90 protein-coding genes and 1 pseudogene are annotated in these 96,988 nt (G+C 43.6%); 36 read left to right on the top strand and 55 right to left on the bottom strand.

The genetic code is table 11. The annotated features are described in order from the left end of the window. Window positions 1-554: 554 nt before the first annotated feature. Both AB6E51_RS15355 and AB6E51_RS15350 read right to left on the bottom strand, forming a co-directional pair. Window positions 555-875 (bottom strand): hypothetical protein, encoded by a 321-nt coding sequence (locus AB6E51_RS15355; RefSeq protein WP_102398552.1) that lies wholly within the window; start codon window positions 873-875, stop codon window positions 555-557. Window positions 876-1,041: 166 nt separating this feature from the next. Continuing rightward, window positions 1,042-2,124, bottom strand: a complete 1,083-nt coding sequence (locus AB6E51_RS15350; protein ID WP_372058110.1) for a helix-turn-helix domain-containing protein — start codon at window positions 2,122-2,124, stop codon at window positions 1,042-1,044. A gap of 286 nt (window positions 2,125-2,410) precedes the next feature. Here AB6E51_RS15350 and AB6E51_RS15345 point away from each other — a divergent pair, with 286 nt between their 5' ends. The 3 genes from AB6E51_RS15345 to AB6E51_RS15335 all read left to right on the top strand — a co-directional run bounded on the left by AB6E51_RS15345 (window position 2,411) and on the right by AB6E51_RS15335 (window position 4,219). After that, window positions 2,411-2,884 (top strand): hypothetical protein, encoded by a 474-nt coding sequence (locus AB6E51_RS15345; RefSeq protein WP_372058109.1) that lies wholly within the window; start codon window positions 2,411-2,413, stop codon window positions 2,882-2,884. Between the two features lie 11 nt (window positions 2,885-2,895). Then, on the top strand, window positions 2,896-3,441 hold the full coding sequence (locus AB6E51_RS15340; protein ID WP_372058112.1) for an N-acetylmuramoyl-L-alanine amidase: 546 nt from the start codon (window positions 2,896-2,898) through the stop codon (window positions 3,439-3,441). A gap of 442 nt (window positions 3,442-3,883) precedes the next feature. Continuing rightward, window positions 3,884-4,219 (top strand): hypothetical protein, encoded by a 336-nt coding sequence (locus tag AB6E51_RS15335; RefSeq protein WP_004733275.1) that lies wholly within the window; start codon window positions 3,884-3,886, stop codon window positions 4,217-4,219. A gap of 467 nt (window positions 4,220-4,686) precedes the next feature. On the opposite strand, the gene AB6E51_RS15330 is transcribed toward AB6E51_RS15335, so the two are convergent. The 8 genes from AB6E51_RS15330 to AB6E51_RS15295 form a co-directional block, all read right to left on the bottom strand. After that, complete coding sequence (locus AB6E51_RS15330; RefSeq protein ID WP_372058108.1) at window positions 4,687-6,858, bottom strand: polysaccharide biosynthesis tyrosine autokinase; 2,172 nt, start codon at window positions 6,856-6,858, stop codon at window positions 4,687-4,689. Window positions 6,859-7,028: 170 nt separating this feature from the next. After that, window positions 7,029-7,469 carry a low molecular weight protein-tyrosine-phosphatase gene (locus AB6E51_RS15325; RefSeq protein ID WP_017069276.1) on the bottom strand — a complete coding sequence of 147 codons (441 nt, stop codon included), beginning with the start codon at window positions 7,467-7,469 and terminating at the stop codon, window positions 7,029-7,031. A 116-nt stretch (window positions 7,470-7,585) separates the two neighbouring features. Next, window positions 7,586-8,719: a polysaccharide export protein gene (locus tag AB6E51_RS15320; protein WP_017063131.1), complete on the bottom strand. Its 1,134-nt coding sequence runs from the start codon at window positions 8,717-8,719 to the stop codon at window positions 7,586-7,588. 717 nt (window positions 8,720-9,436) lie between these two features. Next, window positions 9,437-11,704: a YjbH domain-containing protein gene (locus AB6E51_RS15315; protein WP_372058107.1), complete on the bottom strand. Its 2,268-nt coding sequence runs from the start codon at window positions 11,702-11,704 to the stop codon at window positions 9,437-9,439. Next, entirely contained in the window at window positions 11,704-12,630 is a 927-nt protein-coding gene (locus tag AB6E51_RS15310; RefSeq protein WP_372058106.1) for a capsule biosynthesis GfcC family protein, read from the bottom strand. The genes AB6E51_RS15315 and AB6E51_RS15310 overlap by 1 nt, the downstream gene beginning before the upstream one ends. A gap of 21 nt (window positions 12,631-12,651) precedes the next feature. Beyond that, complete coding sequence (locus AB6E51_RS15305) at window positions 12,652-13,356, bottom strand: YjbF family lipoprotein (protein WP_372058105.1); 705 nt, start codon at window positions 13,354-13,356, stop codon at window positions 12,652-12,654. Window positions 13,357-13,476: 120 nt separating this feature from the next. Further along, a complete protein-coding gene (locus tag AB6E51_RS15300; RefSeq protein ID WP_017060480.1) occupies window positions 13,477-13,722 on the bottom strand; it encodes a hypothetical protein in 246 nt (81 codons plus the stop codon). Between the two features lie 394 nt (window positions 13,723-14,116). Further along, the gene (locus tag AB6E51_RS15295; RefSeq protein WP_029235106.1) at window positions 14,117-15,241 is read right to left on the bottom strand and encodes an LPS O-antigen chain length determinant protein WzzB; all 1,125 of its coding nucleotides are present in this window, start codon (window positions 15,239-15,241) and stop codon (window positions 14,117-14,119) included. A 163-nt stretch (window positions 15,242-15,404) separates the two neighbouring features. Between AB6E51_RS15295 and AB6E51_RS15290 the strand changes: the two are divergent. Further along, window positions 15,405-15,593: pseudogene (locus AB6E51_RS15290) on the top strand (MATE family efflux transporter); the annotation flags it as partial. Between the two features lie 369 nt (window positions 15,594-15,962). Further along, window positions 15,963-17,024, top strand: coding sequence for a UDP-N-acetylglucosamine--undecaprenyl-phosphate N-acetylglucosaminephosphotransferase (gene wecA, locus AB6E51_RS15285; RefSeq protein WP_239847987.1), 1,062 nt, complete (start codon window positions 15,963-15,965; stop codon window positions 17,022-17,024). Window positions 17,025-17,425: 401 nt separating this feature from the next. On the opposite strand, the gene AB6E51_RS15280 is transcribed toward wecA, so the two are convergent. The 12 genes from AB6E51_RS15280 to tviB form a co-directional block, all read right to left on the bottom strand. Continuing rightward, window positions 17,426-18,589, bottom strand: a complete 1,164-nt coding sequence (locus AB6E51_RS15280; protein WP_102320651.1) for an O-antigen ligase — start codon at window positions 18,587-18,589, stop codon at window positions 17,426-17,428. Window positions 18,590-18,978: 389 nt separating this feature from the next. Continuing rightward, window positions 18,979-20,040 carry a DUF1972 domain-containing protein gene (locus tag AB6E51_RS15275; RefSeq protein WP_017063119.1) on the bottom strand — a complete coding sequence of 354 codons (1,062 nt, stop codon included), beginning with the start codon at window positions 20,038-20,040 and terminating at the stop codon, window positions 18,979-18,981. Then, the gene (rfbC, locus tag AB6E51_RS15270) at window positions 20,037-20,594 is read right to left on the bottom strand and encodes a dTDP-4-dehydrorhamnose 3,5-epimerase (RefSeq protein WP_017063118.1); all 558 of its coding nucleotides are present in this window, start codon (window positions 20,592-20,594) and stop codon (window positions 20,037-20,039) included. The genes AB6E51_RS15275 and rfbC overlap by 4 nt, the downstream gene beginning before the upstream one ends. Window positions 20,595-20,598: 4 nt before the next feature. Further along, window positions 20,599-21,480: a dTDP-4-dehydrorhamnose reductase gene (rfbD, locus tag AB6E51_RS15265; RefSeq protein ID WP_017063117.1), complete on the bottom strand. Its 882-nt coding sequence runs from the start codon at window positions 21,478-21,480 to the stop codon at window positions 20,599-20,601. After that, window positions 21,480-22,367 carry a glucose-1-phosphate thymidylyltransferase RfbA gene (gene rfbA / locus AB6E51_RS15260; RefSeq protein ID WP_017063116.1) on the bottom strand — a complete coding sequence of 296 codons (888 nt, stop codon included), beginning with the start codon at window positions 22,365-22,367 and terminating at the stop codon, window positions 21,480-21,482. The genes rfbD and rfbA overlap by 1 nt, the downstream gene beginning before the upstream one ends. Then, window positions 22,367-23,464: a dTDP-glucose 4,6-dehydratase gene (gene rfbB, locus AB6E51_RS15255; RefSeq protein WP_017063115.1), complete on the bottom strand. Its 1,098-nt coding sequence runs from the start codon at window positions 23,462-23,464 to the stop codon at window positions 22,367-22,369. Before rfbB ends, rfbA begins: the two co-directional genes overlap by 1 nt. Window positions 23,465-23,471: 7 nt before the next feature. Then, complete coding sequence (locus AB6E51_RS15250; RefSeq protein WP_017063114.1) at window positions 23,472-24,635, bottom strand: glycosyltransferase family 4 protein; 1,164 nt, start codon at window positions 24,633-24,635, stop codon at window positions 23,472-23,474. Further along, window positions 24,628-25,716 (bottom strand): glycosyltransferase family 4 protein, encoded by a 1,089-nt coding sequence (locus AB6E51_RS15245; RefSeq protein WP_017063113.1) that lies wholly within the window; start codon window positions 25,714-25,716, stop codon window positions 24,628-24,630. Before AB6E51_RS15245 ends, AB6E51_RS15250 begins: the two co-directional genes overlap by 8 nt. Beyond that, window positions 25,691-26,896, bottom strand: a complete 1,206-nt coding sequence (locus tag AB6E51_RS15240) for a hypothetical protein (RefSeq protein ID WP_017063112.1) — start codon at window positions 26,894-26,896, stop codon at window positions 25,691-25,693. Before AB6E51_RS15240 ends, AB6E51_RS15245 begins: the two co-directional genes overlap by 26 nt. Beyond that, a complete protein-coding gene (locus AB6E51_RS15235) occupies window positions 26,871-28,154 on the bottom strand; it encodes an O-antigen polymerase (protein ID WP_017063111.1) in 1,284 nt (427 codons plus the stop codon). Before AB6E51_RS15235 ends, AB6E51_RS15240 begins: the two co-directional genes overlap by 26 nt. Before the next feature lie 419 nt (window positions 28,155-28,573). Beyond that, window positions 28,574-29,614: an NAD-dependent epimerase/dehydratase family protein gene (locus AB6E51_RS15230; protein WP_017063110.1), complete on the bottom strand. Its 1,041-nt coding sequence runs from the start codon at window positions 29,612-29,614 to the stop codon at window positions 28,574-28,576. Between the two features lie 106 nt (window positions 29,615-29,720). Further along, window positions 29,721-31,001: a Vi polysaccharide biosynthesis UDP-N-acetylglucosamine C-6 dehydrogenase TviB gene (gene tviB, locus AB6E51_RS15225; RefSeq protein ID WP_017063109.1), complete on the bottom strand. Its 1,281-nt coding sequence runs from the start codon at window positions 30,999-31,001 to the stop codon at window positions 29,721-29,723. Between the two features lie 503 nt (window positions 31,002-31,504). On the opposite strand from tviB, the gene AB6E51_RS15220 reads away from it, so the two are divergent. The 5 genes from AB6E51_RS15220 (at window position 31,505) to AB6E51_RS15200 (ending at window position 35,870) form a co-directional block, all read left to right on the top strand. After that, window positions 31,505-31,939 (top strand): rhodanese-like domain-containing protein, encoded by a 435-nt coding sequence (locus AB6E51_RS15220; protein ID WP_017063108.1) that lies wholly within the window; start codon window positions 31,505-31,507, stop codon window positions 31,937-31,939. Window positions 31,940-32,061: 122 nt separating this feature from the next. Continuing rightward, on the top strand, window positions 32,062-32,529 hold the full coding sequence (gene secB / locus AB6E51_RS15215; RefSeq protein WP_009847959.1) for a protein-export chaperone SecB: 468 nt from the start codon (window positions 32,062-32,064) through the stop codon (window positions 32,527-32,529). 175 nt (window positions 32,530-32,704) lie between these two features. Next, on the top strand, window positions 32,705-33,787 hold the full coding sequence (gene gpsA, locus AB6E51_RS15210) for an NAD(P)H-dependent glycerol-3-phosphate dehydrogenase (protein WP_372058104.1): 1,083 nt from the start codon (window positions 32,705-32,707) through the stop codon (window positions 33,785-33,787). 47 nt (window positions 33,788-33,834) lie between these two features. Further along, a complete protein-coding gene (gene cysE / locus AB6E51_RS15205; protein WP_009847961.1) occupies window positions 33,835-34,656 on the top strand; it encodes a serine O-acetyltransferase in 822 nt (273 codons plus the stop codon). A 62-nt stretch (window positions 34,657-34,718) separates the two neighbouring features. Then, window positions 34,719-35,870 (top strand): murein hydrolase activator EnvC, encoded by a 1,152-nt coding sequence (locus AB6E51_RS15200; RefSeq protein WP_371713993.1) that lies wholly within the window; start codon window positions 34,719-34,721, stop codon window positions 35,868-35,870. A gap of 307 nt (window positions 35,871-36,177) precedes the next feature. On the opposite strand, the gene AB6E51_RS15195 is transcribed toward AB6E51_RS15200, so the two are convergent. Both AB6E51_RS15195 and AB6E51_RS15190 read right to left on the bottom strand, forming a co-directional pair. Next, window positions 36,178-36,816 carry a TetR/AcrR family transcriptional regulator gene (locus tag AB6E51_RS15195; protein WP_372058103.1) on the bottom strand — a complete coding sequence of 213 codons (639 nt, stop codon included), beginning with the start codon at window positions 36,814-36,816 and terminating at the stop codon, window positions 36,178-36,180. Window positions 36,817-36,924: 108 nt separating this feature from the next. Next, on the bottom strand, window positions 36,925-38,088 hold the full coding sequence (locus AB6E51_RS15190; RefSeq protein WP_372058102.1) for a nucleotide sugar dehydrogenase: 1,164 nt from the start codon (window positions 38,086-38,088) through the stop codon (window positions 36,925-36,927). A gap of 151 nt (window positions 38,089-38,239) precedes the next feature. Between AB6E51_RS15190 and rfaD the strand changes: the two genes are divergently transcribed. The 4 genes from rfaD (at window position 38,240) to AB6E51_RS15170 (ending at window position 42,216) form a co-directional block, all read left to right on the top strand. Further along, window positions 38,240-39,181 (top strand): ADP-glyceromanno-heptose 6-epimerase, encoded by a 942-nt coding sequence (gene rfaD, locus AB6E51_RS15185; RefSeq protein ID WP_372058101.1) that lies wholly within the window; start codon window positions 38,240-38,242, stop codon window positions 39,179-39,181. A 134-nt stretch (window positions 39,182-39,315) separates the two neighbouring features. Beyond that, window positions 39,316-40,272, top strand: coding sequence for a lauroyl-Kdo(2)-lipid IV(A) myristoyltransferase (gene lpxM, locus AB6E51_RS15180; RefSeq protein ID WP_372058100.1), 957 nt, complete (start codon window positions 39,316-39,318; stop codon window positions 40,270-40,272). A gap of 113 nt (window positions 40,273-40,385) precedes the next feature. Further along, window positions 40,386-41,132: a glycosyltransferase family 25 protein gene (locus AB6E51_RS15175; protein ID WP_017063100.1), complete on the top strand. Its 747-nt coding sequence runs from the start codon at window positions 40,386-40,388 to the stop codon at window positions 41,130-41,132. 4 nt (window positions 41,133-41,136) lie between these two features. Further along, window positions 41,137-42,216, top strand: a complete 1,080-nt coding sequence (locus tag AB6E51_RS15170; protein ID WP_017063099.1) for a glycosyltransferase family 4 protein — start codon at window positions 41,137-41,139, stop codon at window positions 42,214-42,216. A gap of 241 nt (window positions 42,217-42,457) precedes the next feature. Here the strand turns inward: AB6E51_RS15170 and AB6E51_RS15165 are convergent, their stop codons facing one another. From AB6E51_RS15165 to AB6E51_RS15155, 3 genes are read right to left on the bottom strand one after another with little or no spacing between them, the layout of a single operon-like run. Beyond that, entirely contained in the window at window positions 42,458-42,667 is a 210-nt protein-coding gene (locus tag AB6E51_RS15165) for a hypothetical protein (RefSeq protein WP_017063098.1), read from the bottom strand. A gap of 3 nt (window positions 42,668-42,670) precedes the next feature. Further along, complete coding sequence (locus AB6E51_RS15160; RefSeq protein ID WP_017063097.1) at window positions 42,671-43,438, bottom strand: glycosyltransferase family 2 protein; 768 nt, start codon at window positions 43,436-43,438, stop codon at window positions 42,671-42,673. A gap of 9 nt (window positions 43,439-43,447) precedes the next feature. After that, complete coding sequence (locus AB6E51_RS15155; RefSeq protein WP_372058111.1) at window positions 43,448-44,479, bottom strand: UDP-N-acetylglucosamine 2-epimerase; 1,032 nt, start codon at window positions 44,477-44,479, stop codon at window positions 43,448-43,450. A 132-nt stretch (window positions 44,480-44,611) separates the two neighbouring features. Here AB6E51_RS15155 and waaA point away from each other — a divergent pair, with 132 nt between their 5' ends. Next, a complete protein-coding gene (gene waaA / locus AB6E51_RS15150) occupies window positions 44,612-45,874 on the top strand; it encodes a lipid IV(A) 3-deoxy-D-manno-octulosonic acid transferase (RefSeq protein ID WP_372058099.1) in 1,263 nt (420 codons plus the stop codon). A 56-nt stretch (window positions 45,875-45,930) separates the two neighbouring features. On the opposite strand, the gene AB6E51_RS15145 is transcribed toward waaA, so the two are convergent. Beyond that, window positions 45,931-46,644: a 3-deoxy-D-manno-octulosonic acid kinase gene (locus AB6E51_RS15145; protein WP_372058098.1), complete on the bottom strand. Its 714-nt coding sequence runs from the start codon at window positions 46,642-46,644 to the stop codon at window positions 45,931-45,933. 96 nt (window positions 46,645-46,740) lie between these two features. Between AB6E51_RS15145 and AB6E51_RS15140 the strand changes: the two genes are divergently transcribed. The 3 genes from AB6E51_RS15140 to AB6E51_RS15130 all read left to right on the top strand — a co-directional run bounded on the left by AB6E51_RS15140 (window position 46,741) and on the right by AB6E51_RS15130 (window position 49,310). Then, window positions 46,741-47,823, top strand: coding sequence for a glycosyltransferase family 9 protein (locus AB6E51_RS15140; RefSeq protein ID WP_010433790.1), 1,083 nt, complete (start codon window positions 46,741-46,743; stop codon window positions 47,821-47,823). Between the two features lies 1 nt (window position 47,824). Then, window positions 47,825-48,307 (top strand): pantetheine-phosphate adenylyltransferase, encoded by a 483-nt coding sequence (coaD, locus tag AB6E51_RS15135; RefSeq protein WP_017063092.1) that lies wholly within the window; start codon window positions 47,825-47,827, stop codon window positions 48,305-48,307. Between the two features lie 250 nt (window positions 48,308-48,557). Next, a complete protein-coding gene (locus AB6E51_RS15130) occupies window positions 48,558-49,310 on the top strand; it encodes a glycosyltransferase family 25 protein (RefSeq protein ID WP_016792613.1) in 753 nt (250 codons plus the stop codon). A gap of 131 nt (window positions 49,311-49,441) precedes the next feature. Here AB6E51_RS15130 and AB6E51_RS15125 read toward each other — a convergent pair whose 3' ends face one another. The 6 genes from AB6E51_RS15125 to radC all read right to left on the bottom strand — a co-directional run bounded on the left by AB6E51_RS15125 (window position 49,442) and on the right by radC (window position 53,463). Then, entirely contained in the window at window positions 49,442-50,446 is a 1,005-nt protein-coding gene (locus tag AB6E51_RS15125) for an NAD-dependent epimerase (protein WP_010433784.1), read from the bottom strand. A 91-nt stretch (window positions 50,447-50,537) separates the two neighbouring features. Beyond that, entirely contained in the window at window positions 50,538-51,347 is an 810-nt protein-coding gene (mutM, locus tag AB6E51_RS15120) for a bifunctional DNA-formamidopyrimidine glycosylase/DNA-(apurinic or apyrimidinic site) lyase (protein ID WP_372058097.1), read from the bottom strand. Window positions 51,348-51,350: 3 nt separating this feature from the next. Further along, a complete protein-coding gene (locus AB6E51_RS15115) occupies window positions 51,351-51,875 on the bottom strand; it encodes a hypothetical protein (protein WP_032546317.1) in 525 nt (174 codons plus the stop codon). A 204-nt stretch (window positions 51,876-52,079) separates the two neighbouring features. Continuing rightward, window positions 52,080-52,247 (bottom strand): 50S ribosomal protein L33, encoded by a 168-nt coding sequence (rpmG, locus tag AB6E51_RS15110; RefSeq protein WP_002535344.1) that lies wholly within the window; start codon window positions 52,245-52,247, stop codon window positions 52,080-52,082. A gap of 13 nt (window positions 52,248-52,260) precedes the next feature. Next, window positions 52,261-52,497, bottom strand: a complete 237-nt coding sequence (rpmB, locus tag AB6E51_RS15105) for a 50S ribosomal protein L28 (RefSeq protein ID WP_004728407.1) — start codon at window positions 52,495-52,497, stop codon at window positions 52,261-52,263. A 291-nt stretch (window positions 52,498-52,788) separates the two neighbouring features. Beyond that, window positions 52,789-53,463, bottom strand: coding sequence for a DNA repair protein RadC (gene radC, locus AB6E51_RS15100; RefSeq protein WP_017071069.1), 675 nt, complete (start codon window positions 53,461-53,463; stop codon window positions 52,789-52,791). Window positions 53,464-53,686: 223 nt separating this feature from the next. Here radC and coaBC point away from each other — a divergent pair, with 223 nt between their 5' ends. From coaBC to lpxL, 3 genes are all read left to right on the top strand, one after another. Further along, a complete protein-coding gene (gene coaBC / locus AB6E51_RS15095) occupies window positions 53,687-54,928 on the top strand; it encodes a bifunctional phosphopantothenoylcysteine decarboxylase/phosphopantothenate--cysteine ligase CoaBC (RefSeq protein ID WP_065584549.1) in 1,242 nt (413 codons plus the stop codon). 139 nt (window positions 54,929-55,067) lie between these two features. After that, a complete protein-coding gene (gene slmA / locus AB6E51_RS15090) occupies window positions 55,068-55,658 on the top strand; it encodes a nucleoid occlusion factor SlmA (RefSeq protein WP_004741428.1) in 591 nt (196 codons plus the stop codon). Between the two features lie 39 nt (window positions 55,659-55,697). Then, complete coding sequence (gene lpxL, locus AB6E51_RS15085) at window positions 55,698-56,678, top strand: LpxL/LpxP family Kdo(2)-lipid IV(A) lauroyl/palmitoleoyl acyltransferase (RefSeq protein ID WP_372058096.1); 981 nt, start codon at window positions 55,698-55,700, stop codon at window positions 56,676-56,678. 77 nt (window positions 56,679-56,755) lie between these two features. Here lpxL and pyrE read toward each other — a convergent pair whose 3' ends face one another. Continuing rightward, complete coding sequence (gene pyrE, locus AB6E51_RS15080) at window positions 56,756-57,397, bottom strand: orotate phosphoribosyltransferase (RefSeq protein ID WP_017059267.1); 642 nt, start codon at window positions 57,395-57,397, stop codon at window positions 56,756-56,758. Window positions 57,398-57,631: 234 nt separating this feature from the next. Beyond that, window positions 57,632-58,348, bottom strand: a complete 717-nt coding sequence (rph, locus tag AB6E51_RS15075; RefSeq protein ID WP_048663081.1) for a ribonuclease PH — start codon at window positions 58,346-58,348, stop codon at window positions 57,632-57,634. 248 nt (window positions 58,349-58,596) lie between these two features. Here rph and AB6E51_RS15070 point away from each other — a divergent pair, with 248 nt between their 5' ends. Continuing rightward, window positions 58,597-59,463 carry a YicC/YloC family endoribonuclease gene (locus AB6E51_RS15070; RefSeq protein WP_017059268.1) on the top strand — a complete coding sequence of 289 codons (867 nt, stop codon included), beginning with the start codon at window positions 58,597-58,599 and terminating at the stop codon, window positions 59,461-59,463. A 404-nt stretch (window positions 59,464-59,867) separates the two neighbouring features. Here AB6E51_RS15070 and AB6E51_RS15065 read toward each other — a convergent pair whose 3' ends face one another. The 3 genes from AB6E51_RS15065 to AB6E51_RS15055 all read right to left on the bottom strand — a co-directional run bounded on the left by AB6E51_RS15065 (window position 59,868) and on the right by AB6E51_RS15055 (window position 62,346). Then, window positions 59,868-60,080 carry a cold-shock protein gene (locus AB6E51_RS15065; RefSeq protein WP_004735656.1) on the bottom strand — a complete coding sequence of 71 codons (213 nt, stop codon included), beginning with the start codon at window positions 60,078-60,080 and terminating at the stop codon, window positions 59,868-59,870. A gap of 310 nt (window positions 60,081-60,390) precedes the next feature. After that, window positions 60,391-60,816, bottom strand: a complete 426-nt coding sequence (locus AB6E51_RS15060) for a phosphate-starvation-inducible protein PsiE (RefSeq protein WP_050652097.1) — start codon at window positions 60,814-60,816, stop codon at window positions 60,391-60,393. Between the two features lie 159 nt (window positions 60,817-60,975). Further along, the gene (locus AB6E51_RS15055) at window positions 60,976-62,346 is read right to left on the bottom strand and encodes an NCS2 family permease (RefSeq protein WP_372058095.1); all 1,371 of its coding nucleotides are present in this window, start codon (window positions 62,344-62,346) and stop codon (window positions 60,976-60,978) included. 766 nt (window positions 62,347-63,112) lie between these two features. Here AB6E51_RS15055 and gmk point away from each other — a divergent pair. The 4 genes from gmk to recG all read left to right on the top strand — a co-directional run bounded on the left by gmk (window position 63,113) and on the right by recG (window position 68,550). Then, window positions 63,113-63,736, top strand: a complete 624-nt coding sequence (gmk, locus tag AB6E51_RS15050) for a guanylate kinase (RefSeq protein WP_017062466.1) — start codon at window positions 63,113-63,115, stop codon at window positions 63,734-63,736. 119 nt (window positions 63,737-63,855) lie between these two features. Next, entirely contained in the window at window positions 63,856-64,128 is a 273-nt protein-coding gene (gene rpoZ / locus AB6E51_RS15045; protein WP_009848003.1) for a DNA-directed RNA polymerase subunit omega, read from the top strand. A 39-nt stretch (window positions 64,129-64,167) separates the two neighbouring features. Next, entirely contained in the window at window positions 64,168-66,294 is a 2,127-nt protein-coding gene (gene spoT, locus AB6E51_RS15040) for a bifunctional GTP diphosphokinase/guanosine-3',5'-bis pyrophosphate 3'-pyrophosphohydrolase (RefSeq protein WP_019826453.1), read from the top strand. A gap of 177 nt (window positions 66,295-66,471) precedes the next feature. Further along, window positions 66,472-68,550: an ATP-dependent DNA helicase RecG gene (gene recG, locus AB6E51_RS15035; protein ID WP_017066313.1), complete on the top strand. Its 2,079-nt coding sequence runs from the start codon at window positions 66,472-66,474 to the stop codon at window positions 68,548-68,550. A gap of 276 nt (window positions 68,551-68,826) precedes the next feature. Here recG and envZ read toward each other — a convergent pair whose 3' ends face one another. Further along, complete coding sequence (envZ, locus tag AB6E51_RS15030; RefSeq protein ID WP_102332605.1) at window positions 68,827-70,122, bottom strand: two-component system sensor histidine kinase EnvZ; 1,296 nt, start codon at window positions 70,120-70,122, stop codon at window positions 68,827-68,829. A 153-nt stretch (window positions 70,123-70,275) separates the two neighbouring features. After that, window positions 70,276-70,995 (bottom strand): two-component system response regulator OmpR, encoded by a 720-nt coding sequence (gene ompR / locus AB6E51_RS15025; RefSeq protein ID WP_008218409.1) that lies wholly within the window; start codon window positions 70,993-70,995, stop codon window positions 70,276-70,278. Between the two features lie 178 nt (window positions 70,996-71,173). Between ompR and greB the strand changes: the two genes are divergently transcribed. Both greB and AB6E51_RS15015 read left to right on the top strand, forming a co-directional pair. After that, complete coding sequence (gene greB, locus AB6E51_RS15020) at window positions 71,174-71,656, top strand: transcription elongation factor GreB (protein WP_017062470.1); 483 nt, start codon at window positions 71,174-71,176, stop codon at window positions 71,654-71,656. A gap of 663 nt (window positions 71,657-72,319) precedes the next feature. Continuing rightward, on the top strand, window positions 72,320-74,650 hold the full coding sequence (locus AB6E51_RS15015) for a Tex family protein (protein ID WP_372058094.1): 2,331 nt from the start codon (window positions 72,320-72,322) through the stop codon (window positions 74,648-74,650). A 126-nt stretch (window positions 74,651-74,776) separates the two neighbouring features. On the opposite strand, the gene AB6E51_RS15010 is transcribed toward AB6E51_RS15015, so the two are convergent. Continuing rightward, window positions 74,777-75,250: a hypothetical protein gene (locus AB6E51_RS15010; protein ID WP_017066129.1), complete on the bottom strand. Its 474-nt coding sequence runs from the start codon at window positions 75,248-75,250 to the stop codon at window positions 74,777-74,779. Between the two features lie 353 nt (window positions 75,251-75,603). Next, on the bottom strand, window positions 75,604-76,380 hold the full coding sequence (gene bioH / locus AB6E51_RS15005) for a pimeloyl-ACP methyl ester esterase BioH (RefSeq protein WP_017063077.1): 777 nt from the start codon (window positions 76,378-76,380) through the stop codon (window positions 75,604-75,606). A gap of 93 nt (window positions 76,381-76,473) precedes the next feature. Here bioH and AB6E51_RS15000 point away from each other — a divergent pair, with 93 nt between their 5' ends. The 4 genes from AB6E51_RS15000 to cysQ all read left to right on the top strand — a co-directional run bounded on the left by AB6E51_RS15000 (window position 76,474) and on the right by cysQ (window position 79,586). Beyond that, window positions 76,474-77,187, top strand: a complete 714-nt coding sequence (locus AB6E51_RS15000; protein ID WP_170962812.1) for a ComF family protein — start codon at window positions 76,474-76,476, stop codon at window positions 77,185-77,187. Window positions 77,188-77,296: 109 nt separating this feature from the next. Then, window positions 77,297-77,881: a Fe-S biogenesis protein NfuA gene (gene nfuA, locus AB6E51_RS14995; RefSeq protein WP_004741449.1), complete on the top strand. Its 585-nt coding sequence runs from the start codon at window positions 77,297-77,299 to the stop codon at window positions 77,879-77,881. Between the two features lie 289 nt (window positions 77,882-78,170). After that, window positions 78,171-78,722, top strand: coding sequence for an ADP compounds hydrolase NudE (gene nudE / locus AB6E51_RS14990; RefSeq protein ID WP_017062476.1), 552 nt, complete (start codon window positions 78,171-78,173; stop codon window positions 78,720-78,722). Between the two features lie 36 nt (window positions 78,723-78,758). Further along, on the top strand, window positions 78,759-79,586 hold the full coding sequence (cysQ, locus tag AB6E51_RS14985; RefSeq protein WP_017062477.1) for a 3'(2'),5'-bisphosphate nucleotidase CysQ: 828 nt from the start codon (window positions 78,759-78,761) through the stop codon (window positions 79,584-79,586). 119 nt (window positions 79,587-79,705) lie between these two features. Here cysQ and AB6E51_RS14980 read toward each other — a convergent pair whose 3' ends face one another. From AB6E51_RS14980 to gspC, 12 genes are all read right to left on the bottom strand, one after another. Continuing rightward, complete coding sequence (locus AB6E51_RS14980) at window positions 79,706-80,485, bottom strand: type II secretion system protein N (RefSeq protein WP_372058093.1); 780 nt, start codon at window positions 80,483-80,485, stop codon at window positions 79,706-79,708. A 1-nt stretch (window position 80,486) separates the two neighbouring features. Next, window positions 80,487-80,975, bottom strand: coding sequence for a type II secretion system protein M (locus AB6E51_RS14975; protein ID WP_102332602.1), 489 nt, complete (start codon window positions 80,973-80,975; stop codon window positions 80,487-80,489). A gap of 20 nt (window positions 80,976-80,995) precedes the next feature. After that, entirely contained in the window at window positions 80,996-82,225 is a 1,230-nt protein-coding gene (gspL, locus tag AB6E51_RS14970; RefSeq protein WP_102332601.1) for a type II secretion system protein GspL, read from the bottom strand. Further along, window positions 82,194-83,243 carry a type II secretion system minor pseudopilin GspK gene (gene gspK, locus AB6E51_RS14965; RefSeq protein WP_017062481.1) on the bottom strand — a complete coding sequence of 350 codons (1,050 nt, stop codon included), beginning with the start codon at window positions 83,241-83,243 and terminating at the stop codon, window positions 82,194-82,196. The genes gspL and gspK overlap by 32 nt, the downstream gene beginning before the upstream one ends. Next, window positions 83,227-83,994 carry a type II secretion system minor pseudopilin GspJ gene (gene gspJ, locus AB6E51_RS14960; RefSeq protein ID WP_017063073.1) on the bottom strand — a complete coding sequence of 256 codons (768 nt, stop codon included), beginning with the start codon at window positions 83,992-83,994 and terminating at the stop codon, window positions 83,227-83,229. Before gspJ ends, gspK begins: the two co-directional genes overlap by 17 nt. Then, complete coding sequence (gspI, locus tag AB6E51_RS14955; protein ID WP_048612449.1) at window positions 83,981-84,376, bottom strand: type II secretion system minor pseudopilin GspI; 396 nt, start codon at window positions 84,374-84,376, stop codon at window positions 83,981-83,983. Before gspI ends, gspJ begins: the two co-directional genes overlap by 14 nt. After that, window positions 84,363-84,956, bottom strand: coding sequence for a type II secretion system minor pseudopilin GspH (gspH, locus tag AB6E51_RS14950; protein WP_017062484.1), 594 nt, complete (start codon window positions 84,954-84,956; stop codon window positions 84,363-84,365). The genes gspI and gspH overlap by 14 nt, the downstream gene beginning before the upstream one ends. Window positions 84,957-85,034: 78 nt before the next feature. Beyond that, the gene (gene gspG / locus AB6E51_RS14945; RefSeq protein ID WP_004741459.1) at window positions 85,035-85,478 is read right to left on the bottom strand and encodes a type II secretion system major pseudopilin GspG; all 444 of its coding nucleotides are present in this window, start codon (window positions 85,476-85,478) and stop codon (window positions 85,035-85,037) included. 88 nt (window positions 85,479-85,566) lie between these two features. Beyond that, window positions 85,567-86,787 (bottom strand): type II secretion system inner membrane protein GspF, encoded by a 1,221-nt coding sequence (gene gspF, locus AB6E51_RS14940; protein WP_102320993.1) that lies wholly within the window; start codon window positions 86,785-86,787, stop codon window positions 85,567-85,569. A 1-nt stretch (window position 86,788) separates the two neighbouring features. Then, entirely contained in the window at window positions 86,789-88,291 is a 1,503-nt protein-coding gene (gspE, locus tag AB6E51_RS14935) for a type II secretion system ATPase GspE (protein ID WP_065585034.1), read from the bottom strand. Beyond that, a complete protein-coding gene (gspD, locus tag AB6E51_RS14930) occupies window positions 88,291-90,315 on the bottom strand; it encodes a type II secretion system secretin GspD (RefSeq protein WP_017063069.1) in 2,025 nt (674 codons plus the stop codon). Before gspD ends, gspE begins: the two co-directional genes overlap by 1 nt. A gap of 41 nt (window positions 90,316-90,356) precedes the next feature. Next, window positions 90,357-91,238, bottom strand: a complete 882-nt coding sequence (gene gspC / locus AB6E51_RS14925) for a type II secretion system protein GspC (RefSeq protein ID WP_136979216.1) — start codon at window positions 91,236-91,238, stop codon at window positions 90,357-90,359. 330 nt (window positions 91,239-91,568) lie between these two features. Here gspC and hslR point away from each other — a divergent pair, with 330 nt between their 5' ends. From hslR to AB6E51_RS14905, 4 genes are all read left to right on the top strand, one after another. Further along, window positions 91,569-91,955, top strand: coding sequence for a ribosome-associated heat shock protein Hsp15 (hslR, locus tag AB6E51_RS14920; RefSeq protein WP_017067336.1), 387 nt, complete (start codon window positions 91,569-91,571; stop codon window positions 91,953-91,955). Window positions 91,956-91,973: 18 nt separating this feature from the next. Beyond that, window positions 91,974-92,867, top strand: coding sequence for an Hsp33 family molecular chaperone HslO (hslO, locus tag AB6E51_RS14915; RefSeq protein ID WP_017063067.1), 894 nt, complete (start codon window positions 91,974-91,976; stop codon window positions 92,865-92,867). 337 nt (window positions 92,868-93,204) lie between these two features. After that, on the top strand, window positions 93,205-94,830 hold the full coding sequence (gene pckA, locus AB6E51_RS14910; RefSeq protein ID WP_017062492.1) for a phosphoenolpyruvate carboxykinase (ATP): 1,626 nt from the start codon (window positions 93,205-93,207) through the stop codon (window positions 94,828-94,830). 154 nt (window positions 94,831-94,984) lie between these two features. Then, the gene (locus AB6E51_RS14905; protein ID WP_372139985.1) at window positions 94,985-96,952 is read left to right on the top strand and encodes an AsmA family protein; all 1,968 of its coding nucleotides are present in this window, start codon (window positions 94,985-94,987) and stop codon (window positions 96,950-96,952) included. The last annotated feature ends 36 nt before the right edge of the window (window positions 96,953-96,988 follow it).

The raw sequence follows: 96,988 nt of genomic DNA, 5'->3' as shown, positions 1-96,988 counted from the left end.
TTAAAAAACAGTATATGATCACACCTAAATCTGATCATCAAATCGATCTTGAATGTATTGAATTTGTTGTGACTTCAGTGTACAAATTAGTGGAAACATCACTTCACGCTACCCCTTATTCCATATGGGTTTTTCATGATCTTGCCCTGTGTAGTATATTTTTAGAACAACTCACGAACGTGAAGATGTGTTGAATTTTATAGCTCTAATCTCATAAAAATGCCTCAGTCAATCTAAAGCCCTGAGACGCTTCTTATTCATTTTGAGACAGTCGATTTACGCCCATCCCTTATAGAACCTAGACTTTGCTTACTTTTAAAAAGCCGCCCCAATAGGCCGCCAAAGCAGCTTTCAACCTTTCGGCTTACCGCACTTTTAAACTTGCTAGCCAGTCGCATTTGGGTACGCTACCGCCCTTAGGTTTGGCTCCTAAAGGCAATAGTGACAATTTGTTCGCTTTATGCGTTTTTCATACGGTTTTAAATATGCGGAGCATTCTAGCAAAGTAAGTGCATATTGACTAGTTTGGAATTTACCCTATTTGGACAAGCCTCTCACCACGCATTCAACCAGCGAGAGCATTGTACGTCTTGCAGGTACTGAGTGCCTATGTGGTAGCGGTTTTCTTGTGCTGCGTCGCAGTAGCGCTTTTCTATATCAATGAAAATATTGCCGTTGCGGTATAGCGAAACGAAGCTTGGGTTGTTGTTTACCGCCAATAACGCTTTAATCTCAGTACGTGTTAGCCCTTGTGGGTAATGGGTAACAAGCAGTTTCAAGAACTCGCCAATACGCCCTTCCACTCGCGCTATCTCTTTTTCTAAAATGGTGACTTTTTCTTCCGTTGTCAGTTTTTTTAGGCTGATATCGTCCATTTGCCCTCTCCCTAATTCTACTTTTGTATCTTGACGTTTTTTGTCTGTATTCGCGCTTGGTCTGCCCTAGCCTTTGGTCCCCCTAAGCTCTTATCTTTATAAGCTATTATTTTTCAATAACTTAGACCTGTGTGAACAAGCGCTTCGTCTGTGAATAATCGAATGGTCACTTTTTAGAATCCGTGCAGGGCGACTTGGATTGAACTAGGGCCTTGATACGTGCTTCGAACGGATTGGTGGTGCTTTTGGCTTGGTAGTCCGCTAGGGCCTGAGAGACGGGCGTGGGTTGTTTGTGAACCATGGGCTTGGCTGCCGGTTGGGTTTTAGCTTCCTTGGTCGATGTAGAAGCAGAAGCCCTTGCTGGTTTAGCCGCTTTTGTTTGCTTAGCCGCTCTAGCCTGCTTAAAGACTGGCGATGAGTCTCGCTTCGCTTTGGCTTGGGCGCTTCTTCTTAGCCAGCCATTCACAAAGTGACCAATGTGCTCAAAGGGTTTGCGCTTATCGGGGTTGATGTACAGCCAGGCTTGCATGGCATGCAGTTCTTGCAGCACATCTAACTTTGGGTAGGTTCGCTCTAAGATTTTGTAGAACTCATGATAAATCGGCGCGCTGCCCTCTTTGGTGAGCAGGTGAATCACGGCTTCATTCTGTTGGCTTATGGGGTTTGTGACGTTGGTTTTAGGTGTCGAGATCTCATGTTGTTCAGAACCGCTTGGGGGATCAAGTACATCGGTGTCATCCAAGCTGCCGTTTTTCAAGCTCAACTCTGTTTTATGTTCTTTATGAAAGATTATGTGTGCCAGGTGATCACTCTCCGTGGTGGATCTTGAGTCACCCAGGGGAGTGTCTGAATGGTCGGTTTTCTGCGCATGTTCTGTCTTCTGGGGGTATTCCGACGAAGCTGACGGTAAACCTGTTTGTTCTACATTGGCGTTCTCTTGATTCGCTTGGACTAGATCGGTCTGCTGAATGTGGCTGTCGCTGGGAAGGCGCAGCTGATAGATGTTGCTGCGCTGGCGTCCTGAATCATCAAACCGCTTTATTCGCTTCACAAAGCCTTGCTTTTCGAGCTCGTTAACATGTCGTTTAACGGTTCTTACCGACACTTCGCAATATTGCGCCAAGTAATTTAGGGAAGGAAAACACACGCCGCGCGCGTCGGCGTTATCGGCCAATTTTAATAACACCAACTTGCTTATTGGAGAGCCAGTTTTTAATGGGATGAAAGAAAGAATTAGAGAAACACACATGGTTAACGCTCCTTGTTAATTAGTCATTCGTATAGAAATCCATTGATATACAGAGCATTAACAACACTTTTTGGCGCTTTAGGGGCGAAAGGCCCATGAGATAAGTTGTAAGAAAAGATGTTTGGTTAATCGCCTCGGATAGATATGCAACATCAACCTTATTAAGCAATGGCTTTTCGAAGCACCTCTCATTTTTTTGTATTCCTCTGTTTTCGTGTTATTCCCGCCAACCCCAATCAAGAATGTTGAAGTACATTGCCCTCCCCATGCAGCAATAAGGTGCTTAATGAAGGCGATAGTTTCTCTTTTTATTTCAGCGTATCAACCCGGTATGGCGAGCATCGAGTGCCGTGCTAACTCCCTCACTCAATCACGTCAGCCGTTATTTTTTAGTGATAGTGATGGGTTTGGCCAAGTACTGAGCTATGAAGTTAACGGTTATAAAGAAAGCCATTTGGAAGGTTGTTATTTTAATGAGGATGAATGCGGTGACACCCCCAGCTATGACGATATTTGTTGGATGATCAGCCGATCGCGGCGTAAGCAGCCTCTGGGTTATTACGTGATGTATTTACGTTATGTCAGCCACCACCCCGGCCATGAAAAAACCGTAGCCACCAGTCTGCGACAACACATCGCATTGCACCCTGATTTAAATGAATCGCTATCAACGTCTTTAATCGCCTATTTACAACAACACGAGGATTTATTTTGTCAAACACTCCACCAGCAACTGATCGAGTTCCAAATCAGCCGTTAGAAGCGTCTGTTTTGCCAGAGCGGGCTGACACCAAAGAACGAATTGATTCGGAAGAGCAGGCTAGCAAGATGGAGCTTATCCCTTCGTTAGATCCTTGTTTACCTTCAGCATCCTATTCATTCAGCCTGGTTTCGGTTTTACTCCGCTTACCTCATTGCCCGCCATATTCCTTTATTACTGTGCATTGCAGCGCCACGCCGCCACAGCAAGATGTAGGCGTAGCCGAGATTCGTCGATGGCATAAAAAGAAAGGCTGGCGCAATGTGGGGTATCACTTTGTTATTCGTCGCAATGGGGATGTCCAATTGGGCAGGCCGCTGTCGCAAACTGGCGCGCATGTGAAAGGACACAACAAGGGCAATATTGGGGTTTGTTTGGTTGGCGGTTGTAATGCCGAGCTGCAACCAGAAGATAACTTCACACTTGCGCAGCGCAAGGCACTGTTTGGTTTGATGGCTGCACTGCAAGAGCAGTTCTTGATTTCAGATGAGAATGTTAAGGGGCATAAAGATTGGGGCGTGAATAAGGCGTGTCCTGTTTTGAAGATAAAAGCTTAAGAGCAGATGCGGGATTCGAAAGGGGAGGCTGGGAGGGGTTGGTTAGGCATTAGCTAGCAACCCCCTCTAACTCCCCCTTTTATTAACATCACCACTCACAATAGTCCGGTGTTCAAGGGGGAGGAGCAAAAGCTAAGTCTTCGAATAATTTGAAGAGCAGTTGCGGGATTCGAGTAAGCGAGATGCGAAGAGACTAAAAGCGGATTCCAGATACTTCGTTCCTCGCCTCTAAAGCAACAGAATGGCGGAATGACGGAGTCGTGAGATTATTCACTTAATAAAAGTAGTCGTCATTCCCTACAGTGAGGGACGAACGTGATAGGGAATCTAATTCAACGGATAAATGGCGGAGCAGAGGGCTCGCTAAGGTTGTCGAACCATAAGGTTATACAGTCAAAGGTTATACATGCGGTCAAAGCCAATCAATAAACCAAGGAGCAGTATGACATTGTTCGGAAGAATATTCGGGAGCCAGTCTTCGATTAGCAAGGGGTTAGATGCACTCACCAACACAGGAGATGCGATGTTTTTTACTGATGAAGAAAAAGCGAAGCACAAGCTGGCACTGCTTAAAGCGTATGAACCTTTTAAATTGGTACAGCGCTACATTGTGTTGTTGTTCACCATTCCTTATGTGGCACTGCATGTGATGGTGATTTTGGGCTGCATGCACGGCTACGATTGGAAACCATTAGGGGAAATGACCAATGAAGCGTTTGGCTATCCTGTGCTAGCGGCGATTGGATTGTATTTAACGGGTGGCGTGGTGAAGAAGTAGAAGAGTAGATTCGAGTGACGGGTAAACGGGATGCGAAGAGATTAAGAGCGAGGAGAAGAAGATGGTTGTTGTGCTTTTAGCTCCTCCCCTTTATCACGACTGTTACTTGGCAGAAAATATCAATATAAGGGGAGGCTGGGAGGGGTTGATTAGGCATCGCTAGCAACCCCCTCTAACTCCCCCTTCTATTAACACCATCACTCACAATAGTCCGGTGTTCAAGGGGGAGAACCAAAAGCTAAGTCTTCGAATAATTTGAAGATTGGATAAAGAATAGATACGGGTGGCGGGTAGACGGGATTCGAAGAGCTAAAAGAGCAGATTCGAGCAGCGGAGCGGGTAAACGAGTAACAAGAGATGAAGAACGGATTCGAGTGGCGCTTTTCGTATCTCGCCACTCGCATCCCGTTACTGTCTTTAGCTCTTCGTTTACCCGGTTACTCGCATCTCGTTACTGCTCTTTAACTTTATTTCTTGTCGCTCGAATACGCGTAGTTGTAATAACCGTAGCCGTATGAGCTTGATGCTTTCTTCTCGATGGCGTTGAAGATAACGCCTTTCACTTCGATACCTGATTGTTCGAAACGGTTACGAGCCACTTCTATCTCTTTAATGGTGTTTTGACCGTAACGCGCCACCATTAATGTGGTGCCAGCGAAGGCGCCGACAATGCTTGGGTCGGTTACCGCAAGTACGGGCGGGGTATCAACAATCACCAAATCATACTCTTTCGATGCCCATTCCATTAGTTCTGCAAAGCGTGGGTGCATCAGCAGCTCTGATGGGTTCGGTGGCACTTGGCCACGAGTAATAATATCTAGGTTCTCTACCGGTGTGGTTTTCACTGATTGAGCGAACTCTTGCTTGCCGCTCAGCACATCAGAAAGACCATTGTCCCAGTTCACACCAAAGCTTTGTTGTAGGTAACCTTTACGCATATCGGCATCAATCAACAATACCTTTTGGCCTGTTTTTGCGGCTACTGCGGCAAAGTTAGTCGAGATGAATGATTTACCAATGCCCGGCGCAGGGCCAGAAATCATCAAGATGTTGTTTTTCGCTTCGAGCATTGCAAAGTGTAAGCTGGTACGAAGGCCACGCAGTGCTTCAACCGAAAGATCGGCAGGGTTCGATTCAGCAAGCAGTGCTTGAGTGCCCTTGGTTTGCTGTTTCTTCGATTTAAATCGGTTGGTTAGCTCAATCTGTAAATCTGATTTTGGTACCGCTGCGTAAACCGGAAGGCCGATTTGTTCAATTTGGTCTGGGCTTTCAACACCACGGTGGAACGCCGCTTTCACTAATACAAATGCGACACTTAACATGCCACCCAGTAGCGTCGCTAATACAACAATCAATGGCTTCTTCGGTTTAACGGCGCGAGCGTAAGCTTGCGCGTCATCTAAGATACGAACGTTACCGACCGTACCGGCTTTAATAATGCTCAGTTCTTGAACCTTGTTTAAAAGCTGGATGTAGATCTGTTGGTTTACTTCAACATCACGTGTCATACGTAGTACTTCACGTTGTGTTTTCGGCAGCTTTTGCACTTGCTTGTTCAGGCGCTCTCGCTCGCCCAACAACGTTTTACGCTTATCAATCAGTGACTTATACGCCGGGTGATCTTTAGTAAAACGCTGACTGATATCACTCTCTTTAAACGTCAGTTCATTCAATTGCGCTTCAAGCTCTACCATTACCTTCAGGGTTGATTGTGCTTCTAAACCCAAATCGATCGATTCGTTCTTTTGACGATAGTTGTTTAGCGTGTCTTCATAGCCCGTTAGCTCAGATTTAATACCAGGAAGGTGGCTCTCTAAGAACTGTAAGCTCTTCTCTGCTTCCGCAGAATTACGTTTCACGTTTTGTAAGAAGTAAGTCTGACTAATATGATTAAGAATTTCAGAAATCTGCTGCTTGTTTTCCCCTTCGAAACTTAGCTTCAAAATACCGGTTTGCTTTCCTTGCTCAGAAAGAGACAAAGAAGCTTTCAGCCATTCGATCGCTTGCAATCGGCTACGTTGGCCAATCGAGAATTCAAAACCGTTATGAGATTCGAAACCTGCCACAAACAAGCTGTAGTCGTCGGCTGTGGCTAGCTCACCCACCTTGCCTTGCAAGATAACGCGCCCATCGTCACGAACCAGTTGGTAAGTGCCCTGCTCGACATCGAGAATTTGAATGGTGTGTGCGTAACCGCTCGCATAGCTTGGCATGTTGAAACGGCTAACCGCAATGTGGTTGATGTCGCCAGTTAAGCGTGCAAAGCCTTTGCCGACGATTGGCGCATAGTTAGGAGATGTCACCGTCGTGAGGTTAAACTTATCCACCGTTTCACCCAAAATCATACGAGATTTGATGATCTCGACTTCGGTTGTAGCTGAAGATTCTTGAGAGAACAATTCACCCATATCACCAACCATAGAAGAGATGCCACCAGAGCTTTTCTCTTCAATTTGGATCAGGGCATCCGCTTTGTATATCGGCGTCGAAAGCAAAGCAAACGCAATACCAAACACAGCAAAAACGAATGTGGTGAGCATGATTAGCCATTTAGCATCTAATAAGATGCCAAGCAGTTTTCCTAAATCTATCTCATCAGAGTTATCTGTATGCGATTGCTGAGAGGGTTGTGTTGTCATTTGTTTGCTACTTCCTAAAGTATTGCTATTTAAGAGACGATATATACGCTCCGCGTACTTCTCTTTTATATTATTCCGTTGGTGGCTTTGCCATGCCTACATTTAGAGCATGACATTTAAAAAGCTGTCTATTTAAAACCTACTGCATCTAAAATCTATTGCATTTAAACCTACAGTTTTTTTGCCCAAGCTTGCGCCGCTTCGTCAATCAGCTTATAAGCGTGTTCAAACGCCTCACGACTTTGACGATAAGGGTCAGGAATGTCTTTCTGGCCAATCCACTGACCAAACAGCATCGTTTTTCCGCGAGCCTCCGGCGATATTTGAGTAAGCGCTTCTAAATGGCCCTTCTCCATCACCAAGATCAAGTCATACTGAGCACAAAGCTGTGGCGTAACTTGCTGAGACTGATGGTTTTCAACATCAACCCCATTTTCAGCGGCGATTAAAATGGCAGTGTCGTCTGCAGGCTTACCAATTAAACGGCTTTTCTCAGCAGCGATACCGGCAGAGGCCACTTCTTTGTTGGGCAGCAAGTTTTGTAAAACTCGCTCTCCAGTCGGGGAACGACAAATGTTGCCCACGCATACGACTAAAATTTTATTAAACATAATGGTCTCTAATTGTATTGGGCTTATAAGCTGGGTTTACTTTTAGATGTAAAAATCAGGTTACACGTACAATGCAACCTGATGATTAATTAGGGTTTATTACAAACCAGGGCTTATTACCAATTACGAACGCGCAACATACCTTCGGTTAGGTCGTTGAAGCCTGAAATGGTTGGTACAAGCTGACCGATTACACGGTTCCAGCGGCTGATTGGCGCTGCCGTTACGTAAACAATATCATAAGGCTTTAAATCAAACTCGGTGCCAATCACTAAAGCTGATGCATCTTCCATATTCAGTTGGTAGATGTCTGCCATGCGTTCTGATTTATCATCAGAAGTTCGGATCACAAACACACCCGTTGCATCTGCCGTCAGCTGGTTAATACCACCTACGTTGCTGAGTGCTTCGGTTAGGCTCATCCCAACGCGATCAATCTTAAGTAGTTGAGGATCGTTCACTTCACCCATCACGAACACTTTCTGGTTGTCATTACGCGGTACGTGAACAATATCACCGGCTTGCAGTAAGCGGTTTTGGGTTAGGTCACCACGTTGCATTAAACCGTAAAGTGAAAGGTTCTCTTCCACGCCATTGCGGGTTAATGAAACATTACGCCAATCAGCATCTTCAGACAAACCGCCAGAACGGTTCACGGCATCCAGTAACGTTAAAGGGATATTAGTGATTGGCTGCTGGCCAGGTTTAGATACTTCACCGGTAATGTAGGTTTTCTTAGATCGGAAAGCCGCTACGTTTACATCAACTTGAGGGCTTTCGATGTATTTCGCCAAACGTTCCGCTATATCAGAACGAATTTCACGAACCGTTTTTCCTGCAACTTCTACTGTACCAATGTATGGGTAGAAGATGGTGCCGTCTGCATGAACCCAGTTACCCGCTTCTGTGCTGCTACGGTAAGAGCCCGCAGGAATGGTCAGTTCAGGGTGATCCCAGATCGTAATATTTAAGATATCGCCCACACCGACTTTGTATTCATACTTTGCGATGTCTACGTCGAGTTCAGGGTTGGCTTGTGACACCGACAATGTACCCGTTTGGTAAGTCGATACTGATTGAGCTGTCAGTGGGTAAAGGTTAACCACATCAGAGATATCAGATTCTTGCTGTTCCTCTGAAGGCTGAATCACATTCTTGTTGCCAGTAGAAAGGTGAGTTCCTGGAGTAGTACACCCTGCAAGCAATACAGGAAGGAGCGCTAAAAGGAGACGATTTTTATTAATCTTCATGTTAACCAAGTCATAGAAACGGAATGTGTCGTGATATCCCAAAGGACACCCAAAGAAGTTAGAACAAACAATTTTATCAGCTACGCAGTATTTAATAGAGTTAAGGAGGGCTATTACTGTGATATCGCTCCCACTTAATATCAAAGATAGGAACGCTACCGCCCTTTGATATTCCGCGACATCACACTGCGTAGTTAATCTGCCTCTATCTATCTGGAATTGAGATAGAGGTTTTTTGTCATAAACCGAGCCAAAGATCGGACTTTCACACGGTTATTTTATTGCGTATGCATTATCCACAATTTGTGTTTATTATCAACCTAGTTGAATGGTTAAAGAGCAGATACGGGATTCGAGTGAACGAGTGGCGAAGAGCTAAAGAGCAGATGAGAGTAGCGAGATACGAGTAAACGAAGAGCCTAAAGCCGTGTCGGGATGCTTTTAGCTCCTCCCCTTTATCACAACTGTTGCTTGGCAGAAAATACCAACATAAGGGGAGGCTGGGAGGGGTTGGTAACACATAGATTAATATCCCCCTCTAACTCCCCCTTTGATGAACATCACCGTTCAAAAACGAACGGCGTTCAAGGGGGAGAACCAAAAGCTAGACCCAATGAATATCACGATATCTTAAGCTATTCGTTATTCGATTATTCGAGACTGCTCTTTCCCCGCTCTTCGCATCCCGCTTACTCGTCACCCGTATCTGCTTTCGATCTACTTAACGCTACTCGGCCTTTGGAACCAAGGTGAGCGCGCATCGGTTTGATCGAACAAGTTGTACTGCTTGTTCAGCACTTGGCCGCCGTCACGCGTGATCGGTAACCAGGTAAAACCAGCGCGGCTTGAGCTTGGTTTCACGGTGACTAAATCAAATGGAATCGATACGTAGAAGCCTTTGGTATAGCTGCCTTCACCGTATTCTTCGGTTGTCATGTCGGTTAAGCTAACAAACGCACCAGCAATCACGCCGCTCTTGAACTGCTTAGAGAAGTCGACACGAGTCCCGACATCACCCGCAAGAAATTTACCCACACCCACTTTAAGCAAGGTATCGCTCAAGAAATCCCATTGTGGGGTGTAATAACCAGTGATAAAGCCAGTAGTGCCTTTATCGATCACTTTGTACGTTCGGTTGCTGTTATCAGGATTGACTTGGATCTCTTCATCAAACGTGCCAAACCAGCTTTCTGGATCGCGCTGGCTTATTGCAGTCATGTCTGCACCAATGGCCCAGTTTTGGTTGAATGGTCGATACAGGATTTCGCCACCCACACCCGCAAACATGCTTTCAAGGTACCCCCCGTAAGCTTGGGTGTAGACACCGCTGCCGTAGTCTTCAAACCACGTCAGTTGTAAGCGATCTAAGCGAACCGGATCGTCAACGTAAGAGCGGAATAAGGTTCTTACTCTTGGCGTTTGGTCAGTGCCGTCTGATGGGACGGTATAGTTAAACTTGTCGTAGTTATCGACTAAGTTAACGTACAAAGAGCCCGACAGTTCAACATTGTTTAACGCCCAGAACGAAGCGTTGGTGTATAAACCCAAACTGTATAAATAGAAGTTTTCAGCCGAACCGAACGATTGAGCTAGGTTTGGTGAAATCGACACATCGAATCGCTCACGCCCATCATGATAAATAACGGATTTCTTGCGCTCTAACTCGTGAGTATCGGTTGCATCACTGGTTTGAGCATTGAGATAACTGTTATTAGCCGCCGCTTTGAACGCTTGTGCATCTACCGTTGTCTCCGTGAGTTCCATCGATTTATCATTTTCGATGATTTTATAAGTATCGATGTAACTCGGCACCGCGTTGGCAATCACGGTCGCACCACGCTCAAGGGCGATATCTCTGTCTCGGTATTTAACCTGAGTACCCTTTACCACAATGCTGTTATCGTCGACCAAGATTTGCGCTTGTTCATAGCCCGCGACCGTTTCAAGTTCTTCTGCAAGGGCCGCCATATCAATATCGTCAACCGTATCTACACCACTTGGGCGCAATTCTGCTGTTTCGGTATCTCGCCACACGGAATACATTTCATTGAAATTGGTAGATAGGTCGAAACCAAGGGTTAAAGTATCGCCTCGCTCATAGCTCACTTTCGCTGAGCCCCAATCCGTAAAACGGTAGACCGCGCCCACGTTCCATGGCGTGTGTTGTGTCATGTCGACACCACCACGTACTACAGGGAAGTCTTGAGAGTAATCGTTGCCATCGTATTCAAGCTTTAAGGTTAACGGCTTATAAGGGGTTTGGTATTCAAAGCCGCCATAAATTGCCGCATCGCCTTTAAACCAACGCTCAAAATCGACACTGCCGCCATTACCTTTATAGTCAGACGGGCGTTCACAATACTTGTCACTGGCTTTGCACAGTGGGTTAGTGAAATTGCCACTGGTGCCCATGTATCCCCAAGCCATGCCCAAAGTGAAATCAACGGGCCCAAAACGCTTGGTTGCCGCGACAAATTCGCCATCGAACAAGCCAGTACCACCGAAGTCACGCACGCCTACTGACACTTCTGGTAAGTAGTACCCTTCTTCGATTAAACGCAGTTTAAAGTCGATGCCTTTATCGGTGTGCTTGGTACAGCCACTGAATGAATTCTGAGAACAGTCTTGATTGCCACTACCGCTATAATACAGGTCTTGCGTTTGTGTGTAACGAATGGTGGTTTCAAGCCAAGGCATCACCTGCAGGCTGACGTTATAAAAGTAGTATTCGTTATTAAACGAAGCACTAAAGTTGAACTCACCTTCTGGGGCCATTCGGCCTGTTGGCATTTGCATCAAGCCAACACCACCAAAGTTCATTTGCGATGTTCTGTATTCAGTATCATCGAATGGGGATTTTTCTGCTCGAATTGAAGAGGAATCAATGATTGTTTCTGCTCTAGTCGACATGCTATTGGTCATTAATAAAGCACAGGTAACCGATGCACACACTGCCGATAGAGGGAATGATTTCTGTTTCAGCATTACAGGCCAACCTTATGACGTAGCAAATCGACAATATCTTGGTTCAACGTTGAGTATTCCGATGGCAAAGAGTAGAACGCCATAAATACGATGGCACCTGGTGCTAAGTAAACCGGCTGTTCGTTCCAGTATGCGTATTGAATGGTTTGCACCACGCCATCTGGCTGAACAACATACGCCACACTTTTATCTGCAGATTCACCAATAAAGCCATTCGGTAATGCATCGAGGTAATCATTCAACGTACCATGCTCAATCAGATTCATTGTTACCGACTCTTTCATTGCACCCATCAACTGAATGGACGTTGGTCGTTGTGGTAAGTACAGAGAAAAGGCTTGAGTTTGACTGTCTGACGGCTTGTTAGTATGAGAACTTGAAACAAGCAGTGGGTTCTTATCTGATTGAGAGATAACGGCATTACGGTCTAGCTCAATAAAAACTCGATTGAGATATTGGAAAGAGGCTAACTGTTGGCGCACTAAGTTTGCTTCTGGCTCTTCTACTGCGAAAGCTTCAAGCTGGTTCAGTACATTGCGCTTTTTGGCTTCGATAGCTTGGTTAGCTTCTTTAAATCCAGTAACTGCAGTCGCTTCAGTATTGGTTATATCAAACAGTTGAGCCGAAAGGGGGAAGTAACCAATAGTACCGTTAGCGTTAGAGCTCGCATTCGCGTTTGCGTCGTCTAATACACGAAGCAGTCGAACGTTAGTTTGATACTCAAGCGTCACACCTTGAAGAGGAAGCTCGATTGTTGTTTTTACTAAAGAAGAGCCATCAGGTGTAACAAAATTAGAAGCCGCAGAAGCAGAGCTCAAAGCAAACAAAGCGCTCATCATTAACAGAGCTCTCATCGTTAATAAAGTTCTCACCAATGGCAACCGACGTCCCATCATTTTTGATGTATGACTCATATAATTCATCATTTTAGTTCATTACCCTGTTCGTTAATTGCTTTGATAATGCTTAAGGACGGTTAACTCAAGCCTTGTCATATCAGGGCCTAAATACTGTATGGTTTTTACCACTTTGCCTTCGCTGTCGACCCAATATTCGTTGGTGATGTCTTGTTCTAACATTGGGAAGTTGATTTTTTCTTGGAACTTCTTAGTGTCAATAGACGCTAACGGTGTTTCGACCGTTTCATTTCCCGCATACGTTCGGGTGATGTTCGCTTTATAGCCGAATCGATAGTTGGGCTGCCAGTCGTAAACCGCTTGCCATTTTTGGGCACCGGGGTTGTCAGACACATCAAACGCATAAGCAGAGTCTGGCGACGAGCTGTTTGCAGAAGAGAATGCATTCAACGGTTGGAATGCCAAACCAGATAGGTTTTCGTAAGGAAGCAATAGCGTTTGTACAATACGTCCATTTTCAGTGACGATCATCGCTTTGTCAGAAGACATCCACTTTAACTGCTCTGCGCCCGTTTGCGGGTTTTCACCGACGTACGCTAAGACCATGAAGATCTTACCTTGGTCATTCACTTCGGCATAAATGCTGGAATAAGGTAACGTTTGAATGTATTCCTTGGATAGCTCAACATCGGAGCTTCCAAAAAAGGCTTCATCAAAAGTAGAGTTAACGTCTTGAAACTGCTGAGAACAACCAGCAAGAAAAAGACCAAGAGATATGATTAGAGGTTTAAGCATGACGAGTTCTGCTTCCTAGCAATCTGGTTGCTGATGTCCAATATGGAAAATTAATCAATTAGATATAAAAAAACCACTTTATGCTTTCACATAAAATGGTTTTAAACGCCTACTCAAAAATTATCGAGTAGTTGTTGTCGTTGTTGCACCGCTTTCGTTAGAAGCAACCGCTACTGCTGCTGCTGCCGCTACTGCTGCTGTCGCTACTGCTACTGTTGTAGCCGTACCAGTTGCAGCTGCAGATGCACCAGCGCCTGCTGCTGTACCAGTACCTGAACCAGTACCCGCCGCTGCTGTTTCTTCAGCTGCAAATGCAGCACCTGAGAAGCTAACTGCTAATGCAGCTGCTAGAGCCATCTTTTTCATAATGATTTCCATTAATATAAACGTTTATATGTAGAAGATGATTTTCACACCCTCAAACAGTTGCTCAGCTTAAACAACTGATTGATCATCATAGATAATAACCACAATCAAGTAAATGGATAAATCATAAGCAATACCTTATAAAGCAATATTTAGGAAATAGCGTCACATAAAAATGGCCTTAGAGACTGTGGAGGTCAACAAAGCTATGTTTGTATAACGCAGAAGCCAGTACCAATGATCATAAGAGAGCGTAAACCATATCTAACTAAACCCTGTCGCCCGAGCCTTTACCTAGTACGGTTTGAGTAATGTTTGGAGGTCAGTCTGGCATTCTATGTGTAAAGGGTAGAAAAGATGGCTAGTGTATATAGACACCAGCCATTAAAGCTAATTAATCTTCTTTTCTAAATAAAAACCGAATTAAAACTACCGAAAAGCCCAACATACCACCGAATAATGTACCAAGAACAATAATCAAAGCACGCTTAGGTTTATCTCGAGTTATCGGCTGCTCAACATTTTCTAGGTAACGGAACGTTTGAAAATCAACAGAACGGTCAATTTCAAGGTTATTAAGCATATCCAACTTTGCGTCAATCTGCTGAAGACGAGGTTCAATGACACTCAGATTTTTAACAGATTCTAAAGCCTTGATTTTTGCATCTAAACCCTTAGCACCTAAATCAATACTAAACAGCTCCTTTTCATTACCGGTTTGGATTGGTCTATCGACGCCTGCAGACTTAGCAATTTGGGAAGCGTATTTTGCTCGCTCAGTTTCGACCAATAATTGATTGCTTGCCTGACTTTCTAAGATTCTTTTCTGTTGAATCAACTCATTTTTTTTGCCACTAACTACGGCATATAAATTATTGAACGCATCTTGATGCACTTTTGATTCTGTAGCCAAAACGTAATCTGTTAATAGATTGAAACTACTCTCTTTGGTTGTTGTTTGAAAAGTAATGATATACGGTGACCTAGGGTCATTCCTATCAACTTTAGAGGCGGAGACTCTATCGAACCATTTATTATATAACACTCTAGTTTCATCGGTACTACTCTCAGAGCTACTGCTAAATACAGAATCTTTAAACTCTTGGAATTCGGTACTTTCATCTAAGAAAGCTTTCTTATTGTTAGTTGAGTTAAATGCATTTACAAAGCGTTGGAATAACACCTCTGAACTCACTAAACGATTAAGTTCGTTGCTAACAAGGACCGTGCCATCTTCTTGATAGAGATCAAAAACAGGTTGAAACTGCTTCACTTGGCGTTGATACGCAGCCAAATTTTGAGGTTGAGGCTCTGTGATCTTTGCATTAGAAGACCACCATTCTTGAGACAGAAAAGCCAAACCAATACTACTAACAAAAAATAAAGCAGTAACCAATATCACAATTAATTTTCCGTCCCACAGGGCTCCAAACAGCTCCCTCATATTAACGTCATCATTCGTTGCGTACATTGGTGAATTTTGCGGGGAGTACGATTGTGGTTGCGTCTGCTGCTTCACTGTAAGTCTCTCAAAACATCTGAATTTAATAACGGCAGGATGCTATCACACCGTATGCTTTTAATCTTGTGTGGTTTGTAAACGTTATGAAAACGGTTTTCAGACTACTCACAATTGACTGTATTCTAATTCAATCGGCACTTTGCATGCAAGATAGCCACAGGCTGTTAACTTAACTTTCCCAGTAACCTTCGCCATCAACTGTATCTGTATGGGCATCAGTTTAGGGTTTTCTACGTATATTAGGCGGTTGCTCGCCTAGGGTAGTGGACAAGATGCCGATCGTTTTACTCTCCATGGATTACTGCTTGCGGTGATGCTTGTTGGTTTTGCATCAACACTCGGGCTGATTTTTAGCAATACCGCGGCTTGTTATACCAATGGTAAGTAGCAGTGCCATTCGAAGGATTGTTGAACGACTTCCTAGCTAGCATAATACTGAACTCGTTCAATTCAAAAAAACGGTGTTAAAAAATTCGCGCAATATTTGCTCCAGTTTACAGTCAAAACTGGAATTCAAGATCAAGAAACGTCCTAGATGAAAGGAGCGAGTATGAAAAATACGGTTTACATTCACCTCATAAAAAGGCTTACCAGTTATGGGGGGATTTCCAATTAGAGCTTAACTGCGATAGAGAAAGATCACGTAGATCATTCCCCCTTCTTTTATCTAGCAGCCAAATACACTAAAATAGTTCCAAATACATTATTAGGCTGAATCGTGCTCATTTCATTTATTGACCTCTCTTTCCTGTTTTTCTTTTCCCTTGCAACAACTTTTACAATGCGTAAATTTGCAAAAAAAATAGGGTTAGTCGACAAGCCAAATGCTCGTAAGTTGCACAATGGTGCTATTCCCTTAGTTGGTGGGCTATCCATTTGTATCTCTATACTTTATTTCTTATTCAATAACCCAACCATTCTACCGTATACCGAGCTATACGCCGCGTGTATCTTCATACTTGTTAGCGTTGGAGTTTTGGATGATAAATACGACATCAGCTTTAAATTAAGGTTTGCAGTGCAAGCAGGTCTTTCTATCGTTATGATGATTGTTGGCGGTATTGAACTTAGTACTATAGGAGATGTATTTGGTAGCGGTGATGTCATTACACTAGGTTGGTTTGGTTACTTTGTAACCATGATTGCGGTCGTGGGAGCGATCAATGCATTCAATATGGTCGACGGAATTGATGGCCTGCTGGGCGGGTTATCTATCGTAACCTTTGGTGGGTTAGGAATAATGCTTAACCATGATGGTCAATCGAGTTTAGCCTACATTTGTTTAGTATTGGTCGTTGTGATTATTCCGTATATCCTGTTAAACCTTGGTGCCTTTGGCCGAAAAAGAAAGGTGTTTATGGGGGACGCTGGGAGTATGTTGATTGGTTTTACTGTTATCTGGCTATTGCTGCTATCTAGTCAAAATGGAAGCACTCCACCACTGCGTCCAGTTACCGCGTTATGGCTAATTGCAGTGCCGTTGATGGACATGGCTGCTATTATGATTCGTAGAATAAGAAGAGGAGACTCTCCTTTTAAGCCTGATCGTGAACATTTACATCACATTTTCCAACGTCTAGGTTTAAGCTCAACACAAACACTTATCGTTATTTGTAGTATTGCAACTCTCTACGCGGCAGTCGGAATTTCTGGTGAAATACTAAACATCCCAGAATATGTCATGTTCTACGCTTTTGTAATTTGCTTTACAATCTATCTTGCGCTTCTAAGTAATGTCTGGAAGATTCTATCCTATCTTAGAACGAAATGTGCCAAATGACAATTGCTCCTAATTCAAGTTACTGCTGTTTAGTATTTATCTAAAATAATATCGAAATGCATATTATTGCCCAAGGGTTAATATGCATATAGTTACCTCTTGGACAATGATATATTCTAAAAAACTCATTTTAATCGAGTTAATTCATGCCTAGGCATGCAGCTAGGTTCCCTCCTGGTTTTTATCGTACATCACCCCTTATAAACCAAAGTGATTAGCACTTAAACAAACCAAAGAACTGAAATTTTGAAACTAATAAGTCTCAATCCACATCCTCCCAAGAAAAGCAGATAGATGACAAGCGTGTTTTAGCTGGTTTTACTTTCGGAAAATAATATAAAAAACCGTTAATTGGCTTCATTTTCAGCCTAGAATAAATTTTTCAGAATAGGTAACTCGAACTATTTGAAACATCTACATCGGTAAAGCAAACCAATTACAACCAAATATACAATAAGCGTTTGACCATGATACATAGGAATATCTGTTAATCCTGATACAATATATATAATCGGTATACTAATGAGTAAGTCCTTTCCTAATAAAGATAAATCTTTGAAAAAAAACACTGGGAACAACATGAAGCTCAGATATATCAAAACTCCTCCCCCTCCTTGTTGAACAAGTTTGTTTAATATTTCATTGTGTGGATGAGGAGCCGTAATTACATTTTTTGTCAACTCACCTTTATCGTATAACTTTTTCAATTCAGACTTATAGTCTTTAACCCCCAAGATAGGGCTACCATCAGCTATAGTTATAGCGGTGTTCCATAATTGTAGTCGAACACCAATAGAGGTACTTAGGTTACCTTGTTCGATTGCAGAGAATTCAGACATGGTTCTTTGATATCGTTCATATACAAAACCCTTACTAAACAATGCAATAACAGAAACAACAATAACCATTAATACAATATTTTTACTGAACTTTATTCTCTTTATATTCCTTATAGAGACTACCATTACAGCAAAAGCCAGAGCAAGCCACACACCACGACTCTCACTCAACAAAACACTTGAAGTTGCAAAAGCAAATCCACTAAAAAGGAGTAGTGCTTTATTTTTACTCTGCTCATATATAGCTAATATAAAAGCTGTTATAGCAAATGAGGCTCCGAGTGTTGCATAAGGTATAGGGTTAACTGGCAGTGACATTCGAGATTTACCCAAGTAAACTTGATAGTAAACTGAAACACCCAGTATACAAACAGAACCTAAAATCACTAAAGCCTGTAAGTGTAGAGTCTTTAACTTATCATAAGGCAAAAAAAGTATGATAAAAAATGCTCCAATCGCAGCGCGAGACTCTCGCCCACTAAAGTCCCCCTTATATATATAACTTACACCAATAAAAAACAAATATAGTACAATTAAATATAACCACCAATTATTACTAAAGTTAGATCGAATTATAGTAGCACGATAAACAAAAAAAGAAGCAACTGTAGCGACAAGTATAATTACTGAAAGAACTTTATCACCATTCTCAAAGATAAATAACCCACTAAAAACCCAAATAAATGGTAGATAAATAAATATATTTAAAGCCTGTTTCTTAATCATAACTAAACCTTGAAAGAAAAACCTAGGACTGTACCAATTTGATATTCGATACCAACTACCTTTTGTAGTTAAGGATAATATCGTTAATAAAACCACTCGGGCTACAATGTCTTTATCTCAGGAATATATTTGAGATTTTCTAACCAATCGTTACTGCTAACTAAAAAAAATACAGGGTGCGGATAATTTAATTTCACTTCCTACTCACTCCTAAAAATTGCTTTAATCATTATTTCCATCTTAAAATGGCTAGTGTGGATGATGTATCGAAGAGAAAACAGGCAACTCATCTTACTATTTAATACAAACCTCTCATCAAACTTATCGTAAGCGATACATAAGACGAAAGGCTTTATTTAGCTATATATTACTTCCAAGTAGTCGGTCGACTAAATGTAGGTACTTTCATATTGCTGTGAGACTTTATCCCAAGTATAACGCTTAAGCGCTATCGCCTTCATTGCTTCACCATTCCCCTCTAATCCACCCAACCCGTTAGTGTTCAAAATAAGGTTAAGTAGACTATCACTATTACTGAAATACAATGCACTATCTTCAGTGCTGTAACGATTAAAGCTACAGTCGAATGCGAAAACAGGCACACCAAAATGCATCATCTCAACTAACGAGGGGTTAGTGCCACCTGCCGAATGACCATGAAGATACAAAGAACAACCTTGACGAAGCTTATATAGTTCATCAATATCATAAATAGGATCCAGTAGTTCAACATTAGTAAATTTGGCGTACTCAAGTCTAATTTTACGTCCGTATTCGCTTGCATCCCAATTGCCAACAAATTTTATTGGTAATGAAGTTCTTGAATAGGCCTCAAGAATCATCTCAACGTTATTTTCTGGTTCTATACGACACAACCCTAAAGCATAACTTTGAGAGTTAATAGATTGAGTTGGGGTTTCTGGTTTTGCGTGATCACCACCGTAAGCTATTGTTTCCGAATTTAACCCATATTCTTTATAGACGTAATCCGTAATAGCCTGGTTATCAGTAACAACAACATCAGAATACCTGACAGCCATTGATTCAGAGAACTTTAAGAAACGTTTCACGAGCCCTCCCCACTTCTCCCGCTTCCACTCTAAACCATCAATATTTGTCACTATTTTCGCTTTGGAGAATAGCTTAAAAATAGGAAGGAAAATACAACCAGAAACGCCCAAAATAAGAACCACATCAGGTTTTATTTTCCAAGATTTGATCAGCGATAGTATATCATAGAAGATGCTTTGAGCGCCGTTAGCCCTTAGTGGTAAATAATGCAACTGGGCTTGGTTATACTCTTGCATATGTGTCTGATAGCTTTTTGACGAACAAAAAACAATGTACTGAGTTCCACTGTCTTTATTTAAAGTCAAGTTCTCAACAAGCGACTCAAAGCCACCATAACACGCTGGGATTCCAACAGTGCCAACAACTATTACTCGCTTCATTTTAGTTTAGTAACCTCACTCAATAAGAGTCCATTCATATCCTTATTAGAAAGTAATGGTGTGCTATTAGACGGTATTAAAGGCCACGATATATTAACTAGCTGATCGTCCCATGCTAATGATTGCTCAGCGCTAGGGTTATAATAGTCCGTACATTTATAAACAAACTCCGCCTCATCACTCGTCACATAGAACCCATGAGCAAACCCTTCTGGCACCCACAATTGACGTTTGTTTTCAGCTGATAAATATTCACCGACCCATTGACCAAACGTTGGTGAGTCTTTGCGAATATCAACTGCAACATCAAACACTTCACCTGAAACAACGCGTACTAACTTCCCTTGAGTATTCTCTGTTTGGTAATGCAGGCCTCGTAAGATACCTTTCTTCGATTTAGAGTGATTATCTTGTACAAATTGAGTCGGCTTTCCCGTTACTAGTTTTTCAAATTTCTTTTGATTCCAGGTTTCCATAAAGAAACCACGCTCATCACCAAACACACTTGGTTCTATGATTTTCACATCAGGAATACGAGTATCGATTACTTTCATTTTGTTATTCCGTATACGCTTGAATATTGTTTAACGCAGCCTTCCAGTCACTCGCTTTAACCGAGAAACCTAGCGTTATTTTTTCGGTACCTAATCGAGAATTGCTTGGGCGCTTAGCTGGTGTTGGGTATTGGTCAGTGGTAATACTCGTTAAACTTGGTTTATTTGCAAGAACTCCTTGCCCAACGGCAATACCAAAAATGGCATCAGCAAAGTCAAACCAACTCACATGAGGCAAACCCGAGTAATGGTAAACACCGTAATCCACTGCGTCCCCCTGAGTAATGTACTTCGCGATTTGAATCAATGTACCCGCTATATCGCCCGCATATGTCGGTCCGCCAAACTGATCACCCACAATACTTAATGCGTCTCTATTTTCTCCTAAACGCAGCATTGTTTTCACGAAATTATTGCCGTTCTCACCAAATACCCATGCAGTACGAAGGATAATATGTTTATCACACGCCTCGGCAACGGCGATTTCACCGGCGAGCTTACTTTTACCGTAAACCCCTTGCGGGTTTGTAGCATCCGTTTCCACATACTCGCCAACTTTATCGCCTTCAAAGACATAATCGGTCGAGATATGCAGCATTGCAGCACCAACACTCTGAGCGGCTTGCGCTAAGTATTTAGGACCATCACGGTTTATTGCATAAGAAAGGTCGACTTCCTCTTCAGCCTTGTCAACAGCAGTATGAGCTGCGGCATTGATAATGATGGTTGGTTGAAATTCGGTAACAGCAGAATAGACTGCCTCTTGATTAGTAATATCAAGATGCTCTCTATCGAGCGCTAACACTTCAGCATTCTCATGGTTCGCTAACTGCTCAGTTAGACTCGAACCAACTTGGCCATGGCAACCTGTAATTAAAATACGCATTAGCTGACGGTCCTTTTTTGAGCTTCATTCACTAAACGGGTCAGGTACTGCCCATATTCGTTTTTCATCATCGGTTTCGCTAAAGTCAGAACTTGCTCATCACTCAGCCAACCATTGCGCCACGCAATTTCTTCTAAACAAGCCACTTTCAAACCTTGAACATTTTCAATCGTTTGAACGAAAGAAGACGCTTCGTGCAAGCTCTCATGCGTACCAGTATCTAACCACGCAAAGCCACGACCAAGTAGTTCTACGTTTAATGATCCGTCATTTAAATACATTTCATTGAGTGTCGTAATTTCTAACTCGCCACGGTGTGATGGCTTAACCTGCTTGGCCATTTCCACCACACGATTATCGTAGAAATACAAACCTGTTACGGCATAGTTGGACTTTGGTGTTTCCGGCTTTTCTTCAATTGAAACAGCCTTCATCTCTTCATCAAATTCGACCACACCGAAACGCTCAGGATCTTTCACTTGGTAACCAAACACGGTTGCACCCGATTCTCTTGAAGCGGCACTTTGTAGCATTTTAGAAAAAGATTGACCATAGAAGATGTTATCGCCAAGTACTAAACAAACGCTGTCATCACCAATGAACTCTTCACCAATAATAAACGCTTGTGCTAAGCCATCTGGGCTTGGTTGAATAGCGTACTCAAGGTTGATACCAAAATCAGAGCCATCACCCAACAGGCGCTTAAAACCGGCATTATCTTCTGGTGTCGTGATTATTAAAATATCTTTAATACCAGCGAGCATTAAAGTCGAAACTGGGTAAAATACCATCGGCTTATCGTAGATAGGCAATAGCTGCTTTGATACGCCGCGAGTCAATGGGTATAAACGTGTGCCGGAACCACCCGCTAATACAATACCTTTCATTAGTTACCTTCCTTTGATTCAACGGTTTCTACACCCAAACGCTCACGTTGGTAGCTACCATCTTGCACGTTTTGACACCATGTTGAGTTGTCTAGGTACCATTGCACTGTTTTACGAAGACCTGTTTCAAACGTCTCTTCTGGCATCCAATCTAGTTCACGTTGCATTTTAGATGAGTCAATGGCGTAACGGCGGTCATGACCAGGACGATCTTGAACGTACGTGATCTGCTCTGCATACGCTGACTCTTTCGGTACTAGCGTATCTAGGATGTTGCAAATCGTATTCACGACCTCAAGGTTTTTCTTCTCGTTGTGACCACCGATGTTGTAAGTCTCGCCTACTTTACCTTCAGTCACTACTTTGTATAGTGCACGAGCATGGTCTTCCACAAACAGCCAATCACGAATTTGATCGCCTTTTCCGTAGATAGGAAGATCTTTTCCTTCCAGAGCATTTAAAATGACAAGTGGGATCAGTTTTTCAGGAAAGTGATATGGGCCGTAGTTATTTGAGCAGTTAGTAACGATAGTTGGCAGGCCGTAAGTACGTAACCATGCACGAACTAAATGATCACTTGATGCTTTTGAAGCAGAGTAGGGGCTAGATGGTTCATAAGGTGTCGTCTCTAAGAACATCGGCAGGTCTGTACCTTCTGGAACATCATCAGGATGTGGAAGGTCACCATACACTTCATCCGTCGAGATATGATGAAAACGGAACTCTGTTTTTGCTTTGTCTGACAGCGTATTCCAGTACTCTCGAGTAGCTTCCAGTAAGGTGTATGTGCCAACGACATTCGTTTCAATAAACGCAGCAGGGCCAGTGATAGAGCGATCAACATGCGATTCAGCTGCAAGGTGCATTACCGCATCAGGTTTATATTGCTCAAAAACACGGGCAAGCTCTGAACGATTACAGATGTCCACTTTCTCGAATCCATAACGTTCGTTCGAATCGACTTCAACAAGAGACTCTAAGTTACCAGCGTAGGTTAGGCAATCAACATTAACAACTTCATCATGAGTGTTCTCTATTATATGTCTAATAACAGCACTTCCTATAAATCCAGCACCGCCTGTTACTAATATTTTCATTAATCAATTACTCACAGTCAAAATAGCAACCCAATGTTTGCTTTACAATATGTTTAGAATGATACTTTCTATCAAAAATAAGCTTCGAACGCCCTTTATTTCTATCAATCAAAGCGCTGTCTATATTAATAATAGCTGAGGCTAATGAAATAGACGATTTAGGCTTAATAAGATCGCCATTCCAACGGTCAACAACAGTTTCATTACAACCAGGAGCATCTGTAGTCACGATATATTTGTCGTAATATAGAGCCTCGATTATCGCGCGGGGAGTCCCTTCTCTATAAGAAGGGAGTACCACTACATCACTCAATTGGATATATTGAAAGATATTAGGTTTGTGTTCAAAAAAAATCGCATTTCTTAATTTCGTGTTGGAAATTTTTGTTTTTGTCATACCTGATGCTTCATCTAATGATGGAGAACCTATATGTAGAAAAACGAAATCATCTCTTACCAGATTGATGCGCTCAATGGCCTCTATATACTCGTTGATACCTTTTTCAAACAATGCTCTGCTAGGATATAAAACGAGTAACTCATGTCCCAAAAATCCATGCTGCTTTAAAAATTCCACCTTATTTATAGGTTTAACCTTATTGCTTGGAATCATGCTTGGATCAAATCCTGAACCATTAGTTACTAAAACCTTATCTGACTTCAGTAGTCCCTTAGATAGAAAGTAGTTTGCATCATCATGGTTCTGAAAGAATATATTATTAGATCTCCTACCCAAAATACGATAAATCCAATTAACTAATAATCGGCCAAACCAATAGCTAACTTTATCATAGGAATAGAGGAGTCCCATCCCCGTTACTGATAGGTATAATCTATTTTTATTATTAGAGAGTATACTAGCAAGCCCACCAACAACATTAGCTTTATGTGTAAAACAATGAATAATATCTGGTTTAACTTCTAATATTTTATTTAATATAAAAACAAACAATTTTATAATTGATACTAACCCAATAGACCTTCCAGAAAAGTCTGCAGTATGCGTTACAACACCCATACGTTTCAAGTCACCAATAAAGCTTCCTTCCGGACTAGATGCAGTAGAAATACTATGCACTTCATGTCCTTGCTCAATTAAGGCCTTGATAATTGGATAACGAAATTTGTATAAAGCGCCATCAGAGTTGCAGATTAATAGACATTTAGCCATTAAAATCACCTTCAATAAAATCTAAGTATTTATCGCATTGTGACTCAAGGGTATACCCTTCCCTTACCACACGATTACCTTCAAGTCCTATTTTCAATCTGAGTTTTTCATCATTGATAAGTTTAAAAAGCATTTCATACCATTCATCATCATCGTGAGCGTATAACCCCGACTCACCATTCTTAACTAAAACACTATTCTCGCCCACAGGACTGCAAACCACGGGTTTAGACATTGCCATATATTGAATCAATTTAAAAGCACACTTGCCTTTTTCAAATCGAGAATCATTCAAAGGCATAATACCTATATCAATATAACTTAGTTCCAATATTTCATGCTCTTCCGACCATTGAATTACTTTATTTCTAAAACGCAAATTTTCACAAAACTCTTTATCTGCACCAATCAAGTGAACTTCGACGTCTAAATTCTCCTGCAAGCGACTAATCGCGCTCTCCACACTTAGCAGATATTGGGATGAAGTTGGGGAACCAATCCAACCAATAACAATTTTATTGTCACTTCTGGAGCGTTTACATTTTTCCTTATTATACCTTTGGTAGTCAATCACAGTTGGTATTTTTACCACTCTTCGAGCTCCCACTGACTTAGCAAATCTTAGTATATATTCACTTCCAGCATTAACTCCGCTTGCCCATTGGATAATTCGACGATGCTTGTTATACAGAAAAGAAAAGAAGTAACTCTCTTTAAACTTATCATAATTATGCCAAACAGCATCGTCATAATCTAAAATATAATTACGCCCAGTCACTTTGAACATCCATTCAAAGATCGGAGGAAAGTACGGAACCACCTCCTTTTCAATTATTAAAATAGATTTATTGTCCAATAACAAATATAAAGAAACCGCCAGTCTTTTTAATATTGCCCATATTGCGAGAAAGTAATACAGCTTATTACCTGAATATTTAAGAATCAAATAATCATCACAAAAAAGGGGGGCGTGAACAACCTTATATCCTTTCCCAATAAGAAAAGGAAAATATTGTAGACTGCGATATCTACTGCTAGCACCTAAACTTTGATGCTTAGTTAGATAAAATATCTTTTTCATTGTTAATTTTCTCTCGAATATGATAGAAACAATACATGATAGAAACAAGTTCCATAATAACACTTGCAATTAAGATCGAGTATTCATTAAAAATCCCGGCCAATGTTATTATTAAAATGAAATTAACACATAATGATATAATGCTAATTTTAAAAACATGGGAAACAAGGTTAAACTTAAATAGCAAGAAAGACTGAATTGAAGTGAACATTGAAAGTGTAGCTGATATAAAAAAGAACATAAAGAATATTGGCTTCATATCATACAAATAATAAGCAAGCATGCAAACAAATACAACAGATAAATAAACAAATCGAGAACTATAAAACAAATATTCTTTCATCACACGAAAGAATGATACAGCATTATTGATTGATGATTTAGCTATCTTATCAACATAGTAACTGCTTGAAATATACGTTGTGACAAAAATAAAAATAGAAACCATCAACATATAGTTACCTATTATCACTATATCTTTCTCTAAGAGTAGTATTGGCATCAATAGTGCGTAAACTCTTCCTCCCAATATTGATAGACAATTTTGCATGTAGAAATATTTACCGTCGAGTATATTTAGATCACACGAAAAACCATGTGAAGCATTGTCTTTACGGGAGACATTAACTCGCCAACTTGAATAATAAACAACGCATTCAATAAGCCTATATGCAAGAACTAAATATAGAACCCAACTATAATAAGGAAAAAATATTAGTATAGGAAAAATAGAAAACAAAAAAACAGGGAAAGAAAGTATATAACTATACTCTTTATTAACAAAGTAAAATGAACTATATGAAACATTAATCGAAGAAAGCAAACAAATAAATTGCATCGATAATATTATATTTACTTCCATATCAAAGAAAAAATATAATATAGCTGAAATGAGCGTAGAAAAAGGAATGGCCACCAAAATTTTATAGTATAAAATTTTGGTTACCCCCCCAGTAAAGCTATCACTTTTAGAAGATAGCTTCGATAACATGTACTTTAGTGGGAATATATCGACTAGAGTCAAAAATATTACACAAATAGGAATTAAAATAACAACCTTTGAGTAATTATATTCATCCATCACAATACTAGAGATAAACATCAAGCCTATGTATAGGCCTGAGTTAGCAGCTCGAAAAGAGAATCTTCCTACGCTATTCCATATTGATTTGTTTAACATAGAGCAAAGCAACCCTCTTAAATAATGCGCATACTAACAGCAAAAAAGATAAGTAAAGGATAGTGTCATTAAACTTATAAGCAACTAATGACAAAACACAAACAGGTAAAAATGATGCATACAAAAAGGTTATTGTGAAGTTTCTCTTTATTTTAGAAAAATAGTCTACAGCTGACAATACAAAACCTAAAACAATAGATGATAGAAAAGCACCCCATAGAGATAACTCATTTATAATAGCAAGATGCATAGTATAGACATTTGTAACAACCCCTCCTACCTCGATAAAATCTAGCACAGAGGAATTAACTGAAATATATTCAAAGCCTAAGACCTTATTAACAATTAAATAAAACTTATTCAGTATTGTAGGTAGATAAGGTTCAAATATTACATTGTTGTATGTAAATAATTTTCCGTCTAAAGCATAAAGTGCGCCTATTGCATAGTCGTAGGGATAAAGAAGAACATTTGTAGTCAAACTAGATAGATCATTCAGACTATTCAAACTTCCCACATCATTGTCTATAGCTTTCCCGGTAAAAACAGAAAATAAGATAATGAACAAGTAAAATAATACAACTGCGATAATACTAAAATAAATCAATCTTATATCATTAGTGTTTGTCCGTCGATACTTCACACCGAACATCATTATTATACATGTGATGAAGTTAATTTTAGCCCCAGTAAAAAGCAGGCTAAGCAATACCAAAGCAATTCCAATGTATTCGACCTTATACAATTTGGTAAAACACGACTTATAGACAGCAAGGCAACAACTTAAAGAACCAAATATATAATAATAAATCAGAACTCCCGTATCGTTATTAATTTTATTAATATTTGATCTTGCTTGACCACTAAACAGAAAGTTTAAAAGACCAATTTCTTTTTCAATAGTTACTATAAAAACTAAAAAAAGAGAAAACCATATTAGCCAGGATAACTTTGTTAGTGATGCTATATTTTTTAAATTTTCAAAATCATTGTTCTCATGATAATCTAGACTAGAGTCACCTTCAAAAGATAAGTAAGAAATAACATACGATAAATTAAAAGCTAACAAATAACATAGCAAATATAGCCGAATCTCAACACTAAGCTCTCCAAAGGAAGATAGATCGAGTTGAGCTAGAAAAATTGCAAACAGCCAAGTCATATTGAAAACAAGATAAAGACTAAGCCCCCCATTATCTAACCTAGCTTTTAAAGCAATGACCGTAAAAATCATTAAGAACAAAAATATTATAAACATAAAATAATCAGAGTAACATCATTAAAAACTATATGGTCGCTAAGCTTTTATAATATTTAATTTCAATATAGAAATGAACATATCTCTATCAAAGATCACATAAACCACTTAATCAGAATTCCGACAAGCTATCTTAAACTAATATAAATTATAGAGGTTCATAACTCTGATTGACTCCAATATCAAACTACTCCAGCTAAAAAACTCTATTCGAGAAAGTGAAGAGTTACACAGAGTCTTGCTAGCAAGATAATATCCATTAATAAATAACCTAACCTTATTATGGGTTAAAATATCACCTGCTACTCTAGAAAATATCGACAACTCTTCAAGTGAAAATTTCAATTAGCTTTTCTATGAAAAATATTCACTTATTCTTTATACTGGTAGCTTATACTTCAAAGAAAATATCCATCGCACTATTTAGAATCATATTTCTTCACATACCAGGATACGGCATGCTTAATGGCTTTGTCTATTCTATGGGTTGGCTCATAACCTAATTTCAATTTAGCTTTTTGTATACTAGCTTGGGAGTGTCTAACATCACCCACACGGAAGTCTCTATAGGATGGTAATGTAGACAAATTGAAGTTCAATTCATTTAGTGAATTCTGTATCGAGCTATAAAGCTCATTTAAACTAGTCCTATCGCCAAGAGCAACATTGTATACTTCATCTTTAGCTTCATCAGGAGCTAAAGCAGCTAGAATGTTCATCTGTATTGTATTATCAATAAAGCAAAAATCTCTACTCGTTTCACCATCACCATTAATAAACACTTCTTCTTTCTTAATCATTGATGCTGTCCACTTTGGTATAACAGCCGCATAAGCACCATTGGGATCCTGTCTAGGCCCAAACACATTGAAATAACGTAGGCCAATAGTTTTAAAGCCGTAAGTACGTGCATAGACTCCAGCATAAAGCTCATTTACATATTTAGTAACAGCGTAAGGCGATAGTGGACTGCCAATATTTTCTTCTACTTTTGGTAACGCTGGATGGTCACCATAGGTTGAGCTGCTCGCAGCGTAGGTAAAACTACTCACTTGAGCTTCTTTTGCTGCCGTCAACATATTTACGAAACCAGTAATGTTTGCAGCATTGGTTGTGACAGGATCTGCAATTGACCTTGGCACACTGCCCAGAGCTGCTTGATGGAGCACATAGTCGACCGCAACTTCACCTAGACCAATAGCTTTCTCACAATCGGCGTAATTTCGAATATCACCTTCAATAAAAGAAAAACGCTTCCATTGCTCCTCAGTTACAAGCGAACGCACTTCATCCAAATTGTGCTGATGCCCTGTAGCAAAGTTATCTAGTCCAACCACTTTTTGATTTAATTTCAAGAGCGTCTCGAGTAGGTTGGAACCGATAAAACCTGCTACTCCTGTAATTAACCACTTTTGGGGAGATTCCGTTAATTGCTTTTTTATTTGATCATATTGAGTCATATCGGCCACTTGTTTAAGCTTAATGATTAAGGGGAAATAAAAGTACTATTTTGAGATAACGTGCTAATTTTCGCAGCACGTTATTTTAGGTTTGAGAGCATTAGCATTAGAGACGCATGTCTACATCGCTTTTTTCTAAGACATATTTTAAGTCATACAAGACATGTGTTTCTTTACCGAACTCTCTAATTTTTTCTGCACCTAACTGCTTGAATTCATCATGTGATACCGCTAAAACAATACCATCATAATGATTCAACTGTGCTTCTTTGATGACCGATAAACCATACTCGTGCTGTGCTTCCTCGTTTGAACACCAAGGGTCAAGAACATCAACGTTAATGTTGTATTCTTTAAGTTCAGAAACAATATCGATCACTTTAGTATTCCTAAGATCTGGGCAGTTTTCTTTAAACGTTAAGCCCATAACAAGTACATTAGCGCCTTCAACATGAATACGCTTTTTAAGCATACTTTTAACCAACGTAGAAACTACATACCCCCCCATACCATCATTCAAACGACGACCGGCTAGAATCATCTCCGGGTGATACCCTACTGTTTGAGCTTTATGTGTTAAGTAGTATGGGTCCACACCAATACAGTGACCGCCAACAAGACCAGGACGAAATGGCAAGAAGTTCCATTTAGTACCTGCCGCTTCTAATACTTCAAGAGTATCAATATTCAACTTATTAAATATAATTGAAAGCTCATTGATTAATGCAATATTCACATCTCGCTGAGTATTTTCAATGACTTTTGCCGCTTCTGCTACCTTAATGCTTGATGCTTTGTGTGTACCTGCGGTTATTATCGTTTTATACAATTGGTCTACAAATTCAGCCACTTCATCAGTAGAACCACTAGTCACTTTCAAAATATTAGTTACACGGTGCTCTTTATCGCCAGGGTTTATACGCTCAGGTGAGTATCCAGCAAAAAAATCTTTATTAAATGTTAAACTCGCTACATTCTCAACAACAGGAATACATACCTCTTCAGTCGCGCCAGGGTAAACTGTTGACTCATAGATGATAACATCACCTTTAGAAATAACAGAACCTAGTGCTTCCGACGCTTTAATCAACGGTGTCAAGTCCGGTTGTTTATACTCATCAATAGGGGTAGGAACGGTAACAATATAAACGTTACACTCTTTTAGCTCTTCAAGCGAAGCTGTATAAGTAAGATGAATAGCTTCTGCTAACTCATCACTCCCACATTCTAAGGTACTATCAATACCTTTAGCTAATTCATCAATACGACTTTGGTTAATATCAAAACCGATGGTTGCTTGCTTTTTACCGAATTCAACGGCTAGAGGTAGCCCAACATAACCTAATCCAATAATACCAATGTTCGCTTTCTCTAACGAAAAGTTCATATAATTTCACCTGATAGATATAAAAAATTTATCCACCTCAGTCATTCCTTCCCTACTAACTCTGCGAACTCACTTGTTAACACCTTGTTGCATAGACTTACATTTGGGAACGCTACCGCCCTTAGGTTTAGCTCCCAAAGGCGGTCAGTAGATAAAGGCTTACCGAGGTAAGCACAGTCATTTTAAATAGGCAGGATTGTAGCAAATAGCATGTGCATACTCTACGTTTATATTGATATCCCTTACTAAACGTCGCCATTGCAGATGACCTAAAAGAACATTTTATATACCGCAAAATTTTGTATCTTAAAAAATACGAGATTCGAAACAAAAAAACAGCATAACGAGACACAAGCAGACACCCAGAATATCAACGACTAACATTAGCAGGTTCACCTCAATAGTATTTGCCCAACAACATGCTCCCTCTGTATTCTCCCATCCTTTATCGCTATACTCCTGATCTATAGTTTTTCGCCCAATAACGAATAAGAGTTCAAGATATGCAAGAGTTAGTTCCATTTGTTCAAGAGAATATGATTTTAGCCATCGTATGGATCGGCTTGGTTGTTGCCATCATTGCGAACGTTATCAAAACATCAAACGCAGCCTACAAAGAGATCACGGCAGCGCAAACTACACAACTGATCAACCGTGAAAACGGCGTTGTGGTTGATATTCGTACTAAAGATGAGTTCAAAAAGGGCCATATTACGGACGCAGTTCACATTTTGCCGTCAGACATCAAAGCAAATAGCTTTGGTAGCCTTGAAAGCCACAAAGCAGACCCAATCATCGTAGTATGCAAGACAGGTCAAACCGCTCAAGAAAGCGCGAACTTGCTGGTTAAAGCAGGTTTCGAAAACGTAAGCGTACTGAAAAGCGGCTTAGTGGCTTGGAGCGAAGCTAACTTACCTTTGGTTAAAGGTAAGAAGTAGTTAAAGGTGAAAAACTTTTAAAGACAAGCAGTAAGCTGACCCGATTACACGAATATAACTTTAAGGTTTTGTTCGGCAGATATAACGAACAAAACCTAATTTAAATTTTTAAGGACAAGAAAATGGCTGAAGCAGCACAACAAGACGCACAACAAAACTTCGCAATCCAACGCATCTTCCTAAAAGATGTATCTTTCGAAGCGCCAAACTCTCCAGACATGTTTCAAAAAGAGTGGAACCCAGATGTAAAACTGGACCTAGACACTCAAAGCCGTGAACTTGGCGAAGGCGTTTACGAAGTTATCCTACGTCTAACTGTTACTGTTAAGAATGCAGAAGACACAGCATTCCTTTGTGAAGTTCAACAAGGCGGTATTTTCTCTGCAAGCGAAATGGAAGCTGGTCAACTGGCACATTGCCTAGGTGCATTCTGCCCGAACATCCTATTCCCATACGCTCGTGAAACGATTTCTAGCCTAGTGGTTAAAGGTACGTTCCCACAACTGAACCTAGCTCCAGTAAACTTTGATGCTTTGTTCATGAACTACCTACAAAACCAAGCTCAACAAGCTGAAGGCGAACAGGCTTAAGTCTCAAAGTAGAACTTAATCCTAACGTTTCAAACGCTAGTTAACTCTTAAATGCACATCGTAACTTCTGCGATGTGCATTTTTTCTTTACACTGTACTAAGATAGAAAGCCTTCTGATTATTAGGAAGCTTTTCCAGAATTCTTCGATTTCCCTCATTATTTTTAGGTGGAAGCATGACAGAAAAAACTCGCCCGACGAACACGACAGACGCTTACGGTAAAGACAGCGCTTACGGTAAAGACAGCGCTTACGGCAAAGAGATAGCCATGACAGTGATAGGCGCAGGTTCTTATGGGACCTCTTTAGCGATATCTCTAGCGCGTAACGGTGCCAATGTTGTTCTTTGGGGACATGATCCTGTTCATATGAATCGCCTTGAATCAGAGCGTGCGAACAATGAGTTTCTACCAAATATAGAATTCCCAGAAAGTCTGATCATTGAATCTGACTTAGAAAAAGCAGTGACTTCAAGCCGCGATCTTTTGCTTGTCGTCCCGAGCCACGTATTTGGCGTTGTGCTTAACAGCGTTAAACCTTACTTAGCCTCAGACTCTCGCATCTGTTGGGCGACCAAAGGCTTAGAGCCAGAAACCGGTCGTTTACTTAAAGATGTCGCACACGATGTGCTTGGTGATGGATACTCGTTAGCGGTCCTATCAGGGCCAACCTTCGCCAAAGAGTTAGCGATGGGCATGCCAACGGCTATCTCTGTCGCTTCACCAGATGAAGTATTCTTAGAAGAGCTGCAAGAGAAGATCCACTGCGGTAAAACATTCCGCGTATACGCAAACTCAGATTTCATCGGCATGCAACTTGGCGGCGCGGTGAAAAATGTTATCGCAATTGGCGCAGGCATGTCGGATGGCATTGGTTTTGGTGCCAATGCTCGTACTGCACTGATCACGCGTGGTTTAGCTGAAATGAGTCGCTTAGGCGCTGCACTGGGTGCACAACCCGAAACCTTTATGGGTATGGCAGGGCTGGGCGATCTAGTACTAACCTGTACTGATAACCAATCACGTAACCGTCGTTTTGGATTGGCTTTAGGTTCAGGTAAAGACGTCGATACTGCACAAGAAGAGATCGGCCAAGTGGTCGAAGGCTATCGCAACACTAAAGAAGTTTGGTTACTATCCGAACGTATGGGTGTTGAGATGCCAATTGTTGAACAAATCTATCAAGTGCTGTATCAAGGGAAAGATGCCCACTTAGCGGCACAAGATCTGCTTGCTCGAGACAAGAAGTCAGAGCGATAACATCGCTTATTAAGTCGTGGAATGAAATAGATAAAATGGATGGAAAAATGAAACACTGTGAACAGCAAAAGGTTTGGCAATGCATTGTGAAGGAAGCTCGACAGCAGTCAGAGCAAGAACCTATGCTTGCGAGTTTTTACCATGCCACCATTATCAACCACGAAAGCTTAGGCGCTGCGCTAAGTTACATCCTAGCAAACAAATTAAAGACGGCTTCAATGCCCGCAATGGCGGTGCGTGAGGTGGTTGAACAAGCATTTAAGCAAGATCAATCGATTATTGATGCGGCTGCTTGTGATATCTGCGCGACGGTAAATCGAGATCCTGCGGTCGAGATGTACTCGATGCCTTTGCTTTATCTGAAAGGCTACCACGCTTTGCAAGGTTACCGAGTGGCTAACTGGCTATGGAAGCAAGGGCGTATTGCGCTTGCCACTTACCTACAGAACCAAATTTCAGTTGCTTGCCAAGTGGATATTCACCCGGCGGCTCGTATCGGTAAAGCTATCATGCTTGATCACGCGACAGGCATTGTGATTGGTGAAACAGCCGTCGTTGAAAATGATGTATCGATTCTTCAAGACGTTACTTTAGGGGGTACGGGTAAAGAAGGTGGCGATCGTCACCCTAAGATCCGAGAAGGCGTGATGATTGGTGCAGGTGCTAAAATCCTCGGCAACATTGAAGTGGGTGAAGGCGCTAAGATTGGTTCTTGCTCTGTGGTTCTACAAGCCGTACCACCTCATACAACAGTCGCTGGGGTTCCTGCAAAAATTGTAGGCAAACCAAAAACCGATAAACCATCTTTAGATATGGACCAAGGGTTCAACGGTCGCTCGCAAAACTTCATCCATGGTGATGGGATTTAAGAGCAGATACGGGATTCGATTCAGCGGAATTCGAAAAATTAAGAGCAGATGAATACAACTAAATGACGATAATGATGAAACAAATTCGAGCCATTAGCCGGACTCTTCTAGTATCTGCTAGCCTTTGCGCTGCTCTTTTATCTACATCGTCATTTGCCGCCTCTCAGGGGGAACTGAAAGGCGTATCGAGTGAAATATCTCGCCAACAAAAAAACCTGTCCTCACAACAGAAAAAACTCGATAGCCTACAAGCAAGCCTCAAGAAACAAGAGCTATCCATCGCTTCACTTGAAAAAGCGATTCTAGACAGTAAAAAGCAGCTCAATACGGCTAATGCAAATATTGCTAACTTAGACACCAAGATTAAAGCGCTTACGGCTCAGAAAAAAGTCCATACCGATAAATTAGAGCAACTGATTCAGACATACTACATGACAAGTCGAGCTAAAGCTTCTTCTCACATCCTCAACACAGGTGTGGAAGAAGATCGCATCAGTCATTATTACCAGCACCTTGCCAAAGCTCGCTCCGCAACCATTAAAACGATTGAACAGACGCAACTTGAATTAGAAGAAAGCCACAAACAGCGTCAACTCGAGCAAGAACAAATCGCAACATTGTTAAAACAGCAAACCACTAAGCGTGACAAGTTGTCTCAGACTCAAACACAACGTAAGAAAACCGTTGGCAGTATTAAGAAGAATATTTCTGGCGACAAAAATTACTTGGCTGAACTTCAGCGAAATGAAACTCGCCTGAAAGCTGAAATAGCAAAAGCAGAAAAAGCGGCTCGAGAACGACGTAATGCAGTCCCGATGGATGGCCTAGCAAAACGTAAAGGTAAGCTACCTTGGCCGATCAAAGATAAAGTTCTACATAACTACGGTTCACGTCAAACGGGGCAAATTAACTGGAAAGGCATGGTGATCAACGCCAAGTACGGTCAGCAGGTTAAATCCGTTTACTCAGGTACGGTGGTATTTGCCGAGTATCTGCGAGGCTATGGTTTAGTGGTTCTTCTCGATCATGGTAAAGGTGATATGACGCTCTATGGCTTTAACCAAGCGCTTTTAAAGAAAGAAGGTGACAAGGTTAAAGCTGGCGAAGCTATTGCTCTAGCCGGTGACACTGGTGGCCAAACTCGCCCATCACTGTACTTTGAGATTCGTAGAAATAGCCAAGCTCAAAACCCGAAGAGTTGGTTGGTTAGGTAAAAGCAGATACTGGATTCGAGTAACCGAGATACGAAGAGCTTAAGACCGAATGCGAGACACACGTAATGCGGATATTAAGAGCAAACCAAGTCGTTCAAAATATCTACATTTACATTGACCAGATCCGTCACTCCAGAATTGAAGAACGACATAACTGGAATCTCGCTATAATATTTCTAGCCTCGAGGATAAAGAAAGATTCCCTATCACGCTCGTTCCTCGCTGTAGGGAATGACGTAGCTATACACATACCACGACTCTAATCTTCTCTTCCCTAATCTTTGAATCTCGCTGAACTCGTATCTTTCTACTTAGAGTTCAACGCTCTCACACCATCTTCCAATAATGTTAGCTGCTCAAAGCCTTGTGCAGTCGCAATCGGTTTAACTGTAGCAATCATCTGCAACATTCCTTTGTGAACTACTTGCTCAGTTATTTGCGCTTTTGGAGACATCGCAGACTGATAGGCTAACCAACCCGATGCGATCAAGTGAAGAGAAGTGACCATCGACTTCATTTCCGTATCTGTTGCTTTTAGCAAGTTCAACTCAACGAAGGCTCGCATGATATCGACAAGATTCGTTTGCAGCTTTTCTTGTACGGCCATGTAATCAAGGTGGAGTTTTTCATCACGTGACAATATTTCAGGCAGATTCGCATAGAAGAATCGGTACTTCCACATCAGTGTGAAGATAGAATCTAAGTAAGTCTTTAGTAACGTCAGGCTTTCTTGTTGGCCTTGAATCGGTGTGAACCTTTCAAGTAACTCTGTCGAATAGAGAGTAAAGATGTCACGGACAATTTCTTGCTTGTTGCGGAAATGGTAGTAGAGGTTACCAGGGCTAATCTCGATATGCTCAGCAATATGATTGGTCGTAATACTACGCTCACCGTGCTCATTAAAAAGCTCTAGAGCAGCGTAAACAATCTTGTCACGTGTTTTCATTAGTTATTAGTATCCCTATCCGTTTAGAGGTTCAGTATATCGCCACTAAACGGATAGATCGAGCTGTTAACATCTGGTCTAATTAGCATTAGCTAAAATAGAGCCGAATCAATCACTGCCAAACAGATCTCGTGTGTACACCTTATCTGCAACGTCTGCGATTTCTTCCACCATTCTGTTAGATACAATCACATCCGATACAGCTTTGAACTCTTCTAGGTCAGAATAAACCTTCGAGTTAAAGAAATGCTCTTCCTCTAACACAGGTTCGAATACGACCACTTCGATACCCTTAGCTTTCAAACGCTTCATTATCCCTTGAATCGACGATGCTCGAAAGTTGTCGGAGCCAGCCTTCATGATCAAACGATAAATACCGACAATTTTAGGCGAGCGCTTAATAATTGAATCCGCAATGAAGTCCTTACGAGTACGGTTAGCATCGACAATGGCACCCACAATATTGTTAGGTACATCTTGATAGTTTGCTAATAGTTGCTTGGTGTCTTTTGGTAAGCAGTAACCACCGTAACCAAATGAAGGGTTGTTGTAATGATTGCCGATACGAGGGTCTAAGCCAACACCTTCTATGATCTGACGAGAATCCAAGCCATGCGCTTCCGCGTAAGAATCGAGCTCATTGAAATAAGAAACACGCATCGCTAAGTAGGTATTTGAGAACAGTTTTACTGCTTCGGCTTCCGTTGAGTTAGTAAACAAAACATCGATACTCTCTTTTTCTGCGCCTTCAACCAGCAGATTCGCAAACACTTTAGCGCGTTCAGAGCACTCACCAACGATAATACGTGATGGGTGTAGGTTATCGTACAGGGCTTTGCCTTCTCGTAAAAATTCAGGTGAGAACATAACGTTTTCACAGTTCAGTTCTTGCTTAACACGCTCAGTATAACCAACAGGGACCGTTGATTTGATAACCATGACAGCATTTGGATTGATATCCATGACGTCTTTAATGACCGATTCTACAGAGCTGGTATCAAAGTAATTATTTTTTGGATCATAATCGGTTGGTGTAGCAATGATGACAAACTCAGCATCTTTGTAAGCCGCTTTATCTGTTGTCGCCCTGAAATTCAGCGCCTTATTTGATAGAAAGTGCTCAATCTCATTATCTACAATCGGTGACTGCTTATTATTCAGCATTGTCACTTTTTCATCGATGATATCTACCGCGACTACTTCATGATGTTGTGCTAACAGCATTGCGTTTGATAGACCCACATACCCAGTACCGGCTACTGCAATCTTCATGATAATACCTATAGTTTTGAGTAATTAACTCAACATAATTTATAACTTAGCTTGCCGTATCATACTCTGGTTGGGGAATTATTCCACTAGCCCGCTTTATCCATTCCTTGCTATACTCGTGACAGTTTTGTATTCAAAAGAGTTAGAAATTATGATTATCGTAACTGGTGGTGCTGGCATGATTGGCAGCAATATTGTTAAGGCGCTTAATGAAGCGGGCCACAACGATATTCTAGTCGTCGACAACTTAAAAGATGGTAAGAAATTTAAGAACCTTGTAGACCTAGACATCACGGATTACATGGATCGTGATGACTTCCTAACTCAAGTCATGGCCGGTGATGATTTTGGTCATATTGAAGCTGTTTTCCATGAAGGAGCATGCTCTGCTACCACTGAGTGGGATGGCAAATACATGATGCTCAACAACTATGAATACTCAAAAGAGCTACTTCATTACTGTGTTGAACGTGAAATTCCTTTCTTGTATGCCTCTTCAGCTGCAACTTACGGTGAAACCGACACTTTCATTGAAGAACGAGAGTACGAAGGTGCATTGAATGTCTACGGCTATTCAAAACAACAATTTGATAACTACGTTCGCCGCTTAACCGCGGATGCAGCAGCACACAACGAAAAGCTTTCGCAAATCGTAGGGTTTCGTTACTTCAATGTTTATGGTCCACGCGAGCAACACAAAGGCAGCATGGCCTCTGTCGCTTTCCACCTAAACAACCAAATGAATGCCGGTGAAAACCCGAAATTGTTCGCAGGTAGCGAAACCTTTAAGCGTGATTTTGTGTATGTGGGTGATGTCGCGGCTGTAAACTTGTGGTTCTTAGAGAATGGGGTATCTGGCCTCTTTAATCTAGGTACTGGCAATGCTGAGTCGTTTGAAGAAGTCGCCAAGGCAGTTATCAAGCACCATGGTAAAGGCGAAATCGAAACGATTCCTTTCCCTGAGCATTTAAAAGGTGCTTACCAAGAATTCACTCAAGCAGACCTAACGAAGCTTCGCGGTACAGGTTGCGATATCGAGTTTAAAGCAGTAGCCGATGGCGTTGCTGAGTACATGAAGATCGTAAACGCTTAACGGTATATTTCAGATTAGGACCAATAATACACCCTACTTTTAGCGTGTATTATTGGGAATGTCTAACGAATATAATCATTCCCAGAGTGACCGATATTAAGTTAACTCTCTGATTTAAATAATGTAGTGAATGAATGACCACACAACGCAATGATTTTGATCCAAAAGCTTACAATCCTGAGTTTGAATGGGGTTTTCTAGCACCTAAATACTGGGGAACTTGGATTGCTGTTTTGTTATCGTCTTTAGTCTGCTTCTTACCTAATAGCATTCGTTTAGCATTAGCTAAGTTTATGGCTAAGCAAGCTGTAAAAATTAAGAATAAGGCTAACCGCCGGGCTCGAGTGAACCTTGAGATGTGTTTCCCTGAGCAATCAATCGAAGAGCGCGAAGAAACTCTCTATCAGTCATACGTTACTTCCATCTCATTTTTGATGGGATTTGCTTCACTGACACTCAAGAGTAAAACTTGGCTAGAGAATAACACTGCGATAAACGGCCTAAGCAACCTAACCGATATTATAGACAGTGGCGAGAATGTGATCTTGCTGGTGCCACACACATGGGCTATCGATATCCCAGCGGTATTATTAGCTTCACGCAATTTACCTGTATCTGCGATGGCGAAAGCACAAAAAAACAAACTCAGTGACTGGCTAATGCACCGACAGCGCGTGCAATACGGCGGTCGTGTTTATGATCGCAGCGGTGGTATCAAACCTTTCATCAAGTCGGTACGTGATGGGTACCTGGGTTACTACCTCCCTGATGAAGATCTTGGCCGTGAGCACAGTGTCTTCGTTGACTTTTTCGCGACTCAAAAAGCAACTATCTCAGGCCTTGGTCGCCTATCAAAACTAAGTAAAGCTAAAATTGTGCCCTTGTTTGCTCAATACGATAGCAGTACAGGCCAATACGCCTTGGACTTCAACCCTGCTCTACCTTTCCCAACAGGAAGCGAAGAAGAGGACGCACGTATGATGAACCAATGTATTGAAAATTACGTGAGCAAAAACCCAGAGCAATATATGTGGATCTTAAGACTGCTTAAGACTCGTCCGGAAAGTAATGACAACCCGTATCACAGATAAACATAAACCTGAGATATTATAGATGAGAAATCATACAACTAGAGCATTCACGCTCCACAAAGATCCTATCATTGTTATTATTACCCGATCGCTTAAGATGTAAGAGAATTACCATGACTAAAATTTTTGTCATAAACTTAGAATCTTCGACAGAGAGAAAAGAGAACATTAGTCGTCAACTAGATGAACTATCTCTTCCTTTTGAGTTTTTTTCTGCGATAGATGGCCGAATGTCTCCTCCTCATCCGCTACTGAAACTTTATAACGATGATTTAAGCCAAACATACAGAGCAAAGACATTGAGTGCAGGACAGCTAGGATGCTATGCAAGCCACTTTTTATTATGGGAAAAGTGTGTTGAACTCAATCAGTCAATAATCGTAATTGAAGATGATGCTCTTCTATATAAAGAAGAATTCCTCAACTTCATTCGAGATATTAGTGATATACCAGAAAATGTAGAGTGTGTGAGATTATTCAAAAATAAACGCCGTAAATATGATTCTTACGAAGTGTTCGAAGCTAATTCCACTAGTATTCATAAGTTCACTAAAGGGCATATGAGTGCAACAGCCTATTTCTTGAGGCCTTCAGGGGCGAATAAATTCCTTGAACATTCAAAAGAGTGGTATATGGCCGTAGATATTTATATGGACCGATTCTGGCAAAACGATGTTGAATGCTATGGAACTGCTGTTCCTTGTTTAACAAACGACCCTAAGTTTGATTCTGATATCGGGTATGAAAAACGCACTAGCACTAGAAGCTTATTCAAGAAATGTAAGCGTGAGTGGTTCAATTTAAACGAAACAATTCAACGTAATTTACATAATATAAAATTCAAATACTCGAAGCGGTAACTCAATGAAAATTCTTATTGCTAGTTCTTACTACCATGCTCGAAATAGCGTACGCCCTGAAGCCGAAATGTTTGTTGAAATGGTAAAGCAAGGCCATGAGGTAACAGTTATTACCCAAGGAGATGCAGAATACACTCAACGGTTTAGAGAGTGTGGTGTGAAAGTTATTGATGCATACCCTAATAAAAAGATTTGTTTAAAAACTATCAGGACTTATAAGAAAGAACTTAAAAATAAAAGCTATGACATCTTTTATGCATTTAATTCCAAAACAATCCCAAACGCGGCGTTTGCTTGTATTGGTACAGAAACCAAATTAATCACATATCGCGGGACTACGGGCGGCCTATATCGCCATGATCCTTCCGCTTACCTTACTCACCTACACCCAAAAGTCAGCGGCATTGTTTGCGTATCAAAAGCTGTTGCTAACGACGTGAAAAAGAGAGCTTGGTGTGACAAAGAAAATGTAGTAACTATTTATAAAGGTCATGAACTAAACTGGTATACTGTTCAAGCAAATAAGCCGGAAGAATTTGGCTTAGATTCAAGTAAAGTCATTGCTGTATGTGCCGCGCATGTAAGGCCAAGTAAAGGGATTGATGTTCTAATTGAGGCTACACGCTTTGTTGAAAACCCTGACTTCCACCTCCTTTTAATTGGCAGTGGTTACGAGCCTTACTTTGATATGGCCCAAAAAAGCCCTATGTCGGAGAGAATCCACTTCATTGGTCACAGAAAAGATGTTCCATCGATAATGGCAATGGCTGACTTTCAAATCCAGCCATCGATCAGTGGGGAAGGCCTTCCAAGAACGATCGTTGAAGCCATGGCTAATGGGACACCATCAATCGTAACGACAACAGGTGGCTCTCCAGAGCTAATTGAAGAAAACGAAACTGGTCACATTGTTCCCGTAAAAAACGCTCAGTTATTAGGTGAATCAATAAACAATATGGCAAATAATAAAGAACAATGCGTGGAGATGGGACGTAAAGCAAAGATCAGACTTCAGCGCTACTTTTCGTCATCAGAAACAGTAAAACAGCACATTAACTTTTTTGAAAAATTAACTAAGAAATAATTTAATGCTATTAGGGTAGGGGAAATGATTTAACCTACCCTAACAATTGAGTTTTTATCTTTGATAATTTTATTTATCACTTCTTTTCGAATCTTAACTATCGCATTTAGTTGTTCCGAAGAACTCAACTGGTAATTGTTCTTGTCATTGGCTAAGGGGTTTAACCCTAATCTTTTTCCGTTCTAGACCACCTTACACCACAAGTAGTACATTTATCAGATAACTTAGGGACACTCTACCCTCATACGCCTGATGAGAAGATAATAACTTCGTCCGCACCTGAAAGAGTTTTATTTAATCGCTTCTCCGTCAAAATCGTCCCTATGCCTAAAAAATAACGAGAGCTATCTTCTACAATCAAGTCACCAAACAGTTGTGGCCATAGCCAAGGGTTAAGATCATCCCCTACATTGTAAGTATCTGACAGGCAGTACTCTAATTTAAAAGCCACTGGTTAACTCCTTTCTTTTTCGATAAGCCACAAGCCGACATATTTATTGAAATTCACCTGAGCGTAAGTCATAGCCATAATGAAACCGACACTACCATCCATAAAGCCACGACGGATAATGTACACAAGGAAAAACGTCCACATCGCTCGAAGTAGAGCAAGGAATAAGCCGTGTGATTTCTTGCCTTTACGATGGTATTTTTGGGAGCCAAGCCAAGCGTACTGCGCTGCTTTATCTAAACCATGGCCATAATCGCGATGGGTGTAATGAAGAAGAAACCCCTTCAATATCCCTGTAGAGCCTTGCTCCGGAACGACGGTCTCGTGAACCTCGTCTAACGTATATCGAGAGCCTTCTCTCTTAAACAGTCTTAATACTGCACGAGCACTGCGGCCATGTTTTAGAGTCGTGCCATAAAGAGTCACTCCCCAAGGAAGTTTATAAGCAGTGTGCTTGATTTGATCTTGTTTTAATAGTTCAACAAGAGCGTCGCTCATCTCTTTATCGAGAGCTTCGTCAGCATCAATTGATAGCACCCAATCACATGTCGCTTTATCTAGCGCTCGCTGTTTTTGCTTACCAAAGCCAGGCCAATCTGTGATTGTCACGTTATCTGTATATTTTTGGCATATCTCAACGGTTGCGTCCGTTGATCCGCTGTCTAACACAATTAGCTCATCGGCAATATCAACCACAGATTTTAGGCAAGTTTCAATTCGGTCTTCTTCATTCTTGGTAATAACAATGACAGACAGGGTATGTTTTCTCATTATTCAGCCCTAGAATTTCCAATAGTTTAATGATTTGCGGATTTTAAAGTTACGAATCCAATTTTTTGGTTTTTTATCCTGCCAACCGCTTTCTAGCACATCCGTAATAGCACTCAGAACTCTCGCTGAGGATTGACCGTCCAAATATGGCGTTATTGACGGACCATAATTAGCAATGGCTTTATCTCTTGTTTCATCAGGCAGCATAGCTTGTTGAATTGCTGATTCTAACTGCTCTGCTTGGGTAATATTGATGAAGCTCGCTTGAGGCTCTCGGTTATTTACCGTAACAACCGGCTTATTGAGCAACAAGAATTCCTGAAATATCGATGAGTTGTCACACACCATAACATCAGCACGATGCTGCATTTCAATCACTCGATCATTGTCGAAGAACAGAAGGTTGTCCCCTTCCAACGCCTGGTATTTTTCTCGTGTCTCTTGCTTCATTTTAGGATGCAATGTGACTAACCATTGCCACTGGCTCAGTTTGCTTAGGCGCTTAAGCTCTTCATAAACCAATTCAGCACAGGATAAACTTGGCGAAAAAGTGGAAGCGAATAGAATTTGAGGTCTTTCAAAATGCTTGTCACTGGTTTGATAATTAAACAAGCTATCGAGCTTCAGCCACCCGGTCTCTTTAACTTGAAAATAGCCGCGCTGCTTAGCTAGCGGCTCAAGCGAGCTTGTTCTTTCATGGCCTTCGGTGCAATACAAATCAAATAGACCACGTTCAGGATATAAGTTCCCTCGTTTGCTCTCGTTCAAACCGTGAAACACTTGCACCTTCAATCCAGGGATAAAAGCAGGAACGCGATCCCCTGGCACTAAAACAGCCGAAGGATTATAGGCGACAGCTTCTGTCAAAGAGACACACTGCTCTTGATCCAGTAAAAGATGTTCAGAAGCACCTTCCCCAACGAGTAACCACTTTACATCGTGGCCAAGTTGCTTCGCGTAGTTATAAAATGGACGAAGAATAGCAAATGAGTAGTTTTGCTCGACATAGAGCAAGAAACGATAGGATTGATCGGTTTGAATAAGCGATGAGATAGAGTTCACCATTTCCGTTTGAAAGTGTCACTAAGCATTTAATTATAACGCTCTTTACTTTCGAGATTGAAGAAAATACTCTTCTCATTACTGATTTTACCCTCTGGTGTCACTGTTCTTATGCTTATACGACTTATATACACTCTTATATTGTCATTGGCCTCTCCACTACTCCTCTATGGGCTTTATAAGAGCAAACCCGGCAAACCAAGTTTCGGCAAGCGCTGGAAAGAACATTTCGGCATTACGCCGCAAATTCAAGGTAAAAGCCCTATCTGGATTCATGCGGTGTCGGTTGGTGAATCTATTGCTGCGATACCTATTATCAAACAACTAAAGCAGCGAGATCCAAATCAAGCCATCATCGTTACCACGACAACCAGCACAGGTGCAGAGCAAATAGACAAGTTTGGTAGTTTGGTCGAACATCGTTACATGCCTATTGACTTTTCTTGGTGTGTAAGAGGCTTCCTTAAGTCAGTAAAACCAAAGCAAATGTTGATTATGGAAACAGAACTTTGGCCAAATACACTGCATTGCGTCGCGAAAGCTGGAATCCCCATTTCGGTACTCAACGCTCGCCTATCTGAACGCTCGTGCCAGCGTTATGCTAAATTCCAAGCCGTTTTTGATCTCTTAGCCAAAAATATCTCTCAAGTACTTTGCCAATACCCAAGTGATGCTGAGCGTTTTATACGATTAGGGTTAGATAAAGCATCTGTGCATGTGACTGGGTCGATCAAGTTTGATATTGAAGTTTCAGCTGAACAAGTATCAAAAGGCAAAGCGTTACGTGAACAAATTGGCTTTGAACGCTGTGTGTGGATAGCAGCCAGCACTCATCAAGGCGAAGATGAAATTATCTTAGACGCTCATAAACAGCTCCTTAAAGACAATCCTAATACTTTGTTGATGATTGTGCCTCGTCATCCAGAGCGATTTAATCAAGTGACGGAACTGGCTAAACAGCAAGAATTCAACACCATCACTCGAACAAGTCAACAACCTATCGCCTCTGATGTTGAAGTGTATATTGCTGATACGATGGGAGAAATGTTGACCTTACTCGGTGGTGCTGATGTGTGTTTTATGGGAGGAAGCCTTGTAGGCGATAAGGTAGGTGGCCACAATCTTCTAGAACCAGCAGCCCTACAACTACCTTTATTGAATGGTCCTAGCTACTTTAACTTCAGCGAGATCACAGACAAGCTACTGGAAGCCAATGCCGTGGTTATATGTCAAGATAGCCAAGATATCGCAGGCCAACTCCAACGACTGTTCAAACAATCAGAGCTGCGCAAAACTAAAGGCTTAGCGGCTTATCAAGTAGTTGAGCAGAACCGAGGGGCGTTGGATAAAACCTTGGCATACATTCTTAATTAATGACCATTCTTAGCTAATGGCCTTCTTAGCTAGTCACCACTCTTAACTAACAGCAACTAACCTTGGTAGCCTTGCAATAACGGTTCCCAATCCGACTCTTGCCATTGAATCTGGCGCTTGTTCACTTCTTTTAAGAACGAGCGCTTTAAGCGATTCAAGTTGCCTTCTTTCCAGTCATCACCCGCTTGCTGACCACACTTATCAAAGTCAATAATCCACACCCTTTGCGAGTCATCAAGCAGGATATTATGAATGTTGAGATCGGTATGATTAACCCCAGCATCGTGCATCTTGCGTACCTCTTGGCCAATTCGACGATAAACATCCGCATCTATCGGGCCATTGACCAAGACATCAACCAGATCTTTGGCATTGGGAATTCGTTCAGACATTAAGTCCGCTCGATAAAGTAGTCCGCTTTTAATGGCTCTAGCAGCAATGGGCTTCGGTACATTCACACCTGCGTTTGCCAATATCTTTAGGACATTAAGCTCCATAGCGCAGCGAGTACTCTCCCAATCAGAGAAACGATATTGGTCTTCGACTAGCTTCCCAAACAATCCGCCACGGCGATAATGGCGCAATGCGGCCTGTATTCCATCAAGCTGAATGAACCATGTGGTACCGCGCCCTTGAGCACTGCCTGAAATGGCGTCTTGTTGCTGCCAATATTCAGCCTCAAAAATCTGAGCGATATCGCCCTCTGGTACCTGAGCCAAAAGTTCAGGGTCGTACCAAATTGTTTGGTTCTTGGTGCTAATCGTTTCCATCTATGAGGCCTTTGGGTCGCTTTTCGTCATTGCTATTTTACAACTAATGCGAGTATCTGCATAATTCTGATGTTATTCACTTTTTTCGGGCACTTTATGTCACTGTTCTCAACTGCACCTCAATCTCTTTGCATACTTCGCCTCTCCGCGATTGGCGATGTTTGTCATGCTATTTCTGTGGTTCAAGCCATCCAGAAGCAGTGGCCTGAAACGAAAATCACTTGGATAACGGGCAAAATAGAAGCCATGCTGATCGGTGATCTACCCGGTATTGAGGTGATTGTTTTCGATAAGAAACAAGGCTTCAAAGGAATGCGTGAATTATGGCGTCAGCTATCTGATCGTAAATTTGATGCACTTCTGCATATGCAAGCCGCACTCAGAGCCAGCGTGCTATCTTGGGGGATAAAGGCGAAGTGCAAAGTGGGATTTGGCAAAAACCGTACTCGTGAAATGCAGTCACTCTTTACCAACCACCATCTACCTATTTCAGATAAGTTTCATGTGTTGGATAACTTTGCCGAATTTGCTCGCTACATTGGTGTCCCCTTCGATAAGCCTCAATGGGATATCCCTTTAACACCTGAAGATGAACAACTCGCAATTAGCACCATGGCAGACAAGCCGACCTTGGTTATCTCCCCAGCGGCAAGCAAAGATTCACGCAATTGGTTAACTGAGCGATATGCAGCTATTGCTGATTATGCTGTCGAACAAGGCATGCAAGTGGTGTTATGTGGTTCTCCGGCACCAAGAGAAGTTAACCTTGGTAGCGACATCGAAAAATTATGCCAGTCGCCAGTAACCAACTTGATTGGCAAAACGAACTTGAAGCAACTGACTGCCGTACTGAAACATGCAACGGTGGTATTGGCACCTGATACTGGCCCAGCCCACTTGGCAACTACGCAGTCAACGCCTGTAATCGGCTTGTACGCGCACAGCGACCCTCGTAGAACAGGACCTTACAACGATCTCGATATCGTAGTGAGTGTTTATCAACAGCACGTAGAAGCACAACAAGGTAAACCAGTCGCAGACCTTCCATGGGGAACCCGTGCTAAAGGCGATGATCTGATGAAAGACATCACACTCGATATGGTAAAGCAGCAACTCGATAAGGCCTTAAACTCTAGTAAAGCACCGAATTCGAACACTACATTAAGCAAGGACAGCTAAAATGAGCACACACGTTATTTATCCAGGAACGTTTGATCCGGTGACCAATGGCCACCTTGATATCATTGTTCGTGCCGCTAGCATGTTTGACCATATCACTGTTGGAGTAGCAGCGAGCCCAAGTAAAAAAACCATGTTTGAATTAGATGAACGTGTAGAGTTGTTACGTGATGCGGTGTCTCACTTACCTAACGTGTCTGTTGAAGGATTTTCGGGGTTACTGGTCGATTTTGCTAAACAGCAGCAAGCGAATGTGTTGGTGCGAGGCCTAAGAACAACCATGGATTTTGAGTACGAGTTTGGACTCACTAGCATGTACCGCAAGTTACTACCAGGGCTTGAAAGCGTGTTCCTTACCCCTTCAGAAGAATATGCTTTCCTCTCTTCAACCATTGTTCGTGAAGTCGCTATACACGGCGGGGATATTAGTCAGTTTGTGCCACAAAAAGTAGCAGACGAAATCACAATAAAAACAGCCAAGTAGTTCTCTTTATCTACTCCGAAAAATAAAAATAGCGCTCAGTGAGCGCTATTTTTATTAATACCTATAATTTAATCCGCCCCGAGCACGATCTTTCCGACACTACAGAACCACTAATAGTCAATCAGCCATACTGCCTCAACATTCTTGAAGCCCGTCACAACCATAATCGCTAAATAAGTGAACCGTTATTACAAAAATCCAGGCGAGTGTTACTATGATTCACTATAAATAAACACATCAATATAGCTTTATGAAATCATACTGTATTACCTTAAAAGCAAACCATTGTAGGCAAAAATCAACAGCTAACGCCCTTAAGGATGCTCAGGTTGATTTTGAGTTTTTTATCGGAGTGGATGCACGAACCGATGAACATCCTCTACTAACAAGAATTCACGATAGAGCTTTTTTACACAATATGGGTAGACCGCATGCAATTGGGGAAGTGGGGTGTTATGCAAGCCATTATCTTATTTGGCAAAAATGCATAGAGTTAAATGAACCCATTTTAGTCTTCGAAGATCATGCCGATATTGATATCGATATATTTCGCAATACTTTGACTATCGCCGAGCAGCATATTGAGCAGTGTGGTTTTATTCGCTTACAAGACAGTAAGAATAGACTACATTATTCAGTTGATAAGTACGATACACAGCATCTTGTAAAGTATTTGAAAGTTCCTCAAGGAACCGCCTGCTATGCTATATCTCCCAAAGCGGCACAAGCTTTCATCGAACAAAGTTCAACTTTTAATTATCCAGTTGATGTATTCTTAAGGAATACTTGGATTCATAAGCACCCCATGTTTGGTGTTTCTTCTGCTGGATTACAGCGTAGTAAACGGCCGTCAATTATCGGTAGTCGTAAACATAAAGGTAGAAAAGACTATTCTGTCGCCTTTATGAAGATTGTGAACAAAATAAAGAGTATGGCACTTAATCTATCAACAAACCTTTATCACCTTGCAGTACTAGATAAAGAGTTCAGACCAAAATTCTAGGTCTAGGAAAAGTACACTCACATTAAATTGCCCCCTCTCTTTATACTTATACTTATACCTAAAAAGCAATCATGCGATTACCTATAAAAATAGCGCTCATTGAGCGCTATTTTTATAAGAGAAACTAACTCTTATAGTGAGTAGTAAGCTTTATACCAATCCGCGAAAGCTTTCGCGCCTTCTTGGATCTTCACTTGAGGTTTATAACCAACCGCTTCAAACAAATCTTCCGTATCAGCGTAAGTCGCGTACACATCACCAGGCTGCATTGGCATGAAGTTCTTTTTCGCTTCAACACCTAGAGCACCTTCTAATGCTTCGATGTAGTCCATTAATTTAACCGGGCTGCCGTGACCGATGTTAAACACGCGATACGGAGCAGAACTGGTTGCTGGTGACCCTTGCTCAACGGTCCAATCTGGTTGCTTGGCTGGTATACGATCTTGAACACGAATAATACCTTCAACGATATCATCGATATAAGTGAAGTCACGCATCATGTCGCCATTGTTATAGATATCGATCTCTTTACCCGCCACGATTAGATTCGCAAACTTGAACATCGCCATATCAGGGCGACTCCAAGGGCCGTAAACCGTAAAGAAGCGAAGACCTGTCGTTGGTACGTCGTATAAATGAGAATAGGTATGCGCCATCAACTCATTCGACTTCTTAGTCGCGGCGTACAGTGAAATCGGGTGATCAACACTGTCTGCTGTATGAAATGGCATTTTTTGATTCAAGCCATAAACGGAACTCGATGAAGCATAAACGAGGTGTTCAACCTTATTATGGCGACAACCTTCAAGAATAGCTAAGTGACCGACAAGGTTGCTATCGGCATACGCCATTGGGTTATCAATTGAGTAACGAACGCCAGCTTGCGCTGCTAAATGAATCACACGGTCAAATTTTTGCTCAGCAAACAGCTTCGCCATGCCCTCTCTATCAGCAAGATCCAGCTCAATAAAGGTCAGGTTTTCATGTTCGATACGTTTAAGGCGGTCATGCTTTAAAGAGACTTCGTAGTAGTCATTCAAGTTATCAATACCGACAACCTCATGGCCTGCTGCGCATAGTCGCTCTGACACTGCAGATCCGATAAAACCGGCAACGCCAGTTACTAAATATTTCATTCTACTATTCTCAATTCATATCATTAATGTAATTGTAGCGACTAGCACTTATATCTACTAGCAGTAAAAAGTGAACGCGCGTTCAGTTTTTTTATACTTGGCACTCTTCACAAAAGAACGTATTCCGCTGCCCTATTTTCAACTCTTGAATCAGAGCTTCACAGCTTGGGCACTTTTCACCCGCTTTCCCATACACTTGTAGCTCTTGAGCAAAGTATCCAGGTTTACCATCCGCCTGTGCGAAATCTTTTAGGGTAGTGCCGCCTTGCTTGATGGCGGTGGCGAGCACTTGTTTGATCTCTTTGGTCAACAAGACCCACTCTTCTTTTGTCACTTTGCTTGCGGGACGCAAAGGGTTGATACGTGCAGAAAATAGCGCTTCGTTGGCGTAGATATTTCCGACACCCACCACCACTTTGTTGTCCATGATGAATTGCTTGACGGCAACCTTACGCTTTTCTGCCTTCTCGGCTATGTAGTCAGCATTAAAGTCATTAGTTAGCGGTTCAGGGCCAGATCCAAGTAACACTGGATGTATTTCATCAGGAGCAGACCACAGCCATGCACCAAAGCGGCGAGGGTCGTTATAGCGCAGTACTTTGCCGTTGGTGAGCTTAAGATCCACGTGATCGTGTTTTGCTGCCGGGAAATCGGCATCTAACACGCGCAGTGAGCCAGACATACCAAGGTGAACAATGGCAGTGCCAGTATCCGTTTCAATCAATAGGTACTTTGCACGGCGCGAGATAGATCGAATCACCTGCCCTTCTAATGCTTTGAGCTCTTGTGGGATATCCCAACGCAGCTTAGGCGTGCGAAGGGTAAGCGTTTTAATGGTCTCGCCGACTAAATGAGGTGAGATCCCCATACGGCTTACTTCGACTTCGGGTAATTCAGGCATAATCTAGTCGTCCGATTTAGAGGAGTGGTTAGCGTTAAAGCTTGGAAACAGGTAGCTCTCTTCAATAGACACCGCCAACCACTGATCATTCCAGTTTTTTAACAACCAGAACTCAGGCAATTGATAATAGGTAATACGCTGGGGCTCTTCTTGGTCTTGATACCATACTTCGATGGTGTGTGGTGTATTTAACCGAGGCGTAAGGTCTGTGTAGGTCTGTGAGTCGACTTCCGTGCCCACAAGCTCTTTCCAACGTTGTGACAGCTCTTGTGCATTGGTGGCTTGAGGAAAGTCAGTATCTTCGAACTGGTAAACCCATTGATTATCTTGTTGAATGACAGACCACTTAGCAAAGTGTAACGCTTGAAGCTTTGCTGTTGGGTTCAGGAGATAAGGATAAGGGCTATCAACCTGCGGTTCAGGCTCGATAAGGTACGCTTTGATCAATGTTGGAAGGTTTAACACGCCAATAAAAGCGATCACACTGAACATGAGTATGTTGTTCCACCGGCGTCCACGATATCTCATCTGATTCTGCTCATCTAACCTATTGAACATTCAGTATATCGTGAAAGTGGCAATACTTTCTATGTTGTACAGATTTCTATCTATCAGAGGCTATATCAAGCAAGAATAATTGAGTTCCTCAAATTTTAGATATAAAAAAACCCAGCGATTAAACTGGGTTTTTCAATTCTTTCTTCTACTGAAGAAGAGCAAAAAAAGCATCAATTACTTGATTTTAGCTTCTTTGTACATAACGTGTTGGCGAACTACTGGATCAAACTTTTTGATCTCAAATTTGCCTGGCATGTTACGCTTGTTCTTATCAGTTGTGTAGAAGTGACCAGTACCTGCAGAAGATACTAGACGAATTTTCTCACGAATGCCTTTAGCCATTGCTTAATTCCTCTTAAACGTTTTCGCCACGTGCACGGATATCAACAAGAACAGCATCGATGCCTTTCTTATCAATGATACGCATGCCTTTAGCAGTTAGACGTAGTTTAACAAAACGTTTTTCGCTCTCTACCCAGAAACGATGAGTTTGTAGGTTCGGCAGAAAACGGCGCTTAGTAGCATTGCGTGCGTGTGAACGGTTGTTACCCGTTACTGGACGCTTACCAGTTACTTGGCATACTCGGGACATGAATGTCTTCTCCAATCGTTTCAGCTCGATATCAACCTTGGTGGCCGAACCTCTCTATCAATTAAAATAGAAGGTAAAAACCGTTATGGAAAATCCATACAAGGCTATCAAAGGTCGCGCATTATACTAACTTGACACGCATTGCTCAAGACCCGAACAGATCCTTTTTACGGATTTCGTGATCTTTTTTTGTGCAGCGCAGCTTGCTTGAGTAATCAGAGCTGATTTTAGGTCTAAAAATGTGGCCGGAATAATAGCAGATTTAACGCAACTAACAACCTAAAATGTGATTCAAATCCATCCACGCTCTGCAAAAGAGACAACTTCGCCATCTCCAACGACAAAATGGTCGAGAACTCGGATGTCCACCAGCGCTAATGCGTCGGTTAATCGGCGTGTAATCCGCCTATCCGCTTGGCTGGGCTCAGCAACACCTGAAGGATGGTTATGAGCTAAGATTAATGCCGCCGCATTATGATGAAGTGCCCGTTTAACCACTTCCCGTGGGTAAACCGATGCGGCATCGATGGTTCCTTCAAACATCACCTCGTCCTTTATTACCCTATTTTGGTTATCGAGGAACAATATATAGAAGGCTTCTCGCTGGCGATCACGCAACATGCTCGAAAGATAAAGCTTAGTATGGCTAGGGCTCGTAAGCGCATCTCCACGAGATAAAGTCTCTGCTAGATAACGCTGCGTCATCTCTAATACAGCCTGCAATTGAACATACTTGGCCTGCCCCATCCCTTTATGAGCACAAAACTCTTCCTGTGTTGCTGAAAAAAGATGACGGAGTGAGCCAAAGTCTTTGATCAACTTGTCAGCGAGTTCCAACACGTTCATTCCTTGTGTCCCTGTTCGCAGGAATATCGCGAGCAGTTCAGCATCACTCAAAGAATCAGGCCCTCTATTTAACAACTTTTCTCTCGGCATCGATTCGGCAGGTATTTTATCTATTGGCATATAAAGACAATCATTGGTCATGAACACAACCCATCACCTTAATGAGATCGTAATCAGAGATCCTTCGATAGAGATCAAAGGAAACGAGACACTAACAAAATCGTGTAATTGATAAGTTTGATAACACCAACTTGATGAGCGTCAACTCTGTTCGAGTTCTGCTTCTAGGCACTTATCCTTTGTTCTGATATCGTAAGTCGCAGAGAAATTAAGGAACAGAATCATGCAAACATTGGTTAATCAACTGGATAACGCTGACCTACAAGGCCTGGCTGGGAAAAAAATCCTACTTGGCATTAGTGGTGGTATCGCTGCGTATAAATGTGCCGAACTGACTCGACGCTTAATTGAACGTGGAGCGCAAGTACAAGTCGTGATGACGAATGCAGCCAAGGAGTTCATTACTCCTCTCACCATGCAAGCCGTCTCTGGAAGGCCAGTGTCTGATAGTTTGCTTGATCCTGCTGCTGAGGCTTCCATGGGGCACATTGAGCTCGCAAAGTGGGCTGACTTGGTATTACTAGCGCCAGCAACCGCAGACCTGATTGCTCGTATGACAGCGGGCATGGGTAACGACCTACTGACCACTTTGGTTTTAGCAACCGATGCGCCAGTTGCGGTATCTCCGGCAATGAACCAACAAATGTACAGCCACCCTGCCACTCAAGAGAACATTGCGACACTAAAACGTCGTGGTTGTGAAGTTTGGGGGCCAGCGGCTGGCGAGCAAGCGTGTGGTGATGTCGGTATGGGTCGTATGTTAGAGCCAATGCAGCTCGTGCATCGCTGTGAAGACTTCTTCCAACCTAAGCCACTTGCTGGCCGTTCTGTGCTTATTACTGCAGGCCCGACTCGTGAAGCGATTGACCCGGTGCGTTACATTACCAACCACAGCTCGGGCAAGATGGGCTATGCACTGGCTGAAGCAGCCGCGAAACAAGGCGCAACAGTGACTCTAATCAGCGGCCCTGTTTCATTAGCAACGCCAAATAAAGTTAATCGTATTGATGTCGACAGCGCACAACAGATGTTTGATGCCGTTACTGCTAACGCTTCTCAACACGATATTTTCATCAGCTGCGCCGCAGTTGCCGATTACCGCCCTGAGACCATTGCAGACCAAAAGCTTAAAAAGGTCGACGGTAAAGACGACATGACCATTCAAATGGTTAAAAACCCAGATATTGTCGCTTCTGTCGCTTCAATGACCGAAGGTCGCCCATTTACTGTCGGCTTCGCAGCAGAAACTCAAGATGTTGAGAAGTACGCACGCGGCAAACTGGAAAGAAAGAACCTCGACATGATCTGCGCCAACGATGTCTCTGTCGAAGGCCAAGGCTTCAATAGCAGTAGCAATGAGCTGCACCTTTATTGGAAAGGCGGCGATAAATCTCTGCCACTGGAAAGCAAAGACACACTTGGTTTCCAGATCCTCGATCAGATCCAACAGCTTATTAATGTATAAACGCACAAATTTGCTCTGATAATCTGCTGACACCTCTCGATTCTGTTGACCTAGGGCTTACAAAACTAGGAAACAGAATTGAATGGTGTTTATAATCCTTCTTCACTCAATCCTCATCTTTAGGAAAGGAAGTAAATAGATGGCTGGTACTCGAAAATCAAACCGTCGTGAAGAAATCCTACAAGCTCTCGCACAAATGTTGGAATCGACCGAAGGTGCTTCTCGTATCACAACGGTAAAGTTGGCCAAGCAAGTGGGTGTTTCTGAAGCTGCGTTATACCGCCACTTCCCAAGCAAAGCCCGCATGTTTGAAGGCCTGATCGAGTTCATTGAAGAAGCGTTGATGTCTCGAATCAACCGCATTCTGGATGAAGAGAAAGACACGCTAGAGCGCATACGCCTAGTACTACAACTTATCTTAGTTTTCTCAGAACGTAACCCAGGCCTGACTCGAATTTTATCTGGTCATGCTCTAATGTTTGAAAATGAACGCCTGCGTGATCGCATCAACCAACTTTTCGAACGCATTGAGACGCAACTTCGCCAGATCCTGCGTGAAAGAAAGCTTCGTGAAGGGAAATCATTCCCGGTTGATGAGAAAATCTTAGCCGCTCAACTGCTCGGTCAAGTTGAAGGCAGCTTGAATCGATTTGTTCGCTCAGACTTCAAATATCAACCAACAGAAAACTTTGATGCTTATTGGGCACTGCTAAGCGCTCAGATTAAGTAGCAATCAAATTAAGTGGCAATCAAATCTTAAGTGATGGTTATGACGACGAAAACTTCTTCAGCAAACGGCACAGCACAACACGTGATTACTAAGCCGCCTTTTACTCTAGCTCTACTTCACCCTAAATATTGGGGTGTATGGTTTGGTTTTGGGTTATTGGCGCTTATTGTTAACGTTCTCCCTTATCGCCTCTTACTGCTGTTAGGCCGATCGTTAGGCTCTTTGGGTGCTCGCTATGGTAAAAAGCGCGTCGCGGTAGCAACACGTAACTTGGAGCTCGCCTTCCCAGACAAGACAGCAGATGAAGTCGCGGCAATGGTCAGTGAGAACTTTAAGAACACAGGTATGGCACTCATCGAAACCGGCATTACCTGGTTTTGGCCTACGTGGCGCTTCAAGCGCATCCTAGTAGATAAAGACACCCAAACACTGCGTACGCACAAAGCTAACGGTAAAGGTGTTCTTCTATGCTGTGTGCATGCCTTAAATCTAGAGATCACTGCGCGAGCAATGGCTGTATTAGGTATTTCTGGTTTAGGTGTTTATCGCCCGCACAACAATCCGGCTTATGAATTCATTCAATACCGTGGTCGTACTCAGAACGGCAACCGCCTGATTCACCGTAAAGACGTGAAGCGTATGATTCGAATCCTGCGCCAAGGTGAGATCCTTTTCTACCTACCGGATCATGATTACGGTCGTAACAAGTCTGTGTTTGTGCCTTTCTTCGCAGTAGAAGATGCATGTACTACAACAGGCACTAGTATTCTGGCTTATACGAGCCGATGCGCACTTGTTCCGGGTTCTGGTTTTAGAAATGCCGATGGCAAGTATGAGATCATGGCCGATGAATCGATCGAAGATGACTATCCACAGAAAGATGAGAAAGCGGCTGCCGCCTACATGAACCGCTACCTTGAGAAGATTATCTTAAGAGCACCAGAACAGTGGATGTGGCTGCACAAGCGCTTTAAGACCATGGAAGACCCAGAAGTGGAGCGCGGCATTCGTTATAAATAATGAATACTGAACCAAAAGAAAAGGGGCTGATGAATCATCAGCCCCTTGTGCATTCTATAGTCTAATTACGAGTAGTATTAGATGCCGTATTGAGCGCGGTACGCTTTTACTGACTCTAGATGTGCTGCGTCTGTGCCTTTCTCTTCAAGGAAAGTCACCAAGTCAGTCAGGCTAACGATTGAGATAATCGCACAACCGAAGTCACGCTCAACTTCTTGAATCGCAGACAGTTCGCCTTTGCCCTTCTCTTGACGGTCGATAGCAACAAGCACGCCCGCTAAATCAGCGCCATTTGCTTGGATGATTTCCATCGACTCACGAATCGCAGTACCTGCAGTGATCACGTCGTCCACTAACATGATGCGACCTTCAAGCGCGCTACCGACAAGGTTGCCACCTTCACCGTGGTTTTTCGCTTCTTTACGGTTGAAGCAGTAAGGCGTGTCTACATCGTGGTGATCCGCTAGTGCAACCGCTGTCGTCGTTGCAATTGGGATACCTTTGTATGCAGGACCAAATAGTACATCAAACTCAATGCCAGAATCAGCCAATGCTGCTGCGTAGAAGCGACCTAAGCGCGCTAGGTCACGACCTGTATTAAACAATCCAGCATTGAAGAAGTAAGGGCTCTTGCGGCCAGACTTTAAAGTAAACTCACCAAACTTAAGTACTTCTTTCTCTAGTGCAAATTCAATAAATTCACGTTGATATGCTTTCATGCTCATCCTCTAAATTAATTTACTTTCCAGTTCCTAACTTCCAATCGCTCAGGAAGCTAACAATGATGTATTTTCTAAATAGATAGCTCTACAACAAGGCAGCAAGGTTTTTCAGCCCTATGAGCATAGGGGACCTATGTGATTAGGGTGAAAAATTGCAGCTAACGCTGGTGTAGAGTTATATATGACGAAAATAAAAAAATAGCCCCTTAAAAAAGGAGCTATTAAAAATGACTAGTCGGCCAACGCAGCTTTCTGCGCTTCGACGATATCGGCAATGCCCTTATTAGCCAGGGCTAAAAGCTGCATCAGCTCTTCGTGGCTGAATGGTTCGCCTTCTGCTGTGCCTTGAATCTCAATCATCTTACCGTCTTCCGTCATTACAACGTTCATGTCGGTATCGGCTGCTGAGTCTTCAACGTACTCAAGGTCACACAGTGCTTGTGCACCAACGATGCCCACTGAAACTGCCGCTACGTGGCCTTTCATTGGGTTCTTTTTCAGTTTGCCGCTTACTAGTAGGCTGTTGATAGCATCAGCCATTGCAACGCTTGCACCTGAGATAGAAGCAGTACGAGTACCGCCGTCTGCTTGGATAACATCACAATCGACAGTGATCATAATTTCACCCATTACTTTCAGGTCAACAACAGCACGTAGGCTACGAGCGATCAGACGTTGGATTTCCATCGTACGACCACCTTGCTTGCCGCTCGCCGCTTCACGACGGTTACGAGTGTGCGTTGCACGTGGCAGCATGCCGTATTCAGCCGTTACCCAACCCTTTCCTTGGCCTTTTAACCAACGCGGTACGTTTTCTTCTACCGTCGCATTACATAGAACTTTAGTGTTGCCGAACTCAACTAATACAGAACCTTCAGCATAAGCTGTGTAGTTACGAGTAATTTTAATTGGACGAATTTGATCTACAGCGCGGTCATTTGGACGCATTGGTATCTACCTTATTAACAGTCTGAAGTGATTTACTATCGAAAGAGTGCATCACCTAAGAAAGGGGTGAGACAGTTTTGATTGGGGCAAGATTATATAGCAGTTTATCGTGCAAATCTATTTACCGTTCAAAGCTATTTATCACGAAAGGCTATTTACAGTGAAAAGCGACAGGCTTCGAGAGCACACCATATCGTGATACTATGCGTGCGCGTTATTTTCAGAATGATAAAAGACAGGAAAATTCGATGATTTATAGTATGACCGCGTACGCACGCAAAGAAGTAAAAGGCGATTGGGGCAGCGCAGTATGGGAAATCCGTAGTGTAAACCAACGCTACCTAGAAACTTACTTCCGTATGCCTGAACAGTTCCGTGGTTTAGAGCCAATCTTGCGTGAGCGTTTCCGTAAGCGTCTTGCACGCGGTAAGGTTGAATGTAACCTACGCTTTGAAGCAAACCCTGCTGCAAAGGGCGAACTAAGCATTAACGAAGGTTTGGCTCAGCAAGTAATCAATGCTGCGAACCAAGTAATGACGATGACAGGTGAAGACAGCCGTTTGAACCCATTCCAAGTCATGAATTGGCCTGGTGTGATGGAAACGCCAGAGCAAGACATGGATGCCATCAACAAAGACCTACTTGAAGCATTCAACGATGCTATCGCAGAGTTCATTGATGCTCGTGCTCGTGAAGGTGAGAACATGAAGGCGCTAATCGTACAGCGCTTAGATGCAATCACTGAAGAAGTAGTGAAAGTTCGTGCACGCATGCCTGAGATCCTAGAGTGGCAACGTGAGCGTCTTCTTACCAAATTTGAAGATGCGAAAATCGAACTTGAAGGTTCTCGTGTTGAGCAAGAGCTTATCCTGCTAGCGCAGAAGTCAGACGTAGCAGAAGAGCTAGACCGTCTAGATTCTCATGTGAAAGAAGCGAATGCAGTACTGAAGAAAGGCGGCGCTTGTGGCCGTAAGCTAGACTTCATGATGCAAGAGTTCAACCGTGAGTCAAACACGCTAGCGTCTAAGTCTATCAGCACAGACATCACAGCATCAGGCGTAGAGCTTAAGGTTCTTATCGAACAGATGCGTGAGCAAATTCAGAATATTGAATAACAGTTTGTCAGTAACACGCTGAATAGCCATTAACTGAATCAGTGTTGATTAACTAACAGTGTTGATTAGATCAAGATAAGCTCCTAGTTTTAGGGGCTTTTTTTGTGGATACAATAATGCCAATCACCGTAAGTAAATGAGCAAAAATCGGAGATCAGAGAGTTGAACCGGAAAAGTAACTTAGAACGAAGTATAGATTGTGGATTGCGATAAGGGGGTAACGAAGTAGTGGGTATAACGAAATAATGGGATAACGAGAGTAAAAAGGTATTAAGGGTATTTCAGAGGGAAATAAAAATTTCTAAACAGGAGATAAGAAGTTAAAGCAGAAGAGGTATAGAAAGTGAAGATTAAGCTGGGAAAGTGACGCAAGTTGCTAATGCAACCTGCGTCGACTTAAAATCTTATAGAGCTACAACGTTTGCAGCTTGAAGACCTTTTTGGCCTTGCTCTACTTCGAAAGACACTTGTTGGCCTTCTTTAAGAGTCTTGAAACCTTCAGAAGCGATTGCACGGAAGTGTACGAATACGTCAGCGCCGCCGTTGTCTTGAGTTAGGAAACCGAAACCTTTCTCTTCGTTAAACCATTTTACTACGCCGTTTGTTTTGTTAGACATGATGTGTCCCTTATATAAAAATAAAAAATTAATCGCCAAAAGTGCGATGCGCTGAAAGCTTGAATTATTTAATGTATCTATGAAGCCAAGGGAAACACTGAGAATAACAATGAAGCAATACTAAGGGTTTTACTTTACAACTGATGTTTCATTTAATAACTCTGAAAACAGAGCGAGGCCATTCTTGGTGATCTGGGTCGGGTTGTAAAGCTTTATTTGAAAATAATTGATGTTTTTTTGTTCGGTTGGCTTGAATTCAAGCCCAGCTAGGTCGCCGGGCTTGATTTGTAAGACTTTGATCTCAAAAATTTTACTCGTCCGGCTGCTTAGTTCTGAGATCGACATATGGCCAGTAATGATGTCCAACACGAATTAATAGCGTTGCTGCGGCCAAAATAAATGCCGCTAAAGATAACCAAACGATCAATACCGCATCGAGTTCTTTCATGCCTAATGTTATGTAACGAGCAATCGCCATCATCGCGATATAGATTGGGTATCGCACTGGAATCTTACCGTTCATCACAAACTGCTGAACCATCGCCAACACTTCTAAATAGATAAACATCAGCAGAATGTCGGTCAATTGCACTCGGCGTTCAGCGAAGACATGCATGAACTCTTCGACCATCGCAAACAAGGTCGCCAGCGTGATCGCCACCAGCAATACCGCTTCCATAATGTGGAATACTTTTAAAAACGGCTTACTAAAAGATCTAGGTAAGTTAGAAGGCATAGTCACTCTTCAAGAAATAATTAATCCAGTCTCTACAATAGCATGCATCAATATAAGTCGCGTACTCTAGAGAGACGACAGATACAAAAATGGCCCCGCATTCACTGCAGAGCCATCTGTTTGTCTTTTACTTAGCGACTTCTTAGTGGCTAATTAACCTTAAAGCAGAATCAGGTAAGTTAAGAACACCACACACAGTCCGTAGATAAGCGGGTGTACTTCTTTACGCTTACCTGCCACAACCATTGTGAATGCGTAGCTGATAAAGCCCATCGCCATACCGTTCGCTGGAGAGAAGCTTAGTACTGTGAACATGATGGTAAAGAAGGCTGCAATGCGCGACTCTTTCTTTTCCCAGTTGATCAGACCAAGACGACCGACCATGTAGATGCCAACCACTACCATCGCAGGCGCAACCATAGCTGCTGAGAAGATAGAGAAGATTGGGTATAGGAATAGCGAGATTAGGAACAGACCAGCCACCATGACTGCTGCCAAGCCCGTTTTCGCACCTTGAGAAGAAGCGATGCCAGACTCAGAGAATGCGGTAATTGATGTGGTACCAAGAATAGAGCCAATCACAGTACCGCCCGCATCTGCTACTAGAGCCGATTTCGCGTTTGGCACCTTACCGTCTTTATCGATGATGCCCGCATCACGGCCAACGCCGACAATGGTGCTCAAGCCATCAAAGAAATCGACAATCAAGAATATAAGTACGATGAACAGTAGGTCGAACATTTTCTCTGGCGTGAAAGCAGAGAAATCAAAGATAGCGCCGAAGCTGCCTGCCATGCTTGGTGGCATAGCAATGAACTGCTCTGGGATTGGTGCATTTGAAGTGCCCATGAAGACGTCAGCAAGAATCGTCAATACGATAGCTGAAACAAACGAGATGAACGTTGCTAGCTTGATGTCACGAACCATACAACCCAATGCGATGAAGATGCTCACATAAGCGATGATCACTTTTGGATCGGAAATATCGCCTAAGCCAACCAGTACGAATGGGTTAGAAACGATAATGCCCGCATTCTTAAGACCTAAGAAAGCAATGAACAGTCCGAGAGACACGGTAATCGCCAACTTCAAATCTTCAGGAATCGATTCAATCATCGATTTACGAATATTGGTCAATGAGAACGCAAGGTACAAAATACCAGATAGGAAGATACCGAACAGCGCTTCATTCCAAAGCACGGCAACAGATCCACTTAACAGCAGACCTTTGAAAAAGCCGTTCATACTCATGCCCGGCGCTAGCATTACAGGGTAGTTGCCCCAAATGCCCATAATTAGGGTTGCGATTGCCGCAGACAGAGCCGTTGCAGTAAACACGGCACCTTTGTCCATGCCTGGAATATCACCCAAAATTGCTGGGTTAACCGCCAGAATGTAACTCATCGCCAAGAAAGTAATGAAACCCGCATACAGCTCAGTGCCAATCGTGGTTTTTCTTTCAGTGATTTTAAACATCGAATCAAGCGAGCCAGAGGTGTTCTGGGCTTTCAGGGTGGAATCGGTACTCACAACAAAACCTTTGCAATAAATTAAGAATTTGGTGATTCAAATGCTGTGAGAATAGAGAGGTCTCTACACTAAAAACTGTAGTCACCAAGGTAGGCTCGGTAGTAGAAACATCTAGTTTAGTAGGGTCTGTTGGCCCTTCGAGATGATTTTTGCAGCGAGTTGTTGGGGTTTTCTACAAGGCAGAGACTTTGATGTGTAGCTAGCCTACATAAGAAGTCGATAACGCAGTAGAAATCACCAACAAACGCTGCCCGAAGGGTTCGGCTAAAATCGTTTTATGCTTTGTTAAGGAGTCTTTACTTAGAATGCTAGGTTACAAACTCCTTGCCGCGCCTAAAACGATTTTTTCTCGAACAAAACTCCATCGCGAAAGGTCAACAGACCCTAGATATATACAGCATTTAATCGTTTGCGCGGATTGTAAGGATTGAGATTAAAACTTCAACAAATTTTGTCCAGATCACATAAAAAAGTACCGATGACGAGTCATTACATTTATACAAAGATCTTTGAGAAGATCATTTGCTGATAAATAACGATCAAGCCAGTTGTTCTCAATCATCTAAATATGCTACTCTTCGCCTCCATTTTTCTGACCTAATTTTCACCAGTTGCTTCTATTAGTTTTACTCGTTATCTCTTTATAGACGTAACCAACGGCACAATTAGTAGATGCGCCATCGGAACAAAAATTAGAGTCAGTGCTATCTTTTAAAGTGTAGGTTTATTGCCTTCACTCAATCCAACCAACAGTGGAAATATACAGATGGGCAAAGGTACTCTTTACATCGTATCTGCACCTAGTGGCGCAGGTAAGTCGAGCTTGATCTCAGCAATGCTAGAAACCAATCCAACCTACGCAATGAAGGTATCTGTTTCACACACCACTCGCGGTATGCGCCCTGGTGAAGAAAATGGTGTTCACTACCACTTCGTAGAGAAGCATCATTTTGAAGACCTTATTACTAAAGGTGAATTCCTAGAGTACGCTGAAGTGTTCGGCAACTACTACGGTACTTCACGCGTTTGGATTGAAGAAAACCTAAACCGCGGTATCGATGTATTCCTAGATATCGACTGGCAAGGTGCTCGTCAGATCCGTGAACAAATGCCTCAAGCGAAGAGTGTATTCATTCTTCCACCATCAAATGGTGAACTAGAGCGTCGTTTGAATGTTCGCGGTCAAGACAGCGACGAAGTTATTGCGAAACGCATGAGCGAAGCAAAATCAGAGATTTCTCACTATGCAGAATATGATTATGTGATCGTGAATGACGACTTTGATGCAGCCCTAATGGACTTCAGAGCTATCATTCGTGCGGAGCGCTTAAAAGAAGATAAGCAAGCAGCGAAATACAGCGGCATGCTTACTGCTTTATTAGCGGAATAATCTAGATCCCCTAGATTTTCTATTGAGATAAGTATACGGTGATCTAGAAAGTATCTAGTTAAACTTGTATACTTTCTCGTCATCAAAAATTTATTAGTTAATTACTATTTGGAGTCCTCATGGCACGCGTAACTGTTCAAGACGCTGTTGAAAAAGTTGGCAACCGTTTCGACCTAGTTCTTATTGCGGCTCGCCGCGCACGTCAAATGCAAACTGGCGGTAAAGATTCACTAGTGCCTGAAGAAAACGATAAGCCAACGGTTATCGCTCTTCGCGAAATCGAAGAAGGTCTTATCACTAAAGACGTACTAGATGCTCGTGAGCGTCAAGAGCAACAAGAGCAAGAAGCAGCTGAACTTGCAGCAGTAAGCAGCATCGCTCACACTCGTTAAGAACGTCATTCGAACTAATTAACCTTCCGGGCCTTTAATTTGTATCTATTCGATAGCCTCAAAGACGTTGCCCAAGAATACCTAACAGAGCCTCAAATTGAGGCTCTGCGTCAATCTTATGTGGTAGCGAGAGACGCCCATGAAGGGCAAACCCGCTCAAGCGGTGAACCATACATTATCCACCCTGTAGCTGTTTCAAGAATCCTGGCAGAAATGCGTCTGGATATCGAAACCCTGCAAGCTGCTCTGCTTCATGATGTCATCGAAGACTGTGATGTCACTAAAGAAGATCTAGAGGAAAAATTTGGCAATACCGTTGCTGAATTGGTTGATGGTGTATCTAAGCTGGATAAGCTTAAATTTCGTGATCGCAAAGAAGCGCAAGCAGAGAACTTCCGCAAGATGGTTCTCGCCATGGTGCAAGACATCCGCGTTATCTTGATCAAATTAGCTGACCGTACTCACAACATGCGCACGCTTGGGGCACTTCGTCCTGACAAAAAGCGTCGTATTGCTCGTGAAACCCTAGAGATTTATTCTCCACTAGCTCACCGTCTTGGTATTCATAACATCAAGACCGAACTAGAAGAGCTGGGCTTTGAAGCCCTCTATCCTAACCGTTATCGCGTACTTAAAAACGTAGTGAAAGCTGCGCGTGGTAACCGTAAGGAAATGATCCAACGTATCCATAGCGAAATTGAAGGCCGCCTTGAAGAGGTCGGTTTGCCTGCTCGCGTACTTGGTCGTGAAAAAAACCTGTTCTCCATCTACAACAAGATGAAAACTAAAGAGCAGCGCTTCCACACCATTATGGACATCTACGCTTTCCGCGTCGTGGTTGATACCCCAGATACTTGTTATCGCGTACTTGGTCAGGCTCACAGCCTGTACAAGCCTCGCCCTGGCCGCATGAAAGATTACATTGCGGTACCAAAAGCCAACGGCTACCAATCTCTGCACACGTCAATGATCGGCCCTCACGGGGTGCCAGTTGAGGTTCAGATCCGTACTGAAGATATGGATCAAATGGCAGACAAAGGTGTCGCAGCGCACTGGTCTTACAAAGGCAACGGCTCACGCAGCAGTAATGGCACAACCGCACAGGTTAAAGCACAACGTTGGATGCAGAGCTTACTTGAGCTACAACAAAGCGCAGGTAACTCATTCGAATTCATTGAAAACGTTAAGTCTGATCTGTTCCCAGATGAGATCTTCGTGTTCACGCCGAAGGGTCGCATTGTCGAACTTCCTGCAGGCGCAACAGCGGTCGATTTTGCTTACGCGGTGCATACCGATGTCGGCAACATGTGTGTAGGTGCTCGTGTAGACATGAACCCTTACCCACTCAGCAAATCGCTGAAGAACGGTCAAACTATTGAGATCATCAGTGCTCCGGGCGCACGTCCGAATGCAGCATGGCTCAACTACGTGGTGACATCACGTGCGCGTACTAAGATCCGTCAGGTTCTGAAGACTATGCGCCGCGAAGAGTCGATTACCTTAGGTCGTCGTCTACTGAACCACGCACTTGGCGAACACTCGATTGGTGATATCGGCCAAGAGAACGTTGAACATGTATTGTCTGATCTTCGTCTCGACAGTATTGAAGACTTGCTAGCGTCAATTGGTCTTGGTGAGCTGATGAGTATCGTGATTGCTCGTCGCCTGCTAGGTGATGCTGACGAACTGACTGAAGTAGAAAACAACAGCGACACGCCTAGGAAGAAACTTCCAATCCGTGGTGCTGAAGGTCTACTGCTAACGTTCGCCAACTGTTGTCACCCGATTCCAGATGATCACATCATTGCCCATGTCTCTCCAGGTCGTGGCCTTGTGGTTCACCGTGAAACGTGTCCAAACGTTCGTGGTTACCAAAAAGAACCAGACAAGTACATGGCGGTTGAATGGTCTGACGATTACGACCAAGAGTTCACTGCTGAACTTCAGGTTGATCTGCAGAATCACCAAGGTGCACTGGCTGAGTTAACTAACGTTATCTCGAAAACAGGCTCGAACATTCACGGTATTTCAACTGAAGAACGTGATGGACGCCTGTACACAGTGACTATCTTGCTGACCACCAAAGATCGTGTTCATCTTGCAAGTATTATGAAAAAGCTACGTGTGATGCCACACGCGCTGAAAGTAAGACGTCGTAAGAACTAACGTTTAAACTTGATAATAGTTTTGCCAAGAATTTAAATCCCCTTAATGCTTTATCGCTTAAGGGGATTTTTATAACCGTAATCCTAGTATTTACCGCGCTCCCTCCCATTCCTGCCTGTACAAAAATCCAGTAAAATGCTTGAATAGATCATCTCTCTTACGTTTATGAGCCTTGTTATGTCACAGCTTTTATCTGCTATCCCTCTCAACTCTTTATCTGGAGTCGGCGCTAAAGTCGCAGAGAAACTAGAGAAGGTTGGGCTTAACAATGTACAAGACCTGCTATTTCACCTGCCTTTGCGCTATGAAGATCGAACGCGTATCTATCCAATCGTAAAACTGCATGCTGGTTTATGGGCAGCAGTGCAAGGCAAGGTAATGCACGTCGATACCATTTTCGGTAAACGTAAGATGCTCGCAGTAAAGATCAGTGATGGTAATGGCACTATTACACTGCGTTTTTTCAACTTCACTGCAGGCATGAAGAATAACTTTGCCGAAGGCAAACAAGTGCATGCTTATGGTGAGATCAAGCGCGGTAATATGGGGCTTGAGATCGTCCACCCTGACTACAAATTCTTTGCGCCGAGGCAACAGCCAGACGTTGAAGCCAATCTGACTCCGGTGTACCCAACCACCGAAGGGCTAAGACAAGTCACGCTGCGTAATCTTACCGATCAAGCCTTAGAGCTAATCGACAAGGCCGCAGTTAACGAGCTTCTCCCATCAGGTTTATACGACCACCAAATTACCCTCGCACAAGCACTGCATACCATTCACAGGCCGCCCCCGGGCATTGACCTAGAGCTGTTTGATGAAGGCAAGCACCCTGCGCAACTGCGCCTAATTATGGAAGAGTTACTGGCTCAAAACCTGTCTATGTTGTCTGTTCGTAGCAAAGGGCAGCAAGACAAGGCAATGCCTTTTCCTCCAGTAAACACCCTTAAAGATAAGCTACTGGCTCAGCTGCCGTTTTCACCAACCAATGCCCAAGCACGAGTGACCAAAGAGATCGAAGCTGACTTGGAAAAGCCGCATCCTATGATGCGTTTAGTGCAAGGTGATGTGGGCTCTGGTAAAACCTTAGTCGCTGCACTGGCGGCGGTTCGCGCATTGGAACACGGTCAACAAGTAGCACTTATGGCACCCACTGAACTACTCGCAGAACAACACGCGATTAACTTTGCCAACTGGTTTGAGGCAATGGGTATTCAAGTTGGATGGCTAGCAGGTAAGCTCAAAGGCAAAGCTCGTGAAACTGAACTAACACGTATTGCCAGTGGCGAAGCGCAAATGGTGGTCGGTACTCATGCCTTGTTCCAAGAGCATGTCGAGTTCAAAAACCTTGGTTTAGTGATCATTGATGAGCAACACCGATTTGGTGTCCACCAGCGATTAGAGCTACGTGAGAAAGGCGCAAAGCAAGGCTACTACCCCCATCAGTTGGTCATGACCGCTACCCCAATCCCACGAACGTTAGCAATGACGGCCTATGCCGACCTCGAAACTTCGATTATTGATGAACTGCCACCGGGACGAACCCCAATTCAAACCGTGGCAATTCCTGATACCAAGCGCGATGATATTGTTGAACGTGTGAAAAATGCGTGTCTCAATGAAGGCAAACAAGCCTACTGGGTATGTACGCTGATTGATGAATCGGAAGTACTGGAAGCTCAAGCTGCAGCTGATACAGCAGAAGAGCTACAACGCAAACTGCCTGACGTAAAAATTGGTTTAGTCCATGGCCGTATGAAACCCGCCGAGAAACAAGCGGTGATGCGAGAGTTCAAAGAGAACAAGCTGCATCTATTGGTTGCGACAACCGTGATTGAAGTGGGCGTGGATGTTCCGAATTCGAGCTTAATGATCATCGAGAACCCAGAACGTCTTGGCCTAGCGCAACTGCACCAACTGCGTGGCCGTGTCGGCCGAGGTTCGGTCGCAAGTCATTGTGTATTGTTGTATCACTCTCCGCTGTCTAAAACCGCTCAGAAACGCCTAGGTGTGCTACGTGAAAGTAACGATGGCTTTGTGATTGCACAGCGCGACTTAGAAATCCGTGGCCCCGGTGAATTGCTCGGTACCAAACAAACTGGCTTGGCTGATTTCAAGATCGCCGATCTAATTCGTGACCAACGTTTGATACCTGAAGTGCAGCGTATTGCGCGTCATATTCACGATAGCTACCCAGACAATGCTAAGGCGATCATCAACCGTTGGTTGGGTGAACGCGATGTTTACTCTAAGGCGTAGTTAACACTAAGGCATAGTTAACACTGAGACCGTATTCAAACGTAAAAAAGGCTTCCTCAAGGAAGCCTTTTTAGTGTGCGTTACTTTCATCAAGCAAGAGCGAGATTCCCTATTCGCTCGTTCCTCACGATAGGGAATGACGATCAAAGTAAACTTTCATCATCAAAGTCCATGGTTAGCAATTCGTCATCCTCGGAGAGGGAAGAATGACCGAGTCGGGGATCTCTTAACCGTTCCTCGAACCGAACTTATCGTCATCAAACGGACCGATGATAACTAGGGCTTAACCGGGAAACTGATCTGCGCTTTTAAGCCACCTTCACTGCGGTTATTGACCACAACAGCACCTTGATGCTGGCTAACGATACGTTTCACAATTGCTAAGCCCAAGCCCGTTCCTTCGCTACCACGAGCCGTGTCACCACGCGTGAAAGGTTCAAACAGCTTTCCGATCTGGTCTTGTGGAATACCCGGCCCGTTATCTTCTACCGTCACCCAAGCAAGCTTGTTATCCGCCGTCATACCAGTTGATACCTTGACCCAACCATTACCGTAACGCAGCGCATTCACCACCAAGTTGCTCACAGCACGCTTCATCGCGATCGGATTACCTAGCGCTGGCTTCATCGATTCTGGAATATCGGTTTCAATCTGAACCTCGTAGCCACCCTCAGAGCTCGATACCTCACGAGCAATATCATCGACAAACACCGCTTGGAATGAATCTCGGTCGACAGGCTTTAGGTAATCCATGAACTGGCTGATGATTTCATTACACTCTTCGGTATCACTGATAATCCCCTCAGCTAAGTAGGCATCCTCTGGTGACATCATCTCAGTCGCTAAGCGAATACGCGTTAACGGAGTACGTAAATCATGGCTGATACCCGCCATCAACAAGGCGCGGTCTTCTTCTAGCTCTTGGATGCCTTTCGACATCTGGTTAAAGGCTCGAGTTACCGAGCGAATCTCTTGTGCGCCTTGAACTGGCAATGGCGGTGGAATATCACCTCGCCCGACACCTTGCGCCGCTTTCTCTAGCGCTATCAACGGACGGTTTTGCAATCGGATAAACAGCCAACCACCTGCGACAATCAACAGCGCCATGATCAGACTGTTACGAAACAGTGGTGCAAAATCCTCTTCTTGCAGCTCTGATAACGGAATACGAATTAAAGAGTTGGGTAACTGCGCAATGTCCATCCAAAGCACATAGCTCTCTTTACCCAAGATCAGCCGCACTTCAGTTTCAGAACCCAGCTCCTTGGTCATCTCCTCACTCATCAGGTCGATTGCGACCGCATGGTAATACTCACCCGCCGCTTCGCTGTCCTTGGCGTGAACGGTTACCCCGAGCTGTTCAAGCACACGCTGACGCAATGGCGCATCGATCTCGATATCACTGCCTTGGTCCAATACCAGGTTTAGCTCGTGAGCCAAAATCTTATTAAACTGCTGCAAACTTGGCATCAACGCATAGTTAAACACCGCGTAATAAGAAAAAATTTGGCTAGCGACCAATAGCGTTAAGAAAAGCACTATCGACTGAGTAAAGGAGCTACGTATACGCATGGGGTACCCGAGATGTAGAAAGATAAAGAAAGTGTTATATGACTATAACTCTAAACCATTGTGCTGAATAGAAAACGGGCCATCGCATATTAATGAGATGACCCGTAAGATTCACAGAATCGATAAAGCTACTGTAGAGCTTATTAAGCTGAATTACACAGCTTTGCCATCTGGAACGAATACATAACCCAAGCCCCACACCGTTTGGATGTAGCGAGGTTTGCTTGGATCTTCTTCAACTAGACGACGCAGACGTGAAATCTGAACATCGATAGAACGTTCCATTGCTGAATACTCACGGCCACGAGCCATGTTCATCAGCTTATCGCGAGACATTGGCTCACGAGCATTCGTTACCAAGGACTTAAGAACCGCAAATTCACCCGAAGTAAGCGGCATTGGCTCTTCACCGCGGAACATTTCGCGAGTACCTAAGTTCAAGCGGAACTCACCAAACTCAACCACAGACTCTTCTGTGCTTGGTGCACCCGGTGCTTCAATGACTTGGCGACGCAGTACAGCTTTAATACGAGCAAGCAGTTCACGTGGATTAAATGGTTTTGGCAGGTAATCATCAGCACCCACTTCCAAGCCCACAATGCGATCCACTTCATCACCCTTTGCAGTAAGCATCAGGATTGGTAGCGAGTTGTTTGCGTTTCGTAGACGACGACAGATCGATAGACCATCTTCGCCCGGCAACATTAAATCCAATACCATCAAGTGAAAATTTTCACGGGTTAACAGGCGGTCCATCTGCTCACTGTTTGCCACGCTACGCACTTGAAAGCCCTGCTCTGACAGATAGCGCTCTAACAGTGCACGTAAACGAGCATCGTCATCGACCACTAAAATTTTGTAGTTTTCTTGCATGTAATGGTTCCACCTATTAAAGCTTAAACCTAAGGTTAAGCATTCTTGGTAAATTGTATATTGGTATAAGACATTAAAAATGTAACATTATTGGAGAAAAAGTCGCCTAAATAATTGTTAACGTATGTTGCCTTTCTATATATTCTATCTTAGATCATCATTTCATTAAGTCAGATTTATGAAAACCAAACTTATTACTCGAGAAGGTTATAACAAGCTCAAAGCAGAACATGACCACTTATGGCACGAGAAACGCCCTGAAATTACTAAGATAGTCACTTGGGCGGCAAGCCTTGGAGATCGCTCAGAAAACGCAGATTACACCTTCAATAAGCGTCTACTTCGTCAGATCGATCGCCGAGTGCGTTTTTTAAGAAAGTTCCTACCTGATGTCACGATCGTTGATTACTCGCCACAACAAGAAGGTAAGGTATTTTTCGGTGCTTGGGTCGAAATTGAGAATGATGATGGGGAAATTAAGAAGTTTCGAATTGTCGGCCCAGAAGAGATCTACGGCGATGCTAAAGGCTATATCTCTATCGACTCACCAATGGCTAGAGCTCTGCTCAAGAAAGAAGTAGATGACGAGTTTACGGTAAAAACACCGGAAGGCGACAAAGAGTGGTTCATTAACTCGATTCGCTACGCAGACAACGAATAACCAAACTTAATAAACACTTAGCGATAAACTGAGTGTTCAGCAAACCCAAACTCCAGATAAAAGAAAACCCCGCAAGGCTTTCGCCTAGCGGGGTTAAGTCTCTATCGCAGCAATCCGGCTACTGTTTATCTCTTCGAGATAAGGTGCTCCCTGCATCTTTCCTTGATAGTGGCTAAATCCTTTAACCAATTTCCTTTTTGTTCATCGCCATCCTAGCGGTGTCCATTCTAGCCTGTCATCCTGACTGGCGAATCTCATCCAGAGATTATCACTTCCTTGCTGACCACTCATCCTAAGTAATCAAATCTTCATCCTGAAGATACCTAGTCCATTAGGCTTTTTCCTGTTCCTGCCAACTCCCTGTCGACAAGTTAAATATTACGGCAAATGGCCGTGTTTCCTAGATAGTCTTAAAAAACATTTCAGGTGAGAAATACGCCCACAAACACACAATCAAATAAAATCAGCAACTTAGTGTAACATCAAGACGATTTCATCGGTCTAAAGCGACTTACTCTCACATCACTTGTAAGAGATCTCGCACAAAGCGGGTATCAGAAACGGAAATTCGACTTCTGACAGGATAATTACACAGCCAAAGCTAGAAAAAGCGTACGCTCACCCCCATGTATTTGTCATGATATTAAATAAGAGATTCATCGGATGAGCCAAGCTATCTGTCGACTGATCGCTGAAGAACTGAATGTCCGTTCTGAGCAAGTCACTGCCGCAGTAAACCTAATTGACGACGGTAATACCGTTCCCTTTATTGCCCGCTACCGTAAAGAAGTTACGGGTGGCTTAGACGATACCCAGCTACGTAACCTTGATAGTCGCCTTTCATACCTTCGTGAGCTTGATGATCGTCGCCAAACGATTCTTAAGTCGATTCAAGACCAAGGTAAACTCACGCCAGAACTCGAGCGTGATATCACTCAAGCCGACAGCAAGACTCGTCTAGAAGATTTATACCTACCTTACAAACCAAAGCGTCGCACTAAAGGCCAGATCGCGATTGAAGCGGGCTTAGAACCACTTGCCGACACACTGTGGAATGAACCGCAGCACGATCCAGAAACGGAAGCGGCGAACTTCATCAGCAACGATAAAGGCATTGCCGATACCAAAGCTGCTCTCGATGGTGCTCGTGCGATCATCATGGAACGCATTGCGGAAGACGCAAACCTACTAGAAAAGATTCGCCAACACCTAACACGCAACTCAGAGCTAGTCGCTCGTGTAGTGACAGGTAAAGAGCAAGAAGGCGAGAAGTTCAAAGACTACTTCGAGCACAACGAAACACTCAGCAAAGTGCCGTCTCACCGTGCACTTGCCATGCTGCGTGGCCGTAATGAAGGCTTCTTAACACTGGCAATGAACGCAGACCCAGAGCAAGAAGAAGGTGTACGTGGTTCATACTGCGAAAACATCATCTCTGATCACTACGGCATTACCCTAAGCAGCGCACCTGCGGATGCTTGGCGTAAGCAAGTGATTAGCTGGGCATGGCGCATCAAGGTTTCTATGCACATGGAAACTGAATTGATGGGCGCAATGAAAGAGCGTGCAGAGATCGAAGCGATTGAAGTATTCGCAACCAACCTAAAAGACCTACTCATGGCAGCGCCAGCTGGTCCTCGAGCAACCTTAGGCTTGGACCCAGGTTTACGTACCGGTTCGAAAATCGCTGTCGTGGATTCAACCGGTAAGGTTTTGGCAACAGAAACTATTTACCCTCACCCACCTCAAAAGCAATACGACAAATCGGCACACGTGGTTGAGCAGATGGTTCGTCAATTCAATGTTGATTTGATTGCGATTGGTAACGGTACGGCTTCACGCGAAACCGACAGCTTTGTGGCAGACGTAATTAAACGCGGCAACCTAAAAGCGCAAAAGATCATTGTTAGCGAAGCGGGCGCATCGGTGTATTCCGCGTCTGAACTAGCTGCAAAAGAGTTCCCGAACATGGATGTATCAATTCGTGGTGCGGTGTCTATTGCTCGTCGTCTGCAAGATCCACTGGCAGAGCTAGTGAAGATTGACCCTAAATCGATCGGTGTGGGCCAATACCAACACGATGTGAGCCAAACTATGCTCGCTAAGCGCCTAGATGCGATTGTCGAAGACTGTGTAAACGCCGTAGGCGTTGATGTGAATACAGCGTCTGCCGCGCTACTTACTCGCGTAGCCGGCCTTTCTAGCACCATCGCTCAGAACATCGTGGATTTCCGTGATGAGAATGGTCGCTTCGAAGCACGTACTACGCTAAAGAAAGTCGCTCGCTTAGGGCCAAAAGCCTTTGAACAGTGTGCTGGTTTCCTACGTATTATGGATGGTAAGAACCCGTTAGATGCATCATCGGTTCACCCAGAAGCTTACCCAGTAGTGAAAACCATTGCCGAGAAAAACCACAAAGACATCAAATCTCTGGTGGGTAACACAGACTTCTTACGTGGTTTGCACGCGGTTGATTACACCAATGAAAACTTTGGTGTTCCAACGGTCACCGACATCATCAAGGAGCTGGATAAGCCGGGACGCGACCCTCGCCCTGAGTTCAAGACTGCAACCTTCGCAGATGGCGTAAACAGCGTTTCAGACCTAGAACCAGGCATGATTCTAGAAGGTGTGGTATCGAACGTGGCTAACTTTGGTGCCTTCGTTGATATTGGTGTTCACCAAGATGGCTTAGTTCATATTTCAGCACTCACCGATCGCTTTGTCTCTGACCCACGTGAAGTGGTTAAAGCGGGCGACATCGTGAAAGTGAAGGTGATGGAAGTGGATGTTCAGCGTAAACGTATTGCACTGAGCATGCGTATGAAGGACGAGCCTGGACAAGGCAACCGTGCTCAACGTTCAAGTGCACCTCGTACACAAAACCGCTCGAATCAAAACTCGCAAGGTGGCCAACGCCGTCGTGAAGAGCCGCAACAAAACGCTGCAATGGGTGGAGCATTCGCTGCCGCTTTTGCTAAAGCGAAAAAGTAATCCATTAGCTCATCTAAAAAGCTGATGTGCTTAAAACAGAAAACCTGCATCCCTTAGGGTATGCAGGTTTTTTTATTATGTGTTCAAAAAAGACATCGAAGCTTGGTTGACTCGTAAACTTTTGATTTATAAGACCACCAACATCTCTGATGGAGCATGAGGCGCAACAGCATGACCATAATGATACTTTATGACCTTACGTCGTTTCTCCATCTGTCCTTCCTGAATCGCCGCATCTAAAACATGCTTTGGCAGGCGGAAACGCATGGTATAGCCTTTGCCTTGATCAGCACTGTATGTTTTCAGTGCCAATAAGCTGAACAGCCGATCAAAAGGGTCTTGTGGCTCTTCTTGGCTAACCGAATTGGCCTCTGACTCGTTCTCCATTTCATAACCTGGATGGTCTGAAGGATCCCAAGCCGACTGCTGCCTTCGTTTATCGTCTGATTTTACCTTACGCTCTGCATTGGTTCTCGCCAATGCTACTGCGGGAGCAATAGGTTCTCGGACTCTATTATCACGCGCAACTTGCTCTGTTTGCACATTAACGGACGGGGCGATTAGTGGCACACTCACTGCAGTTGCAGGTGACACAATCATCGCGAACTCTCCTCAAGAATCGCCCATCAATATTGCCATAGCACTGTTATACCGAGAACGCACAACAGGCATAGCCCAACTTACCGCAATCAGCTCTGGAGAGAGTTAGGTCTGAGTATCATGCAACACGTTGGTGTTATACCAATCGTAGTAAATAACTGATCATCCTAGCTTGTTAAAATGCTCGATAACGGCGTTAAATTTTTTGATTGTAGAATAACTACTTATCGAAACTACTTGTCAAAAAAAAGCTGCCTTGTTCTCAAGCCTTTTACCTACGCTATTTTTGAACACTTACTTACTGTGATTGGTATTAGCTTATATATCGACCAAGCCGGATATATATTTAGCAATTATTTTTGTGCGAAGCTGACAAGCTCACTGCAAAAGGCATCCGCTTCGGTCATAAACGGTGCATGCGAAGACTGGGTAAATATGTATTGCTCGGTATGAGGCAAGGCTGTGCCTAAGTCTTTCGCAACCTTGATTGGCACCAATCCATCTAATCGACCATACAAGCGTAGCATTGGTACTGAAATCTCAGGCAGTTGTTCACGCAGATCGACATCCGACAGCATCTTTAATCCTGCCAATAATGAGTCAGGGTTCGGCAACGGGCGAGACAGCACCGCTTGCTTGAGTTGTTTTACATCTTGCCTTGCTGAAGGGCTGCCCATGGCTTGCAATGCCATAAAGCGTTCGATGGTGGTTTGGAAATCTTCAACCAGTTGCTCGGTAAATGCGCTTAATACGTTGGGCTGAATGCCTCGCCATAACACGGGCTCTTTTGCAGCGGCGAATTTGGGAGAACTGGCGACAGTCACCAGCTTGCTCACGTAATCTGAGTGATGGAGAGCCATGTGCGTTGCGACCAAGCCTCCAAGTGACCAACCCACCCAAATCGCTTGCTTTGGTGCTTCGGCCAAAAGCTGCTGAGCAATCTCTTCAAGATCTTGAGCGTGGCAGTGCGCGCTGTGTCCATACCCTGGTAAATCGACAACATGCACTCGAAAATCAGCTTGTAATGCATTAACGGTTTGTTGCCATACCGCACCGTTCATTCCCCAGCCGTGAACCAGTACTAAATCAGGCCCTTGCCCAGAAACATGCCAATATAACGCGTCACTCATTCTCAATATTCCCTACTTTTTCCATCAGCGATAATCCGCGCTTTTCAGTATGGTGAGCAAAAGGAACACCATAACCCAAAGGCATCACGAGCTATGTTATCCGATTGGCTACAAAAACACACACCACGTCTGGTCACACCTCAATGCCACCTGTGCAAACTTGATAAACTGCCCAGTGATACACATCCTCGATGGTGCAATTCTTGTCTCAAACTCTTTCAGCCAGTACCACGCTGCCAACGATGTGGTTTAAAAACACTGCTCACAGTAGAGCAGTGCGGACAGTGCTTATCTCAACCTCCACCTTGGCATCGCCTCTACTGTGTCGGCGATTACACCTTCCCTACAGCAGGTTACATTCAGCAAATGAAGTACGCTGATAAGTTTTGGTTTGCACGTGATCTATCTAAGCTATTGGCATCACGTATCGAATATCCTGCTCCGCTGATCACCAGCGTGCCGCTGCATTGGCGTCGATATACTCATCGCGGCTTTAATCAAAGTAAGCTGCTAGCCGACTACACGGCTCAAGAGCTTGGCGTTGAAAGTGATGTGCTCTTTCGTCGAATTCGCTCAACGGCTTCCCAGCAGGGGCTGACTAAATCCGCACGATTACACAATCTAAAGAGCGCTTTTGCGCTGCGAAAACAAGACGTTCAAGGAACTATCCCCTCTCACGTCGCGATAATTGATGATGTTGTAACCACCGGCAGTACTGTGTATCAATTATGCCAATTACTACTTGAAGTGGACGTTAAAAGGATTGATATTTACTGCATCTGCCGCACTCCTGAGCCCTCTGGATAAAAGCTGTGAATCACTACTTGTACAGCAATCCAACAAAAAAGGGCTGAATTACAAATCTGACAGGAGTAGAATGGCGCTAATAACCTACAAATCTACTCAGGTATTCGTCGTGTCAAATATTACTATTACAGAAACAGCTCAAACTCATTTTGCCAATCTGCTGTCACAGCAGCCTGAAGGTACAAACATTCGTGTGTTCGTGGTAAACCCGGGTACACAAAACGCAGAGTGTGGTGTTTCTTACTGCCCAACAGATGCTATCGAAGCGTCTGACACAGAGCTTAAATTCGAAGCTTTCTCTGCATACGTAGATGAGCTAAGCCTACCGTTCCTAGATGAAGCTGAAATTGACTTCGTTACTGACAAAATGGGCTCTCAGCTAACGCTTAAAGCACCAAACGCTAAGATGCGTAAAGTCGCAGACGATGCACCACTTCTAGAACGTGTTGAATACGCAATTCAAACACAAGTTAACCCGCAACTTGCTGGTCACGGCGGTCACGTTAGCTTGGTAGAAATCACTGAAGACGGCGCAGCTATTGTAGCATTCGGTGGTGGTTGTAACGGTTGTTCTATGGTTGATGTAACGCTAAAAGAAGGCATCGAGAAAGAACTTCTTCAACAGTTTGAAGGTGAACTGACTGCTGTTCGTGATGCAACTGAGCACGATCGTGGTGAGCACTCTTACTACTAATCACTGATTTAGTGTTAGTTGTTATTTGAAAGGTTGATGCGCAAGCATCAACCTTTTTTGTTATGTGGATAAGCAAGTTAGGACTATCGCGTTCTCTCTATACTCTTTTGCTATACAACCATATTTTCACCTCGTTACCATCTTGAGTAAGGTATTCAAGTGATCGTAATCGATTCCTGCTTCAATAATTTTCGGATATGAAAACTCGGATCTAGGAACTCAAGGTCATTTCCCCTATATTAGAATGACTTTATAAGAAAGAATTCCAATGAGCTAAGGAGCGAGCGCAATGACGAAAAGGACCAAGCCAGAGATTTTGGCTAAACAAACTGTCGCTCAATCAAGACTATTCTCTATCGAGTCTCTCGACTTACGCTTTTCAAACGGCGAAGAGCGCACTTACGAACGCATGAAGCCCAGCGGGCGCAACGCAGTGATGATGGTTCCTATTACTGAGCAAGGCGATATTCTATTAGTACGTGAATATGCAGCGGGAACTGAACGCTACGAACTTGGCTTTCCAAAAGGGCTGATTGATCCAGGTGAGCAGCCAAACGAAGCCGCCGTTCGCGAACTCAAAGAAGAGATAGGCTTCGGTGCCAACAAGCTTACTCCGCTGAAGGAAGTGATCCTTGCACCCTCTTACTTCTCTAGCAAAATGACGCTGTTTATTGCAGAAGACCTCTACCCAGAAAAGCTAGAAGGTGATGAGCCAGAGCCTCTCGATATTGTGCGCTGGCCACTTGCTCAAGCCGAAGAACTGTTAACACATCTCGATTTCTGTGAGGCTCGGAGTATTACAGCCCTGCTTTTAAGCCTTCGTGTATTAAACAATAACTAGAACATTCAGGCTCGCTCTAAGAGTAAGAGAACATTTATGCCAATAACAAAAGATTTGTCTCACCTCCTACCCTCTGTCATTGAGATTGCTCGCTCTGCTGGTCAACTCATCTTAGAGATCTACGAGAAAAAGGATTACGAAGAGTTCATTAAGAGTGATGACACTCCAGTAACCAGTGCCGATCTTGCAGCACATAAGCTGATATTAAAAAAACTCAGTGAATTGACGCCTGATATTCCCGTATTATCCGAAGAAGACGCCGACATCAGCCTAGAGCAACGCTCTCAATGGGATCGCTACTGGTTAGTTGACCCACTGGACGGCACCCAGGAGTTCATCGCACGAAGTGGTGATTTCGCGACAATTATCGCCCTAATCGAGCATAACAAGCCAGTGATGGGCGTGGTATACGCACCCGTTTCAGGTGTGAGCTATTACGCTTACAGTGGCAAAGGCGCTTGGAAGATCCCAGACCTTAATGACAGCGTGAAAATCAAAACGCATCGTCACGAGCTGCCAAACCAGTCAATCGCCATGGCGATCAGCCGTCGCCAGGACATCAATCGCATCACTAGCCGTATGAGCTCAGCATGGAATTATGATTTGGTTCCTCTAGGCTCAGCAGCGCTTAAGGCCTGTTTAGTCGCAGAAGGCGCTGTGGATTGTTATCTGCGCCTTGGACCAACCGGAGAGTGGGATACCGCCGCAACGCAGTGCATTGTTGAAGAAGCTGGCGGACGTATCTTAAGTACTCAACTAGAACCGCTTTCGTACAATGAAAGAGAAACGCTAGAAAACCCGAACTTCATTGTACTCGGTGATGCAGATTTACCGTGGGTAGAAATTTTGCAAGGCAAAGACTAGGCGAGTTTGCTCCCTTTAACTGTCAGATATCCTCTAGATTCTCAGAACAAACAAAACGGGCACCTCAGTGAGGTGCCCGTTTTTTATATCTCGTAATTTAGTGACCCTTAGCCGTTTAGCTAAAAACGACCTTGATAAGTAAACTGGTACTTACCTTGGCTATCAGGATTACCCAACCATTTAAGCTGATTTTGCATCGTTGGCGGGAATTCAACACCCGGTTTAAACCACGCTGCAGATGTGTAGCGCTGGTTAGATGTTAGACTCGCTGAGAACTCACTGTCTACTTGAGTGCTCTTCTGAACGCCTTTGGCTGCAATTGTACTGTCTTCACAGGTTATGTCCGCAATCACAGGACCAAGGTCTAATGAACCAACAGGTGAATCGACTGCAGCACCAGACCAAGCCACAGTACCTTCACCAGACTGACACCAAGGTTGAGCATGAACCGCATGCTTGATCATCAGCTCAACCTTTCCACCAATTGAAACCGGGACTGGAATGGCTGGAGCATATTTCATCACGTTAGCAGCGGGCATTGATGCGACTAAGTTTTCCGCATACGCACCACTCATGCTGTACCCAACACGCCCTTTTCCTGACAAGTTCATGTCGCTATTACGACCAAAACGAACCGCTAATTCAGCTTTGGCTTGGAAGAGTTTAGAGAACTGAAAGTCCCACTGTACTGAACCGTAATTAACACGCTGCCAGGCGATATTATTGGCGCTGCCCTGCCAAACCGTTCCTTCAACACCTTCAATATTCAAGCCACGCACAGCCGGTGCATGTTTGAGTACAAAAGAGGCCGGTAGATGCAGCAACAGACTAACCGAGAAAAAGACAATAAAGATGCCGCCAAAAAGTAAACCTAACTTCAAAGATAAACCGCGTTTCACATTAACCTCGTTTAAACTGTAGTCGGTTGACCTCAATAACCCCTGGGTTATCGGAGCGATCAATGTCCATAAACTCAACCTCCACACCCTGTTTTTCTTTCAGGTATGTTAGCCAGTCAACGAACTTATTAAAAGGCACAGGTTTTACCCACACTTGCAACATTTCGCCACGTGGTTGCACGCGTATTAGCTCGATATTAAAGCGACGCATAGAAGCTGGCACAGATTGATTCAGAGGTTGACTGGCACTAATGCCGCCACTGCCTCGTAGTTCAACCACTTCATTGGCTTTATTGGTTACCCAAGCCAGTAGTTGCTTCTCGCTTTGAATGCGGGTCTGCGCAAGTTCAGCTCGCTGACTGAGTGGCTGGATTAGCCCCCAATAAACGACACCGACCACCAATAGAATTGAGCAACCAATCACTAGTCGTTGCTCTCTTTGACTTATTGAAGTCCACCACGCTTGGAGTGGCTCAATCATATTTCTCATCACTGATCTCCTTACGCAGGTTATTGATGGGGTTTAAGAGTAAAGCTGCCAAATACGGCATCACCATTACGATTCAATGGCCCTTGCTCAACGGTAAACTTCTCTTCAAGTTTCACTCGCGCAGTCTCGAAATATTGGAAGTCAGTACTTTTCGCTTCCAATCTCACCTCTGAGCGGTTGCCGTCGTAGCGAATACTATTCACTTCGATGGCTTTCACTTGTCCTAAAGTTTCTGGCAGTAACGCTAGCCATCCAAGTAAGGAATCACCATCACCCGAGCCACCATACTTCTTAGCTTCATCGTTCATCTGGCGCTTAAGGTAGCTGACCGTCGGAATACGCTGTTTACCAGGCAGCACCGCTCTAAAGATACGTTCACTCTCCGTTCGGTACGCTTCGGCTTGTGCTTCGTACTGCTGAACCTTTAAGGCTTGCTGAGTGACGATCACCGCCACCAGCAAACAAGCTGCGATCGCTACTTTTTGCCATACACGCCAGTACTTACTGAATGAAGATTTGGTTTTAAAGGTGCCAGTCAGTAAGTTTACGCCACTTGTAATGGCTTGTTGGCTCAGTAAAGACATCACCAGTTCAGCAGGTTTAGCTTGCCACTCAATGCCACTTTGCAGTTGAACGTCATCACTTGGCAGTGCGGTGTAGCTAAAAATCGTTGGTGATTGCTCTTCGTCATCTAAGGCAACCCAATCGCTTTGTAAGAACATCGCTAGCCACGCCTCATTGATCGACACTGCTTGATAGTTGCTTTGACGCAATAACCAATGTTGGTCGATCTGCAGCGCACTGATGCCTTGATCTTCTAAAGGCAACGCTAAGGTATCAGGCAATACTTTACGAAAGATAATGTTCGCTTCGCGGAAAGTATCCAGCGCCTGCTTAAGCCAATCACGTTCCACACCACACACTGTCGCGTGCGTTGCGTCTTTCTCTAAAATAGTCAGGTGTAAGTCTTCGATATCTTGTGCGACTTCGTCTTCTAATAAAAACGGCAGCATAGAATCGAACTGGCGAGCAGCACCTTTCGGGATCTCAACACGCTTAATTAAGCATTCACTTCCCGGCAATAAAGCGATACAGCTGCGCTTTTCAGCGTAAGGCGTTAACTCGTCAAGCTGATCCCAGCTAGACAGTTCACCGCTTGCTATCACTTCTTGTTGGCTTGTCGACCAAACTAACCACTGCACAGGGCTTTGTGGTTCGCTACTCAGTCGAACGGTCAGAAACTCGCTCACTGATTCCTCCAAAACGACGGCGTACTACCGTCACTGTTTCTCGATTACTACTATAGAAAAGCGTCCGTATACGTACACGTGACTGCTCAACTAATACCTCTGCATCTAGCTCAAAATAGGCGCTATCTACAGTTAAATATGCTTTCGCTTTTTTGCTGACTTCGGCACTCACACCCACAATAGCAGGCTCAGCCATAAACGCATCCACCGTATCCCAACCATCGAATGGGCGTTTGTCTATCAGCTGTTTGGCATCCGATTCACTTAAGCCGGGGGCAAACATCGCTTCCAATAACGGCGCCTGCTTTTCCGTAAGAGTATTCACATTCAAACGGAAATCGTCGCTCGGCAGAGCACAAACAAAGGGGCGAACCTTATTCATCACCTCACCAGTGACTTGATAAACCGAGCGTAGCTCGGACTCATCGGCCATTAAGCCATTCGCTGCCAAATAAGATGGCTTCATCGCCTCATAAGTACTGTCTTCTACACCAGCTGAAGAGGTGGTTCGGGTATCACTATCAACAAATTCCCAGCTTGAATGTGCAATAACCTCGGCCTGATAAGGCTCAACATCTTGGTTTTCCAACAAGGTTTGCCAAACCGTAATTAAATAAGGTGTTTGGTTACTTGAAGTCGTCGCCACACCAGCCAACGCATTGAGATTAAAACATGCCTGAGCATCAACAATACGGCCTTTAACTTGACCATAATCCAACGGGTATACCTGTTCTTCTAACGCCCATGGTTGACTCAAGTTGACGGTATCACTGTCTTTGTAGCTTTGCCTAATGCCGTCTTGCACCAGCGCTTCGACACCAATGCTGTACCAGTAAGCCTGTTGGTAATTCAGTTGATTGCCCACGCGCTTAAATTGAGTAAACAGGCGTTCCGACATACTGCCTGCGATGGTTGCCATTATCGCCAGTAGCATCAGGATAATGATCAGCGCAACACCTCGCTGCTTGCGCCCCATGGCAGACCTTGTCAGTGCAAACTTATTAGTTCGATGAGTCATTATTCCCCTCATTACTACTTGAAGAGTCACTGTTTGAAGAATCATCGGCCTGATCTAGCGTGCCACCAGGGGTGAGATAAATACGCTCTATCTCACCATAATCTTTCAAGGTTAGCTTTAACCTTACCGCTTTCGGTAGCGATTTGTCGGCTTGCCACTCTTTCCCCCAGCGGCTTCCGTCATAAAACTCGAATTCCAAGCTTTCAACATCATCAAGCAAAGGCGTAATCACACCTTCTTGTCCTGCAGGAGTATCGGGGTAGCGCCACCACACACGCTCAAGCGTTTCTTCTTTAATGCGGTAACCCACTTTGGTGACTTCTCCGCGAGGAAACTGCTGCTGTGGGTTATGCCAGCCAAGGCGAGTAAACATGATGCCAACGCTGTCGGAATCCAGTAAATACTCTTTAATTAAGATCAGCTTAGATGATGCTTCTTCACCGTTGGTACGAAATTGTCGCACCGCCATCTGGCGAAAATCATTATCTAAAATGACTAAGCTACGTTGCAGTTGATTTAAACGAGCACTGCGCTCGATTGAAAGCTCGTTGCTGCGCTGAACCTGATTTACTACCTGATAAGCCGCCATGCTTAACGTGGCAAAGATAGCGATCGAGACCAAAACCTCAATTAAGGTAAAGCCTCTCCCTTTCGAAGATAGTCCTTGTTTACGAGGCACACGCTTATTGGCGGACATGCTCTTACTTAGCGACTTGCTCTGAGCTAACGACACGCTTTTACTTGACCACATAGCTGCGCACCGTGACCACTGGAGAAGCTTGTTTACTGGTTGCCACACTCACATCAAACGCCTTTAATAAATCATCGCTAGTATCGATTGGCGTGACCTTCCAAAACCACTCTCTCTCGGCCAACTCTTGTGTGCCCTGCGCTTTTTTTAGCTTCTCAGGATGCAGCATCACCAAAGCCATTTGATTATCAACGACCATAGCCGCGAAGGTTTTTTCTTCGAGATAACTGAGGGTATTGATGTGCTGAGTAACAGCACGAATCACACTGATCGCCGCAGTCGCAAAGATAGCGAGCGCAACCAATACCTCAAGCAGCGTCATTCCTCGAGAACCAAGGGTCATACCACGAGAACGATAAGGAGAACGGTTATTCCTCTTCATCTTCTTCTCCCGGTTCTAGCAGTCGAATCACACCATTGTCCAATACTCGAATACGCCAACCATCTTGTATGGTGTCTCCGGTATTTGGATAAAACGACAATACAAATGGCGTCATTTCAGCACTCGACAAGATGTAGATCTGTGGTGGTTTCGGCTTCTTTTCCTCTTCAAGATCAGCAAACATATCTTCATCAAACAAGCTTCCTGGGTTGAACAACCGATCATCGTCTTCCCATGCGCCACCACCTAAGGTCAGTGACAATGCGAGTTCTTCCGGTAGTTCAGTTAAAGAGGGGATTTTTTCAAAATCGACTTCTTGCCAGCCTTCAGACTTAAGCGCCATCAGTACATAGGTCGATTTCTTTTCATCAACTCGAACGCCAAAATCTAAGCCGCTCAAAATAGCCTCTTCATTGAGTAATTGAACTCGCTGATAAAAGCTTTGAGCGTATTTTTTAGCAACATCTTTGCTATTGGTAGGAATGGTCGCGATCACCGCAACCGCCGTTACTGACAGTAGTACCAACACCAAGAGAATCTCAATCAAGGTGAAACCTGGCTGTGTTTGCTTAGTTTTCACCTTTAGACTCCATCTGTTTACGTCCTACCATCAATAACGTATCAAGCATCAATAACGAATCAAACAATAAGCTGAAGCTTATTGGAAATCCTGCATGTTCCAGTTGCCGATATCCGCCGCAATACCTTCACCACCTTCTTGGCCATCAGCACCAAGAGTGAAAATATCAATAGTGCCGTTATCACCAGGGCTTAGGTATTGGTACTCGTTACCCCATGGGTCGTTTGGCAGACGCTTGATGTAGCCACCGTCGCGGTAGTTACGAGGCTCTGGGCTGCTTGGCTTAGAAACCAATGCATCAAGACCTTGATCCGTTGTTGGGTAAACGCTGTTATCCAGTTTGTACATATCTAGCGCGTTCTCTAACGCCACGATATCAGTGATGGCTTTTTGTTGGTCTGCCTTCTCTTTATTACCCAATAGGTTAGGTACAACAAAGCTCGCCAATACGCCAAGGATAACCACAACAACCATCACCTCGAGTAGAGTAAAGCCTGATTGTTTCTTCATTTTATTTTTCATTATTTTCTCCAAATTACAGACAGCGAGTTGAAGGTAATAATGTCCTTCTTCTCGTTAATCCAAAAACTAACGTCTTATAAGCGGTAGGTTAGCCGCTCATCAAATTATTCATTTCAAGCATCGGCATCAGAGTCGCCATCACAATGAACAGTACTAAGCCTGCCATCAAAGCGATAAGTGCTGGCGTAAAGATACCTAATGCGATATTCACGGTAGATTCAAAGCTTTGGTCTTGGTTGTCCGCCGCTCTTGTCAGCATCTGTTCCAACTGACCACTCTGCTCACCACTGGCGATCATATGCAGCATCATTGGAGGGAAGAGTTTGGTTTGATCGAGCGCTTTACGCAGGCTTGCCCCTTCTCTAACACTGTCTGACGCCTGCAGTACTTGTTGCTTCACATGGTGATTCGACATTACATCAACCGCAACCTTCATCCCCTCAAGGATAGGAATCGCACTCGAGGTACAGATAGAGAGTGTTCGTGCAAAACGAGAGGTATTAATTCCTTTCGCGATCTTGCCGATCAGTGGAATGCTTAATAGCTTGCGATCCCAACTCATGCGAACACCCGGCTTTTTCAGAGCGGTCTTAATCAACACAATCACACCGATGATCAACAACAGTAATTGGATGCCCCAATTCTGGATAAATTCACTCGATGCCAATAAAAATTGTGTCGATTGAGGAAGTTCTTGGCCCATTTGGATAATCGGTTCAACGATCTTAGGTACCACGGTTGCCAGCAGGAACGAAACAATCGTCACCGCAAACACCACCAGCACCACAGGGTAGATCATCGCTTGCAGCAACTTAGAGCGCATCTTCTGACGGTTTTCTGCGTAATCAGCCAGTCGCTCCAATACCGCATCTAAGTGACCCGATTTCTCACCAGCCGCGACCATGGCTCTAAACAGTTCATCAAAGATATGTGGGTAATCAGCCAAGCTATCGGCTAGCGAATAACCTTCCGTTACCTTCGAACGAACCGCCAGTAACATGGTTCGAATGCGTGGCTTTTCAGATTGCTCCGCCACGGCTTTCAAGCACTCTTCTAGCGGCATGCCTGATTGCACCAAGGTGGAAATTTGGCGAGTAATCAAAGCAAGGTCTGGCGTGCTGATACCACGCTTAAAGCTGGTCGAAGGCTGTGCACCTTTCGTCGTTTTAGCTTTAGCTTCGGTCATCTCAACCGGCATCAAGCCTTGTTCTTTTAAGCGCTGGCGAGCCTGACGAGCGTTATCCGCTTCAATCGAGCCCTTTTTGCTCTTACCCTTGGCATCCAGTGCTTTGTATTCAAATGCCGCCATACTAGACTTCCTTGGTCACGCGCATCACTTCTTCTAGGGACGTTACCCCTTTCAGAACTTTGCTCAAGCCATCATCTCGAATACTTGGTGTTGTGCCACGAATTGCTTTCTCAATTGCCTGTTCGCCAGCTTCACTGTGAATCAGCTCTTGTACCGAATCGTCAATCATCAATAGCTCATGAATACCAGTACGGCCTCGATAGCCTTTGTGACTGCAGCTTTCACACCCTTTGGCATGGTAAAGCGTTAGGCTGTCTTTCTTCTTCAACCCAAACAGTTTTTTCTGTTCTTTATCCGCTTCGTAAGGTTCTTTACAGTCGTTACACAGGGTGCGAACCAAGCGCTGAGCCAAAACACCCAGCAGCGAAGAAGAGATCAAGAAGGGTTCGATGCCCATATCACGCAGACGCGTAATTGCACCGATTGCCGTATTGGTGTGAAGGGTCGACATCACTAAGTGACCGGTCAAAGAGGCTTGAACAGCGATCTCTGCGGTTTCCAAATCACGGATCTCACCAATCATGACCACATCAGGATCTTGACGAAGAATGGCACGTAAACCACGCGCAAAGGTCATATCAACCTTAGGGTTCACTTGTGTTTGACCAATGCCATCAATATCAAATTCAATTGGGTCTTCAACGGTAAGGATGTTGCGTTCGTTGCTGTTAAGCTCTTGCAGGCCAGCGTACAAGGTCGTTGATTTACCTGAGCCTGTCGGGCCAGTCACCAAGATAATGCCATGTGGGCGCTGAATCAGCTTACGGAAGTTTTCATGGTTTTCTGCTGTCATACCTAAACTGTGCAAGTCTAGACGAGTGGCGTTTTTGTCCAACAGACGCATTACCACACGCTCACCGTGCGAAGAAGGCATGGTTGAAACACGAACATCAACCGCTCGGCCACCAATACGCAAAGAAATACGACCATCTTGTGGCACGCGTTTTTCCGCAATATCCAATTTAGCCATAACCTTTACACGTGACACGAGCAGCGGAGCCAGTTTACGGCTTGGCGCTAGAACATCACGCAGCACACCATCAACTCGGAAACGGATACAAAGTGACTTTTCAAAGGTTTCGATGTGTATATCCGAAGCACCCTCTTTGATCGCCTCACCCAGCATCGCATTGATTAACTTGATGATTGGTGCATCATCTTCTGATTCAAGTAAGTCTTCGTCTTGAGGCAGTTCTTCCGCTAGTGAGAAGAAATCATCACTATCAGCACCAATGTCTTCCATGAGCTGACGAGCTTCCGACGAGTCACGCTGATAAGCATCGGTCAGTTTTTTATCAAACTCATCGAGAGTAATCGCTTGTGGCGTGAAACCATTTTTCACAACACGACTCACTTCAATGATCGCCGCCGATTTCAGTGGCTCAACATAATAAAGTATCGGTGCGCGCTCTGGATGTTGATACTCCAACACCATCTTATAGCGATTCGCAAAGCTAAACGGCAAGCGCTGATAAGTACGTGCCGCCCCTACCAATTCAGCCATTATTCTGTTTCCATCTGATCAATGAAGGCTTGAAGTTCAGCCGGGTAATTCATGCTTTCGCCAAATTTAGGCAATACTGGAATATTATCGTCATCCATCAGCTTCAGGCCCTGCTCTGACTTATACAACTGCTCAGCACGAATAAAGTTGTATTTACGCTGAGTAATACCATCGGCCGTCATACCATCACGAATAATGGTCGGCTTGATGAATACCATTAGGTTCTTTTTCTCAACCTGAGTACTGGTTGATTTGAACAGGTGTCCTAGAACAGGGATATCGCCCAAGAACGGCACCTTAGATTCACTTTCCAGCGCTCGCTCGTCAATCAAGCCACCCAGCACCAGCATTTGACCGTCTTGAACAATCACTGACGTATTTAGCTGACGCTTAGCAAAACGAACATCTACTGCCCCGTTTGCGCCTAATACGTTCGATACTTCTTGTTCTATTTGCAGCTGAACTGAGTCACCTTCATTGATTTGTGGCACGACTTTTAGCTTGATACCCACTTCTTTACGTTCAACCGTTTGGAATGGGTTATCGTTACTTGAGCCTGCGGTCGAGCCAGTTAAAACAGGCACCTCTTCGCCCACAATGAACGACGCTTCGCCGTTATCCATCACGGTGATACTTGGAGAAGATAGGATATTTGAATTTGAATCGGTCGCTACTGCACTGATCAAGGCAGTCCAGTCACCCATCACTACGCTCATTGCCGCGCCATTAACGCCAGAAAGAGCAGAAGCTAACGTTGAGTAGTCACCGGATTCTGTGGTCGTTTCATTACGCAAAAAGGCGCCATTATCATCATAGACTGCGGTGGTCGTTTCAGTGTCTTTCGCTTCTTCTAAACCAACCATTACGCCACCGATTGACGCACCTGTGTTGCCATACTGAATCACAGCACCAGTATCAAGGTTACCCCATTGCACACCAAGGTTAATGCCATCACCCTCTGCCATCTCGACAATTAGGGCTTCAATCAATACTTGAGCACGACGAATATCCAACTGTGCGATCACATCTTGAAGCGCATTCATGATGTCCGGTTGTGCGGTAATCACCAACGAGTTGGTATCACTGTGAGCGGAGATCATCACTTGGTTACGTTGCGATGAGCTGCCTTTGGTTGAAGATTGCTTTTCTGATTGCAGGTTGTCCGACACGCCTTTCAGCACATCGACTAAATCTTCTGCTTTGGCGTATTTAAGGTAAATTACTTGGTTGTTGCCCTTGGTTGCCATTTCCACATCAAGCTGTTCAATCAACCTTCTTAAACGGCTACGTACCTTAGGGTCACCTGAGATAAGAATCGCATTGGTACGTTCATCGGCAACTAATTTAGGTTGTAGAAATGCAGGTGTGTTTTTCGCATCAGTGGTTTTGCTTAACGCATCAACGATACGTACCATTTCTGCCGCAGAAGCATTCTTTAGCTCAACGACTTCAATCTCTTTATCACCCGCTTGGTCAACACGCTTGATGATTTCAGCTAAACGGTTTACTACCGCCGCTCGGCCTGTAATAAGGATGATGTTGGCTGGGTCGTAGTGCACAACGTTACCCGCGCCTGCATTGTCGTTTAGTTGACGAAGCAGAGGAGAAAGTTCACGTACCGAGACATTACGAACCGTCACAACACGTGTCACCACATTGTCGCCTTTGATCGTGTCACTGTCTCCAACGACTGGAATTGCCGATGTTTTCGAATCTTTGGCCTTGATGATCTTAAGAACACCTGAGTCCATTTCGACAACCGCGTAGCCATACACTTCCAATACGTTTAGGAAGAAGCTGTAATATTGCTCTTCATTGAGTACGTCGTAGCTGCGTACATCGATTTTTCCGCGCACCGAAGGGTCAACGATGATCGTCTTCTCTAGGTTACGACCAACAATATTAATAAACTCTTGAATATCAGTGCCTTTAAAGCTGGCACTAAAATCACTCGCGATGGCTGCGGGTGTGCAGATTAAGCTTCCTGCCAATAACCATGCACTTTTCTTAAACCAATGCTTCACGTACTTCTCCTACACTTTCGTCCTTCGTTAGACGCAAAGTTTTAAAATTCAATAAACACTTCATGTTGTTGACCATCTCTCTCGACGACGAGGTTTAGCTCTGTCAGCTCTGAGATAGAACGGAATATGTTGCCCATCGCTGCGGGGTCTGTCAGGTCTTGCCCATTTAACTGAGTAGCAATATCTCCGTTTTGGAGCCCAACAGAGTTAAAAAGTTCTGAATCTTTGCCAGGGCTCACACGATAACCAATCACTTTATCGTCACGCTTCACCTGAGACAGTCGAACATATTGGAAGATTTGTTGTGGATCTTGCATTATCTTCGCTTTAATTTCGTCTAGCTTCTCTTCTTCGGAAGCGGGGTTATTGCCACGAACAGAAGAAGTGGTACGAGGTGGCGCAGGTGCTGATACCGCTAAACGCTTGTACTCAATACCTTCAAGCATCAAGGTTTCGTCTCGTCCTGAGTTATCAATGATAACGCGGTCGATTAATACCGCTTTTAACTTGGCTCGAGTGCCTTCAATCTCTTCATTAATTCCGTAGGTCGCTTGCGTGCCGCGATTGGCGATCACCGCTAAGCTCAGTTTTGGATTCGAGCTCGCGACTGCACCCACTAAAACGAGGTTTAATCGCGTCTTAGGCGCATCTTGGATAACTTGCTGTTCAACCACAGCGGGCGTGCTTGGGTTGTAAGCACCAAACATGTTGCTCTGCTGCAAAGAAGAGATATCAAGGGTCGATTGAGGTGCTGAAGACGATGAAGCCGTTGCTGTCCAAGGCGCGATAGTTTGCTCAGCAGGTTCGATAAACCATGCAAGCTGCCCTAAGATCCATGCGGAAGCTGCAATCAATACACAACAGGTCGCTAAGCTTAGTTTCTGCTGAAGTACAAATCCATTCTCTAATAAGCGGCTCAACATAGGAGAATTCCCTACGCGATTTTTGAGCTCTAAAAAGTTCACTTTCCTAGTCCCTTTTCATGACGACAAACGCTGCAAATCATTAAACTTTCAGCTTTTTTATTCATTCGTTCGATACCAAGCTTATTTAAGCAATAAGATCCTGAACTATATCATAGCAAATCGATAAATCGGCATAACATGGCTATTTTGTATTATGACTTGAAAAAAATGCCAACCGCCTCCACTTTAAGCTTCTACTTAATGTGATAAGCATCATCAAAAACATGTTGCGCACTGTTCGTTACAGTTAAACCGCATTCATTTCTAACTGAAAAGGCACTGTCCTATATGAAAACGACTAATGAAGCTGTCAGACTCGATAAATGGTTGTGGGCAGCTCGTTTTTACAAAACCCGGTCTATTGCTCGCAACATGGTCGATGGTGGCAAAGTCCACTATAATGGTCAGCGCAGCAAGCCAAGTAAAATTGTCGAACTTGGGGCTGTGATTACACTGCGCCAAGGTAATGAAGAAAAGACGGTAACGATCGAGAAAATCTCAGCCCATCGTGGTGGAGCCCCGATCGCTCAAACCCTCTATGAAGAAACCACCGAAAGCTTGGCAAAAAGAGAAGAGTTTGCACAACAGCGCAAGCTAAATGCTCATAGCCCAGCACCAGAACGTCGCCCAGATAAAAAGCAACGTCGTGACATCATCAAGTTCAAGACTCAATAAGCTAGAAGGAATAGCCAAATGGCAGACCCAATGTCTACAAGTAATGTTTTAAATCGCTACCTATTTGAAGACCTATCAGTACGTGGTGAATTGGTACAGATGGACGAAGCGTACCAACAGATTATTTCTAGCAAGGAATACCCAGCTCCAGTACAAAAGCTGTTGGGTGAGCTACTGGTTTCAACGACGCTACTAACGGCGACCCTAAAGTTTGAAGGTTCTATCACGATGCAGCTGCAAGGTGACGGCCCAGTATCTCTAGCAGTTATCAATGGCGATCACGATCAGAAGATCCGTGGTGTTGCTCGCTTTGAAGGCGATATCGCAGACGACGCAGGTCTACACGCCCTAATGGGTAAAGGTCATCTAGTGATCACTATCGATCCTAAGAAAGGTGAGCGTTACCAAGGTATCGTTGGTCTTGAAGGTGACACGCTTGCACAAGTGCTTGAAGGCTACTTCGCTAACTCTGAACAGCTTAAGACTCGTCTATGGCTGCGCACTGGCGAGCATGAAGGCAAAGCACACGCTGCAGGTATGTTGCTACAAGTAATGCCTGACGGCACCGGTACTCCAGACGACTTCGAGCACCTAGAGCAACTAACAGACACCGTGAAAAACGAAGAGCTATTCACTCTAGAAGCGAACGAACTGCTTTACCGTTTGTACAACCAAGAGAAAGTACAGCTATTCACACCACAACCGGTTGAGTTCTTCTGTGGCTGTTCACGCGATCGAAGTGCAGCAGCAATCATTACTGTTGCTCAAGAAGAGATCTACGACATCCTAAGCACCGAAGGAAGCGTTGGTCTACACTGCGATTACTGTGGCACAAACTACTCGTTCGACAAGAATGATGTTGATGCACTGTACGCAGAAGCAGCAGATAAAGGCAGCAATACGGTTCATTAATTTACGGCGTACCAAAAACACGTAATTTACCCCAAAAAGGTCAGCCCTCAGCTGGCCTTTTTTGTGATCAAAATAGCGCAAACTCCGTAACATCTCGTAATAAAATCACCGCTTAATTTTAATCAATTAATAATGTTCTCGCCCCTAGCGCAAAGGTTTGCGTACAGGATAGACTAGTTGGGCCAATATGTGACGAGACGCTTAAAACCCCATGGCTAATATGGATATTTTTTGAGCTATATCCCTGTTTCCCCCGAGTCTCGTTGCTAGCATGGTGAGCAGATAACAATAAAAAATTAATACAAAATCCCTACAAAATATCCTACAAGGAGCACCTATGACCGTTATGGAACATACAAAGGCTGCACAAATTGATCTAACTAAGCACGGACTGACTGGCGTTACTGAAGTTCTTCGTAATCCTAGCTACGAGCAGTTATTCGTTGAAGAAACACTGCCAGGTTTGGAAGGCTACGAAAAAGGCGTAGTAACGGAACTAGGCTCTGTTGCGGTAGACACTGGTATCTTTACTGGCCGCTCACCAAAAGATAAGTACATTGTTAAAGATGACACGACCCGCGATACCATGTGGTGGTCAGATCAAGGCAAAAATGACAACAAACCGATTACAACTGAAGTATGGAATGAGCTGAAAGAGCTTGTGACAACTCAGCTATCTGGCAAGCGCCTGTTTGTCATCGACGGTTATTGTGGTGCTAACCCTGATACGCGCTTAAGCGTGCGTATTATCACTGAAGTAGCGTGGCAAGCGCACTTCGTTAAGAACATGTTCATTCGTCCAACTGACGAAGAGCTAGCAACGTTCGAACCTGATTTCGTGGTAATGAACGGTGCTAAAACAACTAACCCTAACTGGGAAAAGCAGGGTCTAAACTCTGAAAACTTCGTTGCTTTCAACCTAACAGAGCGCGTTCAAATCATCGGTGGTACTTGGTACGGCGGTGAGATGAAGAAAGGCATGTTCGCAATGATGAACTACCTGCTTCCTCTGCAAGGCATTGCTTCAATGCACTGTAGTGCAAACGTCGGCGAGAAAGGCGATGTAGCCATCTTCTTCGGTCTATCTGGTACAGGTAAAACTACGCTTTCAACCGATCCTAAGCGTGAGCTAATCGGTGATGATGAGCACGGTTGGGATGACGATGGTATCTTCAACTTCGAAGGTGGTTGTTACGCGAAGACGATTCGTCTATCTAAAGAAGCAGAACCTGAAATCTACAATGCAATCCGTCGTGATGCACTACTAGAAAACGTAACAGTTCGTGGTGATGGTTCTATCGATTTTGATGACGGTTCAAAAACTGAGAACACTCGTGTTTCTTACCCGATTCACCACATCGATAACATCGTTAAACCAGTATCAAAAGCCGGTCACGCTCAAAAGGTTATCTTCCTGACTGCTGATGCATTCGGTGTACTGCCACCCGTTTCTAAACTGACTCCAGAGCAAACGAAGTACCACTTCCTATCTGGCTTCACTGCAAAACTAGCGGGCACTGAGCGTGGTATTACTGAGCCAACGCCAACGTTCTCTGCTGCATTTGGTGCGGCATTCTTAACTCTCCACCCAACTCAGTACGCTGAAGTGCTTGTGAAGCGTATGGAAGCAGCTGGCGCTGAAGCTTACCTAGTGAACACAGGTTGGAACGGTACTGGTAAACGTATCTCTATCCAAGATACGCGAGGCATCATCGACGCTATCCTAGATGGCTCAATCGACAACGCTGAAACTAAGGTTATCCCTATGTTTAACCTAGAAGTGCCACTAGCGCTGCACGATGTTGACCCAGCGATCCTTGACCCACGCGATACGTACACTGACCCTCTACAATGGGAAAGCAAAGCGAAAGATCTAGCCGAGCGCTTCATCAACAACTTTGATAAGTACACAGACAACGCTGAAGGTAAGTCACTGGTTGCAGCTGGTCCTCAACTGGACTAATCCAACCATCTGCTCGGGCTTAGCCAAAAGCAAACGCCCAATTTAAAATGATATTTTTGTAGCAAGCCCCTCTTTTGAGGGGCTTTTTTGTTGATGCTTGACCCTTTTTGTTCCACTCTGTTTTAAGACTATTGAAATTTAAGGCTTTCAGGGAATGAAAAAGGTATTCATGGTGTTCGGCATTGTGTTGGCTATCGCCGTTGCAACTATCGCAGCGCTGCTATTAAGCCTGCAGACCCAATACCGTGCGGATGTTGCCAACTTTTTTATCAAACATACGATTGAACAACCTGTATTCATTGAAGATGTTGAGTATCAGGCGCCTTATCACATCACCTTAATGGGCATTACCCAAAGCCAACCAGAAAAGCAAACACCTCTGTATATCGACAAGATCGATCTTTGGTTCAGCCCCAGCTCGATGACAGAGGCCAAACTGGTCTTTGAATCTGTTTTGATCAGCGGCCTACAATTAGAGGCAGACGATCTAAAAACACTGACATCTTTATTTACCCAGCCACACATCAAGCTCCACCAGCTGGCCATCAACAATCTCGACTTTTCGACGCCAGAGTTTAATGCGCGAGGCATCGACCTACAGATCTCCGCCCCAACGTGGAACAACGATAACTCGCTGCTACCTTATGGAAAAACCCAACTCTCTGCCTCACAACTGTATTGGCAAGGTGAGGCATTCGATAATCTGTTGATTGACCTAGACTTAAAACCTAGCGACAGCACCCTTTATGGTGCTTCGTTTGACTGGCGTGGCGCCAAGATTTCTGGGCAAGCTGAACAATATCAACAAGATTGGTCGTTGGTGAATGTGACCGTCGATGGCTTACGACTCAATCAGAAACAGACCCAAAACCTACTAAGCAAAGAGTGGGATGTTGCAGGCATTAAGATTAATCACATCAATAGCTTAGATATTCTGCGTAGCGACGTAGAGTGGCAAGATGGCCACCTCGCTGCCTTTGATGCCTCATTAGAAAATATCCAACTGCCTTTTGAAATCTGGAAACAACAGAAAGCCATTTTTTCTCTACAGGCAGAAGGAGTGACCATTGATGATGACATGTTCATCGAGCCAAGCCTCAAGCTCAACCTAGAAGCAAACCGGATTCTGATTGAGGATTTCTATACTCAATTCCTGCAGGGCACTGTTCAGCTCAATGGCGAAGTAGCCCCTAGCAGCATTCAATTGGCGCAGCTCGACCTGCAAGGCATCAAGTGGATTACCGAAAACCAAGATAGCCCTCTACCGGCCGCTCGCCTATTGCCTTGGCTCACACAGCTCCAGAACGTCGAGATTAACCGACTTAATATAGAACGCAGCCAACTTATCCAACTAGCACAAACGCCTTACTGGCAGGTCTCTGGATTACATGTCGAGGGGCATCAAGTTCAACTGCTGCAAGATAGAAAACTGGGCTTGTGGCAAGGGAAGCTGATGGCGAGCGCCAATGATGCCAGCTACCAAAATATTCTCAGCGCACAGCCTGTGGTTGAGATGAATAGCGAACAAGGAAAATGGACGCTGACTCGTCTGTTTGCACCACTCAGGAATGGCTACATTGAAGCCAATGCAACGCTCGATTTTAACCAAATCAGCAAGCCATGGAGCTTAGATATTTCTGCCGATGGGTTACCCATTGCGCCTATGCTGCAGCGACTTGAATTACCACTCGATGCAACCGGCTATGGCGAGTTTGAATTTCAAGCCGCAGGTTTATATGGCGACTCACTGATGCTCGGTTACTCAACCACAGGGCAACTCACTGGCAGCGTTCGCCAGGGTGTGATGACCTTTAATGACAAGCTTTCTGAAACATCGACTGATAACGTGTTTGAAATTCCAGAGCTTAATGCGCATTTTGACCGTGGGCGCTTCACTCTCGAACCGATGCACATTATTGGTGCGTCAGCAGCAGAGCAAGGCGAACAAAGGGTTCAAACGCTCAATGGCGAGGCTTCTGGAGAACTCGACTTGCTTAAAGCCGAGCAACACACCCTCTCGATTACCCTATCGGACCCATGTCATCAAATCTCAGGAAAGCTCACCCAAGCTGAGTATTCGGAGATTAACGACTGCCAACAAAGAAGGTTCATCGCGGATTAGCGGGAACTAAAAACAAAAACGGTAGTAAGTGATATG

Source organism: Vibrio sp. 10N.247.311.47 (genome assembly GCF_041467535.1).
Lineage (GTDB): Bacteria > Pseudomonadota > Gammaproteobacteria > Enterobacterales > Vibrionaceae > Vibrio > Vibrio crassostreae_C.
Note: the sequence above shows the minus strand (reverse complement) of the source record. Positions and strands in the feature narration are given on the sequence as shown.

Excerpts from the sequence above, each read along its gene's own strand:
- AB6E51_RS15355 (WP_102398552.1), bottom strand. The coding sequence starts at position 875 with ATGGACGATATCAGCCTAAAAAAACTGACAACGGAAGAAAAAGTCACC.
- AB6E51_RS15350 (WP_372058110.1), bottom strand. The coding sequence starts at position 2,124 with ATGTGTGTTTCTCTAATTCTTTCTTTCATCCCATTAAAAACTGGCTCT.
- AB6E51_RS15345 (WP_372058109.1), top strand. The coding sequence starts at position 2,411 with ATGAAGGCGATAGTTTCTCTTTTTATTTCAGCGTATCAACCCGGTATG.
- AB6E51_RS15335 (WP_004733275.1), top strand. The coding sequence starts at position 3,884 with ATGACATTGTTCGGAAGAATATTCGGGAGCCAGTCTTCGATTAGCAAG.
- AB6E51_RS15330 (WP_372058108.1), bottom strand. The coding sequence starts at position 6,858 with ATGACAACACAACCCTCTCAGCAATCGCATACAGATAACTCTGATGAG.
- AB6E51_RS15325 (WP_017069276.1), bottom strand. The coding sequence starts at position 7,469 with ATGTTTAATAAAATTTTAGTCGTATGCGTGGGCAACATTTGTCGTTCC.
- AB6E51_RS15320 (WP_017063131.1), bottom strand. The coding sequence starts at position 8,719 with ATGAAGATTAATAAAAATCGTCTCCTTTTAGCGCTCCTTCCTGTATTG.
- AB6E51_RS15315 (WP_372058107.1), bottom strand. The coding sequence starts at position 11,704 with ATGCTGAAACAGAAATCATTCCCTCTATCGGCAGTGTGTGCATCGGTT.
- AB6E51_RS15310 (WP_372058106.1), bottom strand. The coding sequence starts at position 12,630 with ATGATGAATTATATGAGTCATACATCAAAAATGATGGGACGTCGGTTG.
- AB6E51_RS15305 (WP_372058105.1), bottom strand. The coding sequence starts at position 13,356 with ATGCTTAAACCTCTAATCATATCTCTTGGTCTTTTTCTTGCTGGTTGT.
- AB6E51_RS15300 (WP_017060480.1), bottom strand. The coding sequence starts at position 13,722 with ATGAAAAAGATGGCTCTAGCAGCTGCATTAGCAGTTAGCTTCTCAGGT.
- AB6E51_RS15280 (WP_102320651.1), bottom strand. The coding sequence starts at position 18,589 with ATGATTAAGAAACAGGCTTTAAATATATTTATTTATCTACCATTTATT.
- AB6E51_RS15275 (WP_017063119.1), bottom strand. The coding sequence starts at position 20,040 with ATGAAGCGAGTAATAGTTGTTGGCACTGTTGGAATCCCAGCGTGTTAT.
- rfbC (WP_017063118.1), bottom strand. The coding sequence starts at position 20,594 with ATGAAAGTAATCGATACTCGTATTCCTGATGTGAAAATCATAGAACCA.
- rfbD (WP_017063117.1), bottom strand. The coding sequence starts at position 21,480 with ATGCGTATTTTAATTACAGGTTGCCATGGCCAAGTTGGTTCGAGTCTA.
- rfbA (WP_017063116.1), bottom strand. The coding sequence starts at position 22,367 with ATGAAAGGTATTGTATTAGCGGGTGGTTCCGGCACACGTTTATACCCA.
- rfbB (WP_017063115.1), bottom strand. The coding sequence starts at position 23,464 with ATGAAAATATTAGTAACAGGCGGTGCTGGATTTATAGGAAGTGCTGTT.
- AB6E51_RS15250 (WP_017063114.1), bottom strand. The coding sequence starts at position 24,635 with ATGGCTAAATGTCTATTAATCTGCAACTCTGATGGCGCTTTATACAAA.
- AB6E51_RS15245 (WP_017063113.1), bottom strand. The coding sequence starts at position 25,716 with ATGAAAAAGATATTTTATCTAACTAAGCATCAAAGTTTAGGTGCTAGC.
- AB6E51_RS15240 (WP_017063112.1), bottom strand. The coding sequence starts at position 26,896 with ATGTTAAACAAATCAATATGGAATAGCGTAGGAAGATTCTCTTTTCGA.
- AB6E51_RS15235 (WP_017063111.1), bottom strand. The coding sequence starts at position 28,154 with ATGTTTATAATATTTTTGTTCTTAATGATTTTTACGGTCATTGCTTTA.
- AB6E51_RS15230 (WP_017063110.1), bottom strand. The coding sequence starts at position 29,614 with ATGACTCAATATGATCAAATAAAAAAGCAATTAACGGAATCTCCCCAA.
- tviB (WP_017063109.1), bottom strand. The coding sequence starts at position 31,001 with ATGAACTTTTCGTTAGAGAAAGCGAACATTGGTATTATTGGATTAGGT.
- AB6E51_RS15220 (WP_017063108.1), top strand. The coding sequence starts at position 31,505 with ATGCAAGAGTTAGTTCCATTTGTTCAAGAGAATATGATTTTAGCCATC.
- secB (WP_009847959.1), top strand. The coding sequence starts at position 32,062 with ATGGCTGAAGCAGCACAACAAGACGCACAACAAAACTTCGCAATCCAA.
- gpsA (WP_372058104.1), top strand. The coding sequence starts at position 32,705 with ATGACAGAAAAAACTCGCCCGACGAACACGACAGACGCTTACGGTAAA.
- cysE (WP_009847961.1), top strand. The coding sequence starts at position 33,835 with ATGAAACACTGTGAACAGCAAAAGGTTTGGCAATGCATTGTGAAGGAA.
- AB6E51_RS15200 (WP_371713993.1), top strand. The coding sequence starts at position 34,719 with ATGACGATAATGATGAAACAAATTCGAGCCATTAGCCGGACTCTTCTA.
- AB6E51_RS15195 (WP_372058103.1), bottom strand. The coding sequence starts at position 36,816 with ATGAAAACACGTGACAAGATTGTTTACGCTGCTCTAGAGCTTTTTAAT.
- AB6E51_RS15190 (WP_372058102.1), bottom strand. The coding sequence starts at position 38,088 with ATGAAGATTGCAGTAGCCGGTACTGGGTATGTGGGTCTATCAAACGCA.
- rfaD (WP_372058101.1), top strand. The coding sequence starts at position 38,240 with ATGATTATCGTAACTGGTGGTGCTGGCATGATTGGCAGCAATATTGTT.
- lpxM (WP_372058100.1), top strand. The coding sequence starts at position 39,316 with ATGACCACACAACGCAATGATTTTGATCCAAAAGCTTACAATCCTGAG.
- AB6E51_RS15175 (WP_017063100.1), top strand. The coding sequence starts at position 40,386 with ATGACTAAAATTTTTGTCATAAACTTAGAATCTTCGACAGAGAGAAAA.
- AB6E51_RS15170 (WP_017063099.1), top strand. The coding sequence starts at position 41,137 with ATGAAAATTCTTATTGCTAGTTCTTACTACCATGCTCGAAATAGCGTA.
- AB6E51_RS15160 (WP_017063097.1), bottom strand. The coding sequence starts at position 43,438 with ATGAGAAAACATACCCTGTCTGTCATTGTTATTACCAAGAATGAAGAA.
- waaA (WP_372058099.1), top strand. The coding sequence starts at position 44,612 with ATGCTTATACGACTTATATACACTCTTATATTGTCATTGGCCTCTCCA.
- AB6E51_RS15145 (WP_372058098.1), bottom strand. The coding sequence starts at position 46,644 with ATGGAAACGATTAGCACCAAGAACCAAACAATTTGGTACGACCCTGAA.
- AB6E51_RS15140 (WP_010433790.1), top strand. The coding sequence starts at position 46,741 with ATGTCACTGTTCTCAACTGCACCTCAATCTCTTTGCATACTTCGCCTC.
- coaD (WP_017063092.1), top strand. The coding sequence starts at position 47,825 with ATGAGCACACACGTTATTTATCCAGGAACGTTTGATCCGGTGACCAAT.
- AB6E51_RS15130 (WP_016792613.1), top strand. The coding sequence starts at position 48,558 with ATGAAATCATACTGTATTACCTTAAAAGCAAACCATTGTAGGCAAAAA.
- AB6E51_RS15125 (WP_010433784.1), bottom strand. The coding sequence starts at position 50,446 with ATGAAATATTTAGTAACTGGCGTTGCCGGTTTTATCGGATCTGCAGTG.
- mutM (WP_372058097.1), bottom strand. The coding sequence starts at position 51,347 with ATGCCTGAATTACCCGAAGTCGAAGTAAGCCGTATGGGGATCTCACCT.
- AB6E51_RS15115 (WP_032546317.1), bottom strand. The coding sequence starts at position 51,875 with ATGAGATATCGTGGACGCCGGTGGAACAACATACTCATGTTCAGTGTG.
- rpmG (WP_002535344.1), bottom strand. The coding sequence starts at position 52,247 with ATGGCTAAAGGCATTCGTGAGAAAATTCGTCTAGTATCTTCTGCAGGT.
- rpmB (WP_004728407.1), bottom strand. The coding sequence starts at position 52,497 with ATGTCCCGAGTATGCCAAGTAACTGGTAAGCGTCCAGTAACGGGTAAC.
- radC (WP_017071069.1), bottom strand. The coding sequence starts at position 53,463 with ATGCCAATAGATAAAATACCTGCCGAATCGATGCCGAGAGAAAAGTTG.
- coaBC (WP_065584549.1), top strand. The coding sequence starts at position 53,687 with ATGCAAACATTGGTTAATCAACTGGATAACGCTGACCTACAAGGCCTG.
- slmA (WP_004741428.1), top strand. The coding sequence starts at position 55,068 with ATGGCTGGTACTCGAAAATCAAACCGTCGTGAAGAAATCCTACAAGCT.
- lpxL (WP_372058096.1), top strand. The coding sequence starts at position 55,698 with ATGACGACGAAAACTTCTTCAGCAAACGGCACAGCACAACACGTGATT.
- pyrE (WP_017059267.1), bottom strand. The coding sequence starts at position 57,397 with ATGAAAGCATATCAACGTGAATTTATTGAATTTGCACTAGAGAAAGAA.
- rph (WP_048663081.1), bottom strand. The coding sequence starts at position 58,348 with ATGCGTCCAAATGACCGCGCTGTAGATCAAATTCGTCCAATTAAAATT.
- AB6E51_RS15070 (WP_017059268.1), top strand. The coding sequence starts at position 58,597 with ATGATTTATAGTATGACCGCGTACGCACGCAAAGAAGTAAAAGGCGAT.
- AB6E51_RS15065 (WP_004735656.1), bottom strand. The coding sequence starts at position 60,080 with ATGTCTAACAAAACAAACGGCGTAGTAAAATGGTTTAACGAAGAGAAA.
- AB6E51_RS15060 (WP_050652097.1), bottom strand. The coding sequence starts at position 60,816 with ATGCCTTCTAACTTACCTAGATCTTTTAGTAAGCCGTTTTTAAAAGTA.
- gmk (WP_017062466.1), top strand. The coding sequence starts at position 63,113 with ATGGGCAAAGGTACTCTTTACATCGTATCTGCACCTAGTGGCGCAGGT.
- rpoZ (WP_009848003.1), top strand. The coding sequence starts at position 63,856 with ATGGCACGCGTAACTGTTCAAGACGCTGTTGAAAAAGTTGGCAACCGT.
- recG (WP_017066313.1), top strand. The coding sequence starts at position 66,472 with ATGTCACAGCTTTTATCTGCTATCCCTCTCAACTCTTTATCTGGAGTC.
- envZ (WP_102332605.1), bottom strand. The coding sequence starts at position 70,122 with ATGCGTATACGTAGCTCCTTTACTCAGTCGATAGTGCTTTTCTTAACG.
- ompR (WP_008218409.1), bottom strand. The coding sequence starts at position 70,995 with ATGCAAGAAAACTACAAAATTTTAGTGGTCGATGACGATGCTCGTTTA.
- greB (WP_017062470.1), top strand. The coding sequence starts at position 71,174 with ATGAAAACCAAACTTATTACTCGAGAAGGTTATAACAAGCTCAAAGCA.
- AB6E51_RS15015 (WP_372058094.1), top strand. The coding sequence starts at position 72,320 with ATGAGCCAAGCTATCTGTCGACTGATCGCTGAAGAACTGAATGTCCGT.
- AB6E51_RS15010 (WP_017066129.1), bottom strand. The coding sequence starts at position 75,250 with ATGATTGTGTCACCTGCAACTGCAGTGAGTGTGCCACTAATCGCCCCG.
- bioH (WP_017063077.1), bottom strand. The coding sequence starts at position 76,380 with ATGAGTGACGCGTTATATTGGCATGTTTCTGGGCAAGGGCCTGATTTA.
- AB6E51_RS15000 (WP_170962812.1), top strand. The coding sequence starts at position 76,474 with ATGTTATCCGATTGGCTACAAAAACACACACCACGTCTGGTCACACCT.
- nudE (WP_017062476.1), top strand. The coding sequence starts at position 78,171 with ATGACGAAAAGGACCAAGCCAGAGATTTTGGCTAAACAAACTGTCGCT.
- cysQ (WP_017062477.1), top strand. The coding sequence starts at position 78,759 with ATGCCAATAACAAAAGATTTGTCTCACCTCCTACCCTCTGTCATTGAG.
- AB6E51_RS14975 (WP_102332602.1), bottom strand. The coding sequence starts at position 80,975 with ATGAGAAATATGATTGAGCCACTCCAAGCGTGGTGGACTTCAATAAGT.
- gspK (WP_017062481.1), bottom strand. The coding sequence starts at position 83,243 with ATGACTCATCGAACTAATAAGTTTGCACTGACAAGGTCTGCCATGGGG.
- gspJ (WP_017063073.1), bottom strand. The coding sequence starts at position 83,994 with ATGTGGTCAAGTAAAAGCGTGTCGTTAGCTCAGAGCAAGTCGCTAAGT.
- gspI (WP_048612449.1), bottom strand. The coding sequence starts at position 84,376 with ATGAAGAGGAATAACCGTTCTCCTTATCGTTCTCGTGGTATGACCCTT.
- gspG (WP_004741459.1), bottom strand. The coding sequence starts at position 85,478 with ATGAAAAATAAAATGAAGAAACAATCAGGCTTTACTCTACTCGAGGTG.
- gspF (WP_102320993.1), bottom strand. The coding sequence starts at position 86,787 with ATGGCGGCATTTGAATACAAAGCACTGGATGCCAAGGGTAAGAGCAAA.
- gspE (WP_065585034.1), bottom strand. The coding sequence starts at position 88,291 with ATGGCTGAATTGGTAGGGGCGGCACGTACTTATCAGCGCTTGCCGTTT.
- gspC (WP_136979216.1), bottom strand. The coding sequence starts at position 91,238 with ATGTTGAGCCGCTTATTAGAGAATGGATTTGTACTTCAGCAGAAACTA.
- hslR (WP_017067336.1), top strand. The coding sequence starts at position 91,569 with ATGAAAACGACTAATGAAGCTGTCAGACTCGATAAATGGTTGTGGGCA.
- hslO (WP_017063067.1), top strand. The coding sequence starts at position 91,974 with ATGGCAGACCCAATGTCTACAAGTAATGTTTTAAATCGCTACCTATTT.
- pckA (WP_017062492.1), top strand. The coding sequence starts at position 93,205 with ATGACCGTTATGGAACATACAAAGGCTGCACAAATTGATCTAACTAAG.
- AB6E51_RS14905 (WP_372139985.1), top strand. The coding sequence starts at position 94,985 with ATGAAAAAGGTATTCATGGTGTTCGGCATTGTGTTGGCTATCGCCGTT.